Annotated in this window: 123 protein-coding genes, 1 tRNA gene, 2 pseudogenes, 3 riboswitches and 1 other annotated feature (2 of these 130 only partly in view); of the genes and pseudogenes, 39 read left to right on the forward strand and 87 right to left on the reverse strand. The window is 41.4% G+C overall.

What is annotated here, in order from left to right; genetic code table 11:
• The 3 genes from JJ692_RS15250 to JJ692_RS15260 all read right to left on the reverse strand — a co-directional run.
• On the reverse strand, positions 1 to 97 hold the start of the coding sequence (locus JJ692_RS15250) for a hypothetical protein (protein WP_206533924.1). Its footprint begins 128 nt before the window's first position; only the first 97 of its 225 coding nucleotides appear in the window; it begins with the start codon at positions 95 to 97; the stop codon falls past the left edge of the window.
• A 136-nt stretch (positions 98 to 233) separates the two neighbouring features.
• Entirely contained in the window at positions 234 to 455 is a 222-nt protein-coding gene (locus JJ692_RS15255; protein ID WP_024424998.1) for a hypothetical protein, read from the reverse strand.
• 253 nt (positions 456 to 708) lie between these two features.
• Entirely contained in the window at positions 709 to 1,233 is a 525-nt protein-coding gene (locus JJ692_RS15260) for a hypothetical protein (RefSeq protein WP_024424999.1), read from the reverse strand.
• Positions 1,234 to 1,491: 258 nt separating this feature from the next.
• Here JJ692_RS15260 and JJ692_RS15265 point away from each other — a divergent pair, with 258 nt between their 5' ends.
• Positions 1,492 to 1,761, forward strand: a complete 270-nt coding sequence (locus JJ692_RS15265) for a hypothetical protein (protein ID WP_024425000.1) — start codon at positions 1,492 to 1,494, stop codon at positions 1,759 to 1,761.
• Positions 1,762 to 1,983: 222 nt separating this feature from the next.
• Complete coding sequence (locus JJ692_RS15270; RefSeq protein ID WP_073204768.1) at positions 1,984 to 2,610, forward strand: hypothetical protein; 627 nt, start codon at positions 1,984 to 1,986, stop codon at positions 2,608 to 2,610.
• Positions 2,611 to 2,633: 23 nt separating this feature from the next.
• On the opposite strand, the gene JJ692_RS15275 is transcribed toward JJ692_RS15270, so the two are convergent.
• Positions 2,634 to 2,900 carry a hypothetical protein gene (locus JJ692_RS15275; RefSeq protein ID WP_024425002.1) on the reverse strand — a complete coding sequence of 89 codons (267 nt, stop codon included), beginning with the start codon at positions 2,898 to 2,900 and terminating at the stop codon, positions 2,634 to 2,636.
• Here JJ692_RS15275 and JJ692_RS19325 point away from each other — a divergent pair.
• Entirely contained in the window at positions 2,799 to 3,038 is a 240-nt protein-coding gene (locus JJ692_RS19325; RefSeq protein ID WP_073204766.1) for a tyrosine-type recombinase/integrase, read from the forward strand. The genes JJ692_RS15275 and JJ692_RS19325 overlap by 102 nt on opposite strands.
• A 138-nt stretch (positions 3,039 to 3,176) precedes the next feature.
• On the opposite strand, the gene JJ692_RS15285 is transcribed toward JJ692_RS19325, so the two are convergent.
• The 3 genes from JJ692_RS15285 to JJ692_RS15295 all read right to left on the reverse strand — a co-directional run bounded on the left by JJ692_RS15285 (position 3,177) and on the right by JJ692_RS15295 (position 5,675).
• Positions 3,177 to 3,249 (reverse strand) — tRNA-Val (locus tag JJ692_RS15285).
• A 132-nt stretch (positions 3,250 to 3,381) separates the two neighbouring features.
• The gene (gene metC, locus JJ692_RS15290) at positions 3,382 to 4,560 is read right to left on the reverse strand and encodes a cystathionine beta-lyase (protein WP_044334821.1); all 1,179 of its coding nucleotides are present in this window, start codon (positions 4,558 to 4,560) and stop codon (positions 3,382 to 3,384) included.
• A complete protein-coding gene (locus JJ692_RS15295; RefSeq protein WP_206533925.1) occupies positions 4,557 to 5,675 on the reverse strand; it encodes a methionine biosynthesis PLP-dependent protein in 1,119 nt (372 codons plus the stop codon). The genes metC and JJ692_RS15295 overlap by 4 nt, the downstream gene beginning before the upstream one ends.
• A 78-nt stretch (positions 5,676 to 5,753) precedes the next feature.
• A riboswitch (SAM riboswitch) is annotated at positions 5,754 to 5,875 on the reverse strand.
• 221 nt (positions 5,876 to 6,096) lie between these two features.
• Between JJ692_RS15295 and JJ692_RS15300 the strand changes: the two genes are divergently transcribed.
• The 3 genes from JJ692_RS15300 to JJ692_RS15310 are packed head-to-tail and all read left to right on the forward strand — an operon-like array spanning position 6,097 to position 7,846.
• Positions 6,097 to 6,837 (forward strand): alpha/beta hydrolase, encoded by a 741-nt coding sequence (locus JJ692_RS15300; protein WP_206533926.1) that lies wholly within the window; start codon positions 6,097 to 6,099, stop codon positions 6,835 to 6,837.
• A 52-nt stretch (positions 6,838 to 6,889) separates the two neighbouring features.
• On the forward strand, positions 6,890 to 7,405 hold the full coding sequence (locus JJ692_RS15305) for a YjcG family protein (protein ID WP_024426454.1): 516 nt from the start codon (positions 6,890 to 6,892) through the stop codon (positions 7,403 to 7,405).
• Between the two features lie 6 nt (positions 7,406 to 7,411).
• A complete protein-coding gene (locus JJ692_RS15310) occupies positions 7,412 to 7,846 on the forward strand; it encodes a GNAT family N-acetyltransferase (RefSeq protein ID WP_103132082.1) in 435 nt (144 codons plus the stop codon).
• 82 nt (positions 7,847 to 7,928) lie between these two features.
• Here the strand turns inward: JJ692_RS15310 and JJ692_RS15315 are convergent, their stop codons facing one another.
• The gene (locus JJ692_RS15315; protein WP_103132083.1) at positions 7,929 to 8,186 is read right to left on the reverse strand and encodes a hypothetical protein; all 258 of its coding nucleotides are present in this window, start codon (positions 8,184 to 8,186) and stop codon (positions 7,929 to 7,931) included.
• Between the two features lie 126 nt (positions 8,187 to 8,312).
• Between JJ692_RS15315 and JJ692_RS15320 the strand changes: the two genes are divergently transcribed.
• A complete protein-coding gene (locus JJ692_RS15320) occupies positions 8,313 to 10,625 on the forward strand; it encodes a UvrD-helicase domain-containing protein (RefSeq protein WP_206533927.1) in 2,313 nt (770 codons plus the stop codon).
• Positions 10,626 to 10,641: 16 nt separating this feature from the next.
• Here JJ692_RS15320 and spoVIF read toward each other — a convergent pair whose 3' ends face one another.
• The 5 genes from spoVIF to JJ692_RS15340 form a co-directional block, all read right to left on the reverse strand.
• Positions 10,642 to 10,899 (reverse strand): sporulation-specific transcription regulator SpoVIF, encoded by a 258-nt coding sequence (gene spoVIF / locus JJ692_RS15325; protein WP_008348417.1) that lies wholly within the window; start codon positions 10,897 to 10,899, stop codon positions 10,642 to 10,644.
• Between the two features lie 138 nt (positions 10,900 to 11,037).
• Positions 11,038 to 11,175, reverse strand: a complete 138-nt coding sequence (locus JJ692_RS15330) for a YjcZ family sporulation protein (RefSeq protein ID WP_024425009.1) — start codon at positions 11,173 to 11,175, stop codon at positions 11,038 to 11,040.
• 84 nt (positions 11,176 to 11,259) lie between these two features.
• Complete coding sequence (locus JJ692_RS15335; protein ID WP_024425010.1) at positions 11,260 to 11,481, reverse strand: hypothetical protein; 222 nt, start codon at positions 11,479 to 11,481, stop codon at positions 11,260 to 11,262.
• A 90-nt stretch (positions 11,482 to 11,571) separates the two neighbouring features.
• Positions 11,572 to 11,700 carry a hypothetical protein gene (locus tag JJ692_RS19180; RefSeq protein ID WP_254967544.1) on the reverse strand — a complete coding sequence of 43 codons (129 nt, stop codon included), beginning with the start codon at positions 11,698 to 11,700 and terminating at the stop codon, positions 11,572 to 11,574.
• 71 nt (positions 11,701 to 11,771) lie between these two features.
• Positions 11,772 to 12,122 carry a DUF1360 domain-containing protein gene (locus JJ692_RS15340; RefSeq protein ID WP_024426459.1) on the reverse strand — a complete coding sequence of 117 codons (351 nt, stop codon included), beginning with the start codon at positions 12,120 to 12,122 and terminating at the stop codon, positions 11,772 to 11,774.
• Between the two features lie 166 nt (positions 12,123 to 12,288).
• Here JJ692_RS15340 and JJ692_RS15345 point away from each other — a divergent pair, with 166 nt between their 5' ends.
• The 5 genes from JJ692_RS15345 to JJ692_RS15365 all read left to right on the forward strand — a co-directional run bounded on the left by JJ692_RS15345 (position 12,289) and on the right by JJ692_RS15365 (position 14,930).
• Positions 12,289 to 12,684 carry a spore coat protein gene (locus JJ692_RS15345; RefSeq protein WP_234107723.1) on the forward strand — a complete coding sequence of 132 codons (396 nt, stop codon included), beginning with the start codon at positions 12,289 to 12,291 and terminating at the stop codon, positions 12,682 to 12,684.
• Positions 12,685 to 12,726: 42 nt separating this feature from the next.
• Positions 12,727 to 13,062: a hypothetical protein gene (locus JJ692_RS15350; RefSeq protein WP_024425013.1), complete on the forward strand. Its 336-nt coding sequence runs from the start codon at positions 12,727 to 12,729 to the stop codon at positions 13,060 to 13,062.
• A gap of 88 nt (positions 13,063 to 13,150) precedes the next feature.
• A complete protein-coding gene (locus tag JJ692_RS15355; RefSeq protein ID WP_025093420.1) occupies positions 13,151 to 13,645 on the forward strand; it encodes a spore coat protein in 495 nt (164 codons plus the stop codon).
• Positions 13,646 to 13,791: 146 nt separating this feature from the next.
• Complete coding sequence (locus JJ692_RS15360; protein WP_003211658.1) at positions 13,792 to 14,283, forward strand: CotY/CotZ family spore coat protein; 492 nt, start codon at positions 13,792 to 13,794, stop codon at positions 14,281 to 14,283.
• 203 nt (positions 14,284 to 14,486) lie between these two features.
• On the forward strand, positions 14,487 to 14,930 hold the full coding sequence (locus JJ692_RS15365) for a CotY/CotZ family spore coat protein (protein ID WP_024425015.1): 444 nt from the start codon (positions 14,487 to 14,489) through the stop codon (positions 14,928 to 14,930).
• Between the two features lie 35 nt (positions 14,931 to 14,965).
• On the opposite strand, the gene JJ692_RS15370 is transcribed toward JJ692_RS15365, so the two are convergent.
• From JJ692_RS15370 to JJ692_RS15415, 10 genes are all read right to left on the reverse strand, one after another.
• Complete coding sequence (locus tag JJ692_RS15370; RefSeq protein ID WP_103132087.1) at positions 14,966 to 15,652, reverse strand: CotO family spore coat protein; 687 nt, start codon at positions 15,650 to 15,652, stop codon at positions 14,966 to 14,968.
• A 114-nt stretch (positions 15,653 to 15,766) separates the two neighbouring features.
• The gene (fabI, locus tag JJ692_RS15375; protein ID WP_103132088.1) at positions 15,767 to 16,543 is read right to left on the reverse strand and encodes an enoyl-ACP reductase FabI; all 777 of its coding nucleotides are present in this window, start codon (positions 16,541 to 16,543) and stop codon (positions 15,767 to 15,769) included.
• A gap of 150 nt (positions 16,544 to 16,693) precedes the next feature.
• Positions 16,694 to 17,500 (reverse strand): bifunctional hydroxymethylpyrimidine kinase/phosphomethylpyrimidine kinase, encoded by an 807-nt coding sequence (thiD, locus tag JJ692_RS15380; RefSeq protein WP_073204745.1) that lies wholly within the window; start codon positions 17,498 to 17,500, stop codon positions 16,694 to 16,696.
• Positions 17,501 to 17,516: 16 nt separating this feature from the next.
• Positions 17,517 to 18,530: a thiazole biosynthesis adenylyltransferase ThiF gene (locus JJ692_RS15385; protein WP_103132089.1), complete on the reverse strand. Its 1,014-nt coding sequence runs from the start codon at positions 18,528 to 18,530 to the stop codon at positions 17,517 to 17,519.
• Positions 18,527 to 19,294 (reverse strand): thiazole synthase, encoded by a 768-nt coding sequence (locus tag JJ692_RS15390; protein WP_025093416.1) that lies wholly within the window; start codon positions 19,292 to 19,294, stop codon positions 18,527 to 18,529. The genes JJ692_RS15385 and JJ692_RS15390 overlap by 4 nt, the downstream gene beginning before the upstream one ends.
• A gap of 4 nt (positions 19,295 to 19,298) precedes the next feature.
• Positions 19,299 to 19,502, reverse strand: coding sequence for a sulfur carrier protein ThiS (gene thiS, locus JJ692_RS15395; protein ID WP_024426466.1), 204 nt, complete (start codon positions 19,500 to 19,502; stop codon positions 19,299 to 19,301).
• A complete protein-coding gene (gene thiO / locus JJ692_RS15400; protein ID WP_206533928.1) occupies positions 19,499 to 20,611 on the reverse strand; it encodes a glycine oxidase ThiO in 1,113 nt (370 codons plus the stop codon). Before thiO ends, thiS begins: the two co-directional genes overlap by 4 nt.
• Positions 20,595 to 21,212, reverse strand: a complete 618-nt coding sequence (gene tenI / locus JJ692_RS15405; protein WP_149125756.1) for a thiazole tautomerase TenI — start codon at positions 21,210 to 21,212, stop codon at positions 20,595 to 20,597. Before tenI ends, thiO begins: the two co-directional genes overlap by 17 nt.
• Positions 21,187 to 21,897, reverse strand: coding sequence for a thiaminase II (tenA, locus tag JJ692_RS15410; RefSeq protein ID WP_024425024.1), 711 nt, complete (start codon positions 21,895 to 21,897; stop codon positions 21,187 to 21,189). Before tenA ends, tenI begins: the two co-directional genes overlap by 26 nt.
• Positions 21,898 to 21,975: 78 nt before the next feature.
• A riboswitch (TPP riboswitch) is annotated at positions 21,976 to 22,085 on the reverse strand.
• Between the two features lie 59 nt (positions 22,086 to 22,144).
• On the reverse strand, positions 22,145 to 23,986 hold the full coding sequence (locus JJ692_RS15415) for a monovalent cation:proton antiporter family protein (RefSeq protein ID WP_044334773.1): 1,842 nt from the start codon (positions 23,984 to 23,986) through the stop codon (positions 22,145 to 22,147).
• A 161-nt stretch (positions 23,987 to 24,147) separates the two neighbouring features.
• Between JJ692_RS15415 and prpE the strand changes: the two genes are divergently transcribed.
• The gene (gene prpE / locus JJ692_RS15420) at positions 24,148 to 24,891 is read left to right on the forward strand and encodes a bis(5'-nucleosyl)-tetraphosphatase PrpE (RefSeq protein ID WP_044334771.1); all 744 of its coding nucleotides are present in this window, start codon (positions 24,148 to 24,150) and stop codon (positions 24,889 to 24,891) included.
• A 41-nt stretch (positions 24,892 to 24,932) separates the two neighbouring features.
• Here prpE and JJ692_RS15425 read toward each other — a convergent pair whose 3' ends face one another.
• From JJ692_RS15425 to JJ692_RS15440, 4 genes are all read right to left on the reverse strand, one after another.
• A complete protein-coding gene (locus JJ692_RS15425; protein WP_034621762.1) occupies positions 24,933 to 25,835 on the reverse strand; it encodes an RluA family pseudouridine synthase in 903 nt (300 codons plus the stop codon).
• Between the two features lie 8 nt (positions 25,836 to 25,843).
• The gene (locus JJ692_RS15430) at positions 25,844 to 26,644 is read right to left on the reverse strand and encodes an NAD kinase (RefSeq protein WP_048238507.1); all 801 of its coding nucleotides are present in this window, start codon (positions 26,642 to 26,644) and stop codon (positions 25,844 to 25,846) included.
• A gap of 63 nt (positions 26,645 to 26,707) precedes the next feature.
• Complete coding sequence (gene yjbM / locus JJ692_RS15435; RefSeq protein ID WP_024425028.1) at positions 26,708 to 27,337, reverse strand: GTP diphosphokinase; 630 nt, start codon at positions 27,335 to 27,337, stop codon at positions 26,708 to 26,710.
• A gap of 33 nt (positions 27,338 to 27,370) precedes the next feature.
• Entirely contained in the window at positions 27,371 to 27,736 is a 366-nt protein-coding gene (locus JJ692_RS15440) for a UPF0738 family protein (RefSeq protein ID WP_034282045.1), read from the reverse strand.
• Between the two features lie 235 nt (positions 27,737 to 27,971).
• On the opposite strand from JJ692_RS15440, the gene JJ692_RS15445 reads away from it, so the two are divergent.
• The 5 genes from JJ692_RS15445 to JJ692_RS15465 all read left to right on the forward strand — a co-directional run bounded on the left by JJ692_RS15445 (position 27,972) and on the right by JJ692_RS15465 (position 31,390).
• Positions 27,972 to 28,550, forward strand: a complete 579-nt coding sequence (locus tag JJ692_RS15445; RefSeq protein ID WP_151039276.1) for a CYTH domain-containing protein — start codon at positions 27,972 to 27,974, stop codon at positions 28,548 to 28,550.
• Between the two features lie 21 nt (positions 28,551 to 28,571).
• Positions 28,572 to 29,339, forward strand: coding sequence for a lytic transglycosylase domain-containing protein (locus JJ692_RS15450; protein ID WP_024425031.1), 768 nt, complete (start codon positions 28,572 to 28,574; stop codon positions 29,337 to 29,339).
• A gap of 275 nt (positions 29,340 to 29,614) precedes the next feature.
• The gene (locus tag JJ692_RS15455; RefSeq protein ID WP_008355333.1) at positions 29,615 to 30,013 is read left to right on the forward strand and encodes a globin domain-containing protein; all 399 of its coding nucleotides are present in this window, start codon (positions 29,615 to 29,617) and stop codon (positions 30,011 to 30,013) included.
• On the forward strand, positions 30,010 to 30,921 hold the full coding sequence (locus JJ692_RS15460; RefSeq protein ID WP_024425033.1) for a ClpXP adapter SpxH family protein: 912 nt from the start codon (positions 30,010 to 30,012) through the stop codon (positions 30,919 to 30,921). Before JJ692_RS15455 ends, JJ692_RS15460 begins: the two co-directional genes overlap by 4 nt.
• A 295-nt stretch (positions 30,922 to 31,216) precedes the next feature.
• Positions 31,217 to 31,390 (forward strand): hypothetical protein, encoded by a 174-nt coding sequence (locus JJ692_RS15465; protein WP_024425034.1) that lies wholly within the window; start codon positions 31,217 to 31,219, stop codon positions 31,388 to 31,390.
• Between the two features lie 106 nt (positions 31,391 to 31,496).
• Here JJ692_RS15465 and pepF read toward each other — a convergent pair whose 3' ends face one another.
• The 4 genes from pepF to mecA all read right to left on the reverse strand — a co-directional run bounded on the left by pepF (position 31,497) and on the right by mecA (position 37,134).
• Complete coding sequence (gene pepF / locus JJ692_RS15470) at positions 31,497 to 33,323, reverse strand: oligoendopeptidase F (RefSeq protein WP_318527214.1); 1,827 nt, start codon at positions 33,321 to 33,323, stop codon at positions 31,497 to 31,499.
• 214 nt (positions 33,324 to 33,537) lie between these two features.
• Positions 33,538 to 34,698: a competence protein CoiA gene (locus JJ692_RS15475; RefSeq protein WP_151039274.1), complete on the reverse strand. Its 1,161-nt coding sequence runs from the start codon at positions 34,696 to 34,698 to the stop codon at positions 33,538 to 33,540.
• Positions 34,699 to 34,860: 162 nt separating this feature from the next.
• Positions 34,861 to 36,381, reverse strand: a complete 1,521-nt coding sequence (gene cls / locus JJ692_RS15480; protein ID WP_024425037.1) for a cardiolipin synthase — start codon at positions 36,379 to 36,381, stop codon at positions 34,861 to 34,863.
• An 87-nt stretch (positions 36,382 to 36,468) separates the two neighbouring features.
• The gene (gene mecA / locus JJ692_RS15485; protein ID WP_024425038.1) at positions 36,469 to 37,134 is read right to left on the reverse strand and encodes an adaptor protein MecA; all 666 of its coding nucleotides are present in this window, start codon (positions 37,132 to 37,134) and stop codon (positions 36,469 to 36,471) included.
• A 263-nt stretch (positions 37,135 to 37,397) separates the two neighbouring features.
• Between mecA and JJ692_RS15490 the strand changes: the two genes are divergently transcribed.
• A complete protein-coding gene (locus JJ692_RS15490; RefSeq protein WP_024426476.1) occupies positions 37,398 to 38,063 on the forward strand; it encodes a TerC family protein in 666 nt (221 codons plus the stop codon).
• A 39-nt stretch (positions 38,064 to 38,102) separates the two neighbouring features.
• On the opposite strand, the gene spxA is transcribed toward JJ692_RS15490, so the two are convergent.
• The 8 genes from spxA to JJ692_RS15530 form a co-directional block, all read right to left on the reverse strand.
• On the reverse strand, positions 38,103 to 38,498 hold the full coding sequence (spxA, locus tag JJ692_RS15495; RefSeq protein WP_003211421.1) for a transcriptional regulator SpxA: 396 nt from the start codon (positions 38,496 to 38,498) through the stop codon (positions 38,103 to 38,105).
• A 193-nt stretch (positions 38,499 to 38,691) separates the two neighbouring features.
• Entirely contained in the window at positions 38,692 to 39,270 is a 579-nt protein-coding gene (locus JJ692_RS15500; protein ID WP_024425040.1) for a GNAT family N-acetyltransferase, read from the reverse strand.
• 137 nt (positions 39,271 to 39,407) lie between these two features.
• The gene (locus JJ692_RS15505) at positions 39,408 to 39,695 is read right to left on the reverse strand and encodes a hypothetical protein (RefSeq protein WP_206533929.1); all 288 of its coding nucleotides are present in this window, start codon (positions 39,693 to 39,695) and stop codon (positions 39,408 to 39,410) included.
• A gap of 104 nt (positions 39,696 to 39,799) precedes the next feature.
• Positions 39,800 to 40,720, reverse strand: a complete 921-nt coding sequence (locus tag JJ692_RS15510) for an ABC transporter ATP-binding protein (RefSeq protein WP_024425041.1) — start codon at positions 40,718 to 40,720, stop codon at positions 39,800 to 39,802.
• A 1-nt stretch (position 40,721) separates the two neighbouring features.
• Positions 40,722 to 41,801 carry an ABC transporter ATP-binding protein gene (locus tag JJ692_RS15515; protein ID WP_024425042.1) on the reverse strand — a complete coding sequence of 360 codons (1,080 nt, stop codon included), beginning with the start codon at positions 41,799 to 41,801 and terminating at the stop codon, positions 40,722 to 40,724.
• A 12-nt stretch (positions 41,802 to 41,813) separates the two neighbouring features.
• Positions 41,814 to 42,731: an ABC transporter permease gene (locus JJ692_RS15520; RefSeq protein ID WP_024425043.1), complete on the reverse strand. Its 918-nt coding sequence runs from the start codon at positions 42,729 to 42,731 to the stop codon at positions 41,814 to 41,816.
• 3 nt (positions 42,732 to 42,734) lie between these two features.
• Positions 42,735 to 43,679: an ABC transporter permease gene (locus JJ692_RS15525; RefSeq protein ID WP_024426481.1), complete on the reverse strand. Its 945-nt coding sequence runs from the start codon at positions 43,677 to 43,679 to the stop codon at positions 42,735 to 42,737.
• A 116-nt stretch (positions 43,680 to 43,795) separates the two neighbouring features.
• Positions 43,796 to 45,433 carry a peptide ABC transporter substrate-binding protein gene (locus tag JJ692_RS15530; RefSeq protein ID WP_024425045.1) on the reverse strand — a complete coding sequence of 546 codons (1,638 nt, stop codon included), beginning with the start codon at positions 45,431 to 45,433 and terminating at the stop codon, positions 43,796 to 43,798.
• A gap of 482 nt (positions 45,434 to 45,915) precedes the next feature.
• Positions 45,916 to 46,136, forward strand: a binding site (T-box leader).
• Positions 46,137 to 46,189: 53 nt separating this feature from the next.
• Between JJ692_RS15530 and trpS the strand changes: the two genes are divergently transcribed.
• Positions 46,190 to 47,185 carry a tryptophan--tRNA ligase gene (gene trpS, locus JJ692_RS15535; protein ID WP_024425046.1) on the forward strand — a complete coding sequence of 332 codons (996 nt, stop codon included), beginning with the start codon at positions 46,190 to 46,192 and terminating at the stop codon, positions 47,183 to 47,185.
• A 35-nt stretch (positions 47,186 to 47,220) separates the two neighbouring features.
• On the opposite strand, the gene JJ692_RS15540 is transcribed toward trpS, so the two are convergent.
• From JJ692_RS15540 to JJ692_RS15580, 9 genes are all read right to left on the reverse strand, one after another.
• Positions 47,221 to 47,973, reverse strand: a complete 753-nt coding sequence (locus JJ692_RS15540; RefSeq protein ID WP_024426484.1) for a YjbA family protein — start codon at positions 47,971 to 47,973, stop codon at positions 47,221 to 47,223.
• A gap of 145 nt (positions 47,974 to 48,118) precedes the next feature.
• Complete coding sequence (gene opp4C / locus JJ692_RS15545; protein WP_080769820.1) at positions 48,119 to 49,018, reverse strand: oligopeptide ABC transporter permease; 900 nt, start codon at positions 49,016 to 49,018, stop codon at positions 48,119 to 48,121.
• A gap of 33 nt (positions 49,019 to 49,051) precedes the next feature.
• Positions 49,052 to 50,002 (reverse strand): ABC transporter permease, encoded by a 951-nt coding sequence (locus tag JJ692_RS15550; protein ID WP_034621771.1) that lies wholly within the window; start codon positions 50,000 to 50,002, stop codon positions 49,052 to 49,054.
• Between the two features lie 228 nt (positions 50,003 to 50,230).
• Positions 50,231 to 51,865, reverse strand: coding sequence for a peptide-binding protein (locus tag JJ692_RS15555; protein WP_024425049.1), 1,635 nt, complete (start codon positions 51,863 to 51,865; stop codon positions 50,231 to 50,233).
• 85 nt (positions 51,866 to 51,950) lie between these two features.
• Positions 51,951 to 52,973: an ABC transporter ATP-binding protein gene (locus JJ692_RS15560; protein WP_024426487.1), complete on the reverse strand. Its 1,023-nt coding sequence runs from the start codon at positions 52,971 to 52,973 to the stop codon at positions 51,951 to 51,953.
• Entirely contained in the window at positions 52,970 to 53,950 is a 981-nt protein-coding gene (locus JJ692_RS15565; protein ID WP_073204700.1) for an ABC transporter ATP-binding protein, read from the reverse strand. Before JJ692_RS15565 ends, JJ692_RS15560 begins: the two co-directional genes overlap by 4 nt.
• 149 nt (positions 53,951 to 54,099) lie before the next feature.
• Positions 54,100 to 54,903, reverse strand: a complete 804-nt coding sequence (locus JJ692_RS15570) for a DUF2268 domain-containing putative Zn-dependent protease (protein ID WP_024425050.1) — start codon at positions 54,901 to 54,903, stop codon at positions 54,100 to 54,102.
• 77 nt (positions 54,904 to 54,980) lie between these two features.
• Positions 54,981 to 56,222 (reverse strand): beta-ketoacyl-ACP synthase II, encoded by a 1,242-nt coding sequence (fabF, locus tag JJ692_RS15575; protein WP_024425051.1) that lies wholly within the window; start codon positions 56,220 to 56,222, stop codon positions 54,981 to 54,983.
• A gap of 21 nt (positions 56,223 to 56,243) precedes the next feature.
• Positions 56,244 to 57,182, reverse strand: a complete 939-nt coding sequence (locus JJ692_RS15580) for a beta-ketoacyl-ACP synthase III (protein WP_024425052.1) — start codon at positions 57,180 to 57,182, stop codon at positions 56,244 to 56,246.
• Between the two features lie 171 nt (positions 57,183 to 57,353).
• Between JJ692_RS15580 and JJ692_RS15585 the strand changes: the two genes are divergently transcribed.
• Entirely contained in the window at positions 57,354 to 57,587 is a 234-nt protein-coding gene (locus JJ692_RS15585) for a hypothetical protein (RefSeq protein ID WP_024425053.1), read from the forward strand.
• Positions 57,588 to 57,596: 9 nt separating this feature from the next.
• Here JJ692_RS15585 and JJ692_RS15590 read toward each other — a convergent pair whose 3' ends face one another.
• From JJ692_RS15590 to JJ692_RS15605, 4 genes are all read right to left on the reverse strand, one after another.
• A complete protein-coding gene (locus JJ692_RS15590; protein ID WP_024425054.1) occupies positions 57,597 to 57,794 on the reverse strand; it encodes a ComZ family protein in 198 nt (65 codons plus the stop codon).
• A gap of 12 nt (positions 57,795 to 57,806) precedes the next feature.
• The gene (locus JJ692_RS15595; protein ID WP_024425055.1) at positions 57,807 to 58,769 is read right to left on the reverse strand and encodes a BMP family ABC transporter substrate-binding protein; all 963 of its coding nucleotides are present in this window, start codon (positions 58,767 to 58,769) and stop codon (positions 57,807 to 57,809) included.
• A 91-nt stretch (positions 58,770 to 58,860) separates the two neighbouring features.
• Entirely contained in the window at positions 58,861 to 59,436 is a 576-nt protein-coding gene (locus JJ692_RS15600; protein ID WP_073204697.1) for a nad binding enzyme, read from the reverse strand.
• Positions 59,437 to 59,509: 73 nt separating this feature from the next.
• Positions 59,510 to 60,250, reverse strand: coding sequence for a hypothetical protein (locus JJ692_RS15605; protein ID WP_024425057.1), 741 nt, complete (start codon positions 60,248 to 60,250; stop codon positions 59,510 to 59,512).
• Positions 60,251 to 60,462: 212 nt separating this feature from the next.
• On the opposite strand from JJ692_RS15605, the gene JJ692_RS15610 reads away from it, so the two are divergent.
• Entirely contained in the window at positions 60,463 to 60,657 is a 195-nt protein-coding gene (locus JJ692_RS15610; protein ID WP_003211779.1) for a YjzD family protein, read from the forward strand.
• Between the two features lie 111 nt (positions 60,658 to 60,768).
• On the opposite strand, the gene JJ692_RS15615 is transcribed toward JJ692_RS15610, so the two are convergent.
• The 12 genes and pseudogenes from JJ692_RS15615 to JJ692_RS15665 form a co-directional block, all read right to left on the reverse strand.
• On the reverse strand, positions 60,769 to 62,034 hold the full coding sequence (locus tag JJ692_RS15615; RefSeq protein WP_034282089.1) for an MFS transporter: 1,266 nt from the start codon (positions 62,032 to 62,034) through the stop codon (positions 60,769 to 60,771).
• Positions 62,035 to 62,197: 163 nt separating this feature from the next.
• The gene (locus JJ692_RS15620; RefSeq protein ID WP_008348517.1) at positions 62,198 to 62,377 is read right to left on the reverse strand and encodes a YjzC family protein; all 180 of its coding nucleotides are present in this window, start codon (positions 62,375 to 62,377) and stop codon (positions 62,198 to 62,200) included.
• Between the two features lie 102 nt (positions 62,378 to 62,479).
• The gene (gene argF, locus JJ692_RS15625) at positions 62,480 to 63,430 is read right to left on the reverse strand and encodes an ornithine carbamoyltransferase (protein WP_073204694.1); all 951 of its coding nucleotides are present in this window, start codon (positions 63,428 to 63,430) and stop codon (positions 62,480 to 62,482) included.
• The gene (locus tag JJ692_RS15630) at positions 63,427 to 66,507 is read right to left on the reverse strand and encodes a carbamoyl-phosphate synthase (glutamine-hydrolyzing) large subunit (protein WP_073204691.1); all 3,081 of its coding nucleotides are present in this window, start codon (positions 66,505 to 66,507) and stop codon (positions 63,427 to 63,429) included. Before JJ692_RS15630 ends, argF begins: the two co-directional genes overlap by 4 nt.
• On the reverse strand, positions 66,500 to 67,561 hold the full coding sequence (locus tag JJ692_RS15635; RefSeq protein ID WP_133743993.1) for a carbamoyl phosphate synthase small subunit: 1,062 nt from the start codon (positions 67,559 to 67,561) through the stop codon (positions 66,500 to 66,502). Before JJ692_RS15635 ends, JJ692_RS15630 begins: the two co-directional genes overlap by 8 nt.
• A 70-nt stretch (positions 67,562 to 67,631) precedes the next feature.
• Positions 67,632 to 68,783, reverse strand: coding sequence for an acetylornithine transaminase (locus tag JJ692_RS15640; RefSeq protein WP_206533930.1), 1,152 nt, complete (start codon positions 68,781 to 68,783; stop codon positions 67,632 to 67,634).
• Positions 68,780 to 69,556, reverse strand: coding sequence for an acetylglutamate kinase (gene argB, locus JJ692_RS15645; protein WP_025093396.1), 777 nt, complete (start codon positions 69,554 to 69,556; stop codon positions 68,780 to 68,782). The genes JJ692_RS15640 and argB overlap by 4 nt, the downstream gene beginning before the upstream one ends.
• A gap of 14 nt (positions 69,557 to 69,570) precedes the next feature.
• Entirely contained in the window at positions 69,571 to 70,791 is a 1,221-nt protein-coding gene (gene argJ, locus JJ692_RS15650; protein ID WP_206533931.1) for a bifunctional ornithine acetyltransferase/N-acetylglutamate synthase, read from the reverse strand.
• Between the two features lie 22 nt (positions 70,792 to 70,813).
• A complete protein-coding gene (gene argC, locus JJ692_RS15655) occupies positions 70,814 to 71,851 on the reverse strand; it encodes an N-acetyl-gamma-glutamyl-phosphate reductase (RefSeq protein WP_024425065.1) in 1,038 nt (345 codons plus the stop codon).
• A 137-nt stretch (positions 71,852 to 71,988) separates the two neighbouring features.
• Positions 71,989 to 72,111 (reverse strand): annotated as a pseudogene (locus tag JJ692_RS19010) (MFS transporter); the annotation flags it as partial.
• Between the two features lie 1,040 nt (positions 72,112 to 73,151).
• Positions 73,152 to 73,460, reverse strand: a complete 309-nt coding sequence (locus tag JJ692_RS15660; RefSeq protein WP_024425066.1) for a metal-sulfur cluster assembly factor — start codon at positions 73,458 to 73,460, stop codon at positions 73,152 to 73,154.
• A gap of 46 nt (positions 73,461 to 73,506) precedes the next feature.
• Positions 73,507 to 74,292 carry an alpha/beta fold hydrolase gene (locus JJ692_RS15665; protein WP_044334210.1) on the reverse strand — a complete coding sequence of 262 codons (786 nt, stop codon included), beginning with the start codon at positions 74,290 to 74,292 and terminating at the stop codon, positions 73,507 to 73,509.
• 138 nt (positions 74,293 to 74,430) lie between these two features.
• On the opposite strand from JJ692_RS15665, the gene JJ692_RS15670 reads away from it, so the two are divergent.
• From JJ692_RS15670 to JJ692_RS15680, 3 genes are all read left to right on the forward strand, one after another.
• Positions 74,431 to 75,243, forward strand: a complete 813-nt coding sequence (locus tag JJ692_RS15670; RefSeq protein WP_024425068.1) for a Cof-type HAD-IIB family hydrolase — start codon at positions 74,431 to 74,433, stop codon at positions 75,241 to 75,243.
• An 88-nt stretch (positions 75,244 to 75,331) separates the two neighbouring features.
• Positions 75,332 to 75,481, forward strand: coding sequence for a hypothetical protein (locus JJ692_RS15675; protein WP_024425069.1), 150 nt, complete (start codon positions 75,332 to 75,334; stop codon positions 75,479 to 75,481).
• On the forward strand, positions 75,478 to 75,669 hold the full coding sequence (locus tag JJ692_RS15680; RefSeq protein WP_206533932.1) for a DUF3813 domain-containing protein: 192 nt from the start codon (positions 75,478 to 75,480) through the stop codon (positions 75,667 to 75,669). The genes JJ692_RS15675 and JJ692_RS15680 overlap by 4 nt, the downstream gene beginning before the upstream one ends.
• A gap of 49 nt (positions 75,670 to 75,718) precedes the next feature.
• Here the strand turns inward: JJ692_RS15680 and JJ692_RS15685 are convergent, their stop codons facing one another.
• Both JJ692_RS15685 and JJ692_RS15690 read right to left on the reverse strand, forming a co-directional pair.
• On the reverse strand, positions 75,719 to 76,174 hold the full coding sequence (locus JJ692_RS15685; protein WP_034621785.1) for a BsuPI-related putative proteinase inhibitor: 456 nt from the start codon (positions 76,172 to 76,174) through the stop codon (positions 75,719 to 75,721).
• A gap of 14 nt (positions 76,175 to 76,188) precedes the next feature.
• The gene (locus tag JJ692_RS15690; RefSeq protein WP_024425072.1) at positions 76,189 to 77,031 is read right to left on the reverse strand and encodes a YitT family protein; all 843 of its coding nucleotides are present in this window, start codon (positions 77,029 to 77,031) and stop codon (positions 76,189 to 76,191) included.
• A gap of 139 nt (positions 77,032 to 77,170) precedes the next feature.
• On the opposite strand from JJ692_RS15690, the gene JJ692_RS15695 reads away from it, so the two are divergent.
• On the forward strand, positions 77,171 to 78,022 hold the full coding sequence (locus JJ692_RS15695) for a DegV family protein (protein WP_206533933.1): 852 nt from the start codon (positions 77,171 to 77,173) through the stop codon (positions 78,020 to 78,022).
• 47 nt (positions 78,023 to 78,069) lie between these two features.
• On the opposite strand, the gene JJ692_RS15700 is transcribed toward JJ692_RS15695, so the two are convergent.
• The 3 genes from JJ692_RS15700 to JJ692_RS15710 all read right to left on the reverse strand — a co-directional run bounded on the left by JJ692_RS15700 (position 78,070) and on the right by JJ692_RS15710 (position 81,688).
• A complete protein-coding gene (locus JJ692_RS15700) occupies positions 78,070 to 79,719 on the reverse strand; it encodes a methyl-accepting chemotaxis protein (RefSeq protein WP_044334204.1) in 1,650 nt (549 codons plus the stop codon).
• Positions 79,716 to 80,693, reverse strand: coding sequence for a BMP family lipoprotein (locus tag JJ692_RS15705; RefSeq protein WP_044334216.1), 978 nt, complete (start codon positions 80,691 to 80,693; stop codon positions 79,716 to 79,718). The genes JJ692_RS15700 and JJ692_RS15705 overlap by 4 nt, the downstream gene beginning before the upstream one ends.
• 146 nt (positions 80,694 to 80,839) lie before the next feature.
• Complete coding sequence (locus tag JJ692_RS15710; protein WP_025093387.1) at positions 80,840 to 81,688, reverse strand: CvfB family protein; 849 nt, start codon at positions 81,686 to 81,688, stop codon at positions 80,840 to 80,842.
• A gap of 225 nt (positions 81,689 to 81,913) precedes the next feature.
• Between JJ692_RS15710 and JJ692_RS15715 the strand changes: the two genes are divergently transcribed.
• The 4 genes from JJ692_RS15715 to JJ692_RS15730 all read left to right on the forward strand — a co-directional run bounded on the left by JJ692_RS15715 (position 81,914) and on the right by JJ692_RS15730 (position 88,929).
• Positions 81,914 to 82,405, forward strand: coding sequence for a YajQ family cyclic di-GMP-binding protein (locus JJ692_RS15715; RefSeq protein WP_012009527.1), 492 nt, complete (start codon positions 81,914 to 81,916; stop codon positions 82,403 to 82,405).
• Positions 82,406 to 82,486: 81 nt separating this feature from the next.
• Positions 82,487 to 82,605: riboswitch (SAM riboswitch) on the forward strand.
• A gap of 78 nt (positions 82,606 to 82,683) precedes the next feature.
• Positions 82,684 to 84,525 carry a bifunctional homocysteine S-methyltransferase/methylenetetrahydrofolate reductase gene (locus JJ692_RS15720; protein WP_034621789.1) on the forward strand — a complete coding sequence of 614 codons (1,842 nt, stop codon included), beginning with the start codon at positions 82,684 to 82,686 and terminating at the stop codon, positions 84,523 to 84,525.
• Positions 84,509 to 87,937 carry a methionine synthase gene (gene metH / locus JJ692_RS15725; RefSeq protein ID WP_206533934.1) on the forward strand — a complete coding sequence of 1,143 codons (3,429 nt, stop codon included), beginning with the start codon at positions 84,509 to 84,511 and terminating at the stop codon, positions 87,935 to 87,937. The genes JJ692_RS15720 and metH overlap by 17 nt, the downstream gene beginning before the upstream one ends.
• Positions 87,938 to 88,071: 134 nt before the next feature.
• On the forward strand, positions 88,072 to 88,929 hold the full coding sequence (locus JJ692_RS15730) for a GNAT family N-acetyltransferase (RefSeq protein ID WP_206533935.1): 858 nt from the start codon (positions 88,072 to 88,074) through the stop codon (positions 88,927 to 88,929).
• A gap of 43 nt (positions 88,930 to 88,972) precedes the next feature.
• Here JJ692_RS15730 and JJ692_RS15735 read toward each other — a convergent pair whose 3' ends face one another.
• Genes JJ692_RS15735 through JJ692_RS15760 form a run of 6 tightly spaced genes read right to left on the reverse strand, consistent with a single transcriptional unit; the run spans position 88,973 to position 97,283 of the window.
• Positions 88,973 to 90,787, reverse strand: a complete 1,815-nt coding sequence (locus JJ692_RS15735) for an IucA/IucC family protein (RefSeq protein ID WP_024425079.1) — start codon at positions 90,785 to 90,787, stop codon at positions 88,973 to 88,975.
• A 13-nt stretch (positions 90,788 to 90,800) separates the two neighbouring features.
• Positions 90,801 to 92,150 (reverse strand): lysine N(6)-hydroxylase/L-ornithine N(5)-oxygenase family protein, encoded by a 1,350-nt coding sequence (locus tag JJ692_RS15740; RefSeq protein ID WP_073204667.1) that lies wholly within the window; start codon positions 92,148 to 92,150, stop codon positions 90,801 to 90,803.
• Positions 92,125 to 92,679 (reverse strand): GNAT family N-acetyltransferase, encoded by a 555-nt coding sequence (locus JJ692_RS15745; RefSeq protein WP_206533936.1) that lies wholly within the window; start codon positions 92,677 to 92,679, stop codon positions 92,125 to 92,127. Before JJ692_RS15745 ends, JJ692_RS15740 begins: the two co-directional genes overlap by 26 nt.
• A complete protein-coding gene (locus JJ692_RS15750) occupies positions 92,676 to 94,457 on the reverse strand; it encodes an IucA/IucC family protein (RefSeq protein ID WP_073204662.1) in 1,782 nt (593 codons plus the stop codon). Before JJ692_RS15750 ends, JJ692_RS15745 begins: the two co-directional genes overlap by 4 nt.
• The gene (locus tag JJ692_RS15755; protein WP_073204659.1) at positions 94,454 to 95,950 is read right to left on the reverse strand and encodes a pyridoxal phosphate-dependent decarboxylase family protein; all 1,497 of its coding nucleotides are present in this window, start codon (positions 95,948 to 95,950) and stop codon (positions 94,454 to 94,456) included. Before JJ692_RS15755 ends, JJ692_RS15750 begins: the two co-directional genes overlap by 4 nt.
• Positions 95,937 to 97,283: an aspartate aminotransferase family protein gene (locus JJ692_RS15760; RefSeq protein ID WP_024425084.1), complete on the reverse strand. Its 1,347-nt coding sequence runs from the start codon at positions 97,281 to 97,283 to the stop codon at positions 95,937 to 95,939. Before JJ692_RS15760 ends, JJ692_RS15755 begins: the two co-directional genes overlap by 14 nt.
• 384 nt (positions 97,284 to 97,667) lie before the next feature.
• Between JJ692_RS15760 and JJ692_RS15765 the strand changes: the two genes are divergently transcribed.
• Positions 97,668 to 98,204 (forward strand): serine O-acetyltransferase, encoded by a 537-nt coding sequence (locus JJ692_RS15765; protein WP_056766114.1) that lies wholly within the window; start codon positions 97,668 to 97,670, stop codon positions 98,202 to 98,204.
• Here the strand turns inward: JJ692_RS15765 and JJ692_RS15770 are convergent.
• The 4 genes from JJ692_RS15770 to JJ692_RS15785 form a co-directional block, all read right to left on the reverse strand.
• Positions 98,199 to 98,456, reverse strand: coding sequence for a hypothetical protein (locus JJ692_RS15770; protein WP_024425086.1), 258 nt, complete (start codon positions 98,454 to 98,456; stop codon positions 98,199 to 98,201). The two genes, JJ692_RS15765 and JJ692_RS15770, sit on opposite strands and share 6 nt — an antisense overlap.
• Positions 98,457 to 98,487: 31 nt before the next feature.
• Positions 98,488 to 98,763, reverse strand: a complete 276-nt coding sequence (locus tag JJ692_RS15775) for a hypothetical protein (protein ID WP_024425087.1) — start codon at positions 98,761 to 98,763, stop codon at positions 98,488 to 98,490.
• A gap of 63 nt (positions 98,764 to 98,826) precedes the next feature.
• On the reverse strand, positions 98,827 to 99,384 hold the full coding sequence (locus JJ692_RS15780) for a GNAT family N-acetyltransferase (protein ID WP_073204656.1): 558 nt from the start codon (positions 99,382 to 99,384) through the stop codon (positions 98,827 to 98,829).
• Between the two features lie 14 nt (positions 99,385 to 99,398).
• Positions 99,399 to 100,265: an AraC family transcriptional regulator gene (locus JJ692_RS15785; RefSeq protein ID WP_206533937.1), complete on the reverse strand. Its 867-nt coding sequence runs from the start codon at positions 100,263 to 100,265 to the stop codon at positions 99,399 to 99,401.
• Positions 100,266 to 100,378: 113 nt separating this feature from the next.
• On the opposite strand from JJ692_RS15785, the gene JJ692_RS15790 reads away from it, so the two are divergent.
• Positions 100,379 to 101,755: an MATE family efflux transporter gene (locus JJ692_RS15790; protein ID WP_073204652.1), complete on the forward strand. Its 1,377-nt coding sequence runs from the start codon at positions 100,379 to 100,381 to the stop codon at positions 101,753 to 101,755.
• 24 nt (positions 101,756 to 101,779) lie between these two features.
• On the opposite strand, the gene JJ692_RS15795 is transcribed toward JJ692_RS15790, so the two are convergent.
• The 4 genes from JJ692_RS15795 to asnB form a co-directional block, all read right to left on the reverse strand.
• Positions 101,780 to 102,619, reverse strand: a complete 840-nt coding sequence (locus JJ692_RS15795; protein WP_073204649.1) for a phytoene/squalene synthase family protein — start codon at positions 102,617 to 102,619, stop codon at positions 101,780 to 101,782.
• Positions 102,612 to 104,087: a phytoene desaturase family protein gene (locus tag JJ692_RS15800; RefSeq protein WP_073204647.1), complete on the reverse strand. Its 1,476-nt coding sequence runs from the start codon at positions 104,085 to 104,087 to the stop codon at positions 102,612 to 102,614. Before JJ692_RS15800 ends, JJ692_RS15795 begins: the two co-directional genes overlap by 8 nt.
• The gene (locus JJ692_RS15805) at positions 104,084 to 105,601 is read right to left on the reverse strand and encodes a phytoene desaturase family protein (protein WP_206533938.1); all 1,518 of its coding nucleotides are present in this window, start codon (positions 105,599 to 105,601) and stop codon (positions 104,084 to 104,086) included. The genes JJ692_RS15800 and JJ692_RS15805 overlap by 4 nt, the downstream gene beginning before the upstream one ends.
• Positions 105,602 to 105,748: 147 nt before the next feature.
• Positions 105,749 to 107,590, reverse strand: a complete 1,842-nt coding sequence (gene asnB / locus JJ692_RS15810) for an asparagine synthase (glutamine-hydrolyzing) (RefSeq protein ID WP_075622772.1) — start codon at positions 107,588 to 107,590, stop codon at positions 105,749 to 105,751.
• 154 nt (positions 107,591 to 107,744) lie between these two features.
• On the opposite strand from asnB, the gene JJ692_RS15815 reads away from it, so the two are divergent.
• Entirely contained in the window at positions 107,745 to 108,272 is a 528-nt protein-coding gene (locus JJ692_RS15815) for a DUF2777 family protein (protein ID WP_044334171.1), read from the forward strand.
• A 38-nt stretch (positions 108,273 to 108,310) separates the two neighbouring features.
• Here JJ692_RS15815 and JJ692_RS15820 read toward each other — a convergent pair whose 3' ends face one another.
• From JJ692_RS15820 to JJ692_RS19330, 4 genes and pseudogenes are all read right to left on the reverse strand, one after another.
• The gene (locus JJ692_RS15820) at positions 108,311 to 108,679 is read right to left on the reverse strand and encodes a YisL family protein (RefSeq protein ID WP_024426524.1); all 369 of its coding nucleotides are present in this window, start codon (positions 108,677 to 108,679) and stop codon (positions 108,311 to 108,313) included.
• Between the two features lie 92 nt (positions 108,680 to 108,771).
• Complete coding sequence (locus JJ692_RS15825; protein WP_206533939.1) at positions 108,772 to 109,677, reverse strand: fumarylacetoacetate hydrolase family protein; 906 nt, start codon at positions 109,675 to 109,677, stop codon at positions 108,772 to 108,774.
• Between the two features lie 41 nt (positions 109,678 to 109,718).
• Positions 109,719 to 110,114, reverse strand: a complete 396-nt coding sequence (locus JJ692_RS15830; RefSeq protein WP_172881196.1) for a hypothetical protein — start codon at positions 110,112 to 110,114, stop codon at positions 109,719 to 109,721.
• 256 nt (positions 110,115 to 110,370) lie between these two features.
• A pseudogene (locus JJ692_RS19330) lies at positions 110,371 to 110,421 on the reverse strand (hypothetical protein); the annotation flags it as partial.
• A gap of 206 nt (positions 110,422 to 110,627) precedes the next feature.
• Between JJ692_RS19330 and JJ692_RS15835 the strand changes: the two are divergent.
• The 6 genes from JJ692_RS15835 to JJ692_RS15860 form a co-directional block, all read left to right on the forward strand.
• Positions 110,628 to 111,722: a CotH kinase family protein gene (locus tag JJ692_RS15835; protein ID WP_149125788.1), complete on the forward strand. Its 1,095-nt coding sequence runs from the start codon at positions 110,628 to 110,630 to the stop codon at positions 111,720 to 111,722.
• A 122-nt stretch (positions 111,723 to 111,844) separates the two neighbouring features.
• Positions 111,845 to 112,006: an aspartyl-phosphate phosphatase Spo0E family protein gene (locus tag JJ692_RS15840; RefSeq protein WP_029707539.1), complete on the forward strand. Its 162-nt coding sequence runs from the start codon at positions 111,845 to 111,847 to the stop codon at positions 112,004 to 112,006.
• Positions 112,007 to 112,131: 125 nt separating this feature from the next.
• A complete protein-coding gene (locus JJ692_RS15845) occupies positions 112,132 to 112,353 on the forward strand; it encodes a spore germination protein (protein WP_024425506.1) in 222 nt (73 codons plus the stop codon).
• Positions 112,354 to 112,367: 14 nt separating this feature from the next.
• Positions 112,368 to 112,601, forward strand: a complete 234-nt coding sequence (locus tag JJ692_RS15850) for a spore germination protein GerPB (protein ID WP_003210877.1) — start codon at positions 112,368 to 112,370, stop codon at positions 112,599 to 112,601.
• Between the two features lie 30 nt (positions 112,602 to 112,631).
• Positions 112,632 to 113,246 carry a spore germination protein GerPC gene (locus JJ692_RS15855; RefSeq protein WP_024425505.1) on the forward strand — a complete coding sequence of 205 codons (615 nt, stop codon included), beginning with the start codon at positions 112,632 to 112,634 and terminating at the stop codon, positions 113,244 to 113,246.
• On the forward strand, positions 113,243 to 113,254 hold the beginning of the coding sequence (locus JJ692_RS15860) for a germination protein GerPD (protein WP_003210893.1). The gene runs 165 nt beyond the window's last position; 12 of the gene's 177 nt are visible here — the first part of the coding sequence; the start codon lies at positions 113,243 to 113,245; the stop codon falls past the right edge of the window. Before JJ692_RS15855 ends, JJ692_RS15860 begins: the two co-directional genes overlap by 4 nt.

A 113,254-nucleotide genomic window follows, 5' to 3' on the forward strand; every position in this document is an offset into this window, starting at 1 on the left:
TCTTATCTGGAAATACAGCAATGTTCCATATACTCACCAGTATATAGAATCCAGTCACAATGATAAACGTCCAAACAACTAACTTTGATTTGAGCATTTACTGACAATCCCCCAACATCCATTTTCTTCTATGATAACATGGGTTCTTTTCAAATCCTCAATTAATTCATCGTAATCCATATTCTTAGCTCCATCTAACTGAGGTTCTAATCCCTTCTTATCTTGTTATCCTTTCAAAATGTATATGAGCAATACACTGAATTGGTTTCTTCGTATGTTGAAAAATGTTCTTGTTCCAAATAACCTTCAAATCCCAAAGCAGCTTTAACTATATTTTTACTCTTAAACAACATATCTCTTTGAATATCATCATCCCTCATGCCTGAAATATCGTCCATAAACATTGCGTGTAATTTAAATCTATTTTTCTCATATTCAAATCTAAGAACCTTCACTTGTATCCCCTATTTTCTTTTCCATAATTATACACAAAATTTGAGCGAACTGAAAAGAATACCGTAGCTTAAAACGGCAGTATTCCAAATGTGGAATTTCCCACTATAGGTTTAATCGATAGTTAATTCATAGACTCCCTAAGTTCAATTTAGGCAACTTAATACCCTTATTGAAAATGAGTGTATTCTTCAACATATCGCCAAAATTTACGATGAGTAAACTGGATATAGATAAAACTGAACAGGGGACAAGCTAAACAATTTCAATATCGTTCTTTTTCTCACCTCTTGCAAGGATAAGCAAGTCTTTAAAATAATTAACCGTCGCTTTGCTGAAACTGTCCATTATTACTGCCCAGGAAAACATTAGACAAATAATTACAGGAACTATGTATATCATTGCAATAGTTGTAGCAATATCTAAATTGGTTGCATTAGGGGCGAATTCTATGTTCCTGAGAATGGTACCAATTGCGGCAGCGATAATTGTTGACATTGCTCCAATAAAGAAGAAGAATCTTTTTTGGTCATTAACATGATTAATCCTATCCATTCTAGCAATAGCATGTGATATATCTTCCGTATCTAATGATTTTAGAATCATCATCTTCTTTTCAAATTCGGTATAATCTTGCCCATCTCTAGGGAAATTCTCTGTTAAGTAAACAATGAGTCCACGTGAACTCAACTCCACCAAATTATGCTTTAAATTTTGCTTAGTAAACTTCTGTTTTCTCAATTCCTTAATTTCTCTATTTTCCTTCAGTGTGCTTCTCATTTATAGTCACCTCATGGATAATATCGGAAACTGCGCTTGCGATTGAAGTTGTTTTGAGGCTTTTTTAAAAGTCAACAAGACTTTTTCTCTAGCTAGCATATAATCATATTGTTGAATAGAATGTTATCATTAGTCAAAAATGGGAAATACTTTAATGAAAACTACACGATTCGACAAATTATGAACAAATTAAATGTTAATATTAGGATGTCTATTAGCGGTTCAATAGATACATAAATTTGAGAGGGAGTGTCATTTATGAATTTGAAAAAAATCATTGGAAGTGTTTTAGTTACAGGGGCTTTGTTTGTATCTGCTGTCCCAGCACATGCATCAGATCCAGTAAAACCAGGAGATTTAACACCTATCCGAAACAAACACAAAGGCTATGAGTATAACTGGCTTGGTTATAATAGTCAGGGAATAGCACAAGTTCGTGTTTGGTTTAGAGATGATGATGGAGACTCATATTATAGAACATTCGATTGTATTGATGTTATCAATGGAACATGTTACGTCTACAAATGAGTTTAAACCTACCCCAGATCGGGGTGGGTTTTTGTTTAATCATACCTGTTTTTGTAAAGTTTTTCATCAGCACTTTCTTGCATTGTCTTCCTTGCTTCCGCTATTAATGAGATAGATTTAATCTTTCTTTCATCTAACATATTTTGCTTTACACCCCTTCCACTTTACACAGTTTTATAGTTAATTTATAATACTTCTATTAATTGGAACAGGATGATGAATATGGCACCTAAAATATTTAAAATACATGATTTTTTTATAGAATTCGAACTCAAGCAAATACTGCAATACTACAATGAAATGGAAAAATACAATCAAAATTCCCTTCAGTCCTATGAAGAATACCTTGATGAAGCTACACAAGGAATGGATAAAGAAGAAGCACAGTATTACGTGGAGAGAAATGATGATAAGCTTTATGATTATGTAATTAGACATCCTCAAATGATACGTAGAACAGTATTTCTGGAGATATACTTTTCATTTGAAAACTATCTTAATTCTAAATGTAATGATCTACAAAAAGAGAAAAACCTCAATCTGAGTTATGAGGATATTCATGGCCAAGGAATTAATAGAGCAAAAACTTTTTTAACAAAAGCTTGTTTAATCACTGAGCCATTCAACACTGGTTTATGGCGAGATATTGTAGACTACGGAAAAGTAAGAAATGCTATTGCACATAATCAGTCTATAGTTAAAAAGAAAAAATACTCAAGTATAAAACAGCTTCCTGGATTAAGTGTAGAACACGAGATAGATGAATATACATTTTCCTTTATACTAGAGGAAAACTTCGTTCCAAAATGCATAGATACTATTACTGAGTTTGTAAAGACCCTTAGATGATTTTCTGTTTAGAAAAGCTGTCCTCAATTCTTTTTAAATTTACTTAACTTTGCGGTAACAGCTTTTTTCTCTTTTAATTCCTTCATCCATTCCTGTGGATCTACAAACGAGAATGTATCTCTGCATACATCGACATCTTTAATCACCGACAAAACTTCTTCAATCTCATCTTTATATTCCTCAACAATGTGATCAACTGTTTCTTTTACTTCTTCACTTGGTTCATAAAACGGGGTCTGATCTATGATTGGCCAATAGAAGAAACAGGCGTTACCAAGATACGGTTTCATGATCTAAGACACACTTGTGCAACTATCTTATTATTGAATGGCGCACCTGTTAAAGCAGTGAGTGAAAGACCGGGACATAAAAGTAACACTTCAAACATATGCTCATGTACTACCTTCAACAAGCCAACAGATTGCTGATCAAATGGATGGAATTTTAAATTGACCACACTTTATTTCAGTGTGGTTTTTATTTTGGTAATGTTACCTTTTTGTTTTAAGAAATACAAAAGCCATTCTCTTATCTCAAGAATGGCTCTGTATCAAAGTCTTTTCATATGATTCCGACTGGGCTCGAACCAGCGACCTCTACCCTGTCAAGGTAGCGCTCTCCCAGCTGAGCTACGGAATCGGGTTATGTATCAGTTCTGGGCTTTCTGTTACTGACAGTCTCTATTATATAACCATCATATTAAGCCGTCAATGGTTTTGTTCAAAAAAGGTCAAAAAGCCGGCGGCTGTGCCGGCTTTTTTCTCTCCTTCTTTATGATTGGTTCACAAGGACGGGCTTTAGTTGATCAAGTGCTTGTTTGAAGTCACGTTTGAGGTCTTCTCCGTTTTCAACTCCGACACTTAGACGAAGCAGCCCATCTGTAATCCCTCTTTTTTCTCTTTCTTCTTTTGGCATAGCCGCATGTGACATTTTGGCTGGATACGACAGAATGGATTCAACGGCACCGAGGCTGACAGCGAATACAGGTAATGTGACAGCATCCACCAATTCTTTGACTGCCGCTTGGTTTTCTAGTTCAAATGAGAGAACCGCTCCTGCTCCGCTCGCTTGCTTTCGCTGAATATCTGCCCCTGGATGATCGTCTAAGCCCGGGTAGTAGACTTTTTTCACCGCAGGATGTTCTTTGAGAAATGAAGCGAGTTCGAACGCCGTTTGGCTTGCTTTTTCTAATCTCACCTGAAGGGTTTTTAACCCTCTTAACACAAGCCAGCAGTCCTGCACGCCAAGGACCGCACCGAAGGAGTTTTGCAGCGAATAGAGTTCGTCTCCGAGCTTCTCATCTTTCACCACGGCTAAGCCTGACAGCACATCACTGTGGCCGCTTAAAAATTTCGTTGCGCTGTGCAGAACAACGTCAACACCAAGGTCCAGCGGACGCTGAAGCGCAGGTGTTAAAAACGTATTATCTAAGAAAGTCAGACAGTCATGCTCTTTTGCAAGCTGGACAACACCTTCAATATCTGTAATCCCTAGTGTTGGATTTGACGGTGTTTCCATGTAAATGACCTTTGTATTTGATTGAATGCCTCTTTTGACTTCATTCAAATCGGTCATGTCCACGAAGGTATGCTCAATTCCAAATCTTGAAAGAACTTGGGTGATCATTCGGAAAGTCCCGCCATACACATCTCTTGTGACAAGGACGTGATCTCCCTTTGATAATAGAAGAAAAGCGGTTGAAATGGCTGCCATGCCTGATGCAAAGGCAAGCCCTCTCGTTCCTCCTTCCAGCGCTGCAATCGTATCCTCTAATGCTTGACGTGTCGGAGTTCCCGATCTGGAGTAGTCATATTGGCCAAATTCATCGAAGCTGCTTTGATGAAAGGTGGATGCATGCTGAATCGGTACACTGACTGCACCTGTTGAACGGTCTGTTTTAAACGCATTATGAACGAGTTGTGTTTCGAGTGTCCAATCGTGTGTGGTCATTTGGCGTGTACCTCCTCTTTTACTTGTGATAGTGCCTGTTTCAAGTCTGCTTTCAAGTCATCTACATGCTCGATGCCAACAGAGAAACGGAGCAGCTTGTTACATACACCGTTTGCAATGCGAATCTCTTCTGGAATATCCATGTGCGTTTGTGTTGCAGGATACGTAATGAAGCTTTCGACTCCGCCAAGGCTTTCAGCAAAACAAATCGTTTTCAGCTGTTTCAAAAATGGATTGACCCAGTCCTCTTTGGCTACTCGGAATGACAGCATGCCTCCCTTTCCTGGATAAAGCACATCTTGAATTTCTGGCTGCTTCTCTAAAAACTGTGCCAGCTCCTTCGCATTTTCCTCGTGCTGGCGCATTCTAAGAGCCAGTGTTTTCATTCCTCTCATTAAAAGCCATGAGTCAAATGGTGATAGAACCGCTCCAATTGCATTTTGATGCTGGAACATGTCTTCAGACAGCTGCTCTCCTTTTGTGACGACAAGCCCTGCAAGAACGTCATTATGTCCGCCTAAATATTTGGTTGCGCTATGAATGACAATGTCCGCTCCAAGCGTAATCGGCTTTTGCAAGACTGGTGTGTAAAAGGTGTTATCGACAATCACCAAAGCGCCATATTCTTTTGCAATCTTCGCTATTTTTTGAATATCTGCTTCCTGCATTAATGGATTTGTCGGTGTTTCAATAAAGACCGCTTTTGTGTTTGGCGTGATTTTAGAGCGTAAACAGTCTTCATCTGAAAAATCATCATAAAGAAAACGTAAGCCGTACTTTTTCCATTCGTTTTCAAACAAACGGTATGTACCGCCATATAGGTCTGATGAGACGATGAGTTCATCTCCGCTTTCAAATAGAGCCATGATCGTTTGGATTGCCGCCATTCCCGAACTGAAGGCAAAACCGGCCGTCCCTTCTTCGAGTGAAGCAATTGCATCCTCTACGAGCTGTCTTGTTGGGTTTTTCGTTCGAATGTAATCAAATCCTGTAGATTCCCCTATACCTCTATGTCTATATGCTGTCGAAAGATAAACGGGAGGACTGACAGTGCCAGTCACCTCTTCGCTACGGTTTCCAATCTGCGCTAATTTCGTTTCCACATGTTCTGTCATTTGACACCATCCTAAGTAAAAATCTGATTTCAAAACAGAAAACCCCTTCTTCATAAGAAGAAGGGGTTTAATCGCTTCCTCTTATCTTCCAAGCAAAAAAGCTGCTTGCTGGATTTAGCACCTTGGTACATCACATGAAGTGATGCATACCGGTTGCTGAGGTTTCAAAGGGCCAGTCCCTCCACCTCTCACGATAAGAATGTGTTGTCTGTCTGTTCTAATTCTTAATACTGTAACCCATTAAATCTCATTTTTCAAGGGGAAATGTCATGATTAATTAAAATTTTCTGTATTTTATAACAGAATCGATGTTATACGGTTTGATTGCATGTTAGCATATAGGAACAACGCTGTTTTTCGTGTTACAATGAATGGAAACGTTTCACTTTATGATGAATTTGGTTAGCTGGAGGAATGGATTATGGTGAAGAAAACAGGAATCATTCAAGAAGAAACCATACAGTCAAAAGAACTTGGGGCGGACATGACCATTTTGATCTATTTGCCAGTCAATTACTCCCCCCTTTATACATATCATGTCATCATTGCCCAGGATGGTCATGATTATTTCCGCCTAGGCAAAATAGGCAGACAGGCAGAAGAATTGATGCAAAACAAAGAAATGGAACGCTCGATTATCATTGGTGTTCCTTATGAAAATGTCACGGAAAGACGAAACACGTATCATCCAGACGGTACAAAGTTTGAAGCGTATAAACGCTTTTTAGCAAATGAACTGGTCCCTTATATTGATCAACACTATCCAACCTATCAAATTGGATCAGGACGGACGTTTATTGGTGATTCACTGGGTGCGACGATTTCCCTCATGACAGCCATTGATTATCCTTCTTTATTCGGCGGGCTGATTTTGCAGTCCCCTTACGTTGACGAATCGGTTTTAGAAGCCGTCAAACAATCAACAGCCCTTTCTCATTATGCCATTATCCATCAAATTGGGCTTGAGGAAACGGCTGTGAAAACAACAGATGGCCAGGTGCTTGATTTTGTTCATCCGAATGAAGATTTAAAGGCCCTTCTTGAAAAATCTGGTGCGGATTACTTATTTGAAACATTCGAAGGGGATCATAAATGGACGTTTTGGCAGCCGCTCATTGCGCCTTCGTTAAAAAGAATGCTCCCATATTCGTTAATCAACTGAATTTTGTTATAATAAACAATAATAAATACTTTCTTATTCAGGAGGGAACATGATGAAATACGGAGTTGTTATATTTCCATCAAAAAAATTGCAAGATATTGCGAACTCTTACCGGAAGCGTTATGATCCGAACTATGCACTCATACCGCCTCATTTAACATTAAGAACACCTTTTGAATTAACGGATCTAGAAGCGGCTGAGGTCGTCTCAACGTTAAGAGATTATGCAAAAAATGCTTCTCCTATTACGTTACGTATTAAAAAATTCAGTTCATTCGCTCCTGTAAACAACGTCATTTATATGAAAGTAGAACCGAACGAGGACATCATGGCGCTCAATGAAAGATTGTACGCAGATCCACTTGCTGGTACACCTGAATATGCCTTTGTTCCTCATGTGACAGTGGCTCAAAAATTATCAGACGATGAGCATTCAGACGTACTTGGCACATTAAAGCTGAGAAAGATTGACCATGAAGAAACAGTGGATCGCTTCCACCTTTTATATCAATTAGAGAACGGATCTTGGACCGTCTATGAAACATTTATTTTAGGAGAAGAGGGTTAAAGACATTTGAAAACAGTCATCGCAACAGAACAAACACAACGAGAAGATGCATACTACGTTCGAAAAGAAGTATTCGTAAAAGAACAAGAAGTTCCAGTAGAGATCGAAATAGATGAACTAGAGGACAAAGCCACCCATTTTGTCATTTACAATGATGACAAAAAACCTCAGGCGGCCGCTAGACTGCGGATCATTGAGGAATCAAAGGCAAAGCTTGAACGCATTTGTGTGTTAAAAGAGGCGCGCTCCTTCGGCCTTGGCCACAAGCTATTAGAGGCGCTAGAAACAGAAGCGATTGCTAATGGAGCAAAAGAAGCGGTTATGCATGCCCAAGTCCAAGCTCTTCCTTTCTACGAAAAGAAAGGCTACAAAGCGGTTTCTGAACCGTTCGAAGAAGCGGGAATCACACATGTCAAAATGACAAAAACGCTGTCTGTTTGACCAAAAGAAAAGCCAGAGCATTCAAGATGCCCTGGCTTTTTCTTTTTCATTATCGTTCGTCACAGGAGGAAAGCGCAATCATTTATATATACGTATTAATATGAATGCCCTTGCCTTCCTCCATAAACATATCTCGTACAAAGCGTTCCCGCTTTTTTTGCTGTACTTTCATTTCCGCTTCTGTCACTAAGTCCTCTTTTTTCTCCAGCTCTCTGTATATCTTGTCATGAAAGGTGCGAGAAACCTTTGTTACTTTCGCATAGTCTTCTTTATCCTGAGGAGCTGGACGATTGATATATTGAAAATACAGATCCGGCTGAATCGGGGCTATATATCCCATCAAGAACGCCTCCTTTGCTTCTCTTCTATTCTACTATTCCCTAATTATGACTGTTTGAAACACGCCTCATTTGATATGATTAGATGTGTTTCATTTTAAGATTGATTGACTATTGGAGGACTAGCTTTGAAATGCGCACAACGACATGATCGAACGATCTCATTACATACGTATTCGAGAGAACACTATCAATTCCTCCATGACGAGGGAAAAAAAGGACAATTATTCTGCCCATATTGCGGACAACCGGTCTTTTTTAGATTAAATATACATGATGAACCTGCCTTTATTCATAAGCACATATCTCAGCAAGAGATTTGTGAAAAAGCTGAAGAACAAGCAGATCATCATCAAACGGCTGAACAAGAGGAAAAGGCTTCCTATAAAGAACTTGGAGGCTTCCGTTTTCCAACCGGCAAACAGATCATCTCGCAAACGAGCGAATCATATGAGTGGCAGGAACCAAGGTCGATTCAATTTAGCGACGCCTTACATTTAGAAGAGAATGAAGAAGTTCATACGATCGACCTCTTCCCGCATATCACCTTTAGCACACCGCAGCTTCAAGCTGTCACACATTTAGATGGTCCGATGCTTGTGCTGGCTGGTGCCGGCAGCGGGAAAACAAGAGTCTTGACGGCTAGAGCGGCTTATCTCATGTCCCATCATCATATTCCTGCTCACCATATTTTACTCGTAACTTTCACCACAAAAGCGAGCAATGAGATGAAAGAAAGACTGCGCAAGCAATACCAGCTTCATCCTTCACAAGCCAGCCAAGTAGTGACAGGCACCTTCCACAGTCTTTTTTATAAAATGCTGCTTCACGATGACGCAAACAAATGGAACGGCCAGCATCTGATCAAGTTTGACTGGCAAAAGGAGCAATACATTCGAAAAGCCATTATGAATGAGGGACTTGATGAGAAAGACTACCCTACCGATCAAGTACTGCAATCGATCGGCTATTGGAAAAATGCCTTTTTACCAGGTGAACTTCCTGATTTGAAGGATGAAAAGGAAAAACACATGTGGACGATCTATCAATCATATGAACAGCAAAAACGAGATCATCAGCAATTTGACTTTGATGATATGGCGATTGCCTGCTTACATATGCTCACAGAACAGCCCGAACTGCTAAAACGGTATCAAGAACGATTCCAGTATATTTTAGTGGATGAATTTCAGGATATTAATCCAGTACAATATCAATTAATTCAGCTTTTAGCCGGAGAATCAGAGCAGTTATTTTGTGTAGGCGATGATGATCAAGCCATTTACGCCTTTAGAGGGAGCAATCCTGCTTTCATTCTTGAATTCAAACAGGACTATCCTTCGGCTCAGATCGTCCATTTACATGCGAATTACCGGTCTCACCATACGATTGTCGCAAGTGCTGATGCGATTATTAAGAAAAATCAGCATCGTTATGAGAAGACGTTAAAAGCCGTTCGCGCAGAGAAAATTCCTCCGACGCTCTTCTATCCATATGATGAAGAAGAGGAAGCGACCATGATTGTCGCAGATATTCAGGAGAAAATTAAAAATGGTGCAAAGCCGAATGACTTCTGCGTGCTGTTTCGAACAAATACAGGCGGCCGTGCGATTTATGAACGGCTGCATCAATCGGCGATTCCATATGAGACGGATGCTGGCGTCAAAGCCTTCTACAGCAGACGAATGGTTCGGGTTCTTCTCGCCTTTCTTTCCTTAAGTCAGGATGCAGACGATGTGGCCGCCATAAAACAGCTGCTGCCGGTTTTCTTTTTAAAGCAGCAAACCCTGAATACACTAAAGGCACTGACCATCACAGAAGATTGCTCAATGGTAGAAGCGCTCGGAAAACTGACAGATATACAGCCGTTTCAACAGAAAAAGCTGCAATCAATCGTTCCTTTGTTCCGAACGTTACGAACATTAAAACCATCAGACGCGGTGACATTTATTGAACAAAAGATGGGACTCGGTGATTACTTAAAAAAACGGGTGAACGATACGAATGTACTTGAAAAAGGGGCGGATGATGTACGTGATGTGAAAACAGCCGCCAAACGCTTTGAAACGATTGAAGCCTTTCTCGCACATGCCGAACATATGAAGTCTGCCGAAAAGGAAAAAACAGATGAACCCGGTGTTCAGCTCATGACGATCCACCGCGCAAAGGGACTTGAATTCCAGACAGTATACATCACTTGTGTGGTCGACGGAGCACTGCCTCATGATTTCTCACTGGATGAACTCAGAAACGGTCATGAAGAAGCGCTCGAAGAAGAGCGCCGTTTATTATACGTGGCCATGACAAGAGCTGAACAATCTCTTTATCTGTCTGTTCCTTCATTTAGACGAGGAAAAACGGCTCATCGTTCTCGTTTTTTGTATCCTCTTCTAAAGAGAAACCGTGAATTATTTACGCAAAAACAACAGGCCCCCCTTTAAACGGAGAGCCTGTTGTTTATTTTTTGTTGTTCATCATTTTAGCGATTGTATTGAAATCAAGCTTTTCTTTTCCACTTGTAATCGATTGAACGATTTTGTCTTCCATTTCTTTAGGTACACGTTTGTTCGCAAGCTGTGCTACTTTTTTAATGACACCTCGAACGGTATTCTCATCTTTAAAGTTGGCATTTTGCAAAGAACCTGCAAGTTTAAACACATCATTCATATTCACACCGGTTTTGTTTTCTACGCTTTTAAAGAATTTATTATCCATTCATTTGCCTCCTCTTTGTGGAGTAATCATCTTACTATATGAAAATAGGCGAGATATGTGCCTATCCTAAAGCCTTGTTTGACCAAAGAGAAAGGAAAGCAAAAGGCTTCCCCCTTGCTTCCCTCACCTTCTTACTTTTTAGTAGTTAAAGAAAGAAGCACCAACGATGATTAAAAGGATGAAAAGCACTACGACAAGAACAAATGTTGATCCATATCCGCCGCCGTAGCCACCACCGTAGCCGCCGCAACAACCGCCACCGTAACCGTAACTCATATTTAAGCACCTCCTCTTCTCCCTTACAAAGTATGAAAAATGCAAGAAATGGTTTGGACGATCACATAAAAAAGTGCGGAATTTTTATTTCTGCTGTTTAAAGACGTAATCTGCCTCTGTATGACGCATCATGAATGCTTCTGTTTCTTTCGCAAAAGCCTCCATCTTCACGCCAAATGCTTTTAAGTGCTCCTCAAGATCATTCGCTTTATCCGTTAGATCCATTTCAGCCTTCTCGTGCGCTTGTTCTTTCCCATCATGCGGTTTAGTGAACAAAGAACCGATTAATTGTTCGAATGCATCCATTCTGGTCACCCCTTCTCTCTTACATATGCATCACTCAAAAAAAGGGCAACAAAAAAACCGGATAAATCCGGCTTTTGTTTTTCTCTTTTATTATTGAGGTTTCTTTTTGTTTCCACAGCCGCAGCCAGTTTTCTTGATTTTCTTCGTATATACAGATTGTTGATTTGACTGCGCTGGATAACCTTGAAGCATATGTGACGGCGTTTCAGTTGGTTTCATCGCAACCCTTCCTTTCCTATTCCATGATAGTATATGCATTTATTGAAAGCGTGTCTGATCAGAATGCCTGTTTATTTCACAAGCTTCGAGACGACCGCTTCAATGATGCCTGCTGCTGCGGCAATCGCTAATAGTAAATTAAGCCACATGCTGATGACAGGAAAAAGTATGTATATCAGAAGCAAGGCAGCAGTGCACCATATGCCAGTACACCAATAACAGCTTAACAGTTCTCCAACCCAAGACCGCAGTCCTTCCCCTTTAATGATGATATATGTTTCGACCTCACCTTGTTCGTTTACCTCTTCCTGTTCTTCATGAAATAGACGGCGGAATGGCGCAGTAATGGTATCAAACACAATCAGTCTCGTCAGTCTAAAGGATGCGAGGGCAAACACGACAAATGACAAAGCACCGCTCAGAAGCCTCCACCTCCTTTTTCTTCTTTTACGTCCTTTCTTTATATATGCAAGAAAAAAGACCGTCATGATGAATCGAGCGGAAAATAAAATTGGGTTGTACTTTTTCACACTTTCCGATTCCACCTTGCGTCCTTGTTGCATTAAATAATGTATAGATAAGAAAGGAGTGAAAGTATTGTCTATTGAAGAAAGTGCTGAAATATTATATACACAACTGTTAAACGAATTAATCAGCAATTATGATGATTTCATTGAGATCAAAGATTCCGAAAATGTCACAATTCATAAAACAGATGTAACAGCCGCACTCTCCCTTCAAGCGACCGTAACGACAATCATTACTCTTTTAATCCAAATTCTTGTACCAGACGATGAATTGGCTTCTGATATCACAGACCAGCTTTTATCCACACAACAAGTGGAAGTCCAAAAGAAAACTGTGATTCAAATCATCAACTGCTATAACATTACGATTACATTATCAGATGCATCCATTATGAACTCCGTCCAAATTCTCACTCAAACATTGAATGTGCTCTTAGTTGAAGCCGGCATTCTTTGACCCTTTCTTTTTCTAATGACGTATGAAAGAGGTGAAATCATCGTGGCTGAAGAGAACGAAAAAAAGGAGTTTCAAATCAATACTGATATTGATCCATTAACAAGTCTTCTTGTCAGTGATGTGTTAAACAAAAACAATATCACTGATGATCAGAAAGCAAAAATTTCAGACGATCAAAGAAGAATGATTTTGAAATTAGTCGAGGACTTACAAAAGAAAGCAAATGATTTCGTAGAACAGCAGCAGGAGAAAAAAAGGCAGGCTGAGGCAGCAAAACAGCCGGAAGAAGTAGTGCCTGAACCAAAAGTACGTCCAAATCGAAACTCACTTCGAAATCGTATTCAGCAGCGTCGTAATGCGCAGCGTAATAACGATTAAATAAAAATGGGTTGCCTGCTAGGGTAAATGCCCGAGACAAAACCACGCATTCCAGCATTTAATAAAGTAAACGGAAGGAGGAATAGAAATGGATTCTAAACCATATTCTTGGGTCGCTCTAGATCGTAACTGTACACACCACGGACACCACAGACACCACGACGATTGCAACTATGAAAGAAAAGCACTTTGTGACGACTATTATGATGATGAAGATGTCTTACAAGACTTGGATCAAGTAAGCTTCACAAAGCAGACATCTGAGGAAGTCATTATCGTCAGAGACTCTTGTGACATTAACGTATCTTCTGTTGATGCACAGGTTGCAGCATCTATCCAAGTAGCGATTCAAACAGCGATCATCACCATTACAAATATCTCAATCGCAGACGGTGATTTGGCAGACCGCGTCACGCAGGATCTCTTACAAGCAGCTACTCACAAACAAACAAACCGCCAAAAACTTGTCATCGAAAATTCAAGAAACGTTACAGTCTCTACAATCGATGCGGACATCTCTATCGCAATCCAAACACTTACACAAACACTTGTTGCGACAATCGTTGCAATCGGTATCCTCTAATGTCCAAAAGCAGAGCGAAAAGCTCTGCTTTTCCTTTTATAAAAATACAACAAATATAAATGGTCATTTACCCACACCAACTAGAGGGCGCATACATATGTTGTTAAGGACTAAAGTCAAATACCTTGTTAAAGGAGCTGAAATCCATGAGCTGCGGAAAACACCATGGCCGACATGATGAAAACTGTGTATGCGATGCGGTTGATAAGATTTTAGCAGAGCAGGAAGCTGTAGAAGATAAATGTCCTACGAGCTGCTACAGTAATTTATTAAGCCCAACAGTTTCTGGAAAAGATACAATTCCGTTTTTACTTTTTGATAAAAAGGGCGGGTTGTTCTCTACTTTCGGAAACATTGGAGGATTCGTTGACGATTGCCAATGCTTCGAATCTATTTTCTTCCGGGTTGAAAAATTACACGACTGCTGTGCTACGTTATCTGTATTAAGACCTGTTGATGTACACGGACATACGCTAAGCGTGTGTCACCCTTGTGACCCTGACTTCTTTGGTCTAGAAAAAACGGACTTTTGTATTGAGGTTGATCTAAACTGCTTCTGCGCAATCCAATGCTTAAACCCAGAGCTTGTCGACAGAGTCATGCCATCGAAAGATAAAAAGCATCATCACCACGGCTAAATCAACAGGCCGCTGATCTAACTTGTCATAAGTCAAAGCATCCCCTTCCTCACGAATGACAGCCAATCATGCGGAGCAGTCAGCATAAGAAGCGGCCGCTTCCGCATTGGTTAAAAGTAGATGCACGAGCCGGCAAAGATAGCTTGTAGATGATGACAGTGCTCAAACACTCAAACAAATTTCCTAGTATAGGAGGGTTGAATATGAGCCGCAACCATTCATGGAGCTGTGTAACAGAGGCTGTTGAAAACATTAGCGACTTGCAAAATGCTGTCAAAGAAGAGTGCCCGACAAGCTGTTACAGCAATCTCCTTTCTCCATCACATTCATTAGGTGACACTGTCCCGTTTGTTCTCTTTACATCCAAATCAAAACCATTCGTCGCATTCGGAAACGTCGGAGAAGTAGATCCAGGCCCTTGCTTCAGCACTGCATTTTTCAGAGTCGAACATATCTGTGATCACTGTGCAACACTCAGCTTGCTTATCGCATTTGACAAAGACCGTCATATTTTAGATTTTACAGATAAAGATTCCTTATGTGATGTGTTCCGATTAGAAAAATCGAAATATTGCATTGAAGTAGACCTTGACTGCTTCTGCGCAATCGAGTGCCTAAACCCACGACTCATCAATCGTAACTGCTAATAAAAAAAGTCCCTATATGGGACTTTTTTTATTTGTTAAAAACCAAGCGGGTGGATGGAAGAAATCTCAGCAATCGCTAATTCGACTGGATTTCCCCCGCCTGCTGTACGAATGATCACAGTATCATCTTTTCGATCCATGATGATTCCTCTATATGTTTTACCATCAGCTTCAATCAGACAAAGAGCCCTTGGCATATTATGAGGCAGTCTTGTGAGAAAATCGACTTTTTCATCAATACTCATCTGACTTAAAGGCTTTTTCACTCGTTTTCTTCTTGGTTCTTCTTTTGTTTCATGAAAAACACCTTCTGGCTGGTTTCCCTCTTCTTCTTGAGGCTCTCGCTTTTGTATGAACTCTGGTTCTTGTGTGATTTCTTGTTCCTGTGTAAGTTCGGCTTCTTGTGTATCCTCTTGTTCCTGTGTAGCCTCTGCTTCTGGTGTGATCTCTTGTTCTTCTGTAAACTCAGCTTCGTGTGTCATATCTCGTTCTTGTTGAAGTTTAGGCGGCTCGGCTTCTTTTTTATGCTCTATTTCTTGAGCTGCAGGTTCCTCCTGCGTGCTTTCTTTGATCACATCTTTTGCATTGGTCTCACTTTCTGGCTGTTTTTCTGATTTCTTTCGCTTTCTCACAATATTTTGCATGGCCGGCTTTGATTCTTGATAGCTCGGCTGAACAATATACATCAGCGGCTTTTGATTCTCATCACCTTTATTTGACATACTAATCCCTCCCGAATGATTCATTCCTTATATATATGAACGGAGGCCTCAAATCAGAAGAAAAATAAAAAAACAGCATACCCTTCATCGGTATGCTGCAAGTCATGTATTCGTTTAGCGGGCAATGATATGGAAGCCGGAATCAACATGCAGATTCTCACCTGTCATGCCGCGAGATAGATCACTGAATAAGAATAGAGCTGTATCGCCAACTTCTTCAGGAGTTGTTGTACGGCGGAGCGGTGCACGCTCTTCAATATCCTTCAGAATGGTATTAAAGCCGCTGATGCCCTTTGCAGATAACGTACGAATTGGACCAGCAGAAATACTGTTCACGCGGATACCTTCTGCGCCTAAATCAGCTGCTAAATATTTCACACTTGCTTCAAGTGATGCTTTCGCTACACCCATTACGTTGTAGTTTGATACAACACGCTCTCCGCCGAGGTATGTAAGCGTCACAATGCTTCCACCCTCTGTCATCAATGGACGTGCTGCTTTTGCTACAGCAGTTAATGAGTATGCACTAATGTTGTGCGCCAAAAGGAAACCTTCACGGTTCGTGTTCAAGTATTCGCCAACAAGCTCTTCCTTGTTTGCAAATGCAATGGCATGCGCAACGCCATGAATGACTTGTACTTTTTCTTTAATTGCAGCGAAACATTTTTCGATTTCTTCGTCACTTGTCACGTCACATGGAAGAATGATAGAATCATCACGATCAAGTGTGCTTGCCAGCTCTTTTACCGATTCAGCAAGACGATCTCCAACATAAGTAAAAATCAAACGAGCTCCAGCTTCATGAAGTGAGCGGGCAATTCCCCAAGCGATGCTTCGTTTATTGGCAACACCCATAACCACGATATTACGGCCTTCTAAAGAAAAGTTCATATGTAATAAAGCCTCCTATTTTTTCAAGACATAGTATTAGTACCTGATCATAATATTATCACAGATCATAAGAGAATGACAATTTCCGCTGAAAGAAAGTTTCATTTTCGCGAAAAAACCGTCTTCATAAGTGAAGACGGTTCGATTTCTTTATCGTTTGATTCTGTTTTGCTGATAAGCAAAATGGTTCGTAGGCCCGTGTCCAGATCCAATACGCAAAGGGAATTTAATGGCTTCATGAACAAAGGTTTCTGCTGTTTCAAAGGCTTCCTTCATCGAATATCCTTTCGCAATTTCAGCTGTTAATGCTGCTGCAAACGTGCAGCCTGTGCCATGTGTATGCGGTGTATCAATATGTTCATTTGTGACTTCAATAAAGCCTTTTCCATCATACAGCAGGTCTGTAATCATCCCATCAGATGGACCATGGCCGCCTTTAATCACGACATGTTTCGTACCTAGCTCATAAAGGTGCTCCGCTGCCACATAGCGGTCCTTTTTCGTCTGAATTTGTATCCCTGTCAGTACTTCTGCCTCAGGAAGATTCGGCGTTACAGCATAGCTGACAGGCAGCAAGTGTGTTTTCATCGCAGCGACCGCATCTTCATTTAATAAAGAGGCCCCTCCTTTTGCGATCATGACTGGATCTACAATCAGCTTCATATCATATTGAACCGTTTTTTCAGCTACAATCTTGATCATGTCTGCACTCCACAGCATCCCTGTTTTGACGGCATCTGGCGGTAAGTCTTCTGCCACTGCATCTATTTGACGCTCTAACGCCTCAATTGAAAGCGGGTATATCCCATGAACACCTAGTGTGTTTTGCGCAGTAATCGCTGTGATCGCAGACATTCCGTACACACCGAGCTCCTGAAAAGTTTTCAAATCTGCCTGAATGCCTGCTCCGCCGCCAGAATCAGAACCCGCGATTGTGAATGCTTTTTTGATCGTCATTTCTTCACACCTCTCATTAGCCAATCCATTGATGATAAATGGTTCTTGCTTTGGCAATATCATTCGTACCATGTACAAGCGCTCTGCCATCTTTAAATAAGACAAGCTTAAACTCATCCTTTTGACACGAAAGCAAATATGGATTTTCAAGCACATCCATCCCTGCCCTCTTTAACCGAAGAGCTACTTCATGTAAAGGCGGCGGTGTTTCTGCTGCACTGCGGATTTGTACCGTATTGCGGCCGCATAGTACATCTGCCTTCGCTCTCTTGTCATATGAAAGAAATGGATAGGTCTTTAGTCCACAGCTTGGACATTGCTTCTTCTTTAAAGACGCCGTCGACCGAATGTCAGAACGTTCATTTTTCCATAAATCGAAGGATTTTAAAATTGGCGTCACTGGATGTCCTGTTAAATATTTAAGTGCATCTGCCACTTGATATGCGGCCACCTGCTGCACAACTGGACTAATGATACCTGCTGTATCACATGTCATGCCTTGTGCGGGTAAATGTTCAAGCAGACAGTGTAAACACGGCGTTTCACCAGGGATCACTGTGAATTGAATGCCATAACTGGCTACACAGGCCCCATAAAGGAACGGTATTTGATGTTTGACAGCGGCATCATTTGCGATCATTCTTACCTCAAAATTATCCGCTGCATCGACAATGATTGAAGCCTCACTGACAAGTTCGTCAATATTGTGAGCAGTCACATCGACCACGATTCCTTTGATGTGCACGTCACTGTTTACTTGCTTGAGTCTTTTTTCAGCCGCCACAGCCTTTGGCAGCCGATCCTTCACGTCTTGCTCCGTGTAAAGCTGCTGACGCTGAAGGTTGCTCCATTCAATATAATCTCGGTCCAAAATAGTGACAGAACCAACGCCGGCACGAACGAGCATTTCAGCACTTGCGGTTCCAAGTGCCCCCGCTCCAATAATGACCGCCTTTGAGTCATTTAGCCGCTTTTGTCCCTCTGTTCCAATTGGCTGAAAAAGCTCTTGGCGTGAATAACGAGTGCTCAAAATGACGGCATTCCTTCCTGTGGACTGCTCGCTGTTCCATAGTTTTTTAGCGGAATACGTCCTGCCTCGTAGCCTAGTCTTCCTGATTCAATCGCGAGTTTCATTGCTTTTGCCATTTTCACAGGATCCTTTGCACCAGAGACAGCGGTATTTAGTAATACAGCGTCTGCTCCAAGCTCCATCGCATAAGCTGCATCCTTCGGAGAACCTACGCCAGCATCAATAATGACCGGCACCTTCGCCTGCTCAATAATAAATGAGAGATTCAAAGGATTTAGTAAGCCTTGGCCTGAACCAATCGGTGAAGCACCAGGCATGATAGCATGGACACCGAGTTCTTCTAATTTTCTTGCCAGCACCACATCATCAGATGTATACGGCAGCACGATAAATCCTTCTTCGAGCAGCATTTCAGATGCTTTTAATGTTTCAACTGGATCTGGCAGAAGAGACCTTGAACAGCCAATGACTTCTACCTTGATCATGTCACAAAGCCCAGAAGCCTTTGCTAAACGGGCAATACGCACTGCCTCTTCTGCTGTACTTGCTCCAGCTGTATTCGGAAGCAGCGTATATTTTGATAAATCAAGCTGCTCCAAAAAATTAGGCTGAGATGCTTCGAATATGTTCATTCTTCTGACGGCAAAGGTTAAAATTTCGGCTTCCGATACGTTCACCGCTTCTTTTTGAACCTCAAATGATGGGTACTTTCCTGTTCCGAGTAATAGTCTTGATGTGAATGTTTTTCCGCCAATGTGCAGCATTGGGTCATCCTCCTCCTACGAAATGAACGATTTCAATCGTGTCATTTGGTTGAATTTCTACTTGTTGAAACGCTTCTTTATCAATGATTTCATGGTTCTTTTCAACGATCACCACACGGTTTTCAAGCTGATAGGCTGATAGCAGATCATAGATCGTTCCATTCTCTTGATCGAAATCAACGATTCTGCCATTCAATTGAATCTTCATACGAATAGTGCCTCCTTTCGTCCAATACGAAACGCGTGAAGCCATTCCTCTTTGACCGGTTCGCCTAATATCAGGTCACGAATGATTTCTCCAGTAATCGGCGCAAGTAAAATGCCATTCCTGTAATGCCCTGCAGCAAAAAGAATACGCTTGTCTTCTGGATGTCTTCCGATATAAGGATGCCGGTCGTTTGTCGCCGGACGAAGGCCTGCCCAGCACTCTTCAATCGGCATCTCCTTAATAGAAGGCATAAGCTGAGACGCCTTTTGAATCACAGCTTCCATGCCGCCAAGCGTTGGAACAGCCTGCCACTCGTTTGCCTTCATTGTTGCGCCGATAACAAGCTTTCCGCTATCTCGCTGAACGATATAACAATGATCATGATAAATGGTGTGTGCGAGCGCCGGACCATTATTCCATACAGACACACATTCCCCTTTTACTGGATAAAGAGAATGAGATAATCCGAGTTCTTCAAAAAAACGGCCAGACCATACACCACTTGCGACTGTCAGTTCATCACATATGAATGTGCCCTTCGTTGTTCTGACAGTTAACGCTTCTTTGTCCCGCTTCACTTCGATCACAGGTGTACACTCTTTCACATCTGCCCCGTACCGGACAGCCGCCTGCCATAAAGCCCTGCATACAGCGTAAGGTTCCACATGCACATCCTCTTCAACCAAACCTGCTCCCAGCATGTGATCTGTAACTTGAGGCATGCATTTTTTTACGCTGCTTGCGTCAAGCCATTTAAATGTAGACAAATGCTGCATCCGGCAAAGGGCTTGTTTCTCTTCTTCTGTAAAGGCGACCTTCATGATACCGCCCGCTGAAGTTCGAATATCAATGCCTGATTCATGCAGAAGATCGACTTTTAATTTTTCGTACAATGCCTGGCTTGCTCTGCCTGCCTGAAAGAAAACATCCTCATGCCCCTCTCCTTCAGCATGTGCACCGAGCATCCCGGCAGCCGCACTTGTCGTTTGCTTCCCTATCTCATTCGCTTCAAATAAGACCACCTGTTTTCCTGCTTTTGCAAGGTGATAGGCGATGGAGACCCCTATGATTCCACCACCAATGATTGCAACGTCATAATGCTTTTTCATAAGGATTCTCCTTTACCTTTTCAGAAAATGCTTGTGCCATCATACGCGGCTGATGATGAGCAAAAATCCCAGACATGACAGCAATTCCTTTCACATTTGCTTGTTTCAATTCTGGAACTCGTTCTGGGGTCACCCCGCCGATGGCCACCACTGGAATCGTTAGTGCAGAAGTCAGTTTCTTCACAAGCTGTACACCTCTTGCCTGAAGTCCTGGTTTACAAGAGGTAGCATATATGTGCCCAAACATGACATACTCTGCTCCATTTTTCTCTGCTGCTTTCGCTTCTTCTATCGAATGGACAGATACTCCCGCATGAAGGTGAGGAAACTTTTTTCGCAGTTCTTTTGGCGAAAAGCTGTGGCCCGGGAGATGCACCCTGTGAATATTGGTAAGCAGTGCAACGTCTACGCGGTCATTGATTACGAGCTTTTCTTTCGGTACACCTTCTAAAAGGAGATTCTTCACGAGATCAACAAGCTCACTTGCTGTTTTAGACCGTTCCCGAATATGAATAAAATCCACTTCAGACGCTATGGCTTTTATTTGTTTGATCAGTTCACCCGCAGGAATGGAATCATTTGTCACTGCGTGGAGTTCCATTTGCACCAACCCCATCTAAGCATGCTGTTTGCCACATTTCTTTTTGATACGCCATCTCCCAAAAGTGATATTCGTAATAGCTTGAAATCACAAAATTTTCTTTCATATTGGCCCGTACATGGTCTGGTGCTTTTTCTGCTAGTTCATCAAAGCGATTCACTTGTTCAAAGACGAGTTCCTTAAACCAATCGCCTCCGTATGTCAAAATCCATTCTTGGTAAATTGGATGGTCAGGTGTTGTTTGTTTCAGCTTTTCACCTACCTCATAATAGAGCCAGTAACACGGTAATAGCGCGGCTAAAATCTCTTCAAACCGTCCGCTTTTTACAGATCGGTACATATGAGAGGTATACGCATAAGCAGTGGGAGAAGGCTTAAAGTTCTCAATGGCTTCATCAGAAATTTGCAGAAGCTCTGTAAATTTCCGATGCAGCGACAGCTCTGCTTCATACGTGCCCTGGGCATGATACGCCATTCTGCCCGTCGTATGTAAGTCCTCACTTATCGCCGCTCCATATGCCTGCACCTTTGCAAAATGAGTTAAATAATAAGAATCCTGCATCACGTAATAGGTGAAACGATCGAGTGAAAGTGTGCCATCTCCAATCCCTTTGACAAAAGGATGTGTAAAGCTTCCATTCCACCATGTTGCTGCAGCCTCTTTACATTCTGTTGAAAACGTCATGTTCCTCTCCTCCTGTTTTTCCATATAAAAAAGCCACTTTCCGCGTGGAAAGTGGCTTGGAATTTGTAAAAAGCATAGTCAAAAACCGCACCACTTCCCTACGCAGGTATGAACCTGTTCAGGTAATGAGGGTCTAAAAGTCGACACTTTTATCTCAGCCCTTTTAAAGGACTCCCCTAGTGGATCAAATATATGATGTTGTACCTCTATCTTAATCAGGAATTGTCCATTGGTCAAGGGTTCATTGTCATTCTAATTGGGCTCTTAGTCCTGCCACATACTCCCTGGAGCCCGATACAAGCACACGGTCGCCGCTTCTAAGTGTCGTATCTCCATGCGGTACTAAGCTGTCTACCCCTCTAAAAATGCGGACAAATACCAAATCACCGGTGAAAGGAAATTCTCTCAGCATGACATTATGATAACGATGATTGTTCATTTGAATTTGATACAAAGAAGAATCCTCATTTGTTAGCAATCGAATCGCATCAGGTGCTTCAATCAAAGCTCTTAACACCGTTTTAGATGACAGGAAAGTAGAAAACGTATCAATTCCCGCTTCCTTCAATGTCAGCTCCGCCTCTGCTTTGTTGACACTTGCAATGACTTGTTTTGAACCTTCTTCTTTTGCAAATAAAGCAATTTCCTTATTTTTCGTCTCACTGCCTGTTGCGACGACAAGGACATCCTCTTGACCGACGCCTGCCTTTCTCAGCGTCTCATCGTCGTATTGTTCAATTGATTCGACTTCAAAGATAGAGTCTGCCAGCAGTGCTTCCTTATTTTCTTGAAACACATGCAAAATTCGAATGTCATATTCATCCTGATGTAAATCAAGTGTGACAGGTAAGGTCAGCTGATTTGCACCAATAAAGGTCACACGCTTCTTATGGCTTGCCGCTTGTTCTTTTTTAAACAGCGCTTTAAACCAAACAGGTGTTAAAATGCTCGTTAGCACAGCAACTAAAATCAGCGCTCCTGACATTTTATGATCAATGACACCGAGCCGCTCACCAATCGTCGCAGCTGCAATGACGAGAGATAAAGTTGAAGTTAATAAAAAGCCGGAGCCAATGACCTTTTTCATGTCATACCATTTTTTCAAATAAAGAATCGGGACGAGCTTACTTATAAGCAGCGCAATAAACAGAAGCGGAATCATGATCATAATTGTGGGGTCCTTAAACAGTGCCCATATATTCAGATCCACTCCGACCATCACAAAAAAGATCGGGATTAAAAATCCGTAGCCAAATGAGTCCAGCTGCTGAACGAGTTCTTTATTTGGCGAAAGAAGAGACACAAGCACACCAGCTAAAAACGCCCCAAGAATATTTTCAGCGCCGAGTGATTCAGATAAGGCAACTAAGACTATAATGAGAGTAAAGATTGCCCTTGTCCCAATTTGCACGGTTCCTTTAGACATCGACTGAAAAATTGACTTTGTCTTAAAGACGCGGCCAAATAAATAAAGAAGAATGCCTGCAGCAAATAATAAGAGCAGGAGCCACATGTTCCCTGTTCCATCTCCATAAATGGAGGAAAACACAGCAAGCAAAATCATCGTAACCAAATCGGCAATGACAGCTACAAGCAGAATGATTTGACCGATATTCGTCTGCATCAACTTTTCCTCTTTTAAGGTTGGCACCACTACGCCTAATGAAATGGTAGAGATAATGAGCGTCATTAAAAAGGCATTTTGGATAAACCCTGCGAGTACAAACGCATAGGACAGGATAAAGGAAATACAAAATACCCCAAGAAAAATCATGGTGGCTGCTTTAAATGTATTTGGTTCTTTTAAACCATTTGGAAGTTCTCGTGCTTTCTTCTTTGACTCAAAAGAAGAAAAATCTATTTCAAGTCCACTTAAAAACATCAGAAAAATAAAACCGAGCATGGATAATGTATCTAACCACGCATCATGTTCGACAACCAGTTGAAGGCCGCTTTTCCCAATGATGAGCCCCATGATGATTTCAGCTACAACGACCGGAATGGTCAGCTTAAATCGGTGCAATAAAATAGGGGTGAAAAAGGCGACAATAATAACGACAACGAGTGATGAAACAGATGTATGCTCCATTGGCTAAAGCCTCCTAACATTCATGTTTAATTTTTTAAGTCTTACGTTAAAGCATTGATTCTAACAATTGCCCAAATGAAATGAAAGCCATTCGTTATATTTTCTAAAATTCAAACTTCTTTATATCCGATGAATGGATGAAAAAATCAGGAGGAAACCTTATGAAATTCGATATTATTGGCGATATCCACGGCTGCTACGAAGAGCTGCTTACCCTCATACACAAACTAGGATACGAACTCAAACATGGATTACCCGTCCATCCTGATAAGAGAACGCTGGCCCTTGTTGGTGATCTAACAGATCGTGGGCCTCAGTCAGTAGACGTCATGCGATTTGTCATTCATGCCTATTCACACGGCGCAATCCGCTATGTACCTGGCAACCACTGCTTTAAGCTTTATCGCTACTTAAAAGGAAATCCCGTCAAATTGCTTCATGGCATCGAAACCACAGTGAACGAAATAAAAAAACTGCCAATCCATGAACAAAACAAATTGTCACATGAATTTAAGCAGTTATTCGAGAAGGCTCCGCTTTATGATGTACTCATTCCTGATGAGCTGATCATTGCACACGCGGCGATGAAGGAAAAGGATATTGGAAAAAAGCCGAATAAACAAATGCGGTCCTATTTATTATTTGGTGCCGTCACAGGAGAAACATGGCCAGATGGACGGCCTGTTCGCAAGGACTGGGCAAAAGAGTATCTCGGAAAACCATGGATTGTGTACGGCCATACACCAGTGAAAGAACCTCGATTCGTTGGCAGAACGGTCAATATTGATACAGGCTGCGTATTTGGCAACAAGCTGTCTGCCCTCACATACCCTGAGCTTAAAACGGTCTCCGTTCCTTCATCCATGCCTTATGACGATTCTAGATTTCAGCATTTCACATCATAAAAAAACCCGGTCCTGCGCTGCAGGTGACCGGGTTTCTCTATTTAAAAAAGCAATGATTTCATATCATCAGGAAGCGGGGCTGAAAATGTCATTTGCTCACCTGTCATCGGATGAGGAAACACAAGGGTTTCACTATGCAGTGCCTGCCGGTCTATCCGCTCGGTCGTTCCGCCATACAGCGTATCTCCGATGAGCGGATGCCCAAGAAATTGCATATGCACACGAATTTGATGTGTTCTCCCGGTTTCAAGTGAGAGAGACACATCCGACATGTTCAACTCAGCGATTACCGCTCGCACGGAATAATGCGTTACTGCCTCCTGCCCAGCATCATCAACCATCCGCTCGATAATACTATCCCCTTTTCGGGCAATTTTTGCAGCGATCGTTCCATGTTTTTCTGTGATCATGCCGTGTGTAAAGGCTCTGTATGTTCGTTTAACCGCTCCACTTTTTTGCGCTTTTGATAAAAGGCTATGGGCAAACCGATGCTTCGCCACAAGCATGACACCAGATGTATCACGATCAAGACGGTTCACCAAATGAACCGTATGCCGAACAGACTGCTTGGCATAATGATGCAGTAATCCATTCGCAATACTGTGCGCAGGGTGCTCCCGAGAAGGGATCGAAGGAATATACGGCCTTTTATTCAGCACAAGGACATGCTCGTCCTCAAATATAATATCAAGTGGAATCGGTGCAGGCTTCAGCCCTTCACTCACTTTTTCCTCGGGAAATAAAATGGTGAGTCTGTCCCCTTCATGCAGCTCGCACTTCACGGTAACATGCTCTCCATTAATGAGGAGGTCACCGCCATCAAACTTAATATCCGTCAGCATTCTTTTCGAAATACCAAGATCAATTAAATATTCCTTTAAAAGCAGCCCTTCTTCTTTGGCTGTTATGGTTTTGTTTAACGTAAAGTATTCCAGCGGGAACAACCTCTTTCTTATTCTCCTTTTCCGATAAAGGAATCTTGCACCCTTTTCCAAAACGGAAACGGTCTAAATCTGGCAAAACGGACATTCTCGTCTGCCACCCGGCATTGAATGGATTTGACGTCTTTATGAAGCAGTGTCAAATGATCAATGGTCACCTGAAAATCGACATCATTCCTCGGTTTAATCACACAAGTATGGTGGTCAGGCAAAATAAGCGGTGAACCGACCGTCCGAAACACTCGGTTGTTAATTGAAGCCATTTCCGCCAGCTGAATGGCTCTAATGGAAGGATGAATAATGGCGCCACCCAGTGCCTTATTATAGGCCGTACTGCCAGATGGTGTAGACAAACAAAGGCCGTCACCTCTGAATGTTTCAAACAGCTGGCCTCTAATTTCAACATCTGCCACAAGTGTCCCTTCCATGCTTTTAATTGTACATTCATTCATTGCTAAATATTTCTCTTCTCTGCCGCCGTCGTTGTATCTGACAATGACTTCTAAGATCGGATATTCCACAATATGATAAGGCGTTTTCGCAATGGCTAAGACGAGTTTTTCAATTTCACTCGGCACCCAGTCAGCATAGAAGCCAAGATGACCGGTATGAACACCGACAAAAGCTGTTTCATCTAGACGGTCGCTATAACGGTGAAACGCATAAAGAAGTGTGCCGTCTCCACCAACCGTAATGACAAGATCCGGTTCCTCTTCATTTAGTTCCATACCAAAATCCAATAAGTAGGTCTGAATTTTGCTTTTGAGCGTGTCAGATACAGAATTCCCTTTTGAAGAAACTGCAAATTTCATGAATTCTTCTCCTTTTCCACCTTGCTGCTATGAGAGGGCAGCATCATATTTGATCAAACTGGCTCAGCTGTCGTTTTTCTTTTTCCGGGAAAATGCCACTTGTGCTTCTTGAATTTCCCCTCTGATTTCGGACATTTCTTCATCGAGACGAGATGCTGCCTCAGATGCTCTTTGAAGGCGCAGCTTGACCTTCTCCGGGATATTCCCGCTATATTTATAATTCAGAGAATGCTCAATGGTCGCCCAAAAGTTCATCGCAAGCGTACGAATTTGGATTTCGACGAGGAGCTGCTTCTCTCCACTTACGGTTTGCAGCGGATATAACACAACAAGGTGATACGAGCGGTATCCGCTTTCTTTATGTTCTGCAATATAGTCGCGTTTATCTACAACCACAAAATCTTTACGTGACTGGAGCATTTTTTTCACGACTTGTATATCTTCTACAAACTGGCACATAATGCGAAGCCCAGCAATATCCTGCATCGTTTCAATCTCATGCATCGGGATGTTTTTACGCTTTGCCTTTTCTAATATGCTGGCAACAGGTTTCACTCGGCCTGTGACAAACTCTACTGGTGAATGGTCATCCTCGAATTCATACAGCTTTCGAATGCCTTTTAGTTTCACTTTTAATTCTTCGACTGCTTGTTTATACGGTGCGAGGAATTGATCCCATTGTTTTTTGTCCATGAAACTTCCCCCAATTCCATATACCTAATTATTTCAGAGGAATGTGCTTTTCACTTTCTCTTCCATATCTCCGTAATTGGCATTGTCTTTAATATTGTCGATTAAATAATGTAATTCCTGTTGAAGCTGAATGAGTTCCAGCGAATGTTCATCCGATGCCAAATAGACAGGGATGTCACGATTCATCGCTTCTTTTAATGGAGCCCATGTATGTTCCCCTAAAATAAGATACGAAAAGGACTCCTCGGTTTCAAGTATGTAAACGAACGCAAAGTGATCAGAATCAACAAGCATTTGTCCTGATGCTTTTGCTTTTTGGATTTGCTCTTCTGACTGGATTGTCAAAATCAGCCTGTCTTCTTTTAAAGTTGCTTCTGTAATTTCAATTCTGTTTTGCATCATGATCTCCTTTACAACAAAGTACAGCTTTATTTTATCATATCAAGTTCAATATTGATAAACCGAACTTTTTGAGAAAATCCTGTTTTTCTCTTTTAAATGATCCTTTCACATGATTCTTCATTCATTTTGATCCATCCTTAAAGAAAATATAGAGAAAAAACAGTCTTTTACATGGTGAACACACTTCATGTACAATAATCATATTTCCTCTAAATGAAAGGTTGATGTCAAAATGGCACAGGAAATTGAAATCGAACTAAAGCAATTATTAATGAAAGAAGAATTTGAACAGCTGAAACAGCATTTTCAATTGAAGAATGCGGATTTCCACACGCAAACCAACTATTATTTTGATACACCTCAATTTAATATAAAATCTCAATTGGCTGCATTAAGAATGAGAGAAAAAAACGGTCAATGGGTGCTCACATTAAAGGAACCTCACGAAATAGGCTTGCTCGAAACCCACCAAACGATCGCTCCCCCTTCTCAACTTGACGATTTTAAGCTGCCAGAAGGTGAAGTTGCGGACAGATTAGACCACCTGAACATTCAAAAGGATCAAATTGTGTACTTTGGTTCACTTGAAACGTCAAGAGCAGAAAAAATGATCCATGAAGGCTTAATTGTTTTGGATCACAGCCGATATTTAACAGTAGAGGACTATGAACTTGAATTTGAAGTGAGCGACCTGGAAATCGGACAAGCCGCTTTCTCCGCATTGCTCCGCAAATTTCATATTCCAGTACGAAACACGAAAAACAAAGTCGTTCGTTTTTATGAAGAAAAAATGAAAACACAGAATAGATGAATTCCTTGAAGGAGGAACATGATGAACGTCAATCAACTTCAATCCTTTATGCAGCTTCAAGCGCTTAAAACGTTACAAACAGATCCAGCACAAACGCAAATGTCTGCAGGTCAAGAATCGAATGCCCAAGCTTCATTTCAGTCGCTGCTGCAAGATTTTTTAGGCGGATCAGAATTATCACGTCTCCCGCTTTCCATCTCTGCTTTTATGGGCACGGACCCATCAACGGCTCCGAACACGCAATATGCGCGTACAAACCCATATTTATCTGCCACTTCCGGCAGTGATCAGCTTGAGGCCCAATCTTTATATGCAAATGACAATCAATTAAATACAGCGAATGGCATTGGAAATGTCTTAAACAACAGTTACACGCCGCCGCTTCAAAAGGCTGTCTCCAGCGGCTCATCTTCAAAAGAGATTAATCAAATCGTGTCACAAATGGCTCAAAAGCATGGCGTTCCCGAAAAGCTGATTCACGCGGTCATCAAGCAGGAATCCGGCTACCGCACAAATGCTGTCAGCCATGCAGGTGCGCTTGGACTCATGCAGCTCATGCCATCTACTGCTAAATCACTTGGCGTCAACAATGCTTTTGATGCGTCCCAAAACATTGAAGGCGGAACGAAATATTTAAAACAAATGCTCAATAAATATAACGGAAATATCTCACTCGCCTTAGCTGCCTATAATGCAGGCTCAGGAAATGTAGATAAATACGGAGGCATTCCTCCATTTAAAGAAACACAAAATTATGTAAAGAAAATCACAGCTCAATATTTCGCTTAAACCGAAGAGAATAACCTCTTCGGTTTTTTGTATGTCGCTTTTCCCCCTTTTTTGACTGAATGTGTTATGATATGGTCAATTGATCACAGAATCCGATTCTCTCTTTATTTCGAGCAGACCAAAGCGGTTTGTTTGTGGAATTGAGATGAGGTTGTTAAAATAAGTACAAGAATAGAAACAATAAAATAGAACAAACTGAATATCACTTTTGAAATAAATGAAATGCGCAATAGGGTGAGTCATCCTATTAACTACGAGTAAAAGGAGTAGTCAACATGGTACAATCGTTTAACGCACCTTACGAAGCGGTTGGAGAGGAACTTCTATCGCAACTTGTTGATACTTTTTATGAAAATGTAAAGTGTCATCCTTTGCTTCATCCTATTTTCCCGGATGACTTAAAAGAAACAGCAAGAAAACAAAAACAGTTTTTAACGCAATATTTAGGCGGACCGCCGCTTTATACAGAAGAGCATGGCCACCCAATGCTGCGGGCGAGACATCTCCCTTTTCCGATTACTGAGGAGCGGGCTGACGCATGGCTTGAATGCATGGAGGATGCAATGGATCAAGTAGGATTAACCGGCGATATTCGTGACTTTTTATTTGAACGGCTTTCTCTGACGGCTCGTCATATGGTCAACCAAACACCTGAAAAGGATGGACGATCTTGAGCTGCAATACGCACGATCAATATTTCTCACACTGTCACGGACATCCTCAAAAGCCGATTGAAATCTATGTATTCATTGATCCTCTAAGCCCTGACTGCTGGTTATTAGAGCCGTCCATTAAAAAGTTGAAAATGAAATATGGCCGTTTTTTCACTTTACGAACGGTAACAAGTTCTAGTATTAATGCTTTGAATCGGAAAAGAAAGAAACATTTACTGACTGAAGCATGGGGGAAATTTGCCACTAAAACGCAGACCAAAAAAGAACAAATGCTGTCTGAACAAATTGTGACATCACCCTACCTCGCCTCACTCGCACTAAAAGCAGCGGAGCTTCAAGGCAGAAAATGCGGAATGAAGTTTTTGCGTCTCATTCAAGAATCACTTTTTTGCCATCAGCAAGATGTCACAAGTGAGCAGGTGCTGATAGAAAATGCAAAAAGTGCTGGACTGGACATCGAGGAATTCCAGCGCGACATTCATTCTCAAAGTGCTGTGAAAGCACTGCAATGTGATATGAAAATTGCAGCTGAAATGGACGTATCTGAGCTTCCGACCTTCGCCTTTTTTAATACCGTAAATGGAGACGAAGGATTAAAAATTTCAGGTGCCTACTCTTATGATATTTACGAAGAAATCCTTTTTGAAATGATTGGTGAAAAACCAACACCATCAGAACGGCCTCCAATTGAATGGTTTATTGCTTACTTTCAATTTGCTTCCGCAAAAGAGATAGCCGTTGTCTATGACCTGACGCTTGAAGAAGTTGAACGAGAAATGAAGAAGCTGGCTTTCGCTCAAAAGGTAGAACGTGTCCAAGTGCAGCAAGAAATGTTTTGGCGCTATAAAGAGAATGACCACCATACAGATCTTGATGTCTATCGCTGTGAAAATGAACATGGGTGCTGACCCATGTTTTTCTTTACCTTCACCAAGAACATTTGTTCTGTTTATAAATACGAAGAAACCGCGCCGGGATAAGCGCGGTTTCACTATGTCTTAACGACAACAAAGGGGATGGGAGAAATTTTTCACGGTCAAACAAAGGGGTAATGTTTGTATGTGATTAATTTCACATCTGTAGTATATCAAATTTTGTCGACTTATGACAACAGATATACTATATGTTCATATTTTTGTCACAAAACATAAGAGGGTTGTCACTTTCATATAGTAAAAGTAACAAAAAAATGGGGGGACCTGCATGCGCAGCACAACTATTGGACTTGTTGCCATTGGCTTATGTTTCTTTTTAAATATATTAGGCTTAATGAAGATGCTTCCTCTTTATTTGACGTCTCCACTCTTGTTTGCTTCGATTCTTTTTACGCTTTATCGAATGAATCACCGTAAGACCTTTAGAGGTTTTAAAGGTTGATATTGACATGGAACGGCCTCGACATCTGAAGAGGTCTTTTTTTATGAGAAAAAAACTCCTGTCAAAAGATGAGATAGCACTCACACGTCTGACAGAAGTCTTTTCATTACTCACCTGTTTTGGAGATGAGCTCTTCCATTTCTTTTAGTTTTTCTTCGAACAATTGACATGCTGCTTCGATTGGTTCTTTAGAAGCCATATCAACACCTGCTTTTTTCAGCACATTAATTGGATAATCAGAGCTTCCTGCTTTAAGGAAATCTGTATAGCGCTCTACCGCTGGTTTTCCTTCTTGTAAGATTTGCTTGCTTAATGCCTGCGCCGCACTATAGCCTGTCGCGTATTGATATACATAATAGTTGTAATAGAAATGAGGGATTCTCGTCCACTCTAATCCAATTTCCTTATCAACCACCATGCCGTCGCCAAAATACTTCTTGTTCAGGTCGTAATAAAGGTTTGTCATAAATTCTGGCGTTAAAGCCTCTCCTTCTTGTGCTTTCACATGAATAAGATGCTCAAACTCAGCAAACATCGTTTGTCTGAATACCGTTCCTCTAAATCCTTCTAACAAGTGGTTTAACACATACAAACGCTGCTTTTTATCCTCTAAATGATTAAGCAGGTATTCGCCTAGTAACGCTTCATTTGTAGTGGAAGCCACTTCAGCTACAAAGATACTATAGTTTCCATACGGATATGGCTGGTGCTTTCTTGTATAGTAGCTGTGGACAGAGTGGCCAAATTCATGAGCCAGCGTAAACAAATTATCAATGTTATTTTGCCAGTTCATGAGGATATATGGATTTGTACCATAGCTCCCAGATGAATAAGCACCGCTTCGTTTCCCTTTATTCTCATAAACGTCTACCCAGCGATTTTCGAGTCCTTCTTTTAACACGGACACATATTCTTCTCCTAATGGGGCTAACCCTTTCAGCATATAATCCTTTGCTTCATCGTAGGTGAGCTTCATGCCAGCATCTTTCACAAGTGGTGTGTACAAGTCGTAATTGTGCACTTCATCAAGCTTTAATACCTTTTTGCGTAATTCAATATAACGGTGTAATAACGGTAAATATTGATGAACTGTATCAATTAGATTGTCATACACTTCTTCCGGGATGCTGTTTCGTGATAATGCTGCTTCTCTTGCCGATTTGTAATTTCGTACTTTTGCATAAAAATTATCCTTCTTAATTGAACCGCTCAGTGTAGAAGCAAGTGTATTCTTATACTGATCATACGTTTTATACACAGCTTTAAAGGCATTCTTTCTCACTTCACGATCATCACTATTTAAAAATGTGATAAAGTTGCCGTGGGTAATCTTCTTTTCCTCCCCATTCTCATCCTTTACAGAAGGAAAAGAAATGTCGGCGTTGTTAAACATACTAAAAGTAGTAGATGAAGATGAAAGTGGTTCAGAGGCCTCAGCTAATAAAGCTTCTTGCTCCTCACTTAAAATATGTGGACGCTCTTTATTAATTTCTTCGAGAGCATGTGAGTACAGTTTTAATTCTTCTTTTTCCAGAATAAATTGCTGCAATTTATCTTCTTGAATTGATAAAATCTCTGGAACAATATAAGCAGATGTACTAGACAGCTGTGTAAATAGATTCGAGGCTTTATCATTTAACGCCTGAAAGGATGAGTTCGTTGTATCTTCATCGTATTTCATGTGCGCGTATGTATAAAGCTTGCCAAGCTTTTCAGAAAGTTGATCCTGAAAGGTTAGGGCTTCATACAGGACATCAGCAGAATGGGCCAGCTTGCCTTTAAATTGTGCCAGCTTCGGAATTTCTTTTTTGACCGCTTCGAATTCCTTGTTCCATGCATCGACGCTTTCAAAAATATCTTCAAGGCGCCATTTGTTTTCTTCTTTTACTTCGCTTCTGTCTGGTAGATGATTGTTTTTGTTTTGTGAAGTCATATGAATCCCCCTTGCTTGAGTTGTGTTGAACCAACCTTTCGGAAAGTGAAAGAAATTGGTGTTGTATTTATCTTCTTTGTTTTGAACTATATTTGTCAAATCATATGCAGAAATAAATACCAAACAGACTAAAAAAATGAGAAAAAAGCGTTTCTTTTGATTCAATAGCAGCACCACCTTTTTCTTATCATGATCAAAGTGGTGATGAAACATGCTAATGAAATAAGAAAGCATCTCGTTTTAACACTTCATCTAGTGTTCGTATAGGCATTTGATTCGACGATACTTCATAATTACCCTCTTTCGTCATATGTAAAAACCCTTGTCTTACAAGCGCATTTACATATGCAGTGACCACCTCTTTTATTTCTTCTCTTGAAACATCGCCATATCGGAGTTTTACTTCTTTCATTTGCACACATCGATTGATTTCCATCATTAGCTGCTGAATTGTCACTCTTCCGCTTCCTTTTTTCCTCATTATCCAATCATAGAGACACCCCTGCCAAACATACACGGGACTTGTAAAAATATACGCTTCTTGCACTGGAATAAATAACTCAGTTGGCAAAAAAGTGAATGCTGTTTGATGATGCTCATAAAAAATATTTCTCAAACGTTTGCTTTCATTTGATAAAATGCGAGGAGGACGCAACCTAAATTGCTGTATACATTTAATCCATTGTTGGTTTACTTGACGCTTGCTTGAGGGCGGAGATAGAAATGCCGGAATTTCGCGGTATGCTGAAGGTGGTCTGACAGTTATTGCCGCACATATTTTCGTTGATTGAAACACAAGGAATTGATCAAGATGGATGAACCTATTCTGGATCGGGCAGAAAAAAATCAACCGCCTTTCCTCTGATTCCCTTAAAATTCCCCAATGAATGGAGGAGAAAGAAAAAAGCTGGGCAGTTTTTCGGTTTAAACGATTTGCCCCTATCATCCATATGGGAAAGAGCCCTGCCTCGCGGAGACCTGCTGTTCTTCTGCGAAGCTCTTGCCGGGAAATATTTGCACATTGAAATTCGATTGCATAGGCTTCATTTCCTATAGAGACGGTCACATCAGGACGCTGATGAATCTTTGACATATACTTTTCCAGCGCCGGTTTATGTCCAAGCCCCTTCAGCCAATTCATAATAGCTTCCTTTCCCGCCTGATGATAAGCCGTTTCGCCAGAGGCTAACGGACATGCTTTCAGCTGTTTATGCGCAAAATGATAGACACGATGCTCCCCTAGCTTTAATTGCACCTCCTCCCTGCACTCAGGACAATAAAATTTGCACGTCTTTCTTACATGCTCCAGACGGCTTTTCGATAAATGATGTGTCATTCGGATAAGCTTACCGTTATCCATCATTGCTGTATTCATTCAGTTCGCCCCTCGCTCTTTGATGACCGTATTATAGCTTGTTCGTCTATAAGGAAGCGAAAAGGCAAAATGAATTTTTACCGTGTCAAAAGATGATTTTAATGATCATCTCTTCAGGAAAATCAAAAATCCCCCTTATAGAAAAGGGGGAAAATACAATCTTTATAAAAGTGGTGATAATAATCTTGCTGTTGATTCAAACAGTCTGACCCCCAAAGGTCTCTTTGCAAACTCTTCTGGAACAATTTCATGTGACTGCTCTAAATCACCTAAGAAATCGTTGACGAGCTTCTCGGTGCTTTTTGTTTTATAGAGGAAGGCATTCACTTCAAAGTTCAAATGAAAGCTTCTCATATCCATGTTTGCCGTTCCTATCGAAGCCAGTTCGCTGTCCACAATAATAAATTTACTATGCATAAAGCCTTGATCATACTCGTACACCTTTGCCCCTGCGTCAAGAAGCTCCGGGAAGTATGAACGAGACGCATGGAAAACAATCCGTTTATCTGGATTCTTTGGAGCAATAATCCGTACATCTACTCCGCTCAATGCGGCAATTTTCAATGCGGACAAAATATCATCATCCGGCACAAAATACGGTGAAGCGATCCAGATGGACTTTTTGGCGGAGATGATCATGGAGAAAAAGAGATTTTTAATGACCTCCCACTGCTTGTCAGGCCCGCCAGCAATCATTTGTACGCCTTCTGTTGTACTCTCAAGGTGGCTGAAATCTTTGAAATAGTCCACACCTGAGCATCTTTCATTCGTCATATAATACCAATCCTGCATGAAAATCTGCTGGAGGTCACGAACAGCTTCGCCCTTAATCATCAAATGAGTATCACGCCAGAATCCATATTGTCTGCTTCTGCCCATGTATTCGTCTCCAATGTTAAGCCCGCCGACAAATCCCACTTCCCCATCAATTACGACAATTTTTCTATGATTTCGGAAGTTGATTTTATTATTTAAAAGGGGGAGCCTTACTGGTAAAAACGGAACGATCTGAACACCAGCCTTTTCTAGGTCAGCAATATATTGACGAGAAAGTTTTAAGCTTCCTACATCGTCATATAAAAAGCGGACAATCACGCCATTTTTCGCTTTTTCAATGAGAATGTCCTTTAATTCTTGGCCAAGGTCATCGTGGCGGAGAATGTAATATTCTAAATGAATGTGATGTGTTGCTTTTTTAATCTCTTCAAAAATATGAGAGAATGTTTCTTCACCATTGGTTAAGACTTTAGAGGACGTGCGATATGTAATAGGAGTATGTCCAAGTCTGTGGGCCAGCTTAAATAAGAGCTGCTGATGATCACCCATATGCGTCATTTTTTCAATTGCTTCTCTATGAATACTTTCATCTTCCTGGATTAACTTCTCGTCCAATACCGCCTTCTTTTCAAACAGCCGGCGCTTTTTAATATTGCGTCCAAAGAAAATGTAGAACAAAAAACCGAATAACGGAAAGCTGCCAAGCAGGACAAGCCATGTAATCGTTTGAGACGGATTCCGGTTCTCCAAGAAAATAACAAATCCGATGAAAATAATCGATAAAGTAAATAGAACACTGACAGAACTTAATACACTTACCGCTAAATCACCGACAATCAATTGGATGATTAAATAAGCACCTATCGTAATGATTAGAAAAAATAGAACTTTGACTACATTTCTCATTTCATTTTTCTCCTTGCCGATCTCTTTATTTACCTATTCATTCAGATAAAAAAGCCGATTCCTCTATAGAAATCGACTTTTTGTTAGTTACGAGAAGTGCTGTTGAATCGTTTCAAGGGCATTCCCTTCGATAATCAGCTGACCGTATTCTTTCAGTCTGTAGATGCTGACCACTGATTCATGAGCATATTCAAGCAAAATGCTGAGTTTATTCTCCACTTGCTCATCTGACAAATCCTCGTGGAAGTCAACATATAGATAATAACGGTTTTCAAACGAATATAAACTTGTGGTAAAATCCTGCATATTTAATTGAGAAAGTGCAATCAAATCTTCAAAGTCATCCATTTTCAACACGAATTGAAGTTGAAGTTTTTTGTCCTTCTCATTATGGTCTTCTTGATCTTGCTCTTCTTTATGAAAATCATCAAGCAGTGCGTCTAAGCTTTCTTCATCTGTTTGATCTTTTTTATCTTCTGGAATCGGCAATTCGAGCTTTTGTCCATCTTTAGAAAGTTGGGCTTTTGTCACGACAATTTCAAGACCTTTATCAAGTGCCTGTACTTGAATCCAAAGCGGTCCCTCTACTGCAAATTCTTCTTCTTCGTGCACTTCGTCCATTACTTCCCAAAACAGCTCTTCACTGCGCTCACGATTATACCAAATCTCTTCACGGTCAAATCCGCGATCTTCAATATCACCGTAGGAAATATAAAATTTCACTGTATGTTCATTTATTCTTTCGATTTCCATTTTGCCAACCTTCCCTTCTATATAAGATGTTGAAGGGACATACAAGCTCCCAATTAATAGTACTTTACTACACTTTACCCGTTCCGTCTACATGTTAACCGTTTAAAGAATTGAGGTATTGCTTCGTACTGTCTATTTTATGATAAAACATGAATAAAAGAAATAAAAACGCATTTTTTGCAGAGAAAACTTGCAGAAACATATATTTGAATTGTCTTCATATATTGGTTGTACGAGCTCTATTAGGACAAGAGGTGAAATGGATGGAAACAGAGTGGATCGTATCCTTACTGATGATTATTGGCATAGACCTGATTTTAGGCGGAGATAATGCGCTCATCATTGCGATGGCCAGTCGAAGTTTATCACATGACAAACGCAATAAAGCCATTTGGATCGGCACTCTTTTGGCCGTTCTGATGAGAATTACAATGACTGGTGCCGCAGTTTATTTATTGACTATCCCTTATTTGCAGTTTATTGGCGGTCTTTTTCTTCTTTATATAGGATACAATCTGTTAATTGAACAAAAGAAGGAATCGATTCGGATTAAGAGCAGCGGCTCCCTATGGCGTGCGGTTCAAACCATTGTGATTGCAGACCTCTTTATGTCACTTGATAATGTCATCGCAGTTGCAGGTGCGGCAAAAGGCAACATGATTCTGACCGCTTTCGGCCTCATGATTTCTGTACCGATTATTATTTGGGGAAGCAAGCTGATTCATGCAGCTTTAACTAAATTTCCGTTTCTTTTATACGGAGGAAGTGCGCTTTTGGCCTTTACTGGCGGAGAAATGATTGTGCGTGATGTGAAATTGACTGAATTTATGTCACAGCATGCCACGCTTGAATTGATGCTACCGTTTTTAACCGTCATTACAGTCATATTAGCAAGCCTCTTTTACGAACAAACGGCTGAAAACAAATAAAAAAAGCTGCCAAATGATCGGCAGCTTTTCGTATTTTTATTAGTTAGCAAGTCGCTGAGCTTCTCTTAGTTGGAATGTACGAACCGTTCTTGGTAAGAAACGTCTAATTTCATCTTCATTGTACCCAACTTGTAATCTTTTTTCATCCAAGATAATTGGACGACGCAAAAGACCTGGATGCTCATTGATTAGTTTATACAATTGTTGAAGCGGCATTGTCTCAACATTGACATTTAGTTTTTGGAATACTTTTGAACGTGTTGAGATAATTTCGTCTGTACCGTCTTCTGTCATTCGAAGAATTTCTTTGATTTCATCGATTGAAAGAGGCTCAGAAAAAATATTTCTCTCTTGATATGGAATATTGTGCTCTTCTAACCACGCTCTTGCTTTTCTACATGATGTACAGCTTGGTGATGTGTATAATGTTACCATAAATCTTCACTCCTCAATTTGTAGAATGAATATTGATCTGTATTCTTAAATTAAAATTGTTCTAAATAAGTAATCTTTATAGTGATTATACTATAAAAAAGTAAGTGTGAACAGATTTTCTTGCAATTTTTGTGACAAAAACTAGACAATTTCATTCATCTTGTCGTGCTGCTGGATATCAGAACATTCTCATTTAGTCGAGATGATCGAAAATATTTTTTTGCTTTCTATTTTCAATGATTTTCAATACATCATCAACATCCTCGTACGATTGTCCATACCATTCTTCATCTTTATACGTATGGATTCGTTCATAGGTCTTCCTCATGGCTTCCATGATCTCTTCCTCATGATTTGTAAGAGGCGACCAATAAAGAATTTCCATGCGGTTCACTTCATTTGTTGCAAGTGACCTGCGTTTATAACCGATTGATTCTGCATGCTTGAAGTGCTCTCTTTGGTAAAACTTTAGGCGTTTTGCAGTATCTGCATCATCTTCATCTACAGGCTCGACCTCAAGCAAGATCGGTTTCTTTTTTTCCTTCAGCTTATGAATAAGCTTTGATCCGAGGCCTTCACCTCTTGCATCTTTGGAAACAAATAAATAATCAATAAAGATGAAAGAATCAAATTCGGCGTACATCATCACATGATGAGGTCCTTCCTCCTTATGATAAATATCACTTCTTTCCTTTAATAAAGCTTCCATATGCTCTTTTGATTTCATTTCTTCTATCGGGAAGTATTCACTGAGCTTTTCATACCAATTCATGGATCTGCTCCTTATGCTATAGTTAAGAACCACTTCCTTAGATATTCCCGATTTCCTGCTATTTAAACGCCTGTACTAGTAAGACGCAGCAAAGTCTTCAGTAGTTTCACTTTTTTTCAATTAACGCAAAAAAAGTTTTATAACGAACGATTTATGACGAGTTGAATGCAGACAAACAGGATAATTGTCATCGCAATTTGAAGCATGATGAAATAAAGATATTTTACGCGCCGTGCTTCTTGCTTCTGACCGCTTGTCTTTCGGTTAAGCATATATTCCACTGAAAAAGACACAATCCCAATGAGCACCATAAATGCGAGCATCCACTTTCCTCCATTTGGCTTCCTGAAAAAAGACGTTGAAAAAAGCATGAATACAATGAGAACATGAAGCAATGAATAACGAAAGGTTTTCCAATTTAACATTTGATTTCCTCCGGTATCTGCTTGTGCTTAACTAAAAATTACCATCATCTTGTTTTTTTGTAAAATAAAAAAAGAAGCACTGACTTAGCAGTGCTTCTTCCTTCTTATGATTGTTTCGCCTGTAGCTCTTTGAATTCTTCCTCTGTGCAGCTCACAAAGTGACCTGGCTTCACTTCACGGAACTCGGTGTTTGTTCCTTTGTGAACAGATGGATCATACTTGATTCGTTTGCGGTTACGCTCATAATCAGGATCTGGAAGCGGAATCGCAGACAGCAATGATTTTGTATATGGATGAAGCGGGTTTTCGTATAATTCATTCGCTGGTGCCAGCTCAACCAATTTTCCGAAATACATCACGCCGATACGATCGCTGATGTATTTTACCATGGACAAGTCATGGGCAATGAATAAGTACGTTAAACCTTTTTCCTCTTGAAGCTCTTTCAATAAATTGACGACCTGCGCTTGGATCGACACGTCTAATGCAGAGATTGGTTCATCGGCGATGATGAAATCCGGCTCTACTGCTAATGCACGTGCAATTCCGATACGCTGCCTTTGACCGCCTGAGAATTCATGCGGGTATCTGTTCGCATGCTCTTTGTTCAAGCCAACAGTTTCAAGTAATTGGTACACACGCTCTTTACGCGCCTGTTTTGTTTTTGCAAGGCCATGAATGTCGATGCCCTCTGCAATAATGTCAAGCACTGTCATTCTAGGGTTGAGTGAAGCATATGGATCTTGGAAGATCATCTGCATTTGACGGTTGAACTCAAGCATTTTTTGTCTTGATTTCTTCCCGTGTACATTTTCTCCCTTATAAAGAACTTCACCATCTGTCGCATCATAAAGTCTAATGATCGAACGGCCCGTAGTGGATTTACCACAACCAGACTCACCTACAAGACCAAGCGTTTCACCTTTGTAAATATCAAATGAAACCCCATCAACTGCTTTCACAGTTCCTCTTGCTGTATGGAAATGCTGTTTCAAATTTTTGATTTCTAACAGTTTTTCTGCCATGCTATTCACCCTCTTTTACTAATACAGGTTTTTCGTAGCTACCTTCTAGTTCACGCATTCTCGCCTTTACAGAAGCAGGCGGTTCAACTTTAGGTGCATTCGGATGAAGTAGCCATGATTTCACATAATGCGTATCTGATACTTTGAACATTGGCGGTTCTTGTTCAAAGTCAATTTTCATTGCATAATCGCTGCGGAGTGCAAATGCATCTCCTTTCGGCGGGTTTGTCAGATCTGGCGGTGTTCCTGGAATGGCAGTCAGCTTTCCTTCATCTCCGCCATCTGTGTCAAGACTCGGCATGGATGCTAAAAGTCCCCATGTATACGGATGCTTAGGATTGTAGAAAATTTCATCGACAGTCCCTGTCTCCACAATCTGTCCTGCATACATAACAGCTACACGATCAGCGACGTTGGCAACAACACCTAGATCATGCGTAATAAAGATAATCGAAGTGTCAACCTTTTGCTGAATTTCTTTCATTAATTCTAAAATTTGTGCTTGAATTGTTACATCAAGTGCAGTCGTCGGCTCATCGGCAATCAGCAGCTTTGGATCTGCTGCAAGCGCCATGGCGATGACAACCCTTTGTCTCATCCCGCCACTAAATTCGTGCGGATATTGTTTAATTCTTTTTTCAGGCATTGGAATTCCAACGAGCTCCAATAGTTCAATGGCTCTTTTTTCAGCCGCTTCTTTTGAAATTTGTTCATGCTTGAACAGCACTTCTGTAATTTGTTTCCCGACTTTCATCGTTGGGTTCAAAGATGTCATCGGATCTTGGAAGATCATTGAGATATCTTTTCCTCGAATGGTTTGCATTTGTTTCTCAGTTTTCTTGACAATATCTTGGCCATCAAACAGGATCTGTCCGCGCTTGAAATAACCCGGCGGCATCGGAATTAATCTCATGATCGCTTGTGATGTCACACTTTTACCAGAGCCAGATTCACCTACAATAGCAAGTGTCTCGCCTTTATTTAAGTGGAAGTTCACACCACGAATGGCTTGAACCTCTCCACCATATGTTTTAAATGAGATTGCAAGGTCTTTCACCTCTAGAATACGTTCACGTTCCATCCTAATCACTCCTTATTTACGCAACTTCGGATCTAAAGCGTCTCTTAGTCCGTCTCCAACCACGTTAAAACCAAACATTGTAATACAGATAAATGCGGCTGGGAACCATAATCTCCAAGGGTAGTACGTCATGGCTGGAATTCCGTCAGACGCCATTGTTCCCCAGCTCGCTAACGGAGCCGGTACACCAAGCCCTAGGTAGCTTAGGAATGCCTCTGTGAAGATAGCAGAAGGAATCGTTAATGTCATCGTCACAAGAATTGGTCCCATTGAGTTTGGAATTAAGTGTTTAAATAAAAGTCTAGATGTTTTCGCACCTAATGTTTGTGCTGCAAGAACGTATTCTTGACTCTTTAATTGTAAAACCTGTCCCCGAACAATACGTGCCATGTTAATCCAGCCTACGACTGTCATGGCAAGGATAATCGTTAATAAACCTTTTGGCAGAACAACCATCATTAAGATAACCATTAATAGTGTTGGAATTGCCCATAAAACGTCTGCGATACGCATCATCACTTCATCTGTACGGCCGCCTTTGAACGCAGCAATACTTCCCCAGATAATACCGATGATCACGTCAAGGACCGCTGCAGCAAGACCGATGAAGATCGAAATTCTTGCCCCGACCCATGTACGGACAAACATGTCACGTCCTAAATCATCTGTACCAAACCAGTGCTCTTTTGAAGGCGGCTGGTCAGCATTCAGCAAATCGGTCGTGGAGTAATCATATTTAGAAAACATCGGAACAAAGATGGCCAGCATCACAATAATAAAAATGATTGTAAGTCCAACCATTGCAAGTTTATTGGCACGGAAGCGAAGCATGGCATCCTTCCATAAAGATAGACTAGGTTTAGAAATTTTTTCAGATTCTGCTGCGTCAGCTGTCGCAGGCACAAATAAATCTTTTCTCATCTCTTCCATGTGTTAGACCCCTTTCTTCGCCTTCGTCAGTTTAATTCTAGGATCGATAATACCGTAGAGGACGTCAACGACTAGAATACTGATTAATAGAATAATACTGTAGAAGACTGTAACACCCATGATGACGGTGTAATCACGGTTTGTAATGCTTGTGACAAAGTGAGAGCCTAATCCAGGGATACCAAAAATCTTCTCAACGACAAAACTACCTGTTAAAACTGAAGCAGCCATTGGTCCCATGTATGTGATAACAGGTAACAATGCGTTTCGGATGGCGTGTTTGATCGTCACAGCAGATTTTGTTAATCCTTTCGCTCTAGCCGTTCTAATGTAGTCACTATTTAGTACTTCAAGCATACTTGACCGTGCAAGTCTAGCGATAAATGCCATTGGCATGAAGGAAAGTGCAATAGAAGGTAGTACGGTGCTTGCCCAAGACTCCCATCCTGCAACTGGGAAGATCGCTATAATACTTGCCTCAGATGCAAATACATATTGTAGTAGCGCCGCTAAAATGAAACTTGGAACTGAAATTCCAAAGATCGTTAAAATGGCAATCGTATAGTCTTGCCACTTGTTATGATAGAGCGCTGCAAGGACCCCAAACAATACACCAAATGCTAATGCGAGGAGAATTGCCTCAATTCCGAGGGTAAAGGAAACGGGGAATCCAGAACTGATTAAGTCATTTACAGTTTGTCCTTTATATTTAAATGAGGGACCAAAATCTAATGTTGCAACTGAACCTAGGTAGCTTACATATTGAACAAATAAGGGCTTGTCCAATCCGTAGTGCTCGTTTAGGTTTGCTTCAATTTCAGCAGGAAGTTTCTTCTCACCAGAGAATGGACCACCAGGTGCTGCCTGCATGAGAAAGAAAGTTGCAGTTACAATAACAAACAGTGTGATTAAAATATATATTAATCGCTTACCGATATATTTAAGCAACGGAATTGCACCTCCATGATTTTACAACAATTTCTCTAATCAGCAAGAAAGGTATATGGAGAGACATCCTCCATATACCTTAAGATCCTTGCCGTAGATCTCTTACACTATGACTCTTACTTTTCGAAATGTGCCCATTTGTATTGAACATCACCTAGTCCAGATACAACTACACCTTTAAGTTTTGGATCTTGTACCCAAAGCTGAGTGTAGAAGTAAATTGGTGCTACAGGCATATCGTTGATGATGATTTCTTCTGCTTTTTTCAGCATTTCTTCACGCTTCGTTTTATCTGTTTCTTTTGCAGAATCATTCAACAATTGTTTGTACTCTTTGCTTTCCCATCCAGTGTCGTTGTTTCCACCGTCTTTATCTTTGTAAAGCTCAAGGAAGTTCACTGGATCGTTGAAGTCACCTAACCAGCCCATACGTCCGATTTGGTAGTCTCCGCTGTGGATTTTGTCGATGTATACGTTCCACTCAGAGTTATCAAGTTCAACTTTCACACCTAAATCTTTTTTCCACATTTCTTGAATTGCTTGTGCAATCTTTTGGTGGCCTTCATCTGTGTTGTAAGAAAGTTTCAATGTTGGAAGATCAGAAACAGACTTATAACCTAATTCTTTCGCACCTTTTTCAAGAAGCTTTTTAGCTGTATCTACATCATGATCTTTGAAGTAGCCAGTTTTGTTATCTGTGAAACCTTCCATTGTTGGTGGAACGATTGCCATTGCTGGAACTTGTTCACCTTGCGTAATTTTGTCAACGATCGCTTGACGGTTGATTGAGTATGCAAGGGCCTTACGGATGTTTGCATTGTTCAAAGGTTTTACTTCTGTGTTGAATTTGTAGTTATAGATACCAGCGATCGTCTGGATTTTCAGACCGCCCTCTTTTTTCAATGTTTTTAAAGACTCAGTTGGAAGGCTTCCAGTCGGAGAACCAGCCCAGTCAAGCTCGCCTTTTTTGAACATGCTAAGTTCAGTGTTTGTATCTTTGATCATAGACATGTTGATTTTTTTCAATTTCACAGTATCTTTATCCCAGTATTCATTGTTCTTTTCAAGCGTGATAGAACCGCCATGTTTCCATTTAGAAAGAACGAATGGTCCGTTAGATACGTAGTTTTCACCAGCATTTGTGTACCAGTTTTTATTCTTTTCAGCCACTTTTTTGTTGACTGGCATATAAGTATAGAATGCAGTTAGTTCAGTAAAGAACGGTGTTGGGTTCTCTAGCTCAACTACAAGCGTTTTGTCGTCTTTAGCTTTAATGCCAACATCAGCAACTTTCGCTTTCCCTTTGTTTGCTGCTTCAGCACCTTTAATATAGTAAAGCTGGTAAGCATATTGAGATTCATTTTTAGGATCTAATGCCCATTTCCAAGCATATTCAAAATCTTCTGCTTTTACAGGGTCACCATTAGACCATTTTGCATCACGAAGTGTGAATGTATAAGTTTTACCATCAGCACTTGTTTTGATATCAGAAGCCATTGCATTTTCTGGCTTTCCTTCAGCGTTAATTCTTGTTAATCCCTCAAAAGTCTGACGGATGACACTACCTGAAGTTGAATCATTTGCCAATCCCGGATGTAGAGAAAAAGGCTCAGTGGAGATATTCACATTTAATGTTGTTTTAGCCTCTCCAGAACTGCTCGTGCTGTCGCCTGATTTGTTTCCGCTGAAACCACAAGCGCTTAATACAAGTGTGAAAATAAGCATTAAAGTAACAACAGACCAACGCTTTTTCAACTGTATTCCCCCTTATAATATGTTTTTAGTTCAAAGGTCTCGATAGAAGATGAGATTCAGATTTAAGAAATAGCGTAAAAAAGTCCCTAAATAGCTTACTTTCTATTTCTTTTGTTTTTTCTGAATTTTCACTATGTAAAGAGCCTAGCACAAACGTGTGAACAAATTCATTATAATGAATAGAATAAATTATTGCAATATCAATTTCATATATTTTTTAAAAACGTAAATGGGGATAAAGAGGGATTTTTATAAACTAAAGTCTCAATCACTTCAACAAATTAAAGCGTAAATTGATTAAAATAATTTAACAAATTCAGCAGGAATAATGTTTTATACATATAATTAATCATCCTTTTTTAAAAAATTCTGACAGACATTTAGTATTTTATCTAAAATTTTAAGTGTCAATAGGCATGATGAGAAGGTCACATAATGGCTTCGTGACTTTTTCATGGTCATCCTTTATAATAGATAGACATATTGTTGCGATGAAAAAGAAGAGTACATATATTCACCATTTACAGAGAGTCTGCGGCCGGTGTGAGCAGATAATGGCATGTATGGAATGGGCTTTGGAGCAGCTAACCGAACACTTCTAAAAAAGTGAGTAGGCTTAGACGGAGCAGTCTCCGTTATCAACGTCTTGAGTGATTTCTATGTGAAATAACAAGGGTGGTACCACGGTTCATTCGTCCCTTTTCTGTTGAAAAGTGATGGGTGGGCCTTTTTATATTGAAGAAAAGAGGTTTTAGTATGACAAAGAAGACAATTTTTTCAGGCATTCAGCCGAGCGGTTCTGTCACATTAGGGAACTATATTGGAGCAATGAAGCAATTTGTCGATTTGCAGCATGACTATAATGGCTATTTTTGTGTCGTCGATCAACATGCGATTACAGTGAGTCAGGACCGATTAGCTCTCCGCCAAAATATTAGAAGCTTAGCAGCTCTTTATTTAGCTGTTGGTCTTGATCCAGAGAAAGCGACATTGTTTATCCAATCAGAGGTACCTGCTCACGCCCAGGCAGGATGGATGCTTCAATGTGTTGCTTATATTGGGGAATTAGAAAGAATGACCCAATTTAAGGACAAATCCGCTGGTAAAGAAGCAGTTGTTTCAGGCCTATTAACGTATCCCCCATTAATGGCTGGCGATATCTTATTATATGGTACTGATTTAGTCCCTGTTGGAGAAGACCAAAAGCAGCACCTTGAATTGACTAGAACGCTCGCTGAACGCTTTAACCGAAAGTACAATGACATTTTCACTGTGCCTGAAGTGAAAATTCCAAAAGAAGGCGCGCGGATTATGTCTTTAACAGATCCAACGAAAAAAATGAGCAAATCCGATCCAAACCAAAAATCTTTCATTACCTTATTAGATGAACCAAAGCAGCTTGAAAAGAAAATTAAAAGTGCTGTGACGGATTCAGAAGGCATCGTCAAGTATGACAAAGAGAACAAGCCTGGTATTGCCAACTTGCTGACGATTTATTCTGTATTAGGCAACATATCCATTGCAGAGCTGGAGCAAAAGTACGAAGGCAAAGGATATGGTGAGTTTAAAGGAGATCTTGCGAACGTTGTCGTTGATGCTTTAAAACCAATTCAAGATCGATACTATGAACTCATTGAATCAGACGAGCTTGATCGCATTCTAGACGAAGGTGCTGAAAAAGCAAACCGCGCAGCGAACAAAATGCTGAAAAAAATGGAGAATGCGATGGGTCTTGGCAGAAAACGCAAATAAAAAAAGCTTGCAGCACGACTCGCTGCAAGCTTTTTCTAATTTACTTTTGATTCGTTTTCCATTTCCCAAAGCTTTTCGAAAAAAGGCTGTCCTTTAATCATTTTTTCACAGAAGGCTAAATGATTCTCTGACCACCCATCAATCGTTTCATTGTAAAGCATGTTCCAAATCTCTTCGAAAGACATTCGTTTGATTTGGTTGTACATGCGCGGGTTCCATTCCGTATACCAATACGCAATCTCCGCCCTGTTTTTGAGCCCTTTTAATTGATCGAGCGCCATAAACATCAGCTGTTTCAGCTGTCTTTCTTTTCTCGTTAATCCGCTGATATGCTGCGGCGGCAGTGATAGAATGTGATACTCTTTCGTCGATTCAAGGCTGTCTTTAGAAAATTCATATTCCTCTGCCTTTACATCTTTCACCATTTCATAGACCAATTGCTCCTGCCTTGGGATCAAGCGGCTCTTTCTCACAGGTATGGAATACCCAATCGTATCTACAGCAATAATTCGAATGCCGTCTGTGACCACAAAGCAATACTCTAATTTACGGCGTTCATGATTTTTTCGAATATAGGATTTCTCAAATACAGACTCTAGCAGTGTCTTCGGCAGCTCTGAAAGATCATTCTCTATGTAATCAAACAAAGGGCTCTGCACCTTAAGTAAAGGCACTTGATCTAACAGTTCAACGCTGTCCTCCTTACGCCACTCATGAAAATGACACACATTGTAGCCATTTTCTTCCCCTTCAAACCAATTCACCCATACGTCATGAAGAAATAACATAACCAATCCCTCACTTTATAAAAACTGTTGTCCACAGTATGGGCAAGGGATAGAGAAATTATTCCAACTTTATCAAACTTCAAGCTGAGCGAATGATGGCTTCATGTCTTTCTTTCGTTCAGGAACCGCAGAGCCCCTTTAAACTTTACTTCAGCTTTTTAGGATCAAGCGCATCTCTCAGCCCATCTCCTAAAAAATTAAAGCATAAAACAGTCAGCAAAATGAGTAAACCTGGGAAAAGCGGGTACCACCACGCTTGCACCATAATCGAGAAATTTTGTGCATCTTGCAGCATGTTGCCCCAGCTTGCTGTTGGCGGCTGAATACCAAACCCAAGGTAGCTGAGCGTTGATTCAGCTAAAATGACGGAGCCTACTTTTAATGTAGCTGATACAATAATAGGACCGATACAGTTCGGTAAAATATGCGAAAAGATGATGACATGATTTTTCGTTCCAATGGTTCTTGCCGCGAGGACGAATTCTCTTGTTCGAAGTGATAAGAATTCACTGCGGATGAGCCTGGCGGTTGTTGTCCAGCCTGTCAAAGCAAAGATTAAAATCAATTTATCAATGCCCGGTTTGAAAATGGTGACGAGCGTGATCAATAGAAAAATGTCTGGAATCGACAAGACGACATCCACAAACCTCATTAACAAGGAATCAACAAACCCTTTGAAATACCCCGCGACCGCGCCAACGACAGTGCCAATGGTGATTGCACCGACCACTGAGACGAAACCAACCAACAAAGAGACCCGCGCGCCATATAGCACCCTTGAGAAAATATCGCGGCCAAACTTGTCAGTGCCCATAAAATGCTCAGCACTCGGCGGCTGGAGCCGCTTCAATAAATCTTGATGCTCTGGTGCATATGGAGCGATCACTGGAGCGAAAATGGCAGAAAAAATAATGATCAATAAGATCACGGAGCCGGCAACCGCCAATTTATTTTTGAAAAATTTCTCGCAAAACAAACGCAGCATCGTCTCAGGCTTTGGCGGAAGGCCCTCCTTTAATTTGATATCAACAGGAGGTGTTCCCATATTAGGCTGTGCCAATTGTGCTTCAGCTCCCTTCTAATATTCAATACGCGGATCAACGATCGCATATAAAATATCCGCTATTAAATTTCCAACCACCACAAGCACTGCGGAAATAACGGTCATTGCCATAATGACCGGATAATCTCTCGAAAAGGCAGAATCAATGAACAGCTTTCCAAGTCCAGGCCAGGTGAAGATTTGTTCCACCACGACTGCGCCGCCAATAAAAGATGGTATCATTAATCCGAAAATCGTTATGACAGGCATAAGACCGTTTCTTAAACCATGCTTAAAAATGACTTTGTTTTCTCTAAAGCCTTTCGCTCTTGCTGTGCGAATGTAATCCTGCCTCATCACATCAAGCATACTCGACCTTGTGTACCGGGTCAGCCCTGCCATATCAGCCGTTGCTAAAACAAAGGCAGGTAAAATGATATGATGGAGCCGGTCAAACACATTAAAATCGGCATTCAAGGTAGAGACTCCGCCAGTTGGAAACCACCCTAAGTTCACGGATAAAACCATAATGAGGATGAGACCAAACCAAAAGTTTGGAATAGCCAGTCCGATAAAAGATGTAACCGTAATGCCATAGTCAAGCTTTGTATAAGGACGTTTTGCTGAAAGGACACCAAATGGAATGGCGATCAGCAGGGCAACTAATGTAGAAAAGATCATGAGGATGAGGGTATTTGGCAGCCGGGCAAAAATCAAATCAGCCACGGGTGTTCCCTTTTTGACAATGGATGTGCCAAAGTCACCTTGAAGCATATTGCCAAGCCATTTCATATATTGCACATATTCAGGATCGTTCAAGCCGTACTTGTCAATAAAGGCTTCCCGGTCTGCCGCACTAATGGTAGGGTCCATCATGAGTGACATCGGATCGCCTGGTGCTGCTTTCATAATGGCAAAGGACAAGATGGTAATCCCTAATAAAATGGGAATGGAGAGTAATGTCCTTCTAATGATATATGTAACCATATGCACAACTCCTTTTTCATCGGATCGCCAATCTGTAAAAAAAAGGCCAAAATGATGGTATTTTAGCCCTTTGTCTTCTTTTCAGCGTGATATGAAAACCCTTGAATTCTCGTGCTGATGCGGAGCGAACGAAGTGATCTTTTAGCACCCACGCAGAGAACTGACACCGAATGCAAGAGATTGTTCTCACGGTGAAAGGGGAGAATCCCCCCCTTCTTCACTATCAGCCTACTGTTCAAGCCACCATTTTTCGATTTTGTAATATTCATCTTTCGGGTGGTAAGAGTAGCCTTGGAGATTAGATGGCATAGCACGATGTGAGTTAGCATAGTAAAGGAACGTGTACGGCTGATCCTCTGCAATCAGTTTATAAATTTTTTCATATGCCTTTGAATAATCTTTTCGATCGCTTAAGTTTTTAGCATCAACTAACAGCTTATCGACCTCTTTATTTTTATACCAGATGTTATTTAAACCTTTTTCTGACTGGCTTGAGTGGAATATGCTGAATTGATCAGGGAATGTCGCAAGGCTCCAGCCGAGCAGCAGCGCATCATAATCCCACTTAGGCGGTGTCGTCTGCTCAATAAGTGCACTGAATTCCACAATTTGCGGCTTCGCTTCCACACCGATTTCTTTGAGCTGCTGCTGGACAACGACAGCGATATCTTCACGAACTTTATTTCCTTGGTTGGTCTTTATGACAAAGGAGAATTTCTTGCCATCTTTATCAAGATAGCCGTCTCCATCTGTATCCTCCCAGCCCTCTTCTTTCAGCATCTTTTTCGCTTTTTCTTGATCAAACTCAAACACTGGAACATTTTCATCCTTTGGATAGTTCCAGGACAGCGGACTTTCTGGAATATTGGCTACTTTGCCGTCTCCATCTAGCACTTGGTCAACAATCGTTTGACGATCAATGGCATGTGTCAGCGCTTGGCGGACCTTTTTACTTTTAAAGAGTTCATTTTTCTGGTTCCAGCCAATGTATGAATAATTGAGTCCTAGATCAGATTCAATTTTAATGTTGCTCACTTTTTCAGCTGTTTGCAGCTCGGATCCTGGTACAGCAAAGAAATCAATATCTCCTGCTGACAGCTGGGCAATCGCTGCATTCTGATCAGGAATGGTTTTAATTGTGACAGTATCAAGGTAAGGACGTCCATCCCAATAATCGTCAAAGGCTTCTAGTTTGACATAGTCTCCTTCTTTCCATTCTGCGAATTTAAATGGACCTGAACCGATCGGTTTTTTTCGGTTAAATTCGTTTTCACCGAGATCTTTTATAGGCACATCACCTAAAATATGCTTAGGTAAAATACCGTAGCTTCCTAGTGTGACATTATAAAAATAAGGATCTTTTTTATTGAGCTTGAATTCGATCGAGTAGTCCCCTGTCTTTTTAACAGACTCTAAAACTTCAAAACCTGATCCGCGCTCCCCGTTGTAGTCCTTATTGATTGGTATGCTGTATGTAAACACAACATCATCAGCAGTCAGTTCTTCACCATCATGAAACTTCACACCTTTTTTAATGGTAACATCAAACTGCTTGCCGTCATCCGATTCTTTAATATCCTCTGCCAGCGATAGCTGAGGGTTGAGCTTTCCGTCTGTTTGAAGTAAGAAGCTGTAGATTCTTTCCTCAATATCAGAGCTTGCCACATCTGTAGAATACAGCGAGTTAAATAATGTTGGCTCTGCAATTGAACCGATGACAAGATCGCCGCCTTGTACCGGTTTACCTGTGGATTTCTTTTCACTGTCTCCAGACGTTTTATTTCCACCAGAACAAGCAGCAAGGATTAATGTAAAAATCAGCAATAAACTGACCAGAATGGACTTTCTATTTCTACCTTTCATAGACAATTCCCCCTATTCTTTTTTTAAAATAATGACCGAATCCTGTTTCATCCCCCCTCTCAAAGATGAGATCATACAAGCTTGATCAAGCGTTGTAGAGGTGGCAGGCAACAAAGTGGTTCGTTTTTAACTCCTGAAATGCTGGTACTTTTTCTTTACAGATTTCTTTCGCATGCGGGCATCTTGTGTGAAATACGCAGCCTTTTGGCGGATTTGCAGGACTCGGCAAATCGCCTTGCAGCATAATGCGTTCTCTTTTCACCTGCCCTTTTTTACGGGTGACAGGAACGGAAGAAAGCAGAGCCTGTGTATACGGATGGAGCGGTTCATCGTACAGACTGTGCTTATCGGCAAGCTCCATCATTTTGCCGAGATACATGACGCCGACTCTATCGCTAATATGTCTGACCACACTTAAATCGTGAGAGATAAATAGATAGGTAAGGTCAAATTCCTCCTGAAGCTCCTCCATCAGATTAATAACCTGCGCCTGGATGGATACATCAAGTGCTGATACAGGCTCATCTGCGATGATCATGTCGGGATTCATGGCAAGCGCACGAGCGATGCCGATCCGCTGCCTCTGCCCGCCTGAAAATTCATGGGGATAGCGGTTCGCAAAGCTTGGATGAAGACCTACCTTTGATAAAAGCTGTTCTACTTTTTCATTTCTTTCTTTTAAGGAATATAAGTGATGTGTTTTGTAGGGTTCTTTGATGATGCTTCGAAGTGTTTTTCTAGGGTTGAGTGATGCAAAGGGATCTTGAAAAACCATTTGGATGTTTTTTCGTGTAGATTGTCTTAGCTTTGATTCTGATACGCGCGTGATGTCTTGCCCTTTAAAAAAGATTTGACCGTCAGTTGGTTCGTATAGGCGAATCATTGTCCGGCCTAGGGTGGATTTCCCGCATCCTGACTCCCCGACAATACCTAACGTTTCACCTTTATAAATCTTCAAGTCTATGCCGTCAACAGCTTTCACTGCACCGACTTTCTTCTGAAAGACGCCCGCTTTTATCGGAAAATGTTTTCGAATCTGTTTCAGTTCAAGGATCGTTTCTTTCTCTGGTAAGTCTGTTATTTGTGTTTGATTTTGAGCAAGTGTCATGTGTGGTCTGCCTCCTCATATAAGAAACATCTGACGCTTCTGCCATCTTCAAATGTTCTCAGCTTAGGCAGTTCTCCAAGGCAGCGTTCCTTCACTTGCGGACATCTAGGAGCAAAGCGGCATCCGGCTGGAAGCTGATCTGGCGCAGGAACATTTCCTTTGATGGCTGTTAACGGCTGTATGTCTCCGTCAATGACAGGAATCGATTCAAGCAGCCCTTCTGTGTAAGGATGAAGCGGCTGTTCAAACAACTCTTCGACAGTCCCATTTTCAACAACCTGTCCGCAGTACATGACAATCACTCGATCTGCCACTTCAGACACGACACCTAAATCATGTGTGATAAGAAGAATAGATGTACCAAAGGTAGAGCATAAATCTTTCATTAAAGTGAGTACCTGTGCTTGAATGGTCACATCCAGGGCAGTTGTCGGTTCATCTGCAATGAGAAGCTTCGGATCACAGCTTAGCGCTATGGCAATCATCACTCTTTGCCGCATGCCGCCTGATAAACGATGCGGATAATCTTTCATGATTTGCTCCGGGCGGGAAAAACCAACAAGCTTCAGCAGATCAACCGCTTTTTTGATCGCTTCTTTTTTTGAAAGTTTTTTGTGATAGATGAGGATTTCTGATATTTGTTCTCCGATGGTTAAGACGGGATTAAGTGAGGTCATGGGTTCCTGAAAGATCATAGATACATCATTACCACGGATGCTGCATAATTCCTTTTCACTATATGTAACAAGGTCCTTTCCATCAAGTTTGATGGAACCCTCCATAATTTTCCCGCCCGTGCCATGAATCAGACCCATAATGGATAAGGACGTAATGCTTTTGCCAGACCCAGACTCACCGACTAATGCGACAGTTTCTCCTCTGTTGATGCTGAAATCAACGCCATCCACAGCAGGTATCGGTTCCTTTTTTCGAAAAAAATATGTTTTTAAGTTTTGCACTTCAAGCAGCGTGCTCATTCATTCGCCCCTTTCTCCTTAGATCAATAGAATCGAACCTGAATATTCTGTATTTTAAAAATAAAAAGAATTATTTGTATATTATTACATCACTATGACAAAATCAAGAATTATTTAGTAAATTTGTAATATGTCTCTTTTTATGAGAATTATTCACTTTGTGATTCTATCGCCTTTAAAAAGGTTTCTGCTGGCTCTGCAATCATCGACTCCTCGCTGATTCGGTGCTCATTGAAATATTTTTTCACGATATAAAACCCGGTGGCGTAACCAAGCATTTTAGGGTAGTTCCCTTTTCCATAAAGAAGATTCTGTATCAGTCTTTCGTCGTCCTGGACTCTTTGATCAAGATGACTGGATACCCATTTCTTGTACATACGCTGAAGCTGTTCTTCGCTATAGAAGGTGGTCCATTTCGCTGTATAGTTTTCTCCATATCTATGATACACAGCATATTCAGCGAGCCCCTCCATCATGATTGTATCGAGGAATGTAAAGTCTTTTTCTTCTTTTGAGAGAAAATGCAGCCTGCATACATGGTGATATTCATGAGTCAGCAATGTACCGATACGCTCCTTCGGGGTATTTGGAGACAAAAAAAGAAAGACCTTGTCATCAAATGCCATGCCGGATTGATAATAAAATTGCTCTCTGATTTCTCTGCTGCTCTCATTGACAGGTAAAATAAACACAGGAATGTCTGGACCTTCCCACTGCTTTTGAAGCGTTTGATATTCTTTCATGACAAGCTTGAAGTACCCTTTTTCCTTGAGCTTGTCGATCATGTTTTTGCACGAGCTCCAAGACCGAACCATCCCGTGATGCTGCAGGTGAGCGAGGATAGACGACCATTCTTTTTCCTCGGCCCCTTTAAAATAAGGAACAAAGCGCGCTGCAAGCTCCTGAAATGATGATGATTGATGAATGAGATATTGTGTATTGATTAGACCCATACCGCTGAACACCTCCATTTTCATCATATGCAAAAAAGCGGCGATCTGTTTATCGACCGCCGCTTTCTCAGAAAGTATTATGCTTCGTATTTTTTAAAAATAATTGTCGCATTATGCCCGCCAAAACCAAGTGAGTTACTTAAAGCCACTTGTACTTCTTTTGAACGTGCTTCATTTGCTACATAATCAAGATCACATTCTTCATCCGGTGTTTCAAGATTAATGGTTGGAGGAAGGACGCTGTCTTTAATCGCAAGAACAGAGAAAATCGCTTCTACCCCGCCTGCTGCGCCAAGTAAGTGACCTGTCATTGATTTTGTCGAACTGATCGCAAGCTTGTTCGCATGCTCTCCGAACACTTCTTTAATCGCCATTGTTTCAAATTTATCATTGTAAGGTGTGCTTGTACCGTGGGCATTGATATAGTCAATGTCTTCCACAGATAAACCTGCATCTCGAATCGCTTCTTTCATTGCACGGACGCCGCCTTCTCCATTCGGAGCTGGTGCTGTTATATGGTAGGCATCTCCAGTTGAACCATAACCAACGATTTCTGCATAAATGGTCGCACCACGTTTTAAGGCATGCTCAAGTTCTTCAAGAACAATAATCCCTGCACCCTCACCCATGACAAATCCGTCACGGTTTTTGTCGAATGGACGGCTTGCTGTCTTTGGATCAGGATTTGTCGAAAGGGCTTTGTTCGCACAGAAACCTGCAAACGACATTTTTGTTAATGGCGCTTCTGTTCCGCCTGTGATCATCGCATCTGCATCGCCGCGCTGAATCACTTTAAATGCATCACCAATTGAGTTTGTTCCTGTTGCACATGCTGTCACTGTACAAGAGTTAACCCCTTTTGCGCCAAGTGCAATAGAGATTTGGCCTGTCGCCATATCAGGAATCATCATTGGGACGAAGAATGGACTGACGCGTCTTGCCCCTTTATTTGAATACACTTCGAACTGCTCTTCAAATGTTTCAAGTCCGCCAATACCAGACCCAACCCATACACCAACACGCGGTGCGATTTCATCTGTGATTTCAAGACGTGAATCTTCCAGCGCTTTTTGAGCAGCAACGACTGCATATTGCGTGAAGCGTGCCATTTTTCGCGCTTCTTTTTTCTCCATGTAATCTTCAATGTTAAAATCTTTTAGTTCTGCTGCTACTTTTGCGGTATATTCACTTGAATCGACACGTGTAATCGGTCCAACCCCTGATACACCCGCTAAAGCATTTTTCCATGTTGACTCTACATCGTTGCCAAGTGGTGTCAAAGCACCTAATCCTGTAACAACTACTCGTTTTTTATCCATTAATTTGTGCACCCCACTCTTTTATCGGCCCCACCGCATAGCGATTGCGCCCCAAGTTAATCCGCCACCAAAACCAACCATTACAATCACATCGCCGTCATGAATTTTTCCGGCTTCGATTTCTTCACATAGTGAAATTGGAATGGATGCTGCTGATGTGTTTCCATATTTATGGACAGTCTTCGACATTTTTTCAACTGGAAGCTCTAAGCGTTCGCGTGCTGCTTCCATAATGCGAATATTTGCTTGATGCGGGATCAAGAAATCAACGTCTTCTTTTGATAGTCCAGCTTTTTCAATGACATTTACACTTGACTCGCCCATTTGTCTTACAGCAAATTTAAATACTTCTCGTCCATTCATGATTGTATGATCTTTTTCATCTAAGTACAAGTGCTTCCCGCCGCTTCCATCTGCTCCAAGTTCAAATGATAGAATTCCTTTACCTTCGCTGACTTCTCCCAGCACAGCAGCTCCAGCTCCATCTCCAAACAAAACAGCTGTATTGCGGTCATCCCAGTCGGTAATGCGAGAAAGCTTTTCAACACCGACGACAAGCACGTGTTTGTAAGTTCCTGATTCGATAAATTGTTTTCCAGTAACAAGCCCATACATAAAGCCAGCACACGCAGCGCTAATATCCATTGCACATGCTTTATGTGCACCGAGCTGCTCTTGAATCATACAAGCAACTGTCGGAAATGCTTGATCTGGCGTGACTGTCGCCACAAGAATCATATCGATATCTTCTGCAGCCACATCTGCGTCAGCTAATGCTTTTTTTGCAGCAGCAAGCGCCATATGAGATGTATTGACATCATCAGATGCAATTCTTCTTTCTTCTATACCTGTTCTAGTACGAATCCACTCGTCAGAAGTTTCAACCATTTTTTCTAAATCATGATTTGTTAATACTTTTTCAGGTATATAGCGGCCAAGGCCAATAATTCCAGCATTCATTGAATAAGACTCCTTTTACTCATACGAGCATGTGATATTGTGATCTTATATTAGTATCTGGTACTAATTTTACCTTATTTTTTTCTTCTTGGCAATACAAACGTCTAACCTTTCCTCTCACTTTTTTCATAGATTAATGATATATACCAATAGTAGAAAGGAACATGTGATATGGCGCAAAAAGATATTTTCTCAGCAATGATGTTTGGACAGCCGCTTGAAAAGGAGAAAAGCAAGACAGAGGCAAAGGAGGAACGTGCGGAGACATCTTCAAGTGATGACTCAATTGACTACATGCATGTCATGAATCAAATTGGGAACATTATGAACTCCATCGATGAGCTGAAGCCTGTGTTTAAAGATGTTGGTCCTATGATTAGTGCCTTCAAGAAAAAATTATCATAAAAAAAGCCACTATTCTGTGGCTTTTTCTGATTCTGCATCTGCTTTTCCAAGCTCGTATGCTTCTTGCATGACAGATGTAAATAATGTTAGAAGCGGCTGAAGTGCTTCAGGCTCAAGCTGAATCCCTGCTTTATCTAACTCTTCCTTCGCCTGCGGAAAATACTTCATGGCAATTTGTAAAAATTCCATCGATTTTTCGTGCTGCATGTCGTCGTCTCCTCACTTTTCATTTGGCAGTTTACCTGTTTTTTTGTATGACGCAATATCACTTTCAATGTCTTTCACAAAAGCGTCGTCAATGGTGGAACTAAATTTCCCCATCTCGACCACTCCTTCTTTAAAATCAAAGGAGTACTCATCTTGTTCATTTAGCTTGCCTTCATTAAACTTCTTTGCAATGATACTGTACGCTTTATCAACATGCTGTACAGTGCTCGTTAAAACTGTATGGCTGCCGAGGTTGGATTGATCGGTGACGTACCCGATCGCTGATAAATTATCGGCTTTGATTTGTTCAATGACAGGGATATTATACCCATCACCTGCTGGATACACAACATCAACGCCCTGCTTTTTTAATTTTTGATAAAGCTCCACCGCTTTGTCAGCATCATCCCAGTTTTCGACAAACTCTGCTAATACTTGTACATGTTCATCTTGATATTTTGCTCCTTTGATAAAGCCGTCTACTTCACTTTGCCAATCATATGTAGCAAGAATACCAATCTTTTTTGTTTTTGACATATGTGCAGCTGTCATGCCTCCGAAAAAGCCCATCGCTTCACCTTTAAACGTCACGTTTGTGACATTGCCCGCCTGAGGCTTGTTTCCATTGACCGTAATAAATTGTATGTTTGGATAATCTTCACTGATCAAGTTAAAAATTTCACTGTATTCATTGCCATGGCCAATAATCAAATTGACTCCTTTTTTATGGAATTCTTCAATGGCATCAACGATTTTCTCCTTGTCGACCATTCCTTCCTTATAATAAACATCTACACCAAATGTTGATTGGATACTTAATAAGCCTTTATAACCTTTCGTTCCCCAAACTTGATCATTGATCGTATCGGGGACGAGTAAACCCACCTTCTCAATTTTTCCTTTTAAAGGCGCCTGCGAGCAGGCAGATAATAGAAGAAGGAACGAAAAGATCATGACAAGCCGCTGGTACTTCATGCCATGTTCAACTCCCTTTTACAACATGCAGTGATGAACCTGTATGTTAAATATAGGTTTATTTTATACTGAAAAAAGATAAGATGGAAGATCATTCTTGCTTTTTGTCGAAAAATGTTGAGTTTTGTCTTTTCCATTCTGCAATCATGTCTTCTGCTTGTTTGTCATCTGTTTGGCTTTCTACCTTCAATTCATACGTCATGTCCTGTCTTTGACCTGTGTCCGATGCCCATTGTAACAATTCCTTTGCCACATCTTCTACAAAAAGTGAATCTGCACGCTTTGTTTCATCTTCATTGAGTGTCCATGGTCCGAACATGCGAGGAAGAATAACTGCCGCCACATTCTGTTTCGCTGATTCGTTTTCAGGCTTTTCATAAAGAATCTGGTACATGCCATGCTCTGCTTTGATGTCTTTCTGCCTGTTATGCGGTTCCTCTGATTGAATAAAAATGAGATCATACGTGTCTTTGCTATCCTGAAGGTCAATGACACGAACGAGATCATTTCTGCCCAGCCACATCATCCGCTCTTCTAACAGTGCCTTTTGTTCTTCTTTAAGATCATGAGGACGCGTGATATCCACTTGAATGCCCTCTTTCATCATATATTCACAAAGTGTCAGGCCAAAAAACTCATCTGCCCCTATGATCAGTCCTGTTTCCATGTTCATGTCCCCTTTTTTAATATCGAATAAAAAGAAGAGCCCTTTCTATGAAGGGCTGTTATCATCCTATTCATCACAATTCTCTTTCATGCGATTTATAAAACTTGTGAATGGATTGAAAGATTCTTCTCGGATGATCAAACATATGCAGCGTGAGATCGACCTGACAATGTTCTGGATTTTTCATATGCTGATCAATAAAAGGCTTTGCGTGAAGTTCATATGCATAAGGTGCGCCGTTTAGCCTTTGCCATATATGAATCGGCACATGAGCAGAATGAACAGGACAAGAAGGCAGTGGATACGTTTCAGCTTCCTTTTCAGAACAGCCATAGCTCTCTGCTAACTCTTTGAGCAGCTGCTTATAAAAGAATTTGTGTTCCTTTTCTCTTTCTCGTTGTGCATCCAGATTCAGACATGGATTCACCATCGCAATGGACCTTAGTACTTCAGGCATCTCCTCAGCAAGGCTCATGGCAACAAGTGCACCCATTCCCTCTGCGAGCACATGAATTTCCCGGTTTAATATTTCTTGTTTTAGTGTGTGATGAACGAGCTGCTTGGCACTAAAAACAGCATCTTCGCATCCCCAGTGATTCCCATGAAGATGACTATTAAACAATGTATATCCTTCATCCTTTAAGGCAGTTAAAAGCTGGTTTCTTCCATAATGCTGAAGCCAGAATGATGTATTTTCCTGCACAAAGTGATTTCGGTCACCGAGGATTAGAATGCCAAAGCCATTTGGTTTTTGAGGAAGGTGAATGATGTTCCACTGGGAACCAAGCTGGAAAAAACGTTCGCTTACACCCATATGGCCAGCCTCCTTTCAGTGATTCTGCTTTCTATGATATGAACAACAACTCTTGTAGGAATAAGGAAATCCCCTAAAGACAGGAGAATTCTTTTTATTTTTATAGCAGAAGGTCTCAAAATGGTCACATAAAGGCGGAAAACAGTCTTTTCCCTTCACTTGCATCTATGGTATGATAATCAATAGATTGTTACATAAAGGACGGTGGGATTATGCATTATATTATCACCCTCATTTGGACTTTTCTGCTAACACATATGGCTGGTTACATCGTTGCCTCTATGAATGGAGCTGCTTATGATTTTACGCTCACTTCCATTCTTGCAGTTGTGTTTACGGTTATTTTATTCATCTTTGCTGAAGTAAGTCCAATGAAAGAAACGGAAAGTTCAACAAAACATTCTTAATATGACTTGTGAAAAAGAGCTAAATTGATGTTTAGCTCTTTTTTCTTTTTTTCAGAGTGATTGCGGCACGCTAAAACCCCCTGCCTTCAACATACAGGGGGGTTTTATTGTTTAGACCTCGACGGTTTCGGACTTCTGTTTGTCCTCTGTCAAATGGCTTTTCGCAAGCCCTGTAAACAGGAAGATCGCGATACCTGATAAAATTTCAAGGATTCCTCCACCAGCAATGACAGGTCCCGCTCCAAATCTTTCTGCCAGGACGCCTGATACGACAGCTGCAAGCGGGAGGAAGACATTTGATGAGGCATTGATCACAGCATATACTTGCGGCTGATCCTCTTGGTCAACAGATGTTTGTATAATGACCATTTCCGGCACATTGATCGCACTGACAGCAGCTCCGAAAATAAAGGAAGCAAGCAGAACAACCGGCAGCCATGTACTCATCCCTGTCATAAAGAATGCAGCCCCTTCAATCATGCCAGCGACAATAAAGAACAAACCAAATCTCTTAATTTTCACCTTTGCCAGAGCAAAGCCCATCATAAACGCGCCAACTGCGGCAACACCTCTTAAAATGGAATACACCATGGAGTCGCTTTGCAGCGCTTCTGCTACGTATACCGCTGACAGTGCCTGCCACGGAGCTGCTGCGACATTCATTAAGATACAATACAGCGTGAGCGCAAATAAAATGTGATGGTTTTTGACAACGAGAAAACCTCTTTTTAAGTTATACAAATATGTATTCTTCGCTTGTTTAATGCCCGCTGCTTTTTCTTCATCGGTTTTCTTTAGTTTGACCCCGATAATAAACAGACCAGAAATCACAAATAAAGCAGTGGTGATCAGCAGAGTATCTGCAGGTCCAATTAATTTAACCAAAAGACCTGCCACCATGACTGCTGCAAGTGCAACAATCTCAAAAGAAGATTGCAGGATTGCATTTGCTTTTTGAATGAGATGCTTTGGAACAATCTGCGGTAAGATCGCCACCGAAGCTGGATTATAAGCTGCACCTGTTGCCGATTGAATAACCATTAATGAAATCAATAACCATAGAGGCAATAGATGCGAAAAGTGCAGAAGTGGAATAATGAGTACAATTGTTGCTCGAACAACATCTGAAGCGAACATCCATTTAGACAAATGGTGCTTTTTCATAAGAGGTCCTAATATTGGGGCTAACAAAGATGAAGGGAGAACAGTTACTGCTAGAAGAAGTCCTGTACCGAGCGCTCCATCCCCTCTTAAAATCAATAGCCAAAGGACGGATGTAAAAGCAAAACTTTCCCCTGTGTTTTTAATGAGTCTTGATATGAATAATGAGGTGAAGCGTTTATTCCAAACACTTTCACTGAGATTCATCTTTTCCATCACACAAATCCTTTCAACAATATATTACATATTTTACCTTAAGTTCTCTTTTTTTCATACTATTTATTTGAAAATTTGAACTTAATTGTTTTTTATTATAAAGAAAAAAGAGGCATGACACATGCCTCTAAAGTCTTATTCCTGCTGACTCTTAGTCAATTGCTTACGGCTTTCTTTGGTAGGTCCAAACGCGATTATGGTTCGAGTTATCAGGAAAGACATCGCCTGCTTTAAGCTTAATCTTTAAAGGATCTTTCACCATACTTCCAGTTTCGCCGATCTCGATATACACACCATTATTCGGTGCTTTATTCCCTGATTTAAACTGATGCTGCTGACCCATTTTCATCCTCCTTTCTCGATTGATGTTATTATGTCCCGTCCCTTGCCTCTCCAATCCTTTATGCAAAAAGTCCCTGCTCATACGAGTCAGGGACACTTGGATTTATTTGGATGGTTGATACATAAGTTCTTTCATTAACGCTTTTTGCACATGCAGGCGGTTTTCTGCCTGTTGAAATACTTTTGAGTGCGGCCCGTCAATAATATCTGCCGTCACTTCTTCCCCGCGATGTGCCGGGAGACAATGAAGGAAAATATAGTCCTTTGCTGCATGACTCATCAGTTCGTCATTGACTTGATATTCTTTAAATTCAGCAAGACGTTTCTCTGTTTCTGCTTCCTGCCCCATGCTTGTAAACACATCTGAATAAATAACATCTGCATCTTTTACAGCTGCAACAGGATCTGTTGTCACAGTCACTTCTGCGCCTGATTGTTTTGCAAACTCACGGGCAGTGTCTGTTACTTCTTGAAGTGGTTCATAGCCTTTTGGTGATGCAACCGCAATGTCACAGCCTAGCTGCGCACAGCCGACCATCAAGGAGTGCGCCACGTTATTTCCGTCACCGATATAGGCCACTTTGATTCCTTTTAAAGTACCTTTTGTTTCTTTAATGGTTAATAAATCAGCAAGCGCCTGACATGGATGTGAGTAGTCAGTTAATCCATTAATGACTGGAATTGACGCGTATTGTGCAAGCTCTTCAACCTTCTCATGTTCAAAGGTTCGAATCATAATACCGTCGACATAACCAGACAGCACCTGCGCTGTATCACTGATGGTTTCTCCTCTGCCAATTTGCAAATCATTTGAGCTGAGGAAGAGCGCATGTCCTCCTAGCTGCGTCATCCCCGCTTCAAACGAGACACGGGTTCTAGTTGAAGATTTTTCAAAGATCATCGCTAACGTTTTTCCTTTGAATAAATCTTGATATGGGTTTTGTTTCATTTCTTCCGCTTTTTCAATTAAATAAGCAATCTCATGGATTGAGAAATCTTTTAATGATAAAAAGTCTTTTCCGTATAATGCCGGTTGCACGTCGACTTGACTCATGCCGTCACTTCCTTTTTATATAATTCATGGAGCGATACTGGTGATACATCTCCATTTTTTCCTTGCAGGAATGCTTGAACTGTTTCATATTCGGTTAGGACTTGAACGCCGTGTGTGAGTGCTTTTACACGCTGCTCTTTTGCCTCTTCATCTTCTCCTAAATGAATATGAAGGGATTTGTCTTCATTCTGCAGCCAAGATTCAAAGCTGCCAGTCCAGACGTCAAAGCCTGCATGCTTCGCTTCATCTATCAATTGCTCGCAGCCTTGTATAAAAAGGCTTCCTTTTTGCTTCCAGATCGGCGCAAACACTTTTTTCAAGGCGCTTTCGGCGTTCTTGCCTACACACATTCCTTCTCCTGTCGCTTTCATTTCAGGTGTCAGCTTGAGGTCGATATCTTGAATGGCATGTGATGAGAACACTGGGAATTTGACCGCTGTCCCCCCTTTGTTTTTCGTTGCAGGGTTTAGTTCTTCAAGCGATGCACCAGCTAATAATTGAGTGGCCATTGGGATCATATCAATGCCCATTACCTTACTGACGACTGGTACAGTCCGGCTTGCCCGCGGATTCACTTCTAATACAAGCGCCTGATCCCCTTTGATGACAAATTGGATATTCATAATGCCCTTGAACGCTAATTTCTTCGCTATTTGTTCAGACGCGGTATGCACCTGCTGTTTGATGTCTTCACTGATTGAGATACTTGGTAAAATGGCAAAGCTGTCACCTGAGTGCACGCCCGCTTTCTCAATATGTTCTACGATGGTTGGAATGAACGCCTTTTTTCCGTCAGAAATAAGATCGACTTCAATTTCTTTTCCAGTGACGTACTCATCAATTAAGATTGGGTATGGCAAATGATCTGGCTGATCAAGCAGTGACGCCAAATGTGCTTCTGACTGAACAACGATCATTCCCATTCCGCCAATGACATACGATGGGCGAATTAATACAGGGTAACCGATGCTTTTCGCATGTACGAGTGCTTCTTCTTTTGAATGAGCCGTATCTCCTTTTGCGTGAGGAAGATTCAGTTCATCAAGAAGCTGATAGAATAAATCACGGTCTTCAAGTGCATCCAGCGTATCAAAGGACGTACCTAACAACGTGACACCGGCTTTTTCCAAGCCTTCTGCGACGTTAATCGCAGTCTGTCCACCAAATTGGACAATGACAAAATCAATCTGTTCTGCTTCCACAACGTTTAGGATGTGCTCTAATGTAATCGGCTCAAAATATAAACGATCGGCAATCTCATAATCAGTACTGACTGTTTCTGGATTGTTGTTCATCATGATGGTTTCAAATCCAAGCTTTTGCAAGGTCAGAACGCCATGAACGGCACTGTAATCAAACTCGACCCCCTGCCCGATTCGAATCGGACCAGAACCAATGATGAGTGCACGCTGCTTTGTTTTTTCTTGATGTTCACCATCGCTTTTGCCGAAGTAGGTGGAATAGAAGTAATTCGTTTTTGCATCAAATTCCGCCGCACATGTGTCGACAATTTTAAATGAAGCAGCAATGCCGTATTCTTGACGAAGCTGCCTGATTGACTCTTCCGTGTGACCCGTAAGAAGAGCAATCGTTTCATCAAGGAAACCCTTTTCCTTTACCTTTTTCAAGGTATCTTTTGATAGCGTCCCCTTATGATCTTTCAATTCTTGTTCAAGAGTAATCATATTCTGGAACACATGTAAGAAGAATCGATCGATTTTCGTCGTTTGATGAATCGTTTCAACCGTTTCTTGTCTTGAAAGAAGCTCCATAACAGCGAAAAACCGGCGATCGTCTGGTGTTTTGATGAGTTCAAATAATTGTTCTGTCGATTGCTCTTTCAGTTCTGGCAGGTGGAAGCCCTTCGTTTTAATTTCAAGTGATGCAACGGCTTTTTGAATGGCTGACTCTAAATTCCGATCAATCGCCATGACTTCGCCAGTGGCCTTCATTTTTGTGCCTAATTGACGGTCTGCCTGTTTAAATTTATCAAACGGCCAGCGCGGGAATTTCACGACAACATAATCGAGTGCCGGCTCAAAACTAGCATAGGTTGTGCCTGTGAGCGGGTTTTTCAATTCGTCTAGCGTATACCCCACCGCAAGCTTAGCTGCCATTTTCGCAATCGGATAGCCTGTTGCTTTTGATGCAAGAGCGGAAGAACGGCTGACCCGAGGATTCACCTCAATGACAAAGTATTCTTTACTGAGTGGATCAAGGGCAAATTGGATGTTGCAGCCGCCGACTACATCCAGCGCTGAAATGATTTTCAGGCTTGCAGAACGGAGCATTTGGTAATCCTGATCTGTTAATGTTTGGGAAGGTGCAACGACAATCGAGTCTCCTGTATGCACACCAACTGGATCGATATTTTCCATGTTGCATACCGTGATACACGTATTTTGACGGTCTCTCATGACCTCATATTCGACTTCTTTAAAGCCAGCTATGCTTTTCTCAACTAAACACTGGTGAATTGGACTCGCTAAAAGAGCTCCTTCAATGAGCGGCTTAAACGCCTCTTCTGTTAGAGCGATTCCGCCGCCTTTACCGCCAAGTGTGTATGCTGGTCTTAGGATAACTGGGAAGCCGACTTCTTTTGCAAATTGAAGAGCATCTTCCGCATTATCCACAATTTCACTATCTGGCACAGGTTCGTTCAAATGCTTCATGAGAGCACGGAATTTCTCTCGATCTTCACCGTTTTCAATGGTTTCAACTGACGTTCCGAGCAGGGTCACCCCATGCTTTTTCAGCACACCGGCTTTTTCCAGCTCGACAGCAAGGTTTAAAGCCGTCTGTCCGCCAAGGTTGGCTAAAAGACCATCTGGTTTTTCCTTTTCAATGATTCTTGTCACTGAATCAACTGAAAGCGGTTCAAAATAGATTTCATCAGCAAATGACTCGTCTGTCATAATGGTTGCTGGGTTATTATTCACTAAGATGACTTTGTAGCCTTCTTCTTTTAAGGCCATACATCCTTGTGTTCCTGAGTAATCAAATTCTGCTGCCTGACCAATGATGATTGGACCAGACCCGATGACTAGAATGGTTTGTATGCTTTGATCTTTAGGCATGTGCGACTTCTCTCCTTGCTTGTTTCACTTTCTCAATAAAATCATCGAATACCCATTCACTTTCAGCAGGCCCTGGGTGTGCTTCTGGATGAAATTGAACTGACATAATCAGCTTTTCTTTATGAATGAATCCTTCTACAGATCCATCATTGACATGAAGGAATTTCACGTCCACTTCTTTGTCATCCATGCTTTTTTCATTCACAACATAGCTGTGGTTCTGACTTGTCATAAAGACACGTTTGGATTCTGTATCCTGGACAGGATGATTCGCTCCCCTGTGGCCAAATGGCAGCTTATACGTATCTCCGCCAAGTGCAAGAGCGATTAATTGGTGACCTAGACAGATCCCAAGTGTCGGAAATGTCATCATGATGTCATGAATTGTTTTTAAATACGGTGTCATGGTTTTCGGGTCTCCAGGTCCGTTTGACAAGAGGATCGCATCCGGCTTGATCTCAAATACCTTTTCCATTTGTTTATATGGAATGACGGTTACTTTACAGCCGCGCGCTGCAAGCGAATCTGCAATTGATTTTTTAAAGCCAAAATCAATGAGCGCCACATGCTCCTCACCGCTGCCTTGTGTGTAGATCTCGCTATCTGTCACCTGTGCGACGACATTGTCTTGTTTCATTGCAGGCGGTGTTTCGTTTTCGTCTACACTGAGCACAGCGTTCATCGTTCCATTTGCCCGGATGTTTTGCACGACTGCGCGCGTATCTGTATGTGTCAGAAGCGGGATATTCCACTTTTGTAAATAATCTTTTAAGCTGACCGCTGCAAGATGATGTGAAAAATGCTCTGCTGCCTCGTACACAACCACCGCTTTTACTTGAGGCTTCTTGCTCTCAAAGTCTTCATGGTTAATGCCGTAATTTCCGATCAGCGGATATGTGAAAACAATGATCTGACCTTTATAGGAAGGATCTGTGAGCACCTCTTGATAACCTGTCATACCTGTAAAAAAGACCACTTCACCTGTGATGCCAGCTTCTCCTGTCAGATCTCCTTCAAAAGAGGCTCCATCTTCTAAATTTAAATAACCTTTCATGCTTATGTCACCCCAAAATTGAATAATTAATGATACAAATGTATTTTTATACGTTCGTTTGTAAAAAAATTTACACCGAAACTGTTTTATTGGCTAATACTTGAACAATTGCTTCGATCGCCTGATCCAGCTCTGCTTTCTTCACATTCAGCGGAGGTAATAAACGAATGACATTCGGACCAGCTGGAAGCACAAGCAAACCTTGTTCTCTAAGAGCTGTGATATAGCCGGCGACTGGCTGATCACATTCAATACCTGCCATCAATCCTTTTCCCCGCACTTCTTTTACAATATTCAGCTGTTTGACTTTTTGCAGCTTTTCTAACAGGTAATCACCCTTTTCTTTCACTTCTGAAAGAAACTCTTCTTTGAAAATGACATCGAGTGTCGCATTCACAGCGGCCATGGCGAGCATATTCCCACCAAATGTTGTACCATGTGAACCTGGAGAGAATGCATCCCCTAGAGCTTTTTTCCCTATGACTGCACCAACTGGAAAGCCGTTTCCTAACCCTTTTGCTGCTGAGATAATATCAGGGTCAAGACACGTCTCTTCGTACGCAAATGCTGTTCCTGTACGACCGATGCCCGTTTGAATTTCATCTACAATCAGCAGTGCTTCATGCTTTTTGCAAAATGCTTGAACGGCTTCAAGGAATTCTGGTGTCGCTGGATTCACTCCACCTTCACCTTGCACAACCTCCAGCATCACCGCTGCCACATCATCGACTGCACAGGCTGACATAGCGTCTGGATCATTAAACGGTACGTAGTGAAAGCCTTCTAGCATAGGGCCAAAGCCAGTTTTGATTTTATCTTGACCTGTGGCAGCCATACCAGCATACGTGCGCCCATGGAAAGAGTGCAAAAATGTGACGATATTTGTTTTCCCTGTCGCTTTACGTGCTAATTTAATGGCACCTTCATTTGCCTCTGCCCCGCTATTACAGAAAAACACGAGATCCCCTGAACTGTTTGCTGCCAGCTTTTCTGCTGCTTTTTCTTGCAGTCCATTTTCAAATAGATTCGATACATGCCAGACGTGGTCAAGCTGTTCCTTAATGGCCTCATTGACCTTTGGGTGATTGTGGCCTAAATTTGTAACCGCAATGCCTTGTATAAAGTCTAAATATTTTTTTCCATTTGTATCGATTGCCCAAGAACCTGATGCCTCTTTAATTTCAACATTCCACCGTCCATAGTTTTGAAAAAGATGACTCACAGGACCGCCTCCTTTTGTTTCACGATTCTTGTTCCTTTAAAGGTTTCTCCTGTAAAGATACTGCCTTTGCCATTTACGATCATCACTTCATCTACATCACCTGATAAAGCACTCAAAGCGGATTGTACTTTTGGAATCATTCCCCCGGAAATAATGCCTTCATCAATGAGTGAAAGGGCTTCTTGTTCTGTGACGACATCTAATAGTTCACCATTTTTTAAAATGCCTTCAACATCTGTGACAAACATGAGCTTATCAGCTTTCATCGCTCCGGCGACAGCTGATGCAGCTAAATCAGCATTCACATTTAAGGTTTGGCATTCTTCCGTCATAGACAGCGGCGCTATCACAGGAATGAATTGTTTCTCCATGAGTGCTTCTGCCATTTCTGGATGAACTTCTTTGATTTCGCCAACGTACCCGTAAACGTCTTGATCAAGGAAATCGGCGACAAGCATCTGCCCATCTTTACCGGATACGCCGACAGATGATATATCATGCTTTGCGAGCTCTGACACAAAGTATTTATTGACTGTTCCTGAGAGAACCATTTCGGCTACCTCTAACACAGGCTTCGTTGTTTTACGCTGACCGTCAACAAATTCTGTTTTCACTTCTAATTTTTGCAGCATGTCGGTGATTTCAGGTCCTCCGCCATGCACGATAGCCAGCTTAAATCCAGCAGCTTGAAGTGAGCGGACATTTTCATAAAATGTATCTGAAAGTTCTCGAATGACACTGCCTCCACACTTGAACACGATCGTTTTATTCATGTCTATCTCCTTCTTTATGTGCGATAGCTCGCGTTAATTTTCACATAATCATAGGTAAGATCACAGCCCCATGCTGCAGCTTCACCATTCCCCTCACTCAGTTGAATGAAAATCGTAATCTCATCCTGCTCTAGATATGCTTTTGCTTCCTCTTCTGAGAATCGCTGCGGTTCATTGTGTTTGAATAAACATTGTCCGCCTAAATAGACTTCTACCTCTTCCGGTGTGACGGAAGCTGCGCTATGACCAATGGCTCCGACAATTCGTCCCCAGTTGGCATCCGTACCATATACGGCAGTTTTAACAAGACTTGAACCAACGATTTTTTTTGCAATGATGCCGGCTTCCAAGTTATTTTTAGCACCAGCGACTTTTGCTTCAATTAATTTGGTTGCGCCTTCCCCATCTCTTGCAATCTCTTTGGCTAAATCCTCGCAAGCTAGTTTTAATCCTTCTTTAAACAATGGCCACTCTGGATGCTCTTCATTGAGTGCATCGTTTTGTGCCATTCCATTTGCCATCACAAGCACCATATCGTTTGTCGATGTTTCTCCATCGACGGTAATTTGATTAAAGGTCACATCCGTAATGTCACGAAGCGCTTGCTGTAAGGCTTCCTGTTCGACATTTGCATCTGTTGTGACAAAGCCAAGCATTGTCGCCATGTTCGGATGAATCATGCCAGAGCCTTTTGCTGCGCCTGAAATGATGATCTCTTTTCCGTCTATCGTAAGGGTGTATGCTGTATTTTTAATGACAGTATCTGTCGTTAAGATCGCTTCTTCAAAATGGCCTTTTTCGGCTTTTGCTTCTTTTAACTCGACGATGCCCTTTTTGATTTTATCCATCTCAAGACATTCCCCAATGACACCTGTAGAAGAAACAGCAATATAATCAGGTGCTACACCTAACATATCTGCACAGGCTGCCTGCATGTCGTATGCGTCTTTTAATCCCTGCTCACCAGTACATGCATTGGCGATGGCACTATTGACAATGACACCTTTTAATTGTCCTGTCTTTTTTAAGCTTTGTTGTGTGACTTTGAGAGGCGCAGCTTGAAAGTGACTTTGTGTGTAGACCGCTGCACTTACTGCTGGTACTTCGCTGACGATGAGGCCAAGGTCTTTTTTTGAATAGCGCAAGCCAATGTGAATCCCCTTTGCTTCAAAGCCTTTTGGTGATGATACGTCACCGTCTATTTTGACAATGCTTTTTTCATTCAATTCGATCATGTTTGTTGTCTCCCCTGTTCTCTTATGGATAAAGAGGTGTCATTGTGAGGCCCGCCTCTTCATGTAAGCCTTTGATGATGTTGAAGTTTTGAACCGCTTGACCGGCCGCACCTTTCATGAGATTGTCTATGACCGACACGATTGTCAGTCTCCCTGTTCGCTCATCTAAATGAAAGCCAATATCACAGAAGTTACTGCCGTATACTTCTTTCGTTTGTGGATAAACGCCGTGATCTCTCACTCTGACAAAATAGGAATCTTCATAAAAGTCTTTCATTCGCTTCATCAATTCTTCTTTTGTGACATCTGTTTTTAATTGTGTATACATCGTCGCCATAATCCCTCTTGTCATCGGGACAAGGTGCGTAGAAAATGTGACGTTCGCCGTCTGTGGATTCCATTCTCTTAATATTTGCTCTATTTCTGGCGTATGCTGATGCTCATTCACCTTATAAATTTTAAAGTTATCGTTTAGTTCTGAAAAATGCGTGCCAAGTGAGGCAGATCGTCCGGCACCGGACACCCCTGTTTTTGCATCTATTATAATCATGGATTCATCGATGACATTCTGTTTGATGAGCGGTGCTAAACCGAGAAGAACTGCGGTAGGAAAGCAGCCCGGGTTGGCAATCACTTCAGCCTGTTGAATTTTGTCACGATTCAGTTCGGATAAACCGTACACCGCTTGTTGAACAGATGCTCCATCCGCTGCCCTTCGTTTATACCATGCTTCATAGGTTGCTCCATCTTGAATGCGCAAATCACCTGATAAATCAATGATCGGCACTCCTTGATTCATAAGCTTTGGCGTCAGTTCACTTGATACGCCTGCTGGTGTCGCTAAAAACACAGCATCTGTCTCTCGCACAATGGCAGCCGGGTCAATGGCTTTTAATGTTTGGTCAGTAATCGTTGTCAGATGCGGATAAGATTGACTGTATGATTGCCCATCACCACTTGATGAATACAATATACATTCCTCCACATGCGGGTGATGCTTGAAGATACGAACCAATTCCGCACCACCGTACCCTGTAGCACCTATAATACCTATTTTCAACGTCAATACACCCTCTTGATCTTTGTGAAATTATTTAACATTATAACATGTATAAAAATTAATTCAATTGTATATTTAATATTTGTTTTCATTTTTTTTCAACAAAAAAACCGCATATCTTCATGAGACATGCGGATTTATCTTTCGTTTTTGATATAGAGGACCATGAGTGCACTGCATAAATATAATATGGAGCTTGCATAAAAAATGAAGTAAACGGTAGAGAAATCAGCAAACAGGCCGCCAAGCATATAAAATGCCATAATTGCTGTATTGTTCTTATGAATTTTTGTTTAAAGATTGTTTTTCTGCACTCGATTCTAATTCATTTATTTCGCTGACATAATAATCATAGAAATCATTTGTTTTTTTGTATTAGAACAAATTAAAACTGGCAATTTACTTGATCTCCCTTTTAAAATTCTAGTATCCACTACAATTACTTTGTCATCCATTCGATAAATAGATCTTGAAGGAAAAAAAAATTATGAAAATATAAATGCAACTCACTTTGAGTTGCTTTTTTTCTTTGTTTACTTTTTATTCCATAGATAGTTTTCCATAAATCCGTAACCTTGTGAATTGTTTGTTTTAATTCATCCGGTGAAATATCATATTGAGCGGCTAAAGCTGGTAAAAATTTAGATTCTGGAGATAACAAAAAAACTCTAATTTTACAATTAGAATTTATTAACTTATTCACAAAGTGATCATGATTCGTTTTTGTCCATGTTTCGCCATAAGTATGAAAAATATCAATTGAATTTTTGCATTTTTTATGTAATAGCCATAATCAATTTGTGTTACATCTAGAAATGTTTCATTGATTCCCGTGTTTTGAATATTTTCTTTTAATTTTAATTTATCAAAAATCATTTCTACTAATTTGTCCTTCATAAAGTATTCATTAAATCCAGTAAATACACCCGATATAAGTAATGCAGCTCCCACATTACTTGCTATAGCTTTCCATATAGTATGTGAAGGCAATAACTCGAAATTAAAAAAGAACAATGCTGACAATAATAGTTAATAGTATTACAATTAAATTAGATACACTATATCCACTTTTTAGCCTAATCATATGATCACCCCACTTATTAACTTAAAAACCAAATTTTCCATATATTTCATTATAATTCAATCGACAAAATAAAACCATATAATACATTAAGAAAACTTCTAATAAAATTCAATAATTTGTACAAAAGTAGTACCTACATCAGTTCACATATCTTTAAAAGATTAATTTTTCATAAAAAAACCTGGCATGAGTTCAACTCATACCAGGCATTTTTGCTTATTGAATACCGAGCGCAATTTTTGCGTATCTTGACATTTTGTCTCGTGTCCAAGGCGGATTCCATACGATGTGAACTTCTGTTTCTTTCACTTCTGGAAGATCACTTAATGCTTTTTTGACTTCATCCACGATAATTGGTGCAAGAGGACAACCCATTGATGTTAAGGTCATAGTGATATCCGCTTTACCATTCTCATCAAGATCGACATCATAGACAAGTCCAAGGTTGACGATGTCGACATTTAGCTCAGGGTCGATCACCTGTTCTAGGGCGCCTAAAATATTTTCTTTCAATGCTTCATCCATGATATCCACTCCTTTTTCCATTAGTATAACGTACTTTTTCTTTTGACTAAACGTTTGTGCTTTTCAGATGTGTCACAAACCAGTCAATCGTTTCAAACATCGCTTGTCTTGAGACCTTATGGCCAGCTTGTCCATCAGTGATAAAACGAATCAGATGCGGATCGTGCTTATATTGTGTGGCCGCTAACTCATCGTATAGGGATTTTGCGTGCCGGTAAGGGACGACAGGATCGTTTTCTGCATGCCAGAATAACAGTGGTCTTTTGTTTAATCGATCCGTTTGCAGCGTTAAATCATATGGGCGCAGGGCATCTAATTGCAGATGAACCTCTTCGTCTGTAATGTCTTTCATCAACCCTTTGTGACGCATGTCCATGATTTGTGCTTTTAGAAACGTCGTATAGTTTGGACTTCCCATCAAGCTGACAGCGGCTTTGATCCAATCATGCTTGGCAAGTGCACCAAAGGTGGTGATGCCGCCCATGGATGTACCCGCAACGCCTATCAGATCAGCTTCAATCAATTGTTTTTCTTGAAAGTATGTTTTAAGTATATCGATTTCACGAATTTCGTTCAGGACAATTTCCCAGAACTTTGATGCCAGTTCCTCTAAGCTGAGGTTTTCTGACCTTACACCATGATAAGCACAGTCAGGCAAAATGACTCTCATGCCTTTTTCCGCCAAATGGAAGGCGAAGTGTAAATTATGCTCGCGTGCACTTGTAAATCCATGAATAAAAAATACAAGCGGCAGCGGTTTGTCTTTATTTTCAGCTTTTACGATATGTAAAAATGGAATATCGCGCGTAATTTGCTCATCAATGGTGATCACAGCCTATGAATCCTCCTTTATCATTCCCGTCTTTGTTTATTTTAACATGTAGACAACAAAGATGTGATAAAGATACACTATAGATAGAGGCGCTAACATGAAATTGCCTCCTATCACTTACAGATCAAAGGAGATTTTATGGAGACTAAACCTTATCTAATCGCACTTGACCTGGATGGCACATTATTAAAAGATGATAAAACCATTTCTGCGCACACACTTGACGTCATTCAAAAAGTGAGAGACAGCGGTCATCACGTCTGTATATCAACAGGCCGGCCATTTCGATCCAGCTCTCCTTATTATCAGCAATTACAGCTTGATTCACCCATTGTGAATTTTAACGGAGCGTTTGTCCATCATCCTCTTGATGAAAAATGGGGCAGATTTCATACGTCACTTGATCTTCAAGTGGTCAAACAGCTTGTAGACATTAGTGAAGAGTATAAAGTGCACAATGTGTTAGCTGAAGTGTTAGACGATTTGTATTTCCATTATCATGATGAAAAACTCATTGATATCTTTAATATGAATGCAAACAAAGTTACTGTTGGAGACCTTAGGGACAACCTTGGAGAGAATGTGACGAGCGTGTTAATCCATGCAAAAGAAGAGGACGTTGGAGCTATTCGAAGCTATTTATCAGATGTCCATGCAGAAGTGATTGATCACAGGCGCTGGGCTGCCCCGTGGCACGTGATTGAAATCATTAAAACAGGCATGAACAAAGCCGTTGGACTGCAAAAGATCAGTGATTATTACGGTGTTCCTAAGGAGCGGATTGTGGCATTCGGAGATGAAGACAATGATTTAGAAATGCTTGAATTTGCTGGTTGCGGTGTAGCAATGGGCAACGGCATTGATGCCGTGAAACGTGTCTCAAATGAAGTCACTGATACAAATGAACAAGACGGGATTGCGAAGTTTCTAACGAATTACTTCTCGCTTTAAATTTTCCATTCATACATAGCAGATGGAAGCGGGCATACTAGCGTTAGACAGGTTGTCCTGTCAGCTTGTGTAAAGGGGCGGATTCCGAATGGGTAAAAGAAGCAAATCGAAACGCTTTATACAACAAGGTAAAGATTCAGTCAGTCTTCATGACGCACGCTTTCCTTATCGTTCGACACTTGAAGAAGCGTCAGACAGAGGGAATATGAAGACTGATGCTTCTGGAGGTTCATTGTGAGAAACGAACTTTTTGATCAAGCCAAATCGTTTACTGAAGAAGCTCTTACTTCTTCATTTTCATCTGGGTTAGAGCGTCAACAGGCAGGCAAGCGAGCGAAAAATGCCGTATCCTCTGCATTTGCCAATTCGACAGATGCAGAAAGAAACCAGCTGCATACCTTCCAAGACTTGCTCGATGATCTCTAACATAAAAAAGCTGGCCACATTAGGTGGACAGCTTTTTTGATTCCCTTGCTTATTTGACTTGGAATGTTTTCTTCTCCGTGATTTGTTTCAGCCCTTCTGCTTTTCCTTTAAACGTTACGACTGCTTCGTATGTTCCGGGCTTTACACCGTTTGACCATGTATCTTGAAAATCATAGGCCTCGCCTTTTTTTAGCACAAAAGTTTGGATGGCCTGTGTGAACATACGGTCTTTCGAATAGCGGTATTGTTCATTCCCGTTTTCGTCATACACACTAAGCTCGAATTTTTGGCTTGTGTTAAAGGTAAATTCAAAATCTCGATCTGATTCATTTTTCAGTGACATGTTAAATTGAACTGAAGAACCTTTCTGGACGGGGTCTACTGTGAGCTCAACCGTTTTTTCTCCCATTTGACCGGATACCTCCTTGTCTGGTTCATCCTTTTTTTGTTGTCCACAAGCGGCTAAAACCAATAGAATGAGAAGAAGCACCAACCCTTTTTTCATCTGCTACCCACCTTTTAATCTCGTCTGAAAAATCCAAGAATATTGGTTGTCTGCACAATATTTGTAAAGGCTTTTGGATCGACTTCTTTAATAATTTGTTCAAGTTCATATAGCTCATACCTTGTAATGACGATCACCATCATTTCCTTTTGTTCGTTGGTGAATGCACCTTTTGCAGGTACAGTCGTAATGCCTCTGACCATTTTTCCATAAATGGCTTCTTTGATTTCATCTGCTTTCTTCGTGACAATCATCGCGGTCAGCTTCTCATGTCTTGTATGGATGGCATCAATGACCCTTGTGGTCACATATAATGTGACAAGGGTATATAATGCTTTCTCCCAACCTTGTAATAATCCTGCTGTAAAAATGATGATTCCATTTAAAATGAAGAAATACGTGCCAACTGGTTTATCCTTCCACTTCGCTAAAACCATAGCAACAATGTCAAGTCCGCCTGTCGAAGCCCCGTATTTGAGCGTGATTCCAATCCCTACTGCGGATATGACACCGCCAAACACAGCATTTAATAAAATATCGTGGGAAACACTCGTTTCTGGTAAAATGCCAAGGAAAATGGTCGTCAGTGCAACACTGATGATGCTGTACAAAGTAAAGGAACGGCCAACTTTCATCCAGCCTAAAATGCCGACTGGAATGTTTAAAATAAATAATAGAATCCCTGTTGATACATAAAATGGCGCATATTGATCGATTAAGCTGGATAACAACTGGGCTACCCCTGTAAAACCGCTCGCATATACGTCAGCTGGGATTAAGAATAAATTCAGTCCAATCGCATTGAGTAATGCACCAATAACGACGACAATGAGTTTTTTTGCTTCTCCAATGAACATGTTGTCATTCCTCCACTTACCATTCTCTCTATGGTTTTCCCTAAAATTTAGAATTTGAACACGAAAAGATGATTTCTATGATATAGTTAGGCTAAAAAGATGTAAAATATGGCTTATTTTTTAGAAAGAAGGGATTTATATGACTGTTCATATCATAGCAGACAGTGCTGCTGATCTGCCTCTTTCTTATTATGATGAACATAACATAACGCTCATTCCGCTCCGCGTATTACTTGGCGAGCAGGAATTTGAGGATTTGATCACCATTGAACCAAAACAAGTATTTGATGCGATGAGACAAGGAGCCAGTCCAAAAACCTCACAGGCTTCACCAAACCGGATCAAGGAAACCTTTGTTTCTGCCGCTCAAACCCATACATCTGCCATCTATGTCGCTTTTTCATCAGAGCTTTCAGGTACATACCAGACAGCTGTGATGATGGCAAACGAAGTGAAGGAAGAATACCCTGATTTTGATTTACGAATCATTGATTCTAAATGCGCTTCACTCGGCTATGGGCTTGCTGTCAAACACGCTCAATCACTTGCCATTGACGGAAATACAATACAAGAAATTGAAACGTCTGTAAAGCATTTTTGTGAATCTTTACAACATATTTTTACTGTAGACGATTTATCGTATTTAGCAAGAGGCGGAAGAATCAGTAAAGCGTCCGCATTTGTTGGCGGTTTGTTAAGCATTAAGCCCATTTTACATGTCGAAGATGGAAAACTCATCCCGCTTGAAAAAATCCGCGGACGTAAAAAGCTGCTGAAGCGCATTATTGAACTAATGAAAGAACGCGGAACGGATTGGTCGAACCAAACGGTTGGTATTAGTCATGGTGATGATCTTGCACTGGCGGAAGACATGAAACAGCTGATCGAAGCCGAATTCCATCCAAAGGAAATTGATATTCAGATCATCGGCGCCGCTGTTGGGTCCCATTCAGGACCTAGCACGCTTGCAATCTTTTTTACAGGCAAATGATCATAAAAAGCACCCTTCCCTGACACAACACGGGAAGGGTGCTTTTCTTATGAAAGTTTAAATCGCTGGACGGTTTCATTTAACCTCGCCGTCATACTCATCAATTCTTCGACCTGTTTGTTCATTTGATGGAACGATTGCAGCTGTTCATTGGCTGAGGCAGAAATTTCTTCGCTTCCAGCTGCTGTTTCTTCTACCACTGCACTAATATTTTCAATCGAGTGCAGCACTTGTCCGCCAAGTTCTGTTGATTGCATAATTTGGTCATTTAAGACCGCCATTTCTTGTTTAATATGCTGCGCTTTTGTTTCTATATCTTCAAAGGAGTGTGAGGTTTTGTCCATCGCATCCTGCTGCTGAAGTGAAAGCTTGACCCCTTCTTGGACAGTTTGACTAATGGATTGAATGCCTCTTTCAATATGACTGACCATGTCAAAGATTTGTCTTGTTGCATTAGACGATTCATCGGCAAGCTTACGAATTTCATCTGCTACAACAGCAAAGCCTTTTCCAGCTTCGCCTGCTCTTGCCGCTTCAATGGCTGCGTTTAGGGAAAGCAGGTTTGTTTGGTCCGCAATATCAGAAACCGTTTTGGCCATGGCCGAGATTCCGCTGGCGTATTGCGTGAATTCTCCTGCTGATTCTTCGATTTGTTTCGTCGCATGTGTATTTTTTTCAATCGCTTTTTTTGTTTCTGTTAACGTGTGCTTTCCGCTTTCTACGGCTTCGATGGCATCCTCTGTACTGCGGATGACCGTTTGTGAGCGTTCGGAATTTTTACGTCCATGCTGGTCCATTTTCTCAATCAAGCTGACGCCGTGCTGGAGATCTTCTGAAATCGCTTGTGATCCATTGGCCATTTCGTCTGTCGAAACAGATACTTGATTCGCAGACTCCATCATCTTTTTGTTTTCATCATTGAGGTGGATCGAGAATGTCTCTACTCTGCTTGAGACATTGCTGATTTCTTTAATCAGACTAATCAGCTGATCTGTCATTTGATTAAAGGATTCATTCAAGCCGCCGATTTCATCCTTGCGCTGAATATCCATCCGTTCCACAGCAAGATTGCCTTCTGCGATCTGCTTTGCTCTGTAGGATAGTGATTTAATGGGTGTCACGATGGATCGCGTTAATCCAATATTCAAAAAGACGGCAATGACAATCAGTGTGAGGGCTGAGACGAGTGCACTTGTGATAATCCATTGGACATTGTCTGCTGCAGCCTCTAGATTTTGTTTATACGCTTCTTCTGCCCTTTTATTCATCGTATGCACATCGTTTAAAACGCCATCAATTCTTGCTGCCACACGTCTTGCATCCGATGCGTTTTTTTCACCAATGGCATTGTTTGCTTCCTTGGTCCACGTGTCATATTTTGAATTTAACCTTGTTAATGCCTCTTTGTTCATATTTCCTGCATGTTTGTTTAACGTTTGCAGCTGTTTTTTTGCTGTAGAAATATCGTTTTGAACGATCTCTAGCTGTTCATCTGAGAGTGTCATCGAATAATTGGTCATGGCTTGCTCGACACTTTCAAAGCTTGCCTTCGTTTTTTGTACATTTAATAGGGTTTGGACATCTGTCTCATTTGATGATTGGATTTTTGTCATGCTGACAATGATAAAGGCGATAACACCAACTGCTAAAAGAAGTGAGGTAAGTGAGTTGAGTAAAATTTTGACGCGTAAGCTCATGATGCGTCCTCCTCTTCTTTTAGAAGCGTCTGTTTCAGACCATTTAATTTTTTGGTCAGTGTCTCAGCATTTTTCAGGATCCGGATTTTTGCCATATCGATTCCATCATTGCTTAAGTCATAGACAACATGCCCGCTTTTCATTTGATTGTTCTTAACGAGCTGTTCGCTGAATTGATAGACCACTTCATCGACTTTTTTCACCATAGACGAAATGACCGCTTTTTCAGCAGTATAGTACTGATCGCTGTCTACACCAATAGCATATTTACCCTGTGACTGCGCTTCTTTTAATACACCGACACCTGAGTAGCCGGCTGCGGCATATAGAACGTCTGCTTTCTTTTTGATCATGTCTTTGGCTATTTTACTCCCCTTGCCTGCATCACTAAACGTACCGGCATAGGTGGATAAGATCTTAATTTTCGGATTGACTGATTTAGCGCCTTTTTGAAATCCTTTTTCAAAACGATGGATGACATCTGCGTCAACACCGCCAACAAATCCAATGACATCGCTTTTCGTTGTCATTGCAGCAAGTGCTCCCGCTAAATAGCTGCCTTGCTCTTCTTTAAACGTCACAGAGGTCACATTTTTCAGCTCAGATACGGCATCAATAAGCAGGAACTGCTTCTTCGGATATTTCTTCGCGACTTTTTCTAGGTCTTCTTGCATACTGAAGCCTACACCGATGATGAGGTCATTGCCTTCTTTTACGAGCTCTGTCAGCCCTTTTTCATATGTATCAGTTTCTGCAATTTCTCTATAATCAAATTCAATGCCAAGCTCATCACGTGCTTTTTCTAATCCTTTAAATGATGAATCGTTAAATGATTGATCACCAAGACCATCATCTGTGAGCATAACGCCAATATGCTTCGCAGTTGATTTTGGCGCCCCTTCCTGTTGATTACCGCATGCGGCGAGCACCATAAGCATGGCTGCCATCAGAAGTAATGATATTTTCACTTTCATCCAAAAACACACTCCTTTTATCATCCTTACTCCTTTTTTATCGGATTTGAGGGGCGTTGTTTCAATGATATAGTGAAGGTTTTTCATGACTTTTTTCATAGAAAAAATCCATTATTTAAGACAAAAATAAAAAAGTGAGCAAATGCTCACTTTTTCTCGTATGTCCAGCCTTCTTTTTGGTAAACTAGATCATTTTTCATGAGATGACCTAGTGCTCGTTTAAAGGCTGCCTTACTCATTTGAAATCTTTCGCGGATATCCTCTGGATCACTTTTGTCTCCATAAGGCATGGCACCGTTTCTTGTTCTCATATAGGTTAAAATTTCTTCTGCATCGACAGATAATGCATCCTGTTTTCTAGGAAGCAGAGAAACGTTTACGGTTCCATCCTCTTTCACTGCAATGACGCGTCCTGTAACGGTCGATCCTAATCTTGGCTCTTCCTTTCGTTCCGTGCGGTGAATAAACCCTCGCACGCCTGTATCTGTCAGCATAAAGGAACCTGTCGCAATTAAACGATAAATGGTTCCAGTGATTTCTTTGTTCATTAAGGTTTCTGGTGCCTCAGTAAACAATTCACTGATCACGTCTTCTGTGGCTGGTTTTGCGAACATTCTGCCGTAGCTTGTGACTTTCAGCATACAGTAGAGTTTGTCTCCTTTTTTCGGCCATGCTTCCTCAAAAGGCGGGAGATGTTCTGTTGCAACAAGTGCATCCTTTGACAGCCCAACATCGACAAATGCGCCCATGTCTTCTACCACGTCCACGACTTCTACCCAGCCGTATGTATGTGCGTTAATTGTAGGTATTTTCATCGTGGCAGCGAGTCTTTCTTCATGATCTACATATAAGTAGACCTCTACTTCATCTCGGTCACCAATATCTTCTGTCATTTCACTGCGGTGTAAGAGGACCGAATCTTCACCGTCTGTCAAAAAGTAGCCGTATTCCATTTCATTCTCTATTTGCAAGGTCAGTTGCTCACCTGGTCTCATGTTCTCTTCCTTCCTATCTGCCCATAAAAGAGCGTTCGTTCATCTTTTGATTCACTCTATTCTACTATACTTCTCCCCGCATGAACATCTCTAGTTCTGTTAGCTAAAGTGGACAAATTGGACACGATTTATACGGTTGGCGGCTGTACTCTTTGATAAAGTTTTCTTCTTCTGCTATTTGCATGATAAAATAGACGCAATATCTAAACTTGGAGGTCATGTGTGATGGCAAAAGAAAGCTCATTTGACATTGTATCGAAGGTTGAACTGCCTGAAGTGCAAAACGCTGTTCAAGCAGCACTGAAAGAAATTAAAAACCGTTATGATTTTAAAGGAAGTAAAAGTGATATTTCTCTCGAAAAAGAAGAGCTCGTTCTCATCTCTGATGATGACTTCAAACTTGAGCAGCTAAAAGATGTGCTTGTGACAAAACTGATCAAACGAAATGTTCCAACTAAAAATATCGATTATGGAAAAACTGAGCATGCCCTAGGCGGTACAGTGCGCCAGCGTGCGAAGCTCATCAGCGGGATTGATCAAGACAACGCCAAAAAGATTAACGCGCTTATCAAGCAGTCTGGCATCAAAGTGAAATCACAATTTCAGGATGACCAAGTGCGTGTGACAGGGAAAAATAAAGATGATTTACAAGAGGTGATTTCTCTTATGCGCAAGGCTGATTTGCCGATTGATGTCCAATTTATAAATTTTCGATAAATTTCAAATTTTCCATTGATTATTTCTGCATTTTTCGTTACAGTTGATGGAAGTTCAATTCATTGACATGTTCATATTGCTTTCTTATCAAGAGAGGCAGAGGGACTGGCCCTGTGAAGCCTCAGCAACCGGTGTAGTAGAAATCTATTTTCTATGACCAAGGTGCTAAATCCAGCAAGCAACTGCTTGGAAGATAAGGAGAAGAATTACGATACAGCCAAAAAGTCTTCTTCTTATCAGAAGGCTTTTTTTGTTACATAGAAATAAGGAGGAATACAATGGGCCTATTACAAGACTTACAAAACCGCGTACTGATAGCTGACGGAGCGATGGGAACACTTTTATACTCTTACGGCATTGACCGCTGCTTTGAAGAATTAAATTTATCGAAAGAGGATGAAGTGAAACGCGTGCACGAAGCATATGTGCAGGCAGGCGCTGACATCATCCAAACGAACACATATGGTGCGAATTATATTAAACTATCCCGCTACGGCTTAGAGGAAGAAACGAAACGCATCAATACAAAAGCGGTACAAATTGCAAAAGCAGCCGCAGGCTCTGCTTATGTACTCGGAACAATTGGCGGCATTCGGACGTTTAACAAAAATGCCTACTCTATAGAAGAAATCAAACGAAGCTTTAGAGAGCAGCTGTACATCCTATTAAATGAAGAACCTGACGGATTGTTGCTTGAAACGTATTATGACATAGAAGAAGCAAAGGCTGTTCTCCAAATTGCCCGCAAAGAAACGACTCTTCCGATTGTCATGAACGTCTCTATGCATGAACAAGGCGTTTTGCAGGATGGTACCCCGCTGAAGGATGGTTTATCTGAGTTATCATCTCTTGGTGCAGATGTTGTCGGCATCAACTGCCGGCTGGGCCCTTATCACATGATTCAGGCACTAGAAGGCGTTCCACTTTTGGAAAATTCGCACTTATCTGTCTATCCTAACAGCAGTCTCCCCTCTCTTGAAGCAGGCAGACTCGTCTATGATACCGATAACGATTATTTCCGAAAAAGTGCACTTGAATTTAGAAATCAGGGCGCACGTATTATCGGAGGTTGCTGCGGAACAACACCTCAGCATATTAGCGCAATGGCTGAAGCGGTCAAAGATTTAGCACCGATCACTGAAAAAGAAGTGAAGGTGTTAAAAGAAGAAATCATTTCCATCCAAGATCAGCGCACTGAGCCAGGTCTTGATGAGCTGGCTGTGAAAAAACGATCGATTATCGTAGAGCTTGATCCGCCGAAGAAGCTGAACTTCGAAAAATTTCTCGTTGCTGCAAATGAATTAAAGGATGCTGGCATTGATGCATTGACGTTAGCCGATAATTCTCTTGCGACTCCGCGCATTAGCAATGTCGCTTGCGGCGCATTATTAAAGCAGCAGCTCGATATGCGTTCTCTTGTTCATATCACATGCCGCGACCGTAATTTGATTGGCCTTCAATCTCATTTAATGGGGCTCGACACCCTTGGATTAACCGATATTTTAGCGATCACAGGCGATCCATCTAAAATTGGAGACTTCCCAGGTGCAACATCTGTCTATGATTTAACCTCCTTTGATTTGATTCGTCTCATCAAACAATTTAATGAAGGCCTTTCTTTCTCAGGAAAACCCCTTGGCAAAAAGACCAATTTTTCAGTGGCTGGCGCGTTTAACCCAAATGTGCGCCATATTGATAAAGCAGTCAAACGTCTTGAGAAAAAAATCGAATACGGTGCTGATTATTTTATTTCACAGCCTGTTTATTCTGAGGAACAGCTTGTGAAAATTCATGAGGAAAGCCGCCACTTGGATAAACCGATTTACATCGGCATTATGCCGTTAACAAGCAGCCGAAATGCAGAATTTATTCATCACGAAATTCCAGGCATCAAATTATCTGATTCTATTCGTGACATTATGGCCAAAGCTGGCGAGGATAAAGAAAAGCAGCGAGCAGAAGGCTTAGCGATTGCCCGCTCTTTATTAGATACAGCCTGCGAATTGTTTAATGGCATTTATTTAATTACTCCTTTCCTTCGATCAGATTTAACAGCAGAACTGACCACCTACATCCATCAGAAAGAAAAGGAGTCTAACGTCCATGTCAACTATCACTGAACAGCTCAAAAAACGCATCCTCGTGCTTGATGGGGCAATGGGCACAATGATTCAAAACGCCAACCTGACAGCAGAGGACTTTGGCGGAGAAGAGTATGAGGGCTGTAACGAGTATTTGAATGTGACAGCCCCTCACATCATCTCTAAGATCCATAGGGAGTACCTCGAAGCAAATGCTGACCTCATTGAAACAAATACGTTCGGCGCGACAGAGCTCGTCCTTGATGAATATGGGCTTGGCCATCTTGCCTATGAACTCAATGTTCGAGCTGCGCAGCTGGCTAAGGCTGAAGCAGACCGTTTCTCTACACCGGAGCAGCCTCGTTTTGTTGTAGGCGCAATGGGCCCGACAACGAAAACATTATCTGTAACAGGCGGCACAACCTTTAGTAAGCTCGTCAGAAACTATGAAGAACAGGCCCGCGCTCTGATTGACGGTAAGTGTGATGCCCTTCTTTTAGAAACAAGCCAAGATATGCTGAATGTAAAAGCTGGATTCAAAGGGATTCAGGAAGCCTTTCAGCAGACCGGCATTCAATTACCACTCATGGTATCAGGTACGATTGAACCGATGGGCACCACCCTTGCTGGTCAAGATATCGAAGCCTTTTATATCTCTCTTGAGCATATGAAACCCATCAGTGTGGGCCTGAACTGTGCGACTGGTCCAGAATTTATGACAGACCACATCCGCACGCTCTCCTCCATCGCAAAGTCAGCGGTGAGCTGCTATCCGAATGCTGGTCTCCCAGATGAAGAAGGCCAATATCATGAATCCCCTGCCTCTCTTGCGAAGAAAATCGCCGCCTTTGCTAAGGAAGGCTGGTTAAATATCGTCGGCGGCTGCTGTGGGACTACACCTGCGCATATTCAAGCATTGTCAGATGAAGTACGCACGATTCAGCCGCGTCATATCACTCGAGAATCACCGCAGCATACCGTATCAGGAATTGAGCCCCTTATTTATGAGGATTCAATGCGTCCTCTTTTTGTAGGCGAACGGACCAATGTCATTGGTTCTCGCAAATTCAAACGGCTCATTGCGGAACAAAAGTTTGAAGAAGCAGCAGAAATTGCTCGTGCTCAAGTGAAAAATGGCGCTCACGTCGTTGATGTGTGTCTCGCCGACCCAGACCGTGATGAGGCAGCAGACATGGAAGGCTTTTTACAAGAAGCCATGAAAAAGGTGAAAGCCCCTTTTGTCATTGATTCAACGGATAAACACGTGATTGAAAAGGCACTCACCTATTCTCAAGGGAAAGCCATCATCAATTCCATCAACCTTGAGGATGGCGAGGAACGCTTTGAAGAGATTCTTCCTCTTGTAAAGCTATATGGCGGTGCACTTGTTGTTGGCACGATTGATGAAATAGGAATGGCCGTGACAGCAGAACGAAAGCTTGAAATTGCTGTACGTTCTCACGATTTGCTAACGAGGAAGTATGGAATTCCCGCAAGTGACATCATTTTTGATCCGCTTGTCTTTCCCGTAGGCACTGGAGACGAGCAATATATTGGCGCCGCTGAAGAAACGATCAAAGGCATTAAAATGATCAAGGAAACCCTGCCTGAGTGCCTCACCATTTTAGGCATTAGCAACGTATCTTTCGGACTTCCGCCTGTTGGCAGAGAAATCTTAAATGCTGTCTATTTATATCATTGCGTGCAAGCAGGACTTGACTATGCCATTGTCAATACAGAAAAGCTTGAACGCTTCGCTTCCATTCCAAAGGAAGAAATCAAACTAGCTGAAACCTTACTTTATGAAACAAATGATCAAACACTGGCTGAATTCACCCAATTTTACCGCGGCAAAAAGAAAACGGAGAAAAAACCAAAGGTCTCCTTATCACTTGATGAAAGGCTGGCGCTCTACGTCGTCGAGGGAACGAAAGAAGGTCTCATCGATGATCTATCCCTTGCTTTGGAGCATTATGAATCGCCGCTTCATATCATCAATGGCCCGTTAATGCAGGGAATGGCTGAAGTTGGTCGTCTTTTTAATCAAAACGAACTGATCGTAGCCGAGGTACTCCAATCGGCAGAGGTCATGAAAGCATCTGTTTCGTTTCTTGAGCAATATATGGAAAAGCAGCATGCAAGCGGGAAAGGAAAGATTCTGCTTGCCACCGTTAAAGGAGATGTCCATGATATCGGGAAAAACCTTGTCGACATCATTTTGAGCAATAATGGCTTTCAAGTGGTCGACCTCGGCATCAAGGTGACTCCTCAAACATTGATTGAAGCTGTGCAAAAGGAAAAACCAGATATGATTGGATTATCAGGCTTACTTGTAAAGTCCGCACAGCAAATGGTACTAACCGCTCAGGATTTACAAAAAGCAAACATTTCTGTTCCTATTTTGGTCGGCGGTGCTGCCCTTTCTCGTAAATTTACAAAAATGAAAATTTCGCCTCATTATGATGGGCCTGTTCTTTATGCAAAAGATGCTATGGACGGACTGTCATTAGCCAATGAGTTAAAAGCAAATCCACTGCAATTTCAAACAAAGCCGCCAGAAGAGCCAGCGGCACCTATCAAGGAGAAAGAAGGAAAGCAGCCGAAAGCTGTCATTGAATTACTAGAAAAACGCGCATCTCTCCCGCAAGCACCGGTATTTACGCCAGAAAATACCACACGCCATTATGTGAAGGACATCGATTTGCATCATATTATGCCATATGTGAATGAACAAATGCTCATTGGTCATCATCTCGGTTTAAAGGGAAAGGTCAAAACCTTATTAGCTGAACAGCACCCAAAAGCATTGGAATTAAAACAGCTTGTCACAGATCTTCTAAACGAAGGCAGAGAGAAAAACTGGTTTGCGCCAGCATTTGTGTATCAATTCTTCCCTGCCAGTTCAGACGGAAATGATTTGCATATTTATGATCCCGAAGAACCTGACCGCATCATTGAAACGTTCCAATTTCCAAGGCAGGAGAAGCTCCCGTACCGCTCTATTTCTGATTATGTACGGAAAAGTGATGAAAACGAGAAAGATTATATTGCCTTATTCGCCGTCACAGCCGGCGCGCGTATACGTGAAGTCGCGCAGCAATTTAAGCAGGAAGGAGATTATTTAAAAATGCATGCTGTCCAAGCTCTGGCACTTGAGCTTGCAGAAGGATTGGCTGAAAGAACCCACCAAGTGATTCGTGACAAATGGGGATTCCCTGATCCAGTCGATTTTACAATGGAAAAACGATTCCAAGCGAAATATCAAGGGCAGCGCTATTCCTTTGGTTATCCAGCGTGTCCAAATCTTGAGGACCAGGAAAAGCTGTTCAAGCTGCTTCAGCCTGAAAAAATCGGCATCCATCTGACAGAAGGATTCATGATGGAACCTGAAGCATCTGTTTCTGCGATCGTCGTTTCCCACCCTGAAGCTCGATATTTTAATGTTCATTAAGACTAGAACCTCCGTCATTGGGGGTTCTTATTTGATACACGCTGAGAGGAAAAGGATCTTCCTTTTCCTTTTTCTTATGCCTTCATATGGTACGATACATATAGATGAAATCAGCTAAGAAGGAGTTGCGTGTATTGAAAAACGTTGTACAACGAACTTTAACACTTGATGACATACCCGATCTTATCGCATTGTCAAAAGAGGTCGACTGGCCTGATTACAATGAGGATGAGCTTACATCTCTTTTAACAAACGGATATTTTACAGGTTTTTCAACAACAGATGGACAAGTGATCTCATGTGCGGGACTTTTCCAATATGATAAAGCAGCATCAATTGGTGCCGTTATTGTATCTGAGACGCATCGCGGCTTAGGCCTTGCGCGGAAAATGATTGACACCCTGCTTCGCCGAAGCGATCAAAGTGTTCCTGTCGTTTTAACTGCTACTGTACAAGGACAGCCCGTTTACGAAAAAATCGGATTCCAAACGGCCGGCTATATTCATACATACAAAGCACAGACCACGAATCCATCGGCTTTTCGTGTGTCACGCGGGATTCACCTTTCTCCTGCTGATGAAGCGGACCTTCCATCTATTGAAGCTCTTGACGAAAAAGGTGCAGGCACCAATCGATCAAGCTTTATAAGAAAGCGAATGGAACGAGCATCGTTCCGGCTGATCGCAAAGAATGCGCATCATGAAACAACTGGCTTTGCATTTGGCATCGAAACCCCTGCTAATCTAATGATTGGACCGCTTACAGCAAACGATGAACAAACCGCTCTCGCTCTCATCCAATCACTCATCTCGTCTTATTCAGGGGCAATTCGTATAGATATGCAGGAAGAAACTGCTGAGCGCCTGCATGAAACACTTGTTGAAGCAGGATTTACAAAAACAAACGTAGCGCATTTTATGATGATTCGCGGGAAAGAAAAACTAAATGATCCCGCCCTTTTCTATTTTCTTGCCTCTCAAGCATTTTCTTAAAAAACAAACAAGCTGTAGACACTTGATGTCTACAGCTTTTCTATTACTTCTCCCCAACTGACGAAAGAACATGAGCGAGTGCATTTGTGACCTTCCCATGCTCTGAAGCATGCGGGCGGTCATCTCCATCTCCATAGCCATAATCAATCATTCGATTACGATTTAAGCAAAGCTTTGTCAGCTTCGGCTGGAATAGATCAAATAATTCAAAACGGTCTTTTAGCTGTGGAAATTGCTTTTGATACTGCTGAATTTCTTCAGCAAGCAAACGCCAAAGAGTCGTTTCATCTAACAGATTGTGATTGTCTAATACGTTGGATACATAACGCAGATTGCAAATAAATAATCCTGTAAAGATAAATTGTACTAGACCTTCTGGCGGCTCACTGCGCAGCACTTCTTTTAAATCTTCTTCTAGTGAAGCTAATTCAGGCAGCGGCTGGTCACTTATATTCACATCATCAACGAAATCTTTGATCGCCAAACGATGCGGCTGATGATTTTTTAACACAAGAATTGTATTTTGCCCATGCGGTGAAAAGACTGTGCCGTATTGATACATAAAGTGCAGCAGCGGCGGCATCACGACATGGAAGAACTTCGCCATCCATTCTTTTGCTGAGAGACCTGATTTTTCAATCAGCTGCTTGATATACGGCTCACCTTCATGATCCTCGTAAGTAAGTGCCGCAAGTGTAACAGGGCTCTCCCCTTCTTCTAAGTACGTATAAATGCTTTCTCTAAAAATGACACCGAGCATCTCAAGATATTGATACGGCGCACCAGGCAGTTTGCTGTAGTATGGATGATCGACATTGATACTTGCATTCTCACCTGGTAAAATGACGCGGCAGACATCAGATAAAAATGAGTCTTGATCGGCAATCCCTTTAATATGCGCTGTAATGCGCGGGGCAATGACCGTACGTTCTGATGGGAGTCCACGGTACACGAGCGTATTTAAAATACTCATTGGCAGTTTAATATGATGCTTGTCTTTATTTGAGATATTTGTAAAGGTTCTGATCGACTGCTGCGGGATATATTGATCCAGCCCTTCTCCCAAATACACAATCCGGCGCAAGGCCAAATCTTCAGGGAAATGCTGAATAATCATATGCGTCCACTGCCACTGATGAACAGGCATCATATAATAGTCAGCTGCATTCAGTCCTTCATCCTTTAACACACGCTGAAATTGACGAATCGTGACTTCATCTAATTCTTTGGCGATCACCTGCTCATAGTTTTCATGATCGACTGCATGGAATGTCGCAAGCTCTCTATGTACAGCAATCCAAGACAGCTGCACACATTCCTGCCGTTCAGGTGCATAGGCTAAGTAATCATCGTAGCTAAATCCTATACGTCCTTTGTTATACACAATCCAAGGATGGCCTGTCATTTCTCCTTCAATCCATGCATAATCCGTATCTGTCAGTTCATCCGCACGAAGTGCTTTTTTCGACAGCAAATGGACATCGGCTAACAAAGTATGGTGAAGCTCTTTGATAAGATGGCCTGTTGTGTCAGAGGACATTGGAATGATCGGCTGAATGTCTAGTAAAAACACAATGGCACTGACATCCTTTGACCATTTTCCATCTTGACAGTACTCAATTGATTCAGCGATTGTATCAAAACTATCAAACAACCGAGGTTTTGCCAGATAACGATATTTCTTATGTTCGTGAATGATTAATTCATACTGCGCGATGCCATCCTTACAATCCAGCTCAACAGGATGAAGCATGTCCTCATACATATATTCAGACAGCATTTTAGCCACCATTCGCTGGTTTGCCTTTTTCCAAGCAGCAGGATTCACCGCTTTTTTCAATTCATCTTGTACACTCATCGCTTCATCCTCCTTATCCTTTCATTTCTTCAAATGTGTGTGCGTTCTTGTGTGTACCAAATGTCTGGAAGACGTGCTTTTGATAAAGTGGATACACGGTTTGACGAGCAAGTTCATTGATGATCACACTGTTTCGATAAGCCCCCAGCCCTAAATCTGGTGCGCCGACCCCATGAGTATGAAGCTCTGCATTTTGTACAAAAATATCATTTTCACCCATCGTATTTGTTTTCAAACGATATTCACGTTCAACTTGGAATCTCCCTTGATCATCCCATTGAATGTGATGAGAAATAGGGTTGATAAATGGCGGCAGAACGGATTGATAGCCAGTCGCCAATACGACAATATCCGTTTCATGTGTAAAGGATTCTTCCTTGACCCATTGCGTGCATGAAAGTGATAACCCGCCCGCTGTTTCCTCAATCAAGTTGACCTCTGTCATGGCTTGAAGCACTGTGTTCAGCTGGTTTCCGCAGGCAGAACGTTCATAAAGCAAATGATAAATATCACGAATCATCGCCGAACTGATACCTTTATAAAGCAAGTCTTGCTGTTTTAATAACGCATCCTTTTTGGCTTGCGGAAGCTCATAAAAGAAATCAATATAGTCAGGGGAGAAATACTCAAGTCCAAGGTTTGAATATTCCATTGGGAAAAATCCTTTTGATCGTGTAAACCAGTGAATATCCTTTGCCTCATCATCTGATAAAATGTCATAAAACACTTCTGCCGCACTTTGACCAGAGCCGATAACTGTTACAGATTTCCCTTTGAAACAGCCTTCTTTTTTTCGTTTTAAATAGTCAGCTGAGTGAAAAACCTTCTCTCCTAAAGCTGGCTGGAGCGATGCGGGTATCGCCGGCTGCGTGCCAATTCCTAAGACGAGATGTTTGCTTTCAAACACCTCTACAGTTTGGTCCTTTACATGACGGACATGCACTTCATAGCGCTTTTCCCCTGCCTTTTCAATCAGTGAGACAGATTCGACGTTCATGCCAAATCGGCAGGAATCTAACTGGTCAGCGACCCAGCGGCAATAATGACTGTATTCCTTGCGCGGGATATGGAAGTCCTCTAGAAAGTAAAATGAATACAAACGGTTTTGTTCCTGCAAATAGTTGAGAAAGCTATATTTGCTTTTCACATCTGCCATGCTGACAAGGTCCGCTAAAAATGGGACTTGCAGTGTTGTCCCTTCAATGAGCATCCCTGAGTGCCAGTGAAAGGCTTCACTTCTTTCAAAAAACAAAGCGTCGATTTCATTTACCTCTTCAGATAATGCGGCAAGCCCCAGGTTAAATGGGCCAATGCCGATCCCTATTACATCCACTATATTATTTTGCTTGTTGAACCGCGTCATGGTTATACTTCCTTTCGAATCGTTCTCGATCACAAAACATCAAAAGACCTGTTTTGTCGGGTAAAGTAACTGATTTTACACGTTCGAAGCCGCATTTTTCAAATACATGAATCATTTTTTCATTGCGAATATCCGGCTCAGCAACGATTTTTTCTGTTCGTTTGTTCTGCTCAAATTGAAATGCTGTCATTGCCTGAAGGAGCGGCTCAGCAAATCCTTTTCCCACATAATCCGGCTCCCCTATTAACAGGTGGATACCTTGATCATGCGGAGAAGGCTCATAGTAGGATTCAATGATATCCCCTTTCACGTTGTAAGCCTCAAAATAACTCATTGGCGTCCCATCAATCGTGCCTAAATAAAGGGTTTGATGCGGATCATGTATCGCCTGATAAAAATGCTTTTCAAAATCAGAAAACGGAATATTCAAATGCCAAAATGGGTGAACATACTCTTCTTGCATCCACTTATGGACAAGCTGAACGTCTCTTTCATATTCAGCACGAATAAACCTAATACGATGCCTCATCCAATCAGCGCCTCCTTATGTAAAAAGAGCGGATTCAAGACAGCCGTGTAACGAGATTGTGTTTCCAGAGATCCGGTCAGCTCATCCATATCTTCAAATCGTGTCAGCAAATTCGCTTTTGAAGGAAGTTCTTTTGAGCGGAGAAGGCTGTTAGTCAGTTCAGATGCTCCGTATGTCTCCTCATGAGCGAGTAATGTATCTCTCACGAGTGCCAGCAAATCTTCTTCCTTTGCAAGGCCTTCTGTGCCAAAGCCATTAATGAGACCAAATAAATGATTAAAGAAGAAATAATAACGGAGTCTCTCAACGGCTACATCATCCGCACAAATGGTTTCACTTCTTACGCTCAAGTTTTGAACTAGATTCGCGAGCTTATCCTTTTTCGATTCACTATAATAGTAGCCTTGGTTGTCACGGTAATAGAAGGTCTCTGGATAACCATCCTTCATTTGCACAACAGCATTTTGCTGATGGGCCTCGAGTGCAAGACCATACGTTTCAAACAGCCAGAGCATCGGCTTTAACGAAATAGTCAAATATTGTTTAAACCAATCTTGGCTGACCGCTTCTGTTGACCTGCCTTCTGCGCCTGCAAGTTTATGAATAATTCCTGCTAATCTCGATTTTCCTCCATACGCATGATCCTGACACAGCCCAGCAATTAAGCTTGCGCCTTTTTCACGATGCAAGAATGGATTTTGACGAATGACCACTTCAAAGCCAGATTCCGTTTCATCTCCTAGAATAGAGAGATATGCAGGATCTTCAATGACCCGGAATCCAGAAAATTTTTCATATAAAGAAACGCCTAATTCTGTTTTTAAGATGCGGGACATCTCAACCCCGCGATCCAGTTCCTTTTGTTTATTGATGCGTAACGAGTTTGTAATTTTCACAGGAACAGAGAATTTGAGCATGTAAGCAGAATCCTTTTGATAGACCGTTCTAAAGGATGAGGTCGCTGTGTATTCAGACCCGAGCGGTCCTAAATAAGTCAGTTTCCCCTCCTCTATATAACGCTTCACGAATGCCTTCTCCATGACCACTTTGACTTGCAGCGGATGAATCGGAATGAGCATATATTCTCCGTTTTCTGTTAACCTATTCAGCCTCTCTGTTTCTTTTGGCACCTGACGCGAAAGCTCTTCTAACATGAGGCTTGCCGCAGATTGTGAAATAGACGAATCCTGAAGCACAATCGAATGGTGCGCTTTAAAGTAATGAAGCTGGAAAGCTCCTTTCAGCTCAGGAGAATAGACGGCTTCCTCCTCTTCTGTCATCCCTTGTCTGCTTTTTGGTGTAGGATGTGTTAAATGTCCAAGGAGAAGTGACTGCTCAGCCTCGATGTACTCAAAATCAGCTTGAGATAAAGCAGCTTGATCACTTTCTCTCTCCTTTAAGAATCGTTCAATATTTCGGCAGCTTAAAATGATGCGAAGCATGAATTCATCCTCTGCATCTGTACGGCCATATGCAATGAGAAGCTCCTTTGAACATAAAGCAACAAGTGTCGTGTAATCGACGACCGTTCCCTCTTTTTCGCTGCCACTTGGACGAAAGCGAATCGGAAAATCAAAGAGATGGCGGCCTACAGATGAAAAATATCGGATCGGAATCACAAGCTCAAGGTCTTGCTTTGCTAGTTTTGCCACGAATACAAGCGAACCATCTGCTTTCGTCTCTTTTTTTGCAGATCGATCGATTCCTGTTTCACGTAAAAAACAGTTTAAAAAGCTTTGCATAGTTGCATTTTCAGCCATTTGTTTATATTGACTCAACGTAGTACCCTCCCGGATTGAATATGAGCGATCCCGATATCAACGATGTCAGAAAGGATTTCCTCAATATGTGTGATTGTCGTTCTCGGATTTAACAAAGTGAATTTTAAGCATGTTTGACCATCCACCACTGTTTTCGCAATGACAGCAACTCCTGATTTGAACAGCGTTCGATGAATGATTTTATTGATGTCATCCGTTCGTTGGTCATCCTTAAATCGAAACACAACTGCATTGATTTCTGGCTCAGGATTGATCACTTCAAGGTGATCATTTCTCTCTATAAGTGCTGCCACATCCTTCGCAAAATCAATGGTATGGTCAATAATGTCACCAAACCCCTCCTCTCCAATCAGACGAAGAGAAAGAAGCAATTTCAGTGCGTCGAACCGGCGCGTCGTTTGGACAGATTTATGGACAAGATGTAGTATTCCATCCAGTTCATCTTCCTTTGGATTAAGATAATCTGCATGATAATTGATCAAGCCTAAATGTCTTTTATCCTTCAGCAAAAATGCTCCGCAGGAGATCGGCTGATAAAATTGTTTATGAAAATCAATGGTGATGGAATCAGCAAGCTCAATACCTTCTAATTTACACCCGTAGGTTTCGCTTAATATAAGCGCACCTCCGTAAGCAGCATCTGCGTGAATCCATAGACCGTATGGCTTGACGATGTCATACACATCTCGAACCGGGTCAATACTGCCAAAATCAGTTGTCCCGCAAGTCGCCACTACCGCAAAAGGCAGGAGATCCTGTTCCTTTAACTCAACAAGTTTCTTCTTCAAATCATTGAGGTCCATACGGTGATGCTCATCCGTTTCTACTAGAACGACTGCCTGCTCCCCTAAGCCTAGCTGGGATGCAGATTTCTTCACAGTGAAGTGTGCATTCTTAGAGCAAAGAATTTTCATGCGGTGAGCCTCACTCGGCAAGCCTTTCTGCTGAACATTCCATTGCCATGTGTTTTCACAAAATGCATCTCTTGCAAGAAGCAGTCCCATATAGTTAGATTGGGTGCCACCGCTCGTAAATGTCCCATCTGCTAGATTTCCATAAGAAAACTTCGCACATAGCCACTTTAAAATTTCCTCCTCAACCAAAGATGCAATACCGCTTTGATCGAAGGAATCCATTGATTGGTTAAAGGAGCTTACCATCACCTCTGCGGCAAGAGCAGGTATGAGCGGCGGGCAATGCAAATGTGCCAAGCATTTAGGATGCGATACATCAACGAGATGCGGCAAAAGATGCTGCTTTATATCTTGAAAGACAGATTCCATTGATTCGCCAGACGGTTGAAACTGAAATAAGGATTCGACACTAGCCGCTAATTTCCCAGGCAATATTCCGCTGTATGGTCCTTGGTCTTTTTGCCACTGATCCAGTAAGCTGTCGATAGATGTATGAAGAGCCGCTCGGAAGGACTCTCTTCCAAGCTGGCTTTGATTGATAAATAATGAATCCACAGAAGCTTTAGTTGATTGCATCGTAAACGGCCTCTTTGAAAATGGCGATGACTTGTTCAAGCTGTTCTTCTGTCATGATCAATGGCGGTAAGAATCGAATGACGCTACCGAAACGGCCTCCTGTCTCTACAATTAAGCCTTTGTCGAAGCAATTCTTTTGAATGAGACTTGCTAGCTCAGGATTTGCTGGATAACTTCCATCCACATCCTGCTTTTCATTTGGATTGACAATTTCAGCACCAATCATTAATCCTCTTCCTCGAACATCACCGATAGCAGGTACATTTTTTTGAATGTCTTTTAAATAAGCCTGCATGCGATTCCCTAACTGGTCTACATGATCAAGCAGATTGGTTTCTTTTATAAATTTAAGCGTAGCAGTTCCTGCAGCCATCGCCATTTGATTTCCTCTAAATGTGCCAATGTGTGCACCTGGATTCCATTGATCCAAATCTTGATCATAAATCACAACTGAAAGCGGCAGGCTTCCACCAATGGCTTTAGATAATACAATAACGTCTGGCACAATTCCTGCATGTTCAAAGGCAAACATCTTACCTGTTCGGCCAATGCCTGATTGAACCTCATCGATAATGAGCGGAATGCCTTTTTCTTTTGTGATTCTTCTCATTTCTTTTATCCATTCAATAGATGCTGGAATTGAGCCTCCCTCACCTTGCACAGCTTCAAAGATCATACCTGCTGGCGGAAGAATACCACTTTCAGGATCATTTAATACACGCTCAATATAAGAACTGGAAATACGGTGTGAATCTTTACCGCCAATGCCAAATGGGCAGCGATATTCATATGGATAAGGCATGAAATGCACATCTGGAATTAACCCTTGCACTCTTTCCTTTGGAGACAAATTTCCGCTTAATGACATCGTGCCATGTGTCGCACCGTGATAAGCACCGTGGAAAGAAAGAATGGAACGATTACCTGTCGCTGTCTTGACTAATTTAATCGCAGCTTCTATGGCATCACCGCCAGTTGGTCCACAAAATTGAATTTTTGCTCTCTTTGCAAACTCTTCTGGCAGGTGAGAAAAAATTTCATTCACAAACTCTTCTTTAATTTCTGAGGTTATGTCCAACGTATGCAATGGTCTTTTTTCATGAAGCATACGTTCAATAGCTTCTATAACAACCGGATGATTGTGACCAAGTGCAAGTGTTCCTGCGCCTGCCAGACAGTCATAAAACTCTCTGCCATCTGCATCTGTCACGATCATACCCTCGGCTTTTTGCATGGCTAATGGGAACCGTCTCGGGTAAGACCTTGCATTAGATTCTCTTTGACTTTGCTGCTCTAAAAATTGCTGATTTTTAGAAACGGTTTTGATGGACATAATAAAACACTCCTCCAATTGATAAAGATTATCATTTTCATTTATTAGCCTAGAGGATGTGAGATAGGAAAGTCAATTGTATTCAAAAAGATGATTCAAAAAGCATATGAATGCAATATTCTCTTTTTAATGAGTATTTTCGAGTAATTTTTACAAACCTTACTGCCATAAGGGGATGGAACGCATGAGACGGTTTGATATTGAAAAAAATTACAAATCATTCTTCCTGGTTCTTTTGTTCTATTCAACTCAAAGCGCTCATTTTATGAAGAAATTTGGATGAAATGAAGGTAGAAAATTGAAGAAGTAACATCATTTTTTCTTGATATAAATGGTTTGGATGGTATAATTTCTCTGAAACATAAAGGAATGGAGGGGAATTTGATGATTTTTACAAAGCACGATCTTCACCATTACTTAACGCAGGATAAGAAAGCATTAGCGATTACGCGCAGAAGACCAAAGTGGTTTGGGGACGATATATGGAAATATCAAAGGTATTTACGAAAATATGAATACTATTCTAATAGCGGCGCTCTACTGCGCAAATGGTTTTATCGCTATTTACATAAAAAGAAAGGCATGCAGCTTGGCTTTGATATTCCGATTGGCGTCTTTGGCCCAGGTCTTAGAATCAATCATAGTGGTCTCTTAATTGTGAATAAGCACGCAAAAATTGGGGCATTTTGTGATATTCATCAAGGGGTGAATATTGGCCAAAACCATTCCGAAAAGGATGTCCCAACCATTGGAGATCACGTATGGATTGGCCCCGGTGCTAAGCTGTTTGGAGACATTTATATTGCAAATCATATTTCAATCGGAGCAAATGCCGTAGTGAATCGTTCCTTTCATGAAGAGCAGATCGTCATTGCTGGTGTACCGGCTCAAAAGGTAAAAGAAAAAGGCCCTTCTTCATGAAGGCGCCTGATAAAAAAGAATAACACCGATCAAAACAGAGATGAGCAGCATGAGATAAAACAAGATGGTTAAAATCAAGATCGTCCAGCCCAGCCCCTTCCTCTCTGTCTTGATCAAATAAATACCGAGTACGATGGTACTAAATAGCACGCCTAAAATGGCCCACAGCCATTTGTCTTTGTTATGCTTTGGCGCATCAAACCATAAATAGATGGCAACAGCAAGTGAAACGAATAGACCCGTTAATCTCATATTTAAATTCCCCCTTATGTATACGCGCTCTCTATGATGCGTTTGAGTATCCGAAGATCAGCAACAGGAAGTAAAAGACAAAGACTAGTATAACAATAGAATAGATGATGATGGACACGATCAGAACTGTCCAGCCCAATCCTTTTCTGCCTGTTTTGATGAGGTATATCCCAAATGCAAAGAGCCCGAATAAAAGACCTAATATAGACCATAACCATTTATTTTTCCCATGTTTTGGTGCATCTATCAATAGATAGATTGCGACTAAAATAGAAACAAACCATCCAGTTATCCAGCCCACATTCATCTGCCACCCTTCTTCTTCAGTTTATTCCATTATATGATACTTTTGTCCTGAAAAAATAATGATTCAGAGGATATTGCGCGGGAGGCTTTGCCATTCCTCTCTCAGCATCCCAAAGCGCATAGAGTCATAATACTCTCCTTGATAATAACGGACCTTTCTCAATCTCCCCTCAAGGACAAATCCGCATTTCTCTGCGCACCGCATCATCCGTTCATTCCCTGACCAAGTTGTTAAACCAATTCGAGGGATATCAATATGCGTAAATAACACATCAATCCATAGATTTAATGCCTTTGTCCCAATACCCCCGCTCCAAAAACGTGAGTCATAAATGATAATGCCGCATTCAAGCCACCTCGTACGTTCATTCTCCCAATAATATGAGACGGTGCCTTTGATATCACCATCTATTTCAATGCCATATAGCTTTTGGGGAATGGATTCTTCCTGTAAGTAACGTTTCTTAAATGCAGCAAGCGGGATTTCGTGTTCATAAAAATAAGGGGCATTCCATTTTCGATAGGACTGGTCTGATGCTTTAAATTTTAAATGCCACACCGTCTCTAAGTCCGTTTCGGTTAATGGACGTATGTTCACAAGCTCTTCCTTTTCCCTTTTCATCTGTTCACGTTCCTTTACTTTGTCGTTCTTTTTGCTAAATGACGGTACTCGATCGGCGTCATGCCTTCATTTTGCCGAAACAGTTTAGAAAAATAAGTAGGGTCGTCAATACCTACATGATCTGCAATAGCAGCGATTTTTTCATTCGTTGATGCCAGCATGCTTTTGGCTTTTTCGATTTTGAGACGATGGCTGTACTGGTTTGGCGTCAATCCATATACTGTCTGCATACATCTTGTCATGTAGTCAGGATGATAGTGCAGTTTCTCTGCAAGCTGCTCCATGTGTAATTTCTCCATAAAATGATGCTCAAGATAATGAACCACTTCTGATGCAACGGTCTCCTTTGCACTTGGAATATGGAATGCTTCCTTTTGCAGGTGAATGAGCAGTTCCTCAAATAGAAGCTGTTTTTTCAGCGGAAGTTCAGATGCATCATGATTTAGTGCGCTCATCGCTGAAAGGTGTTTTTCTAACACACTTCGTCCTTTCACTTTTCCTAAACGGGGCAGACTAAATTCATAGGTTGCCGGCTTTTCAAAGGTAGCTTGATTTTGTTTCATATCAATCCAGTGTTCTCTCGGCCGGTTCGTCAGCTCAAATCGGTCAATTGAGAAATGCAGCCACTCATAGTGGGTTTCCTCTTCACATGGCAGATGTCCACCATGAGACAGGCCCGGTGAGAGAATCGTATATTCACCTTCTTTTACATGAAAAGCCTCCTCGCCCTCTGTCATCCATAGTTCACCTTTTGTGACATAGAGCAGATCAAATACAGTGAAGGTTCTTGAGATATGTCTTTCTCCTTGATGAAATACCCCTTTACCTGATGCAATATAAGTAGGAAACGGCGGTACAGTAAATGTAATAAATCGATCCATATTCATCCCCTTATGAAGTCGGATTTCTCCAATAAGTTTCGGTTTCGTCTCTTCTTATTATAGTCGATGCACGGTACACTATAAATCGGATTTATACGAAAGGGGGCTATGTGATGAAATCTCAAACCCTGTCATATGAAAAGGTTCAAGCAAAAGATGAGAAAACACACCCTTCATTATTTGCATTAACTTGGCCTATTTTTATCGAAATCTCTTTATATATGCTCATGGGGAGCGCTGATACACTCATGCTCAGCCAATACTCCGATAACAGTGTGGCCGCAGTAGGTGTAAGCAACCAGCTCCTGAATTTATTAATTGTCATGTTCAGCTTCATTACAACAGGAACGACCATTGTGATTGCGCAGCTTTTAGGAGCTGACCGCAAGCAGGAAGCGGCTCAAGTCGCCTATGTCTCACTAGGAACCAACTTCTTGATCAGCTTTGTCATTAGTCTCCTTATGTTTGTGTTAGCTGTTCCAATCCTGCACATGATGGGCTTATCAAGTGAACTCATGCCGGATGCGGCGGTCTTTTTACAAATTGTCGGCCTGCTTTCTTTTATTCAAGCACTCATTATGACGTATAGTGCTATTTTAAAAAGCTACGGATATACAAGAGACACGATGTATGTCACCATCGGAATGAATTTGCTCAACGTTGCCGGTAATTATTTGGTCATTTTTGGTCCGTTTGGCTTTCCGGTATTAGGTGTCATGGGTGTTGCCTTTTCAACCTCACTGGCTCGGTTGATCGGATTGATGGCGATGATCCTCATTGTCCGCCGCCGCATTGGATTGCGCTTTTCGCTGAAGAGTATGTTTCACATTCAGCGGACGCATTTAAAAAAGCTGCTGAAAATTGGCATTCCTTCTGCTGGAGAGCAGCTTTCTTATAACGGCTCTCAAATGATCATTACACTGTTTATTACATTTATGGGAACGCAGGCTTTAGCAGCAAAGGTCTACACTCAAAATTTGATGATGTTCATTATGTTGTTTGGTGCAGCGATTAGCCAAGGGACACAGATTTTAATCGGGCGCCATATTGGAGCGAAAGAATTTGATGCTGCCTACCGCAGATGTATGAAAAGCTTATACTGGGCCATTGGGATCTCTCTTCTTTCTTCTACTGCTTTATCTTTATCATCGACGCATTTGCTTACCTTTTTCACTAGCAATCATGAAATCATTCAAATCGCCGCCACACTTCTCCTATTGACGATCATTTTAGAGCCGGGACGCTCTTTTAATATGGTCATTATTAATTCATTACGGGCGGCTGGTGACGCGAAGTTTCCAGTGTATATGGCGATGATATCAATGTGGGGAATCGGGCTTCCGATCGCTTACTTGCTAGGCATTCAGCTTGAAATGGGTCTCATTGGGGTTTGGATTTCTTTTATCGTGGATGAATGGGTCAGAGGCATCTTCATGTATAGGCGCTGGCGTTCCAGAGTATGGACGGAGTATCGCTTTTCTTCCACATAAAAAAGGACTGGGTGCAGTCCTTTTTTACGTAATATCTTCTAAAATAAGTGCTTTTTCCTGTTTTGAAATAAATGCCCGCTCTGTAAAGACGCGGTATTCGTTTTCTCTTGTTTTATCTAAAATGGCTTTATAAAAGTGAGCTGCTGCTTTCACCGGTATTCGTGAATACAGCGGGAATTCATGAAGATGGTCAAAAAACTCCTCGTAGTATGCCTCTGCCTCAAAGGCAATGTACTCCCAGACGTGCTGGAAGGCTTGATTCACAACCCCTTCCTGCAATTCTTGCTCTGTGTACCCGAATTGATCCATCACCTGCTTTGGCAAATAAATGCGGTCTCTTTCAGCCTGATCTTCCCCAATATCTCGAAGGATGTTGGTGAGCTGCATAGCAATCCCTAACGAAATGGCTGCTTCTTTTAGCTGCTCTTTTTTACGCGGTGCAATAATGGGGAGAAGCATGAGTCCAACGGTACTAGCAACATGATAGGAATAGATGAGCAGTTCATCTAATGTTTCGTATCGCTGCTGCTCTATATCCATCTCTTGTCCTTGGAGCAGGTCACGGAACGGGGCTTCATCCATCCGAAACTCTTGAAATGTATGCTCTAGCGCCACCCATATTGGATCATTCCGGTCTACCTCACCTTGTAAAAATCGATCAAACGTCTCCCGAAAGGATGCAAGGTCCTCTTTTGGCGAAGGGGACTCATCTACAATGTCATCTGCTCTACGGCAAAAGGAATACACGGCCCAGACGGCCTGTCTTTTCTTTTTAGGCAGCATGGAAAAGGCCCGGTAAAACGTTTTAGAATGGGTTTGAATGGTTTCCTCACATACTTTTAATGCTGTTTGTACATCAACCACTTAGCTTCACTTCCTTTCTATCATTCAAATCTTTTAGTAGTACAGAGGCCATGAGCTTCGCACTTTGCATCACGATTGGCACCCCGCCGCCCGGATGCGTGGAAGCACCTGCCGCATAAAGATTATCTGTCTCGCTGACCTTCACTTGCGGGCGGAAGACACCTGATTGAAACAAATTAGGTGCAAGTCCAAAGCTGCCACCTTCAAACAATCCTTCTTGCAAGGAATCATTTGGTGTTCTGACCTTTTTCCAAACAATCGACTCTCGCAATCTCGGAAAGCCTCTTTTCTCAAGGCGATCCACCATGTTCTCGACAAAATCTGTCTCCTCTTCCCAGTTGATATGATCTCCTGAAGGAACGGGAACGAGCATGTATAGAACACTGCAGCCCTCTGGGGCAAGAGATGGATCAATGATCGATGGATTAAATGTATAAAATGACGGGTCTTGAGGAATCGTTTTCGTTTGAAAAACCTCTTTCATATGCTGATCAAAGTGTTCTCCCATAAAAAATTGATGAACAGGTGCTTCATGATACATTTTGTTTAACCCGAGATACACCATCACACAGCCAGAGGAAGGCACGTATTTCCGGCGATCTTGTTCTTCTAAGCCAAGCTGTTTTAACGCAGCTGGATAATCTCCATTGATCACAAATGCATCAGCAGCTACATGTTCATCATTTACTTTTGCTTTGACTGCCCGTTTTCCCTCAAACACCAATTGTGTGACTTCTTCATTTTTTCTTACATGCACACCCATGTTGATGAGCTGCCCTTCCAATATATCTACTAAACTCGCATAGCCGCCTTTTAAATAGTAGATTCCATGTGCGTGCTCACTATAGGACACAAGCGAATAAATAGCCGATGCTTCATACGGGTTTCCTCCAACATAGAGGGTTTGAAGTGCGTATGCATCTCGCAGGCGTTCGTCTGAGAAATATTTTTTCAGAGCGCTTTGTACCGTTCGATACGCCTTTAATTTCATTAAAATCTTCATATTCGCTTTTGTAAAAAATGTACGTTTTTCGTGAAATGATTTTTCTAGAAAGGCTTTCTGTCCTTCTTGAAACCGGTCCGTCATTTCTTCCATAAACCTCTGGAACCCTTGATCTTCTTTTGGAAATACACGTCTGATTTCATCTAACTGACGGAGTGCATCAGAGTACTTCGTATAGGAGGTTCCATCTTGATATTGAATGGTATACAGCGGATCAAGCTCCACAAGATCAAGAGATGATTCGTCAATTCCTACCTCATGTAAAATGCCTTTTAACATGTCAGGAAGTAGGACAATGGTCGGACCTTCATCTACTTTATATCCTTTCTCACGTACAAAAGCAAGTCTCCCGCCAAGCCGTTCATTTTTTTCGACAAGGGTGACATCATGTCCCGCTTTTTTTAAATAAAGCGCTGAGATCATTCCGCCAATACCGCCACCTGCAATCAATATATGTTGTTTCATGAGGCGCTCCCCTTTTCTTGATGCGGCATTGTTTTGTGTGAATGTTTCTCTTTTTTAAGAATGGCATTTGTCGTGATACGTGCTGATTCTAAAATGGTTGGCAGTCCGCTTCCTGGATGTGTTCCTCCTCCAACAAGCCAGCAGTTCTTTAATTCATCAAATTCATTGTGCGGCCTTAGGACCATCATCTGCGTCAGCTGGTGGCCGAGGTTAAATGTAGCTCCTTCATATACGTAAAGGTCTTCCTCCCATTGCTTCGGTGTGATCATCCGCTCGACTTCTATATGCTGTCTCACATCTTGAAAGCCGGTTTTCCGCTCCAATGTATCCAGCACAAGCTCTCTAAATTCATCTTGATGCGCTTCCCAGTCAATACCGCTTTGGTTATTGGCAACTGGAGCCAGCACATAAAGAGCTGATTTTCCTTTTGGAGCAAGTGAGTCATCGGTTACACTTGCATTTTGAATATAAATAGACGGATCATCTGGCAGCTCATATGTTTTCGTAATGCCTTTGACAAATCTAGCATAATCATCGGAAAAAACGATGGTATGATGCGGCTCATCATACATGGTATCCAGTCCTAAATAAAGCATAAAGGTAGAGCATGAGAATTTTTTCTTTTTTAATTTTTTCTCGCTGTATTTCTTTAAGAGTCCTGGCTCGACAAGCTTTGTCATCACATGTGCAAAGTCTCCATTGACGACAATCTCATCTGCTTGTATTTCTTCCCCAGATTCTAAACGAATGCCTTTTACTTTCCTTCCCTCCGTGAGCAGCTTTTCAACGCCTGCTGACAGATGAATCTCTGCCCCAGCTTCAAGCGCCGCCTTCGCCATCGCTTCTGACAGCTGATTGACACCGCCCTTCGGATGAAATACACCTGTGTCATGTTCCATAAACGAAAGGATCGAGAACGCACCAGGGCATTCCCATGGAGACATTCCTAAGTACTTTGATTGAAATGTAAAAGCATATTTCACTGATTCATTCGAAAAATAGTCTGACAGCACATCATACAAACTTTTATTTAGTGAAAGCTGTGGAAGTGCTTTGATCACCTTCGGGCGAAGGTAATGATGAAAGCGGTCCATTTTACTTTGTAAAATTGGTGTGAGACGATCCATTTTGCGCTTTGTATCATTCATAAATCGTAAATACCCTTCGCCCTCACCAGGTGCAAAGGCTTCTAATCGTTTGTACATTTCATCGCGATCCCGGATCATATCCAGCTGATTGTCTTGAAATATTAATCTATACATCTCTTTTAATTCAATCACATCAATATAGTCATAAAGATTTTTACCAGCAAAGGTGAACAGCTCCTCTGCAATATGAATCATACTGAGAAAGGTAGGACCTGTATCAAACGTGAAATCACCAAGCTGAAACTTAGCGTTACGCCCGCCGACAAAGGGCTGTTTTTCGTATACATGAACATCATGTCCTTTGCTTTGAAGCATCATAGCTGCTGCAAGGCCCCCTGGTCCCGCTCCAATCACAATGATTTTCATTATCCTTTTTCCTCCAAATTAATTCACTTTAAGTTAATTATACAAATTAGAAAGATTAGATCAACTTTTGATGTGCTCAAAAATCCTCATGTTATGTATCAAAAAAGCCGGCTTCCTTTCAACATGTGCAAGAAAGCCGACTCTTTATTACGCTTCTATATCAATTCGATACGTTTCAAACCAATGATGAATCTGTGCTAGATGGGCAATCAACTGCGGGCCCTTCATGAGCTGGCCATACCATGGCACATGAAAGGAAGCCCCTTCCGTTTCAATCAGCTGCTTTAATTGATGTGGATCTAAAAATTCGTGAAGTACAGAGTCTTTTTGCGCGAGGCAGTCTGTGAGCATCTCTTTCACAGCCTGAGTATAGGCTGGATGATGTGTTTTCGGGTAAGGACTCTTCTTTCGATAAAGCACTTCATTCGGTAAAATTCCCTCTAATGCTTTTCGTAAAACCCCTTTTTCACGATTTCCATGCATTTTCATTTCCCAAGGAATATTCCACACATATTCGACAAGGCGATGATCTGCAAATGGCACACGTACCTCAAGACTAGCCCCCATACTCATTCGATCTTTTCGATCAAGCAGTGTTGTCATAAACCAGATCATATTTAAGTAAAAAAGTTCTCTCCGGGCTTTATCGACGCCGGTTTCTCCATCTAAAAGAGGCGTTTCTGCCACCGTTTCTTCATATTTGCTTTGCGCATATTCCTTAAGTGACAGCTTTTTTTGCCACGAGTCTTGCAGGAGCTGCGTTCTAGCTTCAGTCGATCTCATCCAAGGAAAACCATTCGTTTCATTTTCCATATGGAACCAAGGATAGCCGCCAAAGATTTCATCCGCACATTCACCTGACAAGCCAACAACGAAGTCCTTTTTAATTTCTCGGCAAAACCAAAGCAAGGAAGAATCAATATCTGCCATACCCGGTAAGTCTCGAACCTCAACGGCTTCCTTCAGATAGGAAGCGAGCTCTTTTTGCCCAATGATACAGCTGTGATGATTCGTTTGAAACGCTTTGGTCATTCGATCAATCCATGGGCCGTCAGCATTCGGCTGGAATTGATTTGCCTCAAAAAATTGATCGTTTCCTTCGTAATCAATGGAATACGTATGAAGCGGTGCTTTCCCTATTTTCTCAAAGTGCTTAGCGGCAATGGCAGTAATGGCACTAGAATCGACGCCCCCAGATAAAAATGTACATACAGGCACATCAGAGACGAGCTGTCTTGTCACGGCATCTGTAAAGAGATGCTTAATGTGCTGTGCGGTGTCATCAAGTGAATCGGTATGTTTCTTGCTTTTAACATTCCAGTATCTCCATACGCGCAGACCGTCTTTTGAAAAGGTCAAGGCATGTGCAGGTCTCAGCTCTTTTATCCCTTTAAACACGCCTTGACCTGGTGTTCTTGACGGTCCTAAGCCAAATATCTCCGACAGTCCTTCATGATCGACTTTTGCTTTGATATCAGGGTGAGCAAGAAGTGCTTTGATCTCTGAACCAAATAAGAAGGAATGATGACGTTCTGTATAGAAAAATGGCTTGACGCCTAGCCGGTCTCTCCCTGCAAATAACAATTCACGCTCACTATCCCAGATCACAAATGCAAAAATGCCATTAAAATGAGAGACACACTCTTCCTTCCATTCTGTATAGGCATGAAGAAGAACTTCTGTATCAGAATGCCCAAGAAAGCGGTGCCCCCTTTTTAACAATTCTTTTCTTATATCCTCCGTGTTATAGAGCTCTCCATTGTATACAATCGTATAAGCATGGTTTTGATGTGTATATGTCATCGGCTGCTTTCCGCCTTCTACATCTACCACCGCTAACCTTTTATGCCCGAAAAGAACGTGCTCACTTTTCCATGTATTTGTATCATCTGGCCCTCTTTTAGATAATGTATCTGTCATTTGATTGATTACATGATCCTGTTGGATGAGCTGCTTTTTAAAGTCTGCCCAGCCTGTAATTCCACACATCATCATCAGCTCCCATCCGTTTTTCCTCAAGTGTTCTCATTCAGCCTTTCTTAGTTTATGCATCGTCTCCTTGATAGTTGATTTGTCCTTTTTTCCCGGCGTATAGGACAAGCTTGATTTGGTAAGAAAAGAAAGAGGAAAGGAGCTTTTGCAAATGGAGAATCGAATGAGACAGCTTGAACGCTGCAGCAGAAGATGGTGTAATGGGTATTTGCTCATTGAAAACGGGCATTGCCTGATTGAAGATGATGAAGGAGAGATCATGCTGCCAGAAAGTCTTCAAAGCACAATGATCTGTTTGAAGGAAAATGACAAATGGACAAAAGGGGAATTGCTCGGTTCTATGATTCTTCATGAAAACGGGCAGCTAATAGAAGTACAGGGAGGAGAAAACATTCAATATACGGCGTCTCTTGCCAAAGGCTGGCTTGATCTTCTCATGTTCGTACCGGAAAACGTTTTTGATCACATCCTTGACCAGATAGAGCAGCTTGGTTTTTCCGTCTATGATTGTGTTTTCTCTTCCTTTCATTCATTGCAGCGCGTCTCTTTCTTTCAGTTTTCGGCAGATACGCAATCACTTGCACTTCAATGTCACCATGAGCCAGCAGCCAATCACATTCTTTTTGAATGGACCACTTCAGACGGACAACGGATCGTTTCACAATTTGATGCCACATAAAAAGGACACTGCTTCGTATAAGCAATGTCCTTTTTATATTAAAAGATATGGAAACCGATCGGCAGACGTAAACCGAGAAGAATGGTCACAATCGCAAATACGATAAAACCAATCAACACACCAGTCACCGATTTTCCTTTTTTCTTGCGCACTAGGACCATTTCCATGAAACCGATCACGAGGATACCAAGAATCATTTTTCCAATATACTCGCCCCCGTAACCTGGAATTTTCATTCCTGTGCGAACATACAGCTCTACGCCTGTTGCAATGATGATCAAGTAGAATAAACGAACGATCATGTGCACAATTTTAGCGCCTTTGTCATTTTTACCTGCTAGAGCAAAGGCTACGAAGAATAAAATAATCCCCAGCACCCATGCTGTGATATGTAAATGTGTTCCCATTTTTGATTTCCCCCTTTATCAGAACAAGTACCTTCTCATCGTACCACGAAATAAGTCGAACACAAAGCGACAATCCTGTGTCATCACGCGCTTTATTTGACATGATTTGTCAGCGTTCCAATCGGTTCAATCGTGATGTCAATTCGATCTCCAGAAGCTAAAAACTTAGGCGGTTCAAAGCCCTTCCCTACCCCAGAAGGTGTACCTGTTGCAATGATGTCACCCGCTTCTAATGTCATCCCTTTTGAAAGAGTGGAGACAATGTCCTCAACTGTGAAGATCATTAATTCCGTACTGGCAGACTGACGAACCTCTCCGTTTACCTTTGTTTCCACATGGAGCGCACCATGATCCTCGATCATTGACTTATGAACGATATAAGGTCCTATCGGGCAGGTTGTATCTAAGCTTTTACCAATGAAAAATTGTTTATGTTTTTTCTGCAAATCTCTTGCCGTCACATCATTTAAAATGGTGTAACCGAATATATAATCTTGGACCTCTTCAGGAGCAATGTTTTTTCCTGATTTGCCCATCACGATGGCAAGCTCTCCTTCATAATCCAATTCACTTGTCACAGCTTCATGAAGAAGAATGTCCGCTTCGTGTCCAATGACAGAAGTAGGTGCCTTTGTAAAAATCATCACGTCTTCAGGAATATCCGCCGCACTTCCCATCTCCATCACATGATCTTGATAATTCTTTCCGACACACATGATGTTTTTAGACGGCTTTGGAATCGGGGCATGGAGTTTCACGTCCGAAAGCGGATATACATAAGAACCGCGGTCTTCTTCTTTTTTCTCAGCCCAATCAAGAAGCTGCCCGACATGTTCAACAAACTTGTCCCCCATTCTGATACACTCAGATAAAGAGTTTGGCAGTGTCTCAAGCTCAAATAATTTGGCTTCTGCCTTTTTGACGTCCATCACCCATTCATCATCAATGACTACCCCAATAAACATGCTGCTATGTATTTCACCTGTAAAAAACTTCATGTCTTCCCCTCACAATCTTCATTTCGCTAAGTTATGATGTCTCATTTTATTTCTCTATGAAACAAAAAAAACCCTTTTTTATCATACTCTCTTTTAAAAAGGGTTTCAAAAATGATGATTGAATGCCTAGCGGAAACGGCGGTATTCCCACATATTCCCTTGATCCCATTTACGCTCAACATTTCCTCTATTTCGGGAACGATGCGTTTTCTTTCCACATCTTCGGCAAGAGCGGCTGCGTTTATGGTGATGAGAACGTTTAGATCGATGGCTGCGGCGAGATTTGCGGCTCTTCTTATTGTGGGATCTGTATTTGCTGCGATGTGACTTGCGGCAGCTCTTCTTATGATGAGATCTGCATTTGCTGCGGTGTGATTTGCGGCAGCTTTTCTTATGATGGGATCTGCATTTACTGCGGTTTGACTTTTTCGGTTCACTCTTTTTGCTTCTGTAAGATTTTTTGCTTTTACATGACTTTTTGCTCTTCATGCTTTTCTTCGAACGATAGCTTTTCTTAGAGCGATAACTTTTCTTTGAACGATAGCTTCTGTAGCTTTTTTTACTGCGGCGTGATTTACGGTGTCCACCACCGCCAAAGAACCAATGACCGCGACTTGAATGACGAGAACGAGCTGACTTGTGCGAACGTCTCGATTCTGGTTCACGATCTAAGTGATGATCACGTCCCTCACTTCGAAGTGAAGCCACTGCATGTTTAATGTGTGAATGATCAAATGTACTCACGAACAATTCCCCTCCCAGTCTATGCTTCGACAAAACAAACAGACAAAGCTGTTTATCTTCTCTGCTTTATGTTACGAGACTCGGTAGACAAGTGTTCGTGACGAATGCCTCTTTCCTTTAAAACTCCATGAATACCTACCAGCCGGTACAGGACATTCCTTCACTTTCATATTGTAAAGAAGAGCATATAGGAGGCTGATGAACGTATGAACACAGAACCTTTAAAACAACTTGATATGTGGATTCATCCAAAGGACCTGATTGAATTAAAAAGAGACATTTGGAACGATGAACCTGTTGAAGCTATTCTAAAAACAGGCCAAACCAAATCACATATTTATGCTTCATACCGCGGATCACACATTAGAAAGCTTAAGAAAAAGTCCTATCAAATTGAATATCGAAAGCCGAAACAAAGACAGGGCGAATCGATCTTTCATTTAAATGCAGAGTACAATGATCCTTCATTTAGCCGAAACAGGCTGTCCTTTTATTTCTTTGAGCAGATGGGGGTGCATAGCCCCGCTGCTTCTCATGTGTTTCTCACCATAAATGGAAGAAAAGAAGGGATTTATTTGAAAATAGAATCCGTCGATGAGTTCTTTCTTCAAAAACGGCAGCTTTCAGGAGGCGGCATTTATTATGCGGTTGATGATGACGCGAACTTCTCCCTTTTGAGTTCTTTTGATAAAAAACCAAAAAAGCACCTTCTTCTCGGATACGAGAAAAAAACGGGAACTTCTCAACATGATCAGCAGCTGAGTGAATTTATTTACTTTCTCAACACAGCGAAAGATGACACTTTTGCAGAAAAAATTGAACAATACCTAGATGTGACACAATATTTCCGCTGGCTCATCGGTGTGGTATGCACACAAAACTTTGATGGTTTTGTCCATAACTACGCTCTTTATGTAAATGAACAAGGGAGGTTTCAAGTACTTCCTTGGGATTATGATGCAACATGGGGTCGTGACATTCATGGAGAAGAAATGCCGTTTGATTATATCCCAGTTAACGGATTTAATACATTAACTGCTAGATTACTAGATATTCCTTCGTTTAAAAGAGCCTATTACACACTTTTCCAGCATGTACTCGATACACATTTTGTAGAAGACCGGCTCTGCCCAATCATCGAGAAATGGCATGAATCGATTGAGAATCGAATTGGAGATGATCCATATACGAAAGATCGAAAAGACATCTTGCAGTCTGAAAGAGACTTAATTCGGCAGTATATCAACAAAAGACGACGCTATTTACAGACTGAGATCAAAAAAGAGATATTTGGTACGTAAGAACACTTTCGAATTTTGTCACTTTATTACTCATATTGACGAAACAGCTTTTTTTATAGAAAAATAGGGTATACTAACCATATCCTTCTATTTGATAAAAAATGTGAGAGTTGGCGTCCGTTATGATCAATTATGAAATTGAACAAAAAAGATTACATTTAATTGAGACTGCGAAAAAATTCGGGATGAATGCCGAAGAAACGATCAGGTGCAGTCAAGAGCTTGACACACTCTTAAATAAAGGCATCAAATCCACCTCTAAAGATTGCTCAAAAAAAGGGTAAGCGATACATCTAATTCCTCTCATCAAAAGCTTTCAAAAAGACAATCACACATTAAAAGACCCATCATAAGCTATGGTGAAACGCCCAAAACAAGTGCCCTAATTTTATAAAGGATGTGCACCGCTATGCCGGCTATTGTGGGAGCCTTTAAAGTAAATGCCGTCGGAACGAGCGGAGTCGTTCATGTTGGAGACTGCATCACCATTTCTCCAAATAGTCAGGTTAAAACGTTTGCTGGCGCAGGCAGTTTTAATACAGGTGATCAATTACAAATTAGCAACTACAAAAGTGTGACAAATACGTACGACAGTGATGTCATTGATCAACCGCTTGTTGGTAACTTGTAAGGAGTGAGGATCCGTTGAACTTCTATATTAATCAAGCGATACAAATTAATTATTTACGTGTAGAGTCTGTGAGTAACTCCTCTGTTCTGCAAATTGGGAGTGCTGGATCCATCAAGGCCCTTTCCAACCTGTATAACACGGGAAGCTATGTAGAAGCAGCGCCTGCCGCAGCAGGTACACAAGGAATTGAAGAATCTCAAGGCGCAAGCACAGCACCTTTTGTACCGCTTCAGTCACCAACAACTTAAGCCATCTGCAATCCCCGGAGGTGTATGTAAATGTATGATTATCAGAGCAACGCTTCACAAGTATATGGCATCATTCAAAAACACTCGCAACAAATCATGATGCTGGAAAAAAGGCTTAACGAGCTTCAGCAGGAAATACAAATGATCAAAGATAAACCGACAACGAATATTGAACGGATTGATTATCAATTTGATCAACTGAAAATCGAACGGCTGGAAGGAACGCTGAATATCGGCCTCAATCCATCTGATCCAAACAGTGTTCAAAACTTTGAAGTGGGCCAAACAACAACCCCGGGAATTGGAATGATGCAGCAAGAAATGGCTGGTCAATTTTTCAATCAAACACGGCAGCTTGTCGATGCATTTTTAAATGAAGAAGCACCAGAACTTCTTGAAGAACTAGAACAGCGATACGAAGGGTCCCTCGATGAAAGCAACAAACACCATATCATTGAGGATATTCGCAAACAAATTGACAGCAGGATCAAATACTATGCGGGACAGCTGCCACACCGGGAAGATATGACACCGCTGCAGCGTTCAGAGCAAATTGCCGAATATGTGAAGCATGATGTAAAGCGAGCGATTGAGCACTTTTTAGCCCATATTCCAAGTGAAACGAAAGGAGAGGAAAACGGATGAATTTCACA

This window comes from Bacillus sp. 3a (genome assembly GCF_017161885.1).
Classification (GTDB): Bacteria; Bacillota; Bacilli; order Bacillales; family Bacillaceae; genus Bacillus; species Bacillus safensis.

What these genes read in the sequence shown, in the direction of transcription:
- JJ692_RS15260 (WP_024424999.1), bottom strand. Translation starts at nt 1,233, where the DNA reads ATGAGAAGCACACTGAAGGAAAATAGAGAAATTAAGGAATTGAGAAAA.
- JJ692_RS15265 (WP_024425000.1), top strand. Translation starts at nt 1,492, where the DNA reads ATGAATTTGAAAAAAATCATTGGAAGTGTTTTAGTTACAGGGGCTTTG.
- JJ692_RS15270 (WP_073204768.1), top strand. Translation starts at nt 1,984, where the DNA reads ATGGCACCTAAAATATTTAAAATACATGATTTTTTTATAGAATTCGAA.
- JJ692_RS15275 (WP_024425002.1), bottom strand. Translation starts at nt 2,900, where the DNA reads ATGAAACCGTATCTTGGTAACGCCTGTTTCTTCTATTGGCCAATCATA.
- metC (WP_044334821.1), bottom strand. Translation starts at nt 4,560, where the DNA reads ATGACCACACACGATTGGACACTCGAAACACAACTCGTTCATAATGCG.
- JJ692_RS15295 (WP_206533925.1), bottom strand. Translation starts at nt 5,675, where the DNA reads ATGACAGAACATGTGGAAACGAAATTAGCGCAGATTGGAAACCGTAGC.
- JJ692_RS15300 (WP_206533926.1), top strand. Translation starts at nt 6,097, where the DNA reads ATGGTGAAGAAAACAGGAATCATTCAAGAAGAAACCATACAGTCAAAA.
- JJ692_RS15305 (WP_024426454.1), top strand. Translation starts at nt 6,890, where the DNA reads ATGAAATACGGAGTTGTTATATTTCCATCAAAAAAATTGCAAGATATT.
- JJ692_RS15315 (WP_103132083.1), bottom strand. Translation starts at nt 8,186, where the DNA reads ATGGGATATATAGCCCCGATTCAGCCGGATCTGTATTTTCAATATATC.
- spoVIF (WP_008348417.1), bottom strand. Translation starts at nt 10,899, where the DNA reads ATGGATAATAAATTCTTTAAAAGCGTAGAAAACAAAACCGGTGTGAAT.
- JJ692_RS15330 (WP_024425009.1), bottom strand. Translation starts at nt 11,175, where the DNA reads ATGAGTTACGGTTACGGTGGCGGTTGTTGCGGCGGCTACGGTGGTGGC.
- JJ692_RS15335 (WP_024425010.1), bottom strand. Translation starts at nt 11,481, where the DNA reads ATGGATGCATTCGAACAATTAATCGGTTCTTTGTTCACTAAACCGCAT.
- JJ692_RS19180 (WP_254967544.1), bottom strand. Translation starts at nt 11,700, where the DNA reads ATGAAACCAACTGAAACGCCGTCACATATGCTTCAAGGTTATCCAGCG.
- JJ692_RS15355 (WP_025093420.1), top strand. Translation starts at nt 13,151, where the DNA reads ATGGATTCTAAACCATATTCTTGGGTCGCTCTAGATCGTAACTGTACA.
- JJ692_RS15360 (WP_003211658.1), top strand. Translation starts at nt 13,792, where the DNA reads ATGAGCTGCGGAAAACACCATGGCCGACATGATGAAAACTGTGTATGC.
- JJ692_RS15365 (WP_024425015.1), top strand. Translation starts at nt 14,487, where the DNA reads ATGAGCCGCAACCATTCATGGAGCTGTGTAACAGAGGCTGTTGAAAAC.
- JJ692_RS15370 (WP_103132087.1), bottom strand. Translation starts at nt 15,652, where the DNA reads ATGTCAAATAAAGGTGATGAGAATCAAAAGCCGCTGATGTATATTGTT.
- fabI (WP_103132088.1), bottom strand. Translation starts at nt 16,543, where the DNA reads ATGAACTTTTCTTTAGAAGGCCGTAATATCGTGGTTATGGGTGTTGCC.
- thiD (WP_073204745.1), bottom strand. Translation starts at nt 17,500, where the DNA reads ATGACGATCAAAAAAGCATTCACAATCGCGGGTTCTGATTCTGGCGGC.
- JJ692_RS15390 (WP_025093416.1), bottom strand. Translation starts at nt 19,294, where the DNA reads ATGCTGCACATTGGCGGAAAAACATTCACATCAAGACTATTACTCGGA.
- thiS (WP_024426466.1), bottom strand. Translation starts at nt 19,502, where the DNA reads ATGAAGATTCAATTGAATGGCAGAATCGTTGATTTCGATCAAGAGAAT.
- thiO (WP_206533928.1), bottom strand. Translation starts at nt 20,611, where the DNA reads ATGAAAAAGCATTATGACGTTGCAATCATTGGTGGTGGAATCATAGGG.
- tenI (WP_149125756.1), bottom strand. Translation starts at nt 21,212, where the DNA reads ATGGAACTCCACGCAGTGACAAATGATTCCATTCCTGCGGGTGAACTG.
- tenA (WP_024425024.1), bottom strand. Translation starts at nt 21,897, where the DNA reads ATGACGTTTTCAACAGAATGTAAAGAGGCTGCAGCAACATGGTGGAAT.
- JJ692_RS15415 (WP_044334773.1), bottom strand. Translation starts at nt 23,986, where the DNA reads ATGGAGCATACATCTGTTTCATCACTCGTTGTCGTTATTATTGTCGCC.
- prpE (WP_044334771.1), top strand. Translation starts at nt 24,148, where the DNA reads ATGAAATTCGATATTATTGGCGATATCCACGGCTGCTACGAAGAGCTG.
- JJ692_RS15430 (WP_048238507.1), bottom strand. Translation starts at nt 26,644, where the DNA reads ATGAAATTTGCAGTTTCTTCAAAAGGGAATTCTGTATCTGACACGCTC.
- yjbM (WP_024425028.1), bottom strand. Translation starts at nt 27,337, where the DNA reads ATGGACAAAAAACAATGGGATCAATTCCTCGCACCGTATAAACAAGCA.
- JJ692_RS15440 (WP_034282045.1), bottom strand. Translation starts at nt 27,736, where the DNA reads ATGCAAAACAGAATTGAAATTACAGAAGCAACTTTAAAAGAAGACAGG.
- JJ692_RS15445 (WP_151039276.1), top strand. Translation starts at nt 27,972, where the DNA reads ATGGCACAGGAAATTGAAATCGAACTAAAGCAATTATTAATGAAAGAA.
- JJ692_RS15450 (WP_024425031.1), top strand. Translation starts at nt 28,572, where the DNA reads ATGAACGTCAATCAACTTCAATCCTTTATGCAGCTTCAAGCGCTTAAA.
- JJ692_RS15455 (WP_008355333.1), top strand. Translation starts at nt 29,615, where the DNA reads ATGGTACAATCGTTTAACGCACCTTACGAAGCGGTTGGAGAGGAACTT.
- JJ692_RS15465 (WP_024425034.1), top strand. Translation starts at nt 31,217, where the DNA reads ATGCGCAGCACAACTATTGGACTTGTTGCCATTGGCTTATGTTTCTTT.
- pepF (WP_318527214.1), bottom strand. Translation starts at nt 33,323, where the DNA reads ATGACTTCACAAAACAAAAACAATCATCTACCAGACAGAAGCGAAGTA.
- JJ692_RS15475 (WP_151039274.1), bottom strand. Translation starts at nt 34,698, where the DNA reads ATGAATACAGCAATGATGGATAACGGTAAGCTTATCCGAATGACACAT.
- cls (WP_024425037.1), bottom strand. Translation starts at nt 36,381, where the DNA reads ATGAGAAATGTAGTCAAAGTTCTATTTTTTCTAATCATTACGATAGGT.
- mecA (WP_024425038.1), bottom strand. Translation starts at nt 37,134, where the DNA reads ATGGAAATCGAAAGAATAAATGAACATACAGTGAAATTTTATATTTCC.
- JJ692_RS15490 (WP_024426476.1), top strand. Translation starts at nt 37,398, where the DNA reads ATGGAAACAGAGTGGATCGTATCCTTACTGATGATTATTGGCATAGAC.
- spxA (WP_003211421.1), bottom strand. Translation starts at nt 38,498, where the DNA reads ATGGTAACATTATACACATCACCAAGCTGTACATCATGTAGAAAAGCA.
- JJ692_RS15500 (WP_024425040.1), bottom strand. Translation starts at nt 39,270, where the DNA reads ATGAATTGGTATGAAAAGCTCAGTGAATACTTCCCGATAGAAGAAATG.
- JJ692_RS15505 (WP_206533929.1), bottom strand. Translation starts at nt 39,695, where the DNA reads ATGTTAAATTGGAAAACCTTTCGTTATTCATTGCTTCATGTTCTCATT.
- JJ692_RS15510 (WP_024425041.1), bottom strand. Translation starts at nt 40,720, where the DNA reads ATGGCAGAAAAACTGTTAGAAATCAAAAATTTGAAACAGCATTTCCAT.
- JJ692_RS15515 (WP_024425042.1), bottom strand. Translation starts at nt 41,801, where the DNA reads ATGGAACGTGAACGTATTCTAGAGGTGAAAGACCTTGCAATCTCATTT.
- JJ692_RS15520 (WP_024425043.1), bottom strand. Translation starts at nt 42,731, where the DNA reads ATGGAAGAGATGAGAAAAGATTTATTTGTGCCTGCGACAGCTGACGCA.
- trpS (WP_024425046.1), top strand. Translation starts at nt 46,190, where the DNA reads ATGACAAAGAAGACAATTTTTTCAGGCATTCAGCCGAGCGGTTCTGTC.
- JJ692_RS15540 (WP_024426484.1), bottom strand. Translation starts at nt 47,973, where the DNA reads ATGTTATTTCTTCATGACGTATGGGTGAATTGGTTTGAAGGGGAAGAA.
- opp4C (WP_080769820.1), bottom strand. Translation starts at nt 49,018, where the DNA reads ATGGGAACACCTCCTGTTGATATCAAATTAAAGGAGGGCCTTCCGCCA.
- JJ692_RS15550 (WP_034621771.1), bottom strand. Translation starts at nt 50,002, where the DNA reads ATGGTTACATATATCATTAGAAGGACATTACTCTCCATTCCCATTTTA.
- JJ692_RS15555 (WP_024425049.1), bottom strand. Translation starts at nt 51,865, where the DNA reads ATGAAAGGTAGAAATAGAAAGTCCATTCTGGTCAGTTTATTGCTGATT.
- JJ692_RS15560 (WP_024426487.1), bottom strand. Translation starts at nt 52,973, where the DNA reads ATGACACTTGCTCAAAATCAAACACAAATAACAGACTTACCAGAGAAA.
- JJ692_RS15565 (WP_073204700.1), bottom strand. Translation starts at nt 53,950, where the DNA reads ATGAGCACGCTGCTTGAAGTGCAAAACTTAAAAACATATTTTTTTCGA.
- JJ692_RS15570 (WP_024425050.1), bottom strand. Translation starts at nt 54,903, where the DNA reads ATGGGTCTAATCAATACACAATATCTCATTCATCAATCATCATCATTT.
- fabF (WP_024425051.1), bottom strand. Translation starts at nt 56,222, where the DNA reads ATGGATAAAAAACGAGTAGTTGTTACAGGATTAGGTGCTTTGACACCA.
- JJ692_RS15580 (WP_024425052.1), bottom strand. Translation starts at nt 57,182, where the DNA reads ATGAATGCTGGAATTATTGGCCTTGGCCGCTATATACCTGAAAAAGTA.
- JJ692_RS15585 (WP_024425053.1), top strand. Translation starts at nt 57,354, where the DNA reads ATGGCGCAAAAAGATATTTTCTCAGCAATGATGTTTGGACAGCCGCTT.
- JJ692_RS15590 (WP_024425054.1), bottom strand. Translation starts at nt 57,794, where the DNA reads ATGCAGCACGAAAAATCGATGGAATTTTTACAAATTGCCATGAAGTAT.
- JJ692_RS15595 (WP_024425055.1), bottom strand. Translation starts at nt 58,769, where the DNA reads ATGAAGTACCAGCGGCTTGTCATGATCTTTTCGTTCCTTCTTCTATTA.
- JJ692_RS15600 (WP_073204697.1), bottom strand. Translation starts at nt 59,436, where the DNA reads ATGGAAACAGGACTGATCATAGGGGCAGATGAGTTTTTTGGCCTGACA.
- JJ692_RS15605 (WP_024425057.1), bottom strand. Translation starts at nt 60,250, where the DNA reads ATGGGTGTAAGCGAACGTTTTTTCCAGCTTGGTTCCCAGTGGAACATC.
- JJ692_RS15610 (WP_003211779.1), top strand. Translation starts at nt 60,463, where the DNA reads ATGCATTATATTATCACCCTCATTTGGACTTTTCTGCTAACACATATG.
- JJ692_RS15615 (WP_034282089.1), bottom strand. Translation starts at nt 62,034, where the DNA reads ATGGAAAAGATGAATCTCAGTGAAAGTGTTTGGAATAAACGCTTCACC.
- JJ692_RS15620 (WP_008348517.1), bottom strand. Translation starts at nt 62,377, where the DNA reads ATGGGTCAGCAGCATCAGTTTAAATCAGGGAATAAAGCACCGAATAAT.
- argF (WP_073204694.1), bottom strand. Translation starts at nt 63,430, where the DNA reads ATGAGTCAAGTCGACGTGCAACCGGCATTATACGGAAAAGACTTTTTA.
- JJ692_RS15630 (WP_073204691.1), bottom strand. Translation starts at nt 66,507, where the DNA reads ATGCCTAAAGATCAAAGCATACAAACCATTCTAGTCATCGGGTCTGGT.
- JJ692_RS15635 (WP_133743993.1), bottom strand. Translation starts at nt 67,561, where the DNA reads ATGAAAGGTTATTTAAATTTAGAAGATGGAGCCTCTTTTGAAGGAGAT.
- argB (WP_025093396.1), bottom strand. Translation starts at nt 69,556, where the DNA reads ATGAATAAAACGATCGTGTTCAAGTGTGGAGGCAGTGTCATTCGAGAA.
- argJ (WP_206533931.1), bottom strand. Translation starts at nt 70,791, where the DNA reads ATGATCGAATTGAATGAAAAAAGCATTGTCAAAATAGACGGTGACGTA.
- JJ692_RS15660 (WP_024425066.1), bottom strand. Translation starts at nt 73,460, where the DNA reads ATGGATGAAGCATTGAAAGAAAATATTTTAGGCGCCCTAGAACAGGTG.
- JJ692_RS15670 (WP_024425068.1), top strand. Translation starts at nt 74,431, where the DNA reads ATGGAGACTAAACCTTATCTAATCGCACTTGACCTGGATGGCACATTA.
- JJ692_RS15675 (WP_024425069.1), top strand. Translation starts at nt 75,332, where the DNA reads ATGGGTAAAAGAAGCAAATCGAAACGCTTTATACAACAAGGTAAAGAT.
- JJ692_RS15685 (WP_034621785.1), bottom strand. Translation starts at nt 76,174, where the DNA reads ATGAAAAAAGGGTTGGTGCTTCTTCTCATTCTATTGGTTTTAGCCGCT.
- JJ692_RS15690 (WP_024425072.1), bottom strand. Translation starts at nt 77,031, where the DNA reads ATGTTCATTGGAGAAGCAAAAAAACTCATTGTCGTCGTTATTGGTGCA.
- JJ692_RS15695 (WP_206533933.1), top strand. Translation starts at nt 77,171, where the DNA reads ATGACTGTTCATATCATAGCAGACAGTGCTGCTGATCTGCCTCTTTCT.
- JJ692_RS15700 (WP_044334204.1), bottom strand. Translation starts at nt 79,719, where the DNA reads ATGAGCTTACGCGTCAAAATTTTACTCAACTCACTTACCTCACTTCTT.
- JJ692_RS15705 (WP_044334216.1), bottom strand. Translation starts at nt 80,693, where the DNA reads ATGAAAGTGAAAATATCATTACTTCTGATGGCAGCCATGCTTATGGTG.
- JJ692_RS15710 (WP_025093387.1), bottom strand. Translation starts at nt 81,688, where the DNA reads ATGAGACCAGGTGAGCAACTGACCTTGCAAATAGAGAATGAAATGGAA.
- JJ692_RS15715 (WP_012009527.1), top strand. Translation starts at nt 81,914, where the DNA reads ATGGCAAAAGAAAGCTCATTTGACATTGTATCGAAGGTTGAACTGCCT.
- JJ692_RS15720 (WP_034621789.1), top strand. Translation starts at nt 82,684, where the DNA reads ATGGGCCTATTACAAGACTTACAAAACCGCGTACTGATAGCTGACGGA.
- metH (WP_206533934.1), top strand. Translation starts at nt 84,509, where the DNA reads ATGTCAACTATCACTGAACAGCTCAAAAAACGCATCCTCGTGCTTGAT.
- JJ692_RS15735 (WP_024425079.1), bottom strand. Translation starts at nt 90,787, where the DNA reads ATGAGTGTACAAGATGAATTGAAAAAAGCGGTGAATCCTGCTGCTTGG.
- JJ692_RS15740 (WP_073204667.1), bottom strand. Translation starts at nt 92,150, where the DNA reads ATGACGCGGTTCAACAAGCAAAATAATATAGTGGATGTAATAGGGATC.
- JJ692_RS15745 (WP_206533936.1), bottom strand. Translation starts at nt 92,679, where the DNA reads ATGAGGCATCGTATTAGGTTTATTCGTGCTGAATATGAAAGAGACGTT.
- JJ692_RS15755 (WP_073204659.1), bottom strand. Translation starts at nt 95,950, where the DNA reads ATGCAATCAACTAAAGCTTCTGTGGATTCATTATTTATCAATCAAAGC.
- JJ692_RS15760 (WP_024425084.1), bottom strand. Translation starts at nt 97,283, where the DNA reads ATGTCCATCAAAACCGTTTCTAAAAATCAGCAATTTTTAGAGCAGCAA.
- JJ692_RS15765 (WP_056766114.1), top strand. Translation starts at nt 97,668, where the DNA reads ATGATTTTTACAAAGCACGATCTTCACCATTACTTAACGCAGGATAAG.
- JJ692_RS15770 (WP_024425086.1), bottom strand. Translation starts at nt 98,456, where the DNA reads ATGAGATTAACGGGTCTATTCGTTTCACTTGCTGTTGCCATCTATTTA.
- JJ692_RS15775 (WP_024425087.1), bottom strand. Translation starts at nt 98,763, where the DNA reads ATGAATGTGGGCTGGATAACTGGATGGTTTGTTTCTATTTTAGTCGCA.
- JJ692_RS15780 (WP_073204656.1), bottom strand. Translation starts at nt 99,384, where the DNA reads ATGAAAAGGGAAAAGGAAGAGCTTGTGAACATACGTCCATTAACCGAA.
- JJ692_RS15785 (WP_206533937.1), bottom strand. Translation starts at nt 100,265, where the DNA reads ATGGATCGATTTATTACATTTACTGTACCGCCGTTTCCTACTTATATT.
- JJ692_RS15790 (WP_073204652.1), top strand. Translation starts at nt 100,379, where the DNA reads ATGAAATCTCAAACCCTGTCATATGAAAAGGTTCAAGCAAAAGATGAG.
- JJ692_RS15800 (WP_073204647.1), bottom strand. Translation starts at nt 104,087, where the DNA reads ATGAAACAACATATATTGATTGCAGGTGGCGGTATTGGCGGAATGATC.
- JJ692_RS15805 (WP_206533938.1), bottom strand. Translation starts at nt 105,601, where the DNA reads ATGAAAATCATTGTGATTGGAGCGGGACCAGGGGGCCTTGCAGCAGCT.
- asnB (WP_075622772.1), bottom strand. Translation starts at nt 107,590, where the DNA reads ATGTGTGGAATTACAGGCTGGGCAGACTTTAAAAAGCAGCTCATCCAA.
- JJ692_RS15815 (WP_044334171.1), top strand. Translation starts at nt 107,745, where the DNA reads ATGGAGAATCGAATGAGACAGCTTGAACGCTGCAGCAGAAGATGGTGT.
- JJ692_RS15820 (WP_024426524.1), bottom strand. Translation starts at nt 108,679, where the DNA reads ATGGGAACACATTTACATATCACAGCATGGGTGCTGGGGATTATTTTA.
- JJ692_RS15825 (WP_206533939.1), bottom strand. Translation starts at nt 109,677, where the DNA reads ATGAAGTTTTTTACAGGTGAAATACATAGCAGCATGTTTATTGGGGTA.
- JJ692_RS15835 (WP_149125788.1), top strand. Translation starts at nt 110,628, where the DNA reads ATGAACACAGAACCTTTAAAACAACTTGATATGTGGATTCATCCAAAG.
- JJ692_RS15840 (WP_029707539.1), top strand. Translation starts at nt 111,845, where the DNA reads ATGATCAATTATGAAATTGAACAAAAAAGATTACATTTAATTGAGACT.
- JJ692_RS15845 (WP_024425506.1), top strand. Translation starts at nt 112,132, where the DNA reads ATGCCGGCTATTGTGGGAGCCTTTAAAGTAAATGCCGTCGGAACGAGC.
- JJ692_RS15855 (WP_024425505.1), top strand. Translation starts at nt 112,632, where the DNA reads ATGTATGATTATCAGAGCAACGCTTCACAAGTATATGGCATCATTCAA.